Annotated in this window: 100 protein-coding genes and 1 tRNA gene (1 of these 101 cut by a window edge); 68 read left to right on the top strand and 33 right to left on the bottom strand. The window is 42.6% G+C overall.

All coding sequences use genetic code 11. The features are described 5' to 3' along the window. From pepN to DFP79_RS12790, 4 genes are all read left to right on the top strand, one after another. Positions 1-1,744 carry the 3' portion of an aminopeptidase N gene (gene pepN / locus DFP79_RS12805; protein ID WP_133504332.1) on the top strand. 893 nt of this gene lie to the left of the window's left edge, so 1,744 of the gene's 2,637 nt are visible here — the last part of the coding sequence; its start codon lies beyond the left edge, outside the window; its stop codon occupies positions 1,742-1,744. A gap of 108 nt (positions 1,745-1,852) precedes the next feature. Continuing rightward, entirely contained in the window at positions 1,853-3,946 is a 2,094-nt protein-coding gene (locus DFP79_RS12800) for a coiled-coil domain-containing protein (RefSeq protein ID WP_133504331.1), read from the top strand. Positions 3,947-4,197: 251 nt separating this feature from the next. After that, positions 4,198-8,598: a PAS domain S-box protein gene (locus tag DFP79_RS12795; RefSeq protein ID WP_133504330.1), complete on the top strand. Its 4,401-nt coding sequence runs from the start codon at positions 4,198-4,200 to the stop codon at positions 8,596-8,598. Then, complete coding sequence (locus DFP79_RS12790; protein WP_133504329.1) at positions 8,595-9,509, top strand: GGDEF domain-containing response regulator; 915 nt, start codon at positions 8,595-8,597, stop codon at positions 9,507-9,509. The genes DFP79_RS12795 and DFP79_RS12790 overlap by 4 nt, the downstream gene beginning before the upstream one ends. A 116-nt stretch (positions 9,510-9,625) precedes the next feature. On the opposite strand, the gene leuA is transcribed toward DFP79_RS12790, so the two are convergent. Next, a complete protein-coding gene (gene leuA / locus DFP79_RS12785) occupies positions 9,626-11,299 on the bottom strand; it encodes a 2-isopropylmalate synthase (RefSeq protein WP_133504328.1) in 1,674 nt (557 codons plus the stop codon). Between the two features lie 184 nt (positions 11,300-11,483). On the opposite strand from leuA, the gene DFP79_RS12780 reads away from it, so the two are divergent. Together DFP79_RS12780 and ribA are read left to right on the top strand one after the other, a co-directional pair. Then, entirely contained in the window at positions 11,484-11,957 is a 474-nt protein-coding gene (locus DFP79_RS12780; protein WP_133504327.1) for an Lrp/AsnC family transcriptional regulator, read from the top strand. 124 nt (positions 11,958-12,081) lie between these two features. Next, a complete protein-coding gene (gene ribA, locus DFP79_RS12775) occupies positions 12,082-12,702 on the top strand; it encodes a GTP cyclohydrolase II (RefSeq protein WP_133504326.1) in 621 nt (206 codons plus the stop codon). A gap of 126 nt (positions 12,703-12,828) precedes the next feature. On the opposite strand, the gene DFP79_RS12770 is transcribed toward ribA, so the two are convergent. Further along, entirely contained in the window at positions 12,829-14,037 is a 1,209-nt protein-coding gene (locus DFP79_RS12770; protein ID WP_133504325.1) for a DEAD/DEAH box helicase, read from the bottom strand. A 193-nt stretch (positions 14,038-14,230) separates the two neighbouring features. Between DFP79_RS12770 and DFP79_RS12765 the strand changes: the two genes are divergently transcribed. Continuing rightward, on the top strand, positions 14,231-14,794 hold the full coding sequence (locus DFP79_RS12765) for a DUF1415 domain-containing protein (protein ID WP_133504324.1): 564 nt from the start codon (positions 14,231-14,233) through the stop codon (positions 14,792-14,794). A 52-nt stretch (positions 14,795-14,846) separates the two neighbouring features. Beyond that, the gene (locus DFP79_RS12760) at positions 14,847-15,680 is read left to right on the top strand and encodes a CvfB family protein (RefSeq protein WP_133504323.1); all 834 of its coding nucleotides are present in this window, start codon (positions 14,847-14,849) and stop codon (positions 15,678-15,680) included. A gap of 50 nt (positions 15,681-15,730) precedes the next feature. Here the strand turns inward: DFP79_RS12760 and DFP79_RS12755 are convergent, their stop codons facing one another. After that, the gene (locus DFP79_RS12755) at positions 15,731-16,699 is read right to left on the bottom strand and encodes a ketopantoate reductase family protein (RefSeq protein ID WP_133504322.1); all 969 of its coding nucleotides are present in this window, start codon (positions 16,697-16,699) and stop codon (positions 15,731-15,733) included. 156 nt (positions 16,700-16,855) lie between these two features. Between DFP79_RS12755 and DFP79_RS12750 the strand changes: the two genes are divergently transcribed. Beyond that, positions 16,856-17,341: a YajQ family cyclic di-GMP-binding protein gene (locus DFP79_RS12750; protein ID WP_133504321.1), complete on the top strand. Its 486-nt coding sequence runs from the start codon at positions 16,856-16,858 to the stop codon at positions 17,339-17,341. A 32-nt stretch (positions 17,342-17,373) separates the two neighbouring features. Here DFP79_RS12750 and DFP79_RS12745 read toward each other — a convergent pair whose 3' ends face one another. Further along, positions 17,374-17,682 carry an MGMT family protein gene (locus DFP79_RS12745; protein WP_133504320.1) on the bottom strand — a complete coding sequence of 103 codons (309 nt, stop codon included), beginning with the start codon at positions 17,680-17,682 and terminating at the stop codon, positions 17,374-17,376. A gap of 51 nt (positions 17,683-17,733) precedes the next feature. On the opposite strand from DFP79_RS12745, the gene DFP79_RS12740 reads away from it, so the two are divergent. The 15 genes from DFP79_RS12740 (at position 17,734) to DFP79_RS12670 (ending at position 33,369) form a co-directional block, all read left to right on the top strand. Beyond that, positions 17,734-18,207 (top strand): FxsA family protein, encoded by a 474-nt coding sequence (locus DFP79_RS12740; protein WP_133504319.1) that lies wholly within the window; start codon positions 17,734-17,736, stop codon positions 18,205-18,207. Positions 18,208-18,333: 126 nt separating this feature from the next. Beyond that, a complete protein-coding gene (locus tag DFP79_RS12735; RefSeq protein WP_133504318.1) occupies positions 18,334-18,624 on the top strand; it encodes a co-chaperone GroES in 291 nt (96 codons plus the stop codon). A gap of 51 nt (positions 18,625-18,675) precedes the next feature. Then, complete coding sequence (gene groL, locus DFP79_RS12730; protein WP_133504317.1) at positions 18,676-20,313, top strand: chaperonin GroEL; 1,638 nt, start codon at positions 18,676-18,678, stop codon at positions 20,311-20,313. A 174-nt stretch (positions 20,314-20,487) separates the two neighbouring features. Next, positions 20,488-21,234, top strand: coding sequence for an EAL domain-containing protein (locus DFP79_RS12725; RefSeq protein WP_133504316.1), 747 nt, complete (start codon positions 20,488-20,490; stop codon positions 21,232-21,234). A 122-nt stretch (positions 21,235-21,356) separates the two neighbouring features. Then, the gene (locus DFP79_RS12720) at positions 21,357-23,666 is read left to right on the top strand and encodes a FimV/HubP family polar landmark protein (RefSeq protein ID WP_133504315.1); all 2,310 of its coding nucleotides are present in this window, start codon (positions 21,357-21,359) and stop codon (positions 23,664-23,666) included. Continuing rightward, positions 23,659-24,480, top strand: a complete 822-nt coding sequence (gene truA / locus DFP79_RS12715; RefSeq protein ID WP_133504314.1) for a tRNA pseudouridine(38-40) synthase TruA — start codon at positions 23,659-23,661, stop codon at positions 24,478-24,480. Before DFP79_RS12720 ends, truA begins: the two co-directional genes overlap by 8 nt. After that, the gene (locus DFP79_RS12710) at positions 24,473-25,096 is read left to right on the top strand and encodes a phosphoribosylanthranilate isomerase (RefSeq protein ID WP_133504313.1); all 624 of its coding nucleotides are present in this window, start codon (positions 24,473-24,475) and stop codon (positions 25,094-25,096) included. Before truA ends, DFP79_RS12710 begins: the two co-directional genes overlap by 8 nt. An 8-nt stretch (positions 25,097-25,104) precedes the next feature. Then, the gene (gene trpB, locus DFP79_RS12705; RefSeq protein WP_133504481.1) at positions 25,105-26,301 is read left to right on the top strand and encodes a tryptophan synthase subunit beta; all 1,197 of its coding nucleotides are present in this window, start codon (positions 25,105-25,107) and stop codon (positions 26,299-26,301) included. 1 nt (position 26,302) lies between these two features. Further along, positions 26,303-27,109: a tryptophan synthase subunit alpha gene (trpA, locus tag DFP79_RS12700; protein ID WP_133504312.1), complete on the top strand. Its 807-nt coding sequence runs from the start codon at positions 26,303-26,305 to the stop codon at positions 27,107-27,109. Between the two features lie 25 nt (positions 27,110-27,134). After that, positions 27,135-28,001, top strand: coding sequence for an acetyl-CoA carboxylase, carboxyltransferase subunit beta (accD, locus tag DFP79_RS12695; protein ID WP_133504311.1), 867 nt, complete (start codon positions 27,135-27,137; stop codon positions 27,999-28,001). Between the two features lie 4 nt (positions 28,002-28,005). Continuing rightward, complete coding sequence (gene folC, locus DFP79_RS12690) at positions 28,006-29,238, top strand: bifunctional tetrahydrofolate synthase/dihydrofolate synthase (RefSeq protein WP_133504310.1); 1,233 nt, start codon at positions 28,006-28,008, stop codon at positions 29,236-29,238. Positions 29,239-29,252: 14 nt separating this feature from the next. After that, positions 29,253-29,894, top strand: a complete 642-nt coding sequence (locus DFP79_RS12685) for an SPOR domain-containing protein (protein ID WP_243730272.1) — start codon at positions 29,253-29,255, stop codon at positions 29,892-29,894. Positions 29,895-29,964: 70 nt separating this feature from the next. After that, a complete protein-coding gene (locus DFP79_RS12680) occupies positions 29,965-30,498 on the top strand; it encodes a CvpA family protein (protein WP_133504309.1) in 534 nt (177 codons plus the stop codon). 68 nt (positions 30,499-30,566) lie between these two features. After that, entirely contained in the window at positions 30,567-32,075 is a 1,509-nt protein-coding gene (purF, locus tag DFP79_RS12675; protein ID WP_133504308.1) for an amidophosphoribosyltransferase, read from the top strand. 121 nt (positions 32,076-32,196) lie between these two features. Then, positions 32,197-33,369: an O-succinylhomoserine sulfhydrylase gene (locus tag DFP79_RS12670; RefSeq protein WP_133504307.1), complete on the top strand. Its 1,173-nt coding sequence runs from the start codon at positions 32,197-32,199 to the stop codon at positions 33,367-33,369. A gap of 169 nt (positions 33,370-33,538) precedes the next feature. Here DFP79_RS12670 and DFP79_RS12665 read toward each other — a convergent pair whose 3' ends face one another. From DFP79_RS12665 to DFP79_RS12645, 5 genes are all read right to left on the bottom strand, one after another. After that, positions 33,539-33,973, bottom strand: coding sequence for a hypothetical protein (locus DFP79_RS12665; protein ID WP_133504306.1), 435 nt, complete (start codon positions 33,971-33,973; stop codon positions 33,539-33,541). 33 nt (positions 33,974-34,006) lie between these two features. Next, positions 34,007-34,774 (bottom strand): OmpA/MotB family protein, encoded by a 768-nt coding sequence (locus DFP79_RS12660; RefSeq protein WP_133504305.1) that lies wholly within the window; start codon positions 34,772-34,774, stop codon positions 34,007-34,009. 2 nt (positions 34,775-34,776) lie between these two features. Then, a complete protein-coding gene (locus DFP79_RS12655; protein ID WP_133504304.1) occupies positions 34,777-35,544 on the bottom strand; it encodes a motility protein A in 768 nt (255 codons plus the stop codon). Between the two features lie 143 nt (positions 35,545-35,687). Next, positions 35,688-38,813: an efflux RND transporter permease subunit gene (locus tag DFP79_RS12650; protein ID WP_133504303.1), complete on the bottom strand. Its 3,126-nt coding sequence runs from the start codon at positions 38,811-38,813 to the stop codon at positions 35,688-35,690. A gap of 11 nt (positions 38,814-38,824) precedes the next feature. Then, the gene (locus DFP79_RS12645; RefSeq protein ID WP_133504302.1) at positions 38,825-39,934 is read right to left on the bottom strand and encodes an efflux RND transporter periplasmic adaptor subunit; all 1,110 of its coding nucleotides are present in this window, start codon (positions 39,932-39,934) and stop codon (positions 38,825-38,827) included. Between the two features lie 272 nt (positions 39,935-40,206). On the opposite strand from DFP79_RS12645, the gene DFP79_RS12640 reads away from it, so the two are divergent. From DFP79_RS12640 to DFP79_RS12620, 5 genes are all read left to right on the top strand, one after another. Continuing rightward, the gene (locus DFP79_RS12640; protein ID WP_133504301.1) at positions 40,207-42,132 is read left to right on the top strand and encodes an ATP-binding cassette domain-containing protein; all 1,926 of its coding nucleotides are present in this window, start codon (positions 40,207-40,209) and stop codon (positions 42,130-42,132) included. Positions 42,133-42,137: 5 nt separating this feature from the next. After that, positions 42,138-42,731, top strand: a complete 594-nt coding sequence (locus DFP79_RS12635; RefSeq protein ID WP_133504300.1) for a DUF2760 domain-containing protein — start codon at positions 42,138-42,140, stop codon at positions 42,729-42,731. Next, positions 42,732-44,480, top strand: coding sequence for an Hsp70 family protein (locus tag DFP79_RS12630; RefSeq protein WP_133504299.1), 1,749 nt, complete (start codon positions 42,732-42,734; stop codon positions 44,478-44,480). Further along, positions 44,480-47,173: a hsp70 family protein gene (locus DFP79_RS12625; RefSeq protein WP_133504298.1), complete on the top strand. Its 2,694-nt coding sequence runs from the start codon at positions 44,480-44,482 to the stop codon at positions 47,171-47,173. The genes DFP79_RS12630 and DFP79_RS12625 overlap by 1 nt, the downstream gene beginning before the upstream one ends. Positions 47,174-47,438: 265 nt before the next feature. Next, positions 47,439-48,350, top strand: a complete 912-nt coding sequence (locus tag DFP79_RS12620) for a homocysteine S-methyltransferase family protein (protein ID WP_133504297.1) — start codon at positions 47,439-47,441, stop codon at positions 48,348-48,350. Between the two features lie 171 nt (positions 48,351-48,521). Here DFP79_RS12620 and DFP79_RS12615 read toward each other — a convergent pair whose 3' ends face one another. Both DFP79_RS12615 and DFP79_RS12610 read right to left on the bottom strand, forming a co-directional pair. Next, positions 48,522-49,010 carry a putative 4-hydroxy-4-methyl-2-oxoglutarate aldolase gene (locus tag DFP79_RS12615; protein ID WP_133504296.1) on the bottom strand — a complete coding sequence of 163 codons (489 nt, stop codon included), beginning with the start codon at positions 49,008-49,010 and terminating at the stop codon, positions 48,522-48,524. Further along, positions 49,003-49,518 (bottom strand): hypothetical protein, encoded by a 516-nt coding sequence (locus tag DFP79_RS12610; protein ID WP_133504295.1) that lies wholly within the window; start codon positions 49,516-49,518, stop codon positions 49,003-49,005. The genes DFP79_RS12615 and DFP79_RS12610 overlap by 8 nt, the downstream gene beginning before the upstream one ends. Positions 49,519-49,554: 36 nt before the next feature. Here DFP79_RS12610 and DFP79_RS12605 point away from each other — a divergent pair, with 36 nt between their 5' ends. After that, complete coding sequence (locus DFP79_RS12605; protein ID WP_133504294.1) at positions 49,555-50,700, top strand: M14 family metallopeptidase; 1,146 nt, start codon at positions 49,555-49,557, stop codon at positions 50,698-50,700. Positions 50,701-50,955: 255 nt separating this feature from the next. On the opposite strand, the gene DFP79_RS12600 is transcribed toward DFP79_RS12605, so the two are convergent. Continuing rightward, positions 50,956-52,491: a coiled-coil domain-containing protein gene (locus tag DFP79_RS12600; protein WP_133504293.1), complete on the bottom strand. Its 1,536-nt coding sequence runs from the start codon at positions 52,489-52,491 to the stop codon at positions 50,956-50,958. A 306-nt stretch (positions 52,492-52,797) separates the two neighbouring features. On the opposite strand from DFP79_RS12600, the gene DFP79_RS12595 reads away from it, so the two are divergent. The 3 genes from DFP79_RS12595 (at position 52,798) to ygiD (ending at position 54,880) form a co-directional block, all read left to right on the top strand. Further along, positions 52,798-53,364, top strand: coding sequence for a nitroreductase family protein (locus DFP79_RS12595; RefSeq protein WP_133504292.1), 567 nt, complete (start codon positions 52,798-52,800; stop codon positions 53,362-53,364). A gap of 101 nt (positions 53,365-53,465) precedes the next feature. After that, positions 53,466-53,553, top strand: a tRNA-Ser gene (locus DFP79_RS12590). 463 nt (positions 53,554-54,016) lie between these two features. Further along, positions 54,017-54,880, top strand: a complete 864-nt coding sequence (ygiD, locus tag DFP79_RS12585) for a 4,5-DOPA-extradiol-dioxygenase (protein WP_133504291.1) — start codon at positions 54,017-54,019, stop codon at positions 54,878-54,880. A gap of 17 nt (positions 54,881-54,897) precedes the next feature. Here ygiD and DFP79_RS12580 read toward each other — a convergent pair whose 3' ends face one another. The 6 genes from DFP79_RS12580 to DFP79_RS12555 form a co-directional block, all read right to left on the bottom strand. Next, the gene (locus DFP79_RS12580) at positions 54,898-55,341 is read right to left on the bottom strand and encodes an acyl-CoA thioesterase (RefSeq protein ID WP_243730271.1); all 444 of its coding nucleotides are present in this window, start codon (positions 55,339-55,341) and stop codon (positions 54,898-54,900) included. Positions 55,342-55,358: 17 nt separating this feature from the next. Then, positions 55,359-56,363 carry a GGDEF domain-containing protein gene (locus tag DFP79_RS12575; RefSeq protein ID WP_133504290.1) on the bottom strand — a complete coding sequence of 335 codons (1,005 nt, stop codon included), beginning with the start codon at positions 56,361-56,363 and terminating at the stop codon, positions 55,359-55,361. Between the two features lie 149 nt (positions 56,364-56,512). Beyond that, positions 56,513-56,857, bottom strand: a complete 345-nt coding sequence (locus DFP79_RS12570; protein ID WP_133504289.1) for a translation initiation factor — start codon at positions 56,855-56,857, stop codon at positions 56,513-56,515. 70 nt (positions 56,858-56,927) lie between these two features. Then, positions 56,928-57,656, bottom strand: coding sequence for a pseudouridine synthase (locus DFP79_RS12565; RefSeq protein WP_133504288.1), 729 nt, complete (start codon positions 57,654-57,656; stop codon positions 56,928-56,930). Then, positions 57,657-58,604, bottom strand: a complete 948-nt coding sequence (locus DFP79_RS12560; RefSeq protein ID WP_133504287.1) for a D-2-hydroxyacid dehydrogenase — start codon at positions 58,602-58,604, stop codon at positions 57,657-57,659. A gap of 8 nt (positions 58,605-58,612) precedes the next feature. Further along, entirely contained in the window at positions 58,613-59,263 is a 651-nt protein-coding gene (locus DFP79_RS12555) for an arylesterase (RefSeq protein ID WP_133504286.1), read from the bottom strand. A 28-nt stretch (positions 59,264-59,291) separates the two neighbouring features. Between DFP79_RS12555 and DFP79_RS12550 the strand changes: the two genes are divergently transcribed. The 5 genes from DFP79_RS12550 (at position 59,292) to DFP79_RS12530 (ending at position 68,322) form a co-directional block, all read left to right on the top strand. Then, the gene (locus tag DFP79_RS12550; RefSeq protein WP_133504285.1) at positions 59,292-59,969 is read left to right on the top strand and encodes an ABC transporter ATP-binding protein; all 678 of its coding nucleotides are present in this window, start codon (positions 59,292-59,294) and stop codon (positions 59,967-59,969) included. A 1-nt stretch (position 59,970) separates the two neighbouring features. Next, on the top strand, positions 59,971-62,427 hold the full coding sequence (locus DFP79_RS12545) for an ABC transporter permease (protein WP_133504284.1): 2,457 nt from the start codon (positions 59,971-59,973) through the stop codon (positions 62,425-62,427). Between the two features lie 13 nt (positions 62,428-62,440). Further along, positions 62,441-64,822, top strand: coding sequence for a DNA polymerase II (locus DFP79_RS12540; RefSeq protein ID WP_166637707.1), 2,382 nt, complete (start codon positions 62,441-62,443; stop codon positions 64,820-64,822). 245 nt (positions 64,823-65,067) lie between these two features. Continuing rightward, entirely contained in the window at positions 65,068-67,647 is a 2,580-nt protein-coding gene (locus tag DFP79_RS12535) for an EAL domain-containing protein (RefSeq protein ID WP_133504282.1), read from the top strand. 3 nt (positions 67,648-67,650) lie between these two features. Further along, positions 67,651-68,322, top strand: coding sequence for a TetR/AcrR family transcriptional regulator (locus DFP79_RS12530; protein WP_133504281.1), 672 nt, complete (start codon positions 67,651-67,653; stop codon positions 68,320-68,322). Between the two features lie 136 nt (positions 68,323-68,458). Here DFP79_RS12530 and DFP79_RS12525 read toward each other — a convergent pair whose 3' ends face one another. Both DFP79_RS12525 and DFP79_RS12520 read right to left on the bottom strand, forming a co-directional pair. Next, a complete protein-coding gene (locus DFP79_RS12525) occupies positions 68,459-69,226 on the bottom strand; it encodes a TatD family hydrolase (RefSeq protein WP_133504280.1) in 768 nt (255 codons plus the stop codon). After that, positions 69,223-70,425 carry an EAL and HDOD domain-containing protein gene (locus tag DFP79_RS12520; protein WP_166637702.1) on the bottom strand — a complete coding sequence of 401 codons (1,203 nt, stop codon included), beginning with the start codon at positions 70,423-70,425 and terminating at the stop codon, positions 69,223-69,225. Before DFP79_RS12520 ends, DFP79_RS12525 begins: the two co-directional genes overlap by 4 nt. 116 nt (positions 70,426-70,541) lie before the next feature. Here DFP79_RS12520 and DFP79_RS12515 point away from each other — a divergent pair, with 116 nt between their 5' ends. The 6 genes from DFP79_RS12515 (at position 70,542) to DFP79_RS12490 (ending at position 75,063) form a co-directional block, all read left to right on the top strand. Next, on the top strand, positions 70,542-71,477 hold the full coding sequence (locus DFP79_RS12515) for a chemotaxis protein CheV (RefSeq protein ID WP_133504278.1): 936 nt from the start codon (positions 70,542-70,544) through the stop codon (positions 71,475-71,477). Positions 71,478-71,533: 56 nt separating this feature from the next. Further along, on the top strand, positions 71,534-72,274 hold the full coding sequence (locus tag DFP79_RS12510) for a hypothetical protein (protein WP_133504277.1): 741 nt from the start codon (positions 71,534-71,536) through the stop codon (positions 72,272-72,274). 154 nt (positions 72,275-72,428) lie between these two features. Beyond that, complete coding sequence (gene hemH / locus DFP79_RS12505) at positions 72,429-73,436, top strand: ferrochelatase (RefSeq protein ID WP_133504276.1); 1,008 nt, start codon at positions 72,429-72,431, stop codon at positions 73,434-73,436. A 26-nt stretch (positions 73,437-73,462) separates the two neighbouring features. Further along, positions 73,463-74,179, top strand: a complete 717-nt coding sequence (locus tag DFP79_RS12500) for an HAD family hydrolase (RefSeq protein ID WP_133504275.1) — start codon at positions 73,463-73,465, stop codon at positions 74,177-74,179. Continuing rightward, positions 74,179-74,556 carry a hypothetical protein gene (locus DFP79_RS12495; RefSeq protein WP_133504274.1) on the top strand — a complete coding sequence of 126 codons (378 nt, stop codon included), beginning with the start codon at positions 74,179-74,181 and terminating at the stop codon, positions 74,554-74,556. Before DFP79_RS12500 ends, DFP79_RS12495 begins: the two co-directional genes overlap by 1 nt. A 24-nt stretch (positions 74,557-74,580) precedes the next feature. After that, positions 74,581-75,063, top strand: coding sequence for a topoisomerase DNA-binding C4 zinc finger domain-containing protein (locus tag DFP79_RS12490; protein ID WP_243730270.1), 483 nt, complete (start codon positions 74,581-74,583; stop codon positions 75,061-75,063). 11 nt (positions 75,064-75,074) lie between these two features. Here DFP79_RS12490 and DFP79_RS12485 read toward each other — a convergent pair whose 3' ends face one another. Next, positions 75,075-75,998 carry a TIGR01777 family oxidoreductase gene (locus DFP79_RS12485; protein ID WP_133504273.1) on the bottom strand — a complete coding sequence of 308 codons (924 nt, stop codon included), beginning with the start codon at positions 75,996-75,998 and terminating at the stop codon, positions 75,075-75,077. A 166-nt stretch (positions 75,999-76,164) separates the two neighbouring features. Here DFP79_RS12485 and DFP79_RS12480 point away from each other — a divergent pair, with 166 nt between their 5' ends. From DFP79_RS12480 to DFP79_RS12450, 7 genes are read left to right on the top strand one after another with little or no spacing between them, the layout of a single operon-like run. Next, complete coding sequence (locus DFP79_RS12480) at positions 76,165-76,542, top strand: sirohydrochlorin chelatase (protein ID WP_133504272.1); 378 nt, start codon at positions 76,165-76,167, stop codon at positions 76,540-76,542. 29 nt (positions 76,543-76,571) lie between these two features. Then, entirely contained in the window at positions 76,572-77,963 is a 1,392-nt protein-coding gene (locus DFP79_RS12475; protein ID WP_133504271.1) for a Wadjet anti-phage system protein JetA family protein, read from the top strand. Next, entirely contained in the window at positions 77,963-78,682 is a 720-nt protein-coding gene (locus tag DFP79_RS12470; RefSeq protein ID WP_243730269.1) for a DUF4194 domain-containing protein, read from the top strand. The genes DFP79_RS12475 and DFP79_RS12470 overlap by 1 nt, the downstream gene beginning before the upstream one ends. Positions 78,683-78,689: 7 nt before the next feature. After that, positions 78,690-82,130 (top strand): SbcC/MukB-like Walker B domain-containing protein, encoded by a 3,441-nt coding sequence (locus DFP79_RS12465; protein WP_133504270.1) that lies wholly within the window; start codon positions 78,690-78,692, stop codon positions 82,128-82,130. Continuing rightward, positions 82,127-82,435, top strand: a complete 309-nt coding sequence (locus tag DFP79_RS12460) for a BolA family protein (protein WP_208111437.1) — start codon at positions 82,127-82,129, stop codon at positions 82,433-82,435. Before DFP79_RS12465 ends, DFP79_RS12460 begins: the two co-directional genes overlap by 4 nt. Before the next feature lie 20 nt (positions 82,436-82,455). Next, positions 82,456-82,758, top strand: coding sequence for an STAS domain-containing protein (locus DFP79_RS12455; RefSeq protein WP_133504269.1), 303 nt, complete (start codon positions 82,456-82,458; stop codon positions 82,756-82,758). A gap of 8 nt (positions 82,759-82,766) precedes the next feature. Further along, positions 82,767-83,906: a fused response regulator/phosphatase gene (locus tag DFP79_RS12450; protein WP_133504268.1), complete on the top strand. Its 1,140-nt coding sequence runs from the start codon at positions 82,767-82,769 to the stop codon at positions 83,904-83,906. Positions 83,907-83,947: 41 nt separating this feature from the next. Here the strand turns inward: DFP79_RS12450 and DFP79_RS12445 are convergent, their stop codons facing one another. Further along, positions 83,948-84,610 carry a YecA/YgfB family protein gene (locus DFP79_RS12445; protein ID WP_133504267.1) on the bottom strand — a complete coding sequence of 221 codons (663 nt, stop codon included), beginning with the start codon at positions 84,608-84,610 and terminating at the stop codon, positions 83,948-83,950. Positions 84,611-84,719: 109 nt separating this feature from the next. Here DFP79_RS12445 and DFP79_RS12440 point away from each other — a divergent pair, with 109 nt between their 5' ends. The 4 genes from DFP79_RS12440 to DFP79_RS12425 all read left to right on the top strand — a co-directional run bounded on the left by DFP79_RS12440 (position 84,720) and on the right by DFP79_RS12425 (position 88,517). Then, positions 84,720-86,447: a RecQ family ATP-dependent DNA helicase gene (locus DFP79_RS12440; RefSeq protein WP_133504266.1), complete on the top strand. Its 1,728-nt coding sequence runs from the start codon at positions 84,720-84,722 to the stop codon at positions 86,445-86,447. Between the two features lie 4 nt (positions 86,448-86,451). Then, on the top strand, positions 86,452-86,994 hold the full coding sequence (locus tag DFP79_RS12435; protein WP_243730268.1) for a SprT family zinc-dependent metalloprotease: 543 nt from the start codon (positions 86,452-86,454) through the stop codon (positions 86,992-86,994). 115 nt (positions 86,995-87,109) lie between these two features. After that, the gene (gene ttcA, locus DFP79_RS12430; RefSeq protein ID WP_133504476.1) at positions 87,110-87,946 is read left to right on the top strand and encodes a tRNA 2-thiocytidine(32) synthetase TtcA; all 837 of its coding nucleotides are present in this window, start codon (positions 87,110-87,112) and stop codon (positions 87,944-87,946) included. Between the two features lie 10 nt (positions 87,947-87,956). Next, entirely contained in the window at positions 87,957-88,517 is a 561-nt protein-coding gene (locus tag DFP79_RS12425) for a YfaZ family outer membrane protein (protein WP_133504264.1), read from the top strand. 107 nt (positions 88,518-88,624) lie between these two features. Here the strand turns inward: DFP79_RS12425 and DFP79_RS12420 are convergent, their stop codons facing one another. Genes DFP79_RS12420 through hemN form a run of 3 tightly spaced genes read right to left on the bottom strand, consistent with a single transcriptional unit; the run spans position 88,625 to position 91,349 of the window. Beyond that, on the bottom strand, positions 88,625-89,167 hold the full coding sequence (locus tag DFP79_RS12420; RefSeq protein WP_133504263.1) for an adenine phosphoribosyltransferase: 543 nt from the start codon (positions 89,165-89,167) through the stop codon (positions 88,625-88,627). 27 nt (positions 89,168-89,194) lie between these two features. Next, entirely contained in the window at positions 89,195-89,962 is a 768-nt protein-coding gene (gene fnr / locus DFP79_RS12415; RefSeq protein ID WP_133504262.1) for a fumarate/nitrate reduction transcriptional regulator Fnr, read from the bottom strand. 16 nt (positions 89,963-89,978) lie between these two features. Then, entirely contained in the window at positions 89,979-91,349 is a 1,371-nt protein-coding gene (gene hemN / locus DFP79_RS12410) for an oxygen-independent coproporphyrinogen III oxidase (RefSeq protein ID WP_133504261.1), read from the bottom strand. A gap of 361 nt (positions 91,350-91,710) precedes the next feature. On the opposite strand from hemN, the gene DFP79_RS12405 reads away from it, so the two are divergent. Both DFP79_RS12405 and tusA read left to right on the top strand, forming a co-directional pair. Next, positions 91,711-92,298, top strand: a complete 588-nt coding sequence (locus DFP79_RS12405) for an alpha/beta family hydrolase (RefSeq protein WP_133504260.1) — start codon at positions 91,711-91,713, stop codon at positions 92,296-92,298. 16 nt (positions 92,299-92,314) lie between these two features. Then, positions 92,315-92,557, top strand: a complete 243-nt coding sequence (gene tusA / locus DFP79_RS12400; protein ID WP_133504259.1) for a sulfurtransferase TusA — start codon at positions 92,315-92,317, stop codon at positions 92,555-92,557. A gap of 37 nt (positions 92,558-92,594) precedes the next feature. Here tusA and DFP79_RS12395 read toward each other — a convergent pair whose 3' ends face one another. The 6 genes from DFP79_RS12395 to glyA all read right to left on the bottom strand — a co-directional run bounded on the left by DFP79_RS12395 (position 92,595) and on the right by glyA (position 100,646). Beyond that, positions 92,595-93,188 carry a CBS domain-containing protein gene (locus tag DFP79_RS12395; RefSeq protein WP_133504258.1) on the bottom strand — a complete coding sequence of 198 codons (594 nt, stop codon included), beginning with the start codon at positions 93,186-93,188 and terminating at the stop codon, positions 92,595-92,597. Positions 93,189-93,240: 52 nt separating this feature from the next. Further along, a complete protein-coding gene (locus DFP79_RS12390) occupies positions 93,241-93,534 on the bottom strand; it encodes a hypothetical protein (RefSeq protein ID WP_133504257.1) in 294 nt (97 codons plus the stop codon). A gap of 131 nt (positions 93,535-93,665) precedes the next feature. Next, positions 93,666-95,663 carry a methyl-accepting chemotaxis protein gene (locus DFP79_RS12385; protein WP_133504256.1) on the bottom strand — a complete coding sequence of 666 codons (1,998 nt, stop codon included), beginning with the start codon at positions 95,661-95,663 and terminating at the stop codon, positions 93,666-93,668. Positions 95,664-95,927: 264 nt separating this feature from the next. Continuing rightward, positions 95,928-98,786, bottom strand: coding sequence for an aminomethyl-transferring glycine dehydrogenase (gene gcvP / locus DFP79_RS12380; RefSeq protein WP_133504255.1), 2,859 nt, complete (start codon positions 98,784-98,786; stop codon positions 95,928-95,930). A gap of 139 nt (positions 98,787-98,925) precedes the next feature. Continuing rightward, positions 98,926-99,312 carry a glycine cleavage system protein GcvH gene (gene gcvH / locus DFP79_RS12375; RefSeq protein WP_208111436.1) on the bottom strand — a complete coding sequence of 129 codons (387 nt, stop codon included), beginning with the start codon at positions 99,310-99,312 and terminating at the stop codon, positions 98,926-98,928. Between the two features lie 56 nt (positions 99,313-99,368). After that, positions 99,369-100,646, bottom strand: coding sequence for a serine hydroxymethyltransferase (gene glyA, locus DFP79_RS12370; RefSeq protein WP_133504254.1), 1,278 nt, complete (start codon positions 100,644-100,646; stop codon positions 99,369-99,371). 371 nt (positions 100,647-101,017) lie between these two features. Here glyA and gcvT point away from each other — a divergent pair, with 371 nt between their 5' ends. From gcvT to DFP79_RS12330, 8 genes are all read left to right on the top strand, one after another. Next, positions 101,018-102,112: a glycine cleavage system aminomethyltransferase GcvT gene (gene gcvT / locus DFP79_RS12365; protein WP_133504253.1), complete on the top strand. Its 1,095-nt coding sequence runs from the start codon at positions 101,018-101,020 to the stop codon at positions 102,110-102,112. 155 nt (positions 102,113-102,267) lie between these two features. Beyond that, complete coding sequence (locus DFP79_RS12360; protein ID WP_133504252.1) at positions 102,268-102,810, top strand: elongation factor P hydroxylase; 543 nt, start codon at positions 102,268-102,270, stop codon at positions 102,808-102,810. Further along, entirely contained in the window at positions 102,791-103,912 is a 1,122-nt protein-coding gene (locus DFP79_RS12355) for a 4-phosphoerythronate dehydrogenase (protein ID WP_133504251.1), read from the top strand. Before DFP79_RS12360 ends, DFP79_RS12355 begins: the two co-directional genes overlap by 20 nt. Positions 103,913-103,945: 33 nt before the next feature. Continuing rightward, entirely contained in the window at positions 103,946-104,671 is a 726-nt protein-coding gene (locus tag DFP79_RS12350) for a flagellar brake protein (RefSeq protein ID WP_133504250.1), read from the top strand. Positions 104,672-104,864: 193 nt separating this feature from the next. After that, positions 104,865-105,551, top strand: a complete 687-nt coding sequence (gene imuA, locus DFP79_RS12345; protein ID WP_133504249.1) for a translesion DNA synthesis-associated protein ImuA — start codon at positions 104,865-104,867, stop codon at positions 105,549-105,551. A 10-nt stretch (positions 105,552-105,561) separates the two neighbouring features. After that, a complete protein-coding gene (locus tag DFP79_RS12340) occupies positions 105,562-107,031 on the top strand; it encodes a Y-family DNA polymerase (RefSeq protein ID WP_133504248.1) in 1,470 nt (489 codons plus the stop codon). Further along, positions 107,031-110,156 carry an error-prone DNA polymerase gene (locus tag DFP79_RS12335; RefSeq protein ID WP_133504247.1) on the top strand — a complete coding sequence of 1,042 codons (3,126 nt, stop codon included), beginning with the start codon at positions 107,031-107,033 and terminating at the stop codon, positions 110,154-110,156. Before DFP79_RS12340 ends, DFP79_RS12335 begins: the two co-directional genes overlap by 1 nt. A gap of 100 nt (positions 110,157-110,256) precedes the next feature. Continuing rightward, the gene (locus DFP79_RS12330; protein ID WP_133504246.1) at positions 110,257-111,111 is read left to right on the top strand and encodes a glycosyltransferase family 2 protein; all 855 of its coding nucleotides are present in this window, start codon (positions 110,257-110,259) and stop codon (positions 111,109-111,111) included. Between the two features lie 66 nt (positions 111,112-111,177). Here the strand turns inward: DFP79_RS12330 and DFP79_RS12325 are convergent, their stop codons facing one another. Further along, on the bottom strand, positions 111,178-111,552 hold the full coding sequence (locus DFP79_RS12325; protein WP_133504245.1) for a DoxX family protein: 375 nt from the start codon (positions 111,550-111,552) through the stop codon (positions 111,178-111,180). A 105-nt stretch (positions 111,553-111,657) separates the two neighbouring features. Here DFP79_RS12325 and DFP79_RS12320 point away from each other — a divergent pair, with 105 nt between their 5' ends. Beyond that, positions 111,658-112,542: a LysR family transcriptional regulator gene (locus DFP79_RS12320; RefSeq protein ID WP_133504244.1), complete on the top strand. Its 885-nt coding sequence runs from the start codon at positions 111,658-111,660 to the stop codon at positions 112,540-112,542. A 101-nt stretch (positions 112,543-112,643) separates the two neighbouring features. Further along, entirely contained in the window at positions 112,644-112,997 is a 354-nt protein-coding gene (locus DFP79_RS12315) for a YciI family protein (protein WP_133504243.1), read from the top strand. Positions 112,998-113,002: 5 nt separating this feature from the next. Here the strand turns inward: DFP79_RS12315 and DFP79_RS12310 are convergent, their stop codons facing one another. Next, entirely contained in the window at positions 113,003-114,286 is a 1,284-nt protein-coding gene (locus DFP79_RS12310) for an RNA polymerase sigma factor (protein ID WP_243730267.1), read from the bottom strand. Positions 114,287-114,413: 127 nt separating this feature from the next. On the opposite strand from DFP79_RS12310, the gene DFP79_RS18255 reads away from it, so the two are divergent. Then, positions 114,414-115,343: leucine-rich repeat protein (locus DFP79_RS18255; RefSeq protein ID WP_424960647.1), on the top strand; the 930-nt coding region annotated here is incomplete at its 3' end.

The following is a 115,343-nucleotide window of genomic DNA, read 5'->3' as shown; positions in this document are numbered from 1 at the left end:
TGAAGCGATTGTTGCCCACGAATACTTCCATAATTGGTCTGGTAATCGCGTAACCTGCCGGGATTGGTTTCAATTGAGTCTAAAAGAAGGCTTCACCGTTTTTAGAGACCAGACGTTTTCGTCTGATATGCATTCAGAAACCGTGAAACGCGTTGAGGATGTGTCGTTTCTTCGGACGGCTCAGTTCGCGGAAGATGCTGGACCGATGGCACACCCTGTTCGCCCAGAATCCTTTATCGAGATATCTAACTTCTATACTCTAACGGTTTATGAAAAAGGGTCCGAAATTGTAAGGATGATTTATACGCTATTGGGAGAGCAGGCGTTTAGAAAAGGCTCAGATCTTTATTTCGATCGTCATGACGGGCAAGCAGTAACGTGCGATGATTTCGTAGCGGCAATGGAAGATGCTAGCGGTGTGGATTTATCCCAATTTAAGCGTTGGTATTCGCAAGCCGGAACGCCAGAGCTTCTTTTTGAGTCAAAGTATTCTGTAACGGACAAAACGCTTAAGTTAGTTGTTAAACAAACGACTCCGCCAACGCCAGGGCAAGAATCTAAATTGCCTTTACATATTCCAATTAAGCTCGGCCTTATCTCGAAAGACGGCAATGAGCTTGAATCAACTTATAGCGGCGAAACGGCTCAGGAGCACGTATTACATCTTAAATCGGAAGAGGCTACTTTCGAATTCTCTGGTGTTGATAGCGAGCCTGTTCCGTCGATTCTAAGAGGCTTTTCTGCTCCGGTGAAATATGAATATGCTTATTCAACGGAAGAGCTCTTATTGTTAATGTCCAGCGATTCGGATGGGTTTAATCGATGGAATGCAGCTCAGCAGCTCGCCGTTCGCGAGCTTAAATCGCTCATTCATCAAATAAAAAATGGCGAGCCGCTTGCGGATCAATCTGACCTTGTTAAAGGGTTCAAGTCGTTGCTGTTAAATGAAGAGCTTGACCCTGCAATGGTCGCTCTGATTTTAGAACTGCCTAGTCAAGCCTATCTTTCTGAATTGGAAAAAGAAATAGATCCGCACGCGATTCATAGCGCTTTGACACATTTGACTAAAGTGATTGCCAACGCGTTAAAAGAAGAGTTCTCAGCGACGTATATGAACAATGTTGAGTCGACGGTTTACGAACCCAATGCCATTCAGATCGCGAAGCGTGCTTTAAAAAATATCGCCTTACACTATTGGGTAGAAAGTGATGATGTCACAGCATTAGAGTCTTTGAATGAGCAGTTTTCAAACTCCGACAATATGACGGATCAATACGCAGCGCTTTCTATCGCGGTTGAGGCTGGGGTCGAAAAAGCAGACGTTATGCTTGCTACTTTTTATGACCAGTGGCTTCATGAATCTCTGGTTGTTAATAAATGGCTTACGCTTTCTGCAAGTCAAGAAAATGTCGACGGTCTGAAACGCGTTGAAGAGCTTATGTCCCACCCTGCATTTGATATTAAAAACCCAAATAAAGTGCGGGCAGTCTTAGGAGGTATGGGAAGGAGTGTTCAAGTCTTCCATAAGGAAGACGGTAGTGGTTATCGCTACCTAGCGGATCAGATCATTTATCTTAATAAACGTAATCCGCAGCTTGCTTCTCGTATTTGTACACCCTTGACACGATGGAAGAAATACAAATCGTCGTTGGGTGACTTAATGAAATTAGAGTTAGAGAGAATTCAAAAAGAAGATCTCTCAAAAGATGTCTATGAGGTTATTACTAAAAGCCTCAATGGGTAAGTAGATATAAAGCCGCTTCTAACTAAGAAGCGGCTTTTTTGCTTTTATGTTTGAAATCTGGCATAAGTGAGTAAATGCTTGTCTAATCGAGGGTTGTTTGGAGTTGTTATGAAGAATCGTTATGCAGCGTTAGCGCCAGTCGCACTTGGCGTGCTCTTGTCTGCTTGTAGTACCACAAGTAAGGAAGGCGAATCACAATTGACTCAAACGGATTTAAATGCAGTTCCAGTTTTATCTTCTGAACAGGAATTGTCTACCCGTAGTAAGGATGCTGCGAGTGAACCAACGCGTGACCCAGAATCGCGTCAAACTGTAGTATCTGAAACCTCGAATCAAGACGAGCTTAATCAAGCTAAACAACGAATCGCTGATCTTGAGAGTAAGCTGCAAAATAGAGAATCTAAAATAGCGCTACTAGAATCGAAGATTGTTCAAAATAACGAAACGATATCTCAGTTGCATGTTCAGCTTGATGAAAAAGATCGACAGATTCTTGCTATTTCTCAGTCTACAGACAACTCAGTGGAAAGCTTAGATGAGCTTAAGCGAACGCGTGCCCAACGTGATGAGCTTGAAAATAGCTACGCGAGCTTGAAAATTGAAAACGACGAACTGAGAAATGAGCTTTTAGACTTATCCAAAGAAAATGCTCAATTGTCGTCAGAACTCGCAAGCGCTAGACAGGAATTAGACGTGCTTTCGATTGCTTCCCCGTCTCAGGAAGAGATCGCGCAAGTCCAGAAACAAGAAAACTCAGAGGTTGCTGTCGCTGAAGAGGTTCCTAACGGGCCCCACGTCGAAACGGTCTCTAAAAATGAATTTATGGCGTTGAATGACAGTTTCAGAACACTGGATTCTGCTCATTTAATGTTAAGCAAAGATTATCGTGATCTCCAGTTGCAATACGCAGACCTAAAAGGTGAGCGTGATGCTCTAGCAAAACAAAATAAATCTGACCGTCAAAACATTCAGCGCTTAAATAATGAGAACTTGAGATTGGGAGGTGCACTTTCAGAAGCGCGCGCTCAACATCAGATTCTCTGGGATAAAATTCGCGTTCAGGGAGATGTTATATCCAGTTTAGAGGATGAGAATGCGCAGCTGTCTCGATCGAGCGTAAAGGTCGTCAATGTTTCGTCTCCGGTAGTGCAAACAGCGGATGGTCAACGTGCTGAAACTCAAGTTGCCAAGTCTGAGAAATCAGACGTTGACGGTACTGAAGGTGAGAGTGTTGCACAAGCAAACGTTGACGGTACGCGAGTTCAAAATACCGACATCATAAACAACGGAACCGTTGCAAAAGCACCGACTGATGACGCTAGAAACGTGAGTGACTCGGCGGCGCTCAATGCGAAAATAGTTAGACTAGAGTCTGAATTAACGGCTCAAAACCGAATAATATCGGATTATCAAAACCAAGTTTTTGCTCTTGAAAATACGTTGCAGCAAGAAGGTGGAGCTTATGAATCGTTAGAGCAAAAATGGCGAACGCTTGAGAAGCAGATTAAAACCGCTGAGCAGGAAAATCGACTCTTAACGGCTGAACTTCGAGCGCTTGAAAGAATGCTTGTAGAAAATGATGAAAAGCAGAAACAGTTGTCGAATGTATTGGCTGATTTGCGTTCCGATAAGCAAAAACTGCGTGATGATTTGGAAGCGTTAGAAGTCGTAGCAGAACAGAATTCCCAAGAAAAATTGGCTTTAGAGGCTCAAGTTAATAACCTTATACCTTTTGAAGGGGCCGTTCTTTCTCTTCAGACTCAACTAAAATCGCAAGTGTCAGATGTTTCTTGGACCATCCCAGAAAAAGCGATTGTAAATGATGTATTTGAAGTGTTGGTCTCAGCTGATATTGAAAACCCAGTATTAGGTCAGACTTATTTGGCCGAACTGTATGTTGACAGCGCTATTGACATGCTTAGCGCACGCGAAGCGGAGTCTGTAGTGGAAGAAGGCGTGGTTAAATTTAGGTGGCGTCTAGGTGGGTTGGCTGAAATTCCAAAAGCGACGGTGAATTTAGTCATTACACAACAGATGAACTACCAAGATGAGATAATTAAGCGTCCAGTTTATAAAGGTGAGAACTCTCTTCAGCTCCAAAATAACAATTTATTTGAAAAATATGGGCTCTGGGGAATCGCAATTCTAGCTGCGCTTGGAGGCGGTTTCCTTGTCGGGAAATTAGGTCGTCCTAAAACGTAATTAAGTTTTGTGTATACGCTTGTCATTCTAGAGCTCTAATTTCAGAAAATGACTAAGCGACAGCGCAAATATACTCCTATTGAGCGCATTTTTTGAACTTAAAGGCTTTAATTCTGTTAACCGCTGGCCACTTTCGGTGGATCAGCGGTTTTTTGTATGTGTTCTGAAAATTAAATTTGAGCAACGGGTTATTAGCAATTAGTCTTAGATTTATATGTGGTGTTTTTGTCTGTTAGTGCTAAGGAGTTACATTGGATTCTAAGAATAATAACCTTAAAGGCGTGACTTTATTCGAAATGGATGATTCGGATCCAAGGTTTGAGGTCTTTCAAGCGCTCCTAGTTCCGCCTTGTGACGTATCTGGTTCACAAGAATTACACGTGATTTGTTATGACGGTGCGTATTTCAGCGCAAAAACGATTTCTGAATTCGAAATTAAGTTCGGACTAAACGCTAATACTGTTCATATGGAATCTTTTCGAGAACTCGATAATGCCATTCTATTAGAGCGAGATACCACTGTATATGGCGCCTTGTTCTGGGAAGAAGGGGGGCTTGATCAACTGAAGTCTGTTTGTCTTATTTGTACAAAAATTCTAGAAGATCACCATGCGTTGAACGAAGCGAAGTTACACAGAAAAAAATTAAATAATATGACGCAGATGATGAATAGCCTCCCGTTATCTGTTGCGTATTACGATACCAATCTACAGTATGAATTTATGAACCATTCATATCAGAAGGCCATGGGGCTAAATAAGAATGAATGGGAGGGCTTAAGAGTTCCAGATGTTGTTACTCACAACTTTGATGCTGTCCAGCCCCTATTGGAAAGAGTAAAGCATGAAGGTTCAGTCGATGAGTTGCTCAAAATAAAACCCATTTCCGATGATTCGATAAAATTCGTGCATGCCTATTACGCCTCTCGGTTAGAGCAAGGTGAATTAACGGGTTACTTTGTTAGCTTGCAGGACCAAACATCGTTACGACGAATGTTGGACTCACTAAAAGAATTGCACCTTATCACATCTGACTACAGCTTATCTTTGAAAGAGAAGCTTCAAAAAATACTTCAATTAGGGTGTGATCAATACAGCTTACCCTACGGGATCATCAGTCAAATAGAAGATCAAGATTATATTGTTCGCCATTGTTACTCACCAGATGGTGAGTTAGAGGACGATAGCGTATTCCCATTAGGTGATTCGTATTGTATTCACACTTTAGAAAACAGTTGTCCAACTGCCTTCCATAACGTGGGTGAGAGCGAGATAAAGGAACACCCTTGCTATTTAACATTTCAGCTTGAGTCCTATATAGGTGTTCAGGTTGTGGTCAACGGGCAGTCATGGGGGACGATTAATTTCAGTGGTCCTGAAAGACGTTCAACACCGTTTCAAGAAGATGAGTATGAACTGATTCAGCTTTTCGGAACTTGGGTTGGCAATGAAATTACAAGAGAGCTTAGTCACCAGACGTTGCGCGAAGTTGAAGCGAAACAAAGATCGATTTTTGAGTCCGCTCACGATGGGATTATAGGAATCGATACGAACGGAAAGATATCCTTTGTGAATCATGCGGCACAAAAGCTTGTTTCATACTCACAGGATGAATTAACGGGTCAACCGTTCATGCGTTATTTTTATTCAGTCGATAAAAGAGGAAATGAGTTTGATCCGTGTGTTATTTCAACGACCTTAATGGAACGGAGAAATACATCAGATCGTCGAGTGTATTTGAAAACCAAAAACGATAAACCGATCGCGATCAGTTTCAGTTTGGCGGTTATGAAAGATGAATTAGGCACTTATTTGGGAGCGGTGTTTTCTTTTCAGGACTGCTCTGATCAGGTGCAATTTGAACGACAATTGTTTGACCAAATTCAACTTTTTAAATCGCTTTTTGTTGACGCGCCTGAGGCCGTAGTGGTCGCTGATAATCGTTGTCTTATACAAATGGTTAATCCCGCGTTTTGCCAACTGTACGGAGCAACGGAAGAGTATCTCATTGGTACGCCATTACAGGCTCTGTATGCAGATTCAGATAACATGCTATTTGAAATCCCCGACGAATTAAGTGATGACATGCCACTTTTACAGTCGAGCCAAGCGACGTATCAAATGTTTGATGGCTCGGAACTTGTGCTAGACAGTATGGGATCAATATTGCGAGACAAAGAGGGGGATGCGGTAGGTTTTATTCTTCATTTGCGCGATGTTACAGAAAAGTTAAGAGCAGAAGCAGAAATATTCAAAGGCCAATCACGGCTAAGTATGGCGGCAGATTCTGCTGGAATTGGCACGTGGAGTTGGGATGTAACGACAAACCAACTGGAAATAGACGATTGGATGTATCGTATATTTGGCTTCGAAGAAAAAGACGTAGATGAAACATTCGATAAATGGAAATCTTTTGTATTTCCTGAAGACTATGAAAATCTGCTTAGCGAAATAGAGACGTTGGCAGCGGCTCAAAGTGAGCTTTTAGACAGCGATTATCGCATAGTCCGGCCTGATGGTCAGGTTCGTTATATAAAAGTTAATGCCAAAATGATTTATAACGATCAAGGGAGACTCTCTCAGCTTATTGGCGCTAATCTTGATATTACAACTCGAAAAGAAACTGAGCTTGTATTGCAAAAAGCCAAAGAACAAGCAGAGCTTACCAGCAATGCAAAAAGTGATTTCCTTGCGACTATGAGTCACGAGATACGTACGCCGTTGAATGGTGTGTTGGGTATGGCAGAACTAATGTCTCATTCTAAATTGTCTCCGGAACAACAGACTCAGCTGGATGTGATTCGAGATTCTGGCGAAGGGTTGCTGGAGCTGATAGATGAAATCCTAGATTTTTCTAAAATTGAGGCTGGGCACTTGATGTTAGAGAGCATCGACTTCAACTTAGAAAAAGCCATTTTTGATATTGCGCACCTGCTTATCGTAAAAGCAGAAGATAAAGGGATCGAACTATTAGTCGAGTTTGAGCAAAGCTGCCCTCGAATGCTTATTGGTGATGTTCACCGGATTAAGCAAATAGTGACTAACTTGGTAAGTAATGCGATTAAATTTACGCATCAAGGGGAGGTCGTTATACAAGTCTCAGGCACACCTCTGCCATCTGGTGATGTTGATCTTACATTGTGTGTGAAAGATACCGGAATAGGTATAGAAAAGAAGCGTCAAGAAAGTTTATTTCGAGCGTTCACGCAAGCAGACAGTTCAACCACGCGTCAGTATGGTGGAACAGGGTTGGGCCTCGCCATCACTCTACAATTAACCAACCTTATGGACGGAGAAATTTCAGTAGATTCAGAGGTGGGGAAAGGATCTCGCTTTTCAGTTTCAATGGCGCTGCCAAAGTCTCTATTGGTTGAAAGCGTGGAAAAAGAAACCGCAACTCAATCCTTGAAGGGTAAAAAGGTGCTGGTGGTCGATGACAACGAAACCAATCTTAAAATAATGGAAAAGCAGCTTTTGTTTAACCATTTGGATGTCTGTACGGAGTCCAGCTCTTCCGTCGCGTTAACCCGAGTGATTGATAGTGCATCTACCCAACCTTTCGAAATATTGGTACTTGATTACCTTATGCCCTCTATCGACGGAATAATGTTGGCTAATGCCATCCGTTCAACATTACCAGCGGATAAGCAGCCTATAATATTGATTGCTTCATCTGCTGGTCAGATATCTAGAGACGCGCTGCTCAATGCGAATGTAAATGCATGTATTTCTAAACCCATGAGCGGATTTGATCTAATCGCAGGGTTAAATAAAGCCTATGAAAATGAGCAAGTGCTCATAACAGATCACGATATTAAAGCTCAAGTGTTAAAGAATGACCATAAAACAGGCAGGAAATATTCCGGTAAAGTGCTCGTAGCGGAAGATATGCTTGCAAATATGGCCGTTGTAAGAGGCATGTTATTGACATTTGGGGTCGAGGTTATCGAGGCCTCGAATGGGCAAGAAGCAATAGAACAATGGAAAGAGCATAAGCCAAGTTTGATTTTAATGGATCTTCATATGCCAGTATTGGATGGCTTTGAGGCGATGCGCAGGATTCGATATGAAGAGCTGCAAACGAACGAATGTGTTCCAATTTATGCACTCACTGCGGATGCGCAATCGAAGCGACTATTGGATGTCAAAAGAGCCGGTGGTAATGGTTTAATATCTAAACCATTTCAGCGTAAAGATCTTGTCGTTGTGATTGATCAATCGCTTGGATTAAACGAACGTTTCATCGAGCGCGTTGAATCTCCCCAATCTGAAAGTAAAGTTGGTAGTGATGGAGAAAGCGATCTCAACGAAGTGATTGATCTTACGGTAATAGAAGGGCTAAAAGAGGCATTAGGTGGTGATGTGAGTATTCTCATTGATGCATTTATAGCAGATGCAGAGAATATTTTTCAGGGGCTAGACTCAGAGGCTGTCATTCACAGTAACGATAACGATGTCCTCTATAAAGCGGCCCATAGTTTTAAATCGATTAGTGCGAATGTTGGAGCGAAAAACTTAGAGGCAAAGTCTAAAGAATATGAAGCGTTATCGCGAGACGGATCGATAGAAAATATTCAACCTGTTGTATCTGATTTGAAAAGGGAGTACGAAGCGGCTATTACGGCTTTCAAAGCAAAAGGAGTGATTGAATGAAAGTGTTGATTGCTGAGGACACCCTAACAGATAGGCTTATTCTAAAACTGTATTTGGAAAAGATGAATCATTCGGTGATTGAAGCGGATGACGGCTCAAAGATGATACAGGCGTATGAAGAAAATCATCAAGACATTGATTTGATCATCCTAGATCTGAATATGCCAAATATGTCCGGTGTTGATGCGGTGAAACACATTCGTGAATTCCAAGCGACTTCCGATCTGTCCTGGATCCCTATTATCTTCTTGAGTGGCTCAACAGTAGATGAGGATATTGAGTCAGGTATATTGGCGGGGGCGGATGATTACCTGAGTAAACCCGTAAAACCGAAGGTTCTTGCCGCAAAAGTGCTTGCTATGGCGAGAATCTCTGAGATGAGAGCTGAACTTTTGAGGGCAAATAAACGACTTGAAGCGCTTGCGACAACGGATTTTCTTACAGGATTAGCCAACCGTCGCTGTTTTGAGAGCGCCTTAGACGAGCAGATAGAAAAAGCGAAACATTATGGAATTCCTTTGAGTATTGCCATTTTAGACATCGATCATTTTAAACGTGTGAACGATTCTTATGGGCATGATGCTGGAGACTTAGTCTTGAGTAGTGTAGCGTCTCGTTTACAGGGTGGTGCGAGAAAAGGTGATATTTTAGCGCGTATCGGTGGTGAAGAGTTCGCGATATGTTTGCCGTCAACTACATTAGAGCAAGCGGTACAGGCGTGTGAAAGATACAGAATGGTTTTATCAAATCAGCCTCTGTCGTATAACGGTGATCAATTCAATATCACATTCAGTGCAGGGCTTGTTTCATTGGATGACCGTTATGTTACCAAGCACGAATTAATGAAAGCGGCGGATGACTTGCTTTATCAAGCTAAGCAAGGAGGGCGTGATCGAATCGTGCATGGTTAGCTGCCTTTCCAACCTGTTAGTTAAATTAAGGTGACTAAAACGAAAAAAGCCGAGCGGGGTGGTGCTCGGCTATAAAGAGAGGCAGTTATGCCGCCTCTCAAAGTCTGGCTAGGTAGTTATGCTACGTTTGCCTGTTCTGCAGCAATCACTTTTTGGTTTAGTGTTGCTAGCAAAGCTTGAATAGAGGCTGAAACAATGTCGCTGTCTATTGCAGCTCCATTGAAGCGCTCTCCATCGATATTTGTTTGAACATATGCGATTGCTTGAGCGTCACTGCCGACAGTTAGGGCGTGTTCTTGGTATTGAACAATATCAATTTTCAAATTGAAGTATTTCCCTAAAGCCTCGCCAAACGCAGATAATGCGCCATTGCCTTGGCCACTTACCTGAATCGTTTCGTTGTTTGACAAAAGTTCAGCATGGACAGTGTCGTTTTCCGCTTTACTTAATTCGTAGCGTCCCAATGCGTACGGAGACTTACCGGTTAAGAAGTTGGACTCAAACAAATTTTTCATTGCTTCGGCATCAATAACGCCGCCGTCTTCTTCGGCAAATTTTTGTACAATTGGGCTGAATTCTACCTGCAACCAGCGAGGTAGTGCCAAACCGTATTCTTGTTCTAACGTATAAGCCATACCGCCTTTTCCAGATTGGCTGTTTACGCGGATAACTTCCTGATACGAACGGCCAACGTCGGTAGGGTCAATCGGAAGGTAGGCAACATCCCAAGGTTGGTCTTCTTTCTGGAATGCCAAGCATTTTTTGATGGCATCTTGGTGTGACCCAGAAAACGCGGTGAAAACAAGTTCACCAGCATAAGGGTGGCGAGGGTGTACCGGCAATTGAGTACAGGCTTGTACGACACTAACGATGCGATCCATGTCGCCTAGCGCTAACTTTGGATCAACACCTTGGCTGTACATGTTCATAGCCATGGTCACAACATCCATATTCCCTGTACGTTCGCCGTTACCTAAAAGTGTGCCTTCGATTCGGTCTGCTCCTGCCATTATTCCTAGCTCGGCCGCTGCAACACCACAACCTCTATCATTATGAGTGTGAAGGCTTACCTCGATGGAGTCACGTTTAATAACGTTTCTGCAAAAGTACTCAATTTGGTCTGCAAAACGGTTTGGTGTTGTAACTTCCACAGTGGCTGGTAAGTTAATAATGCACTTGTGTTCTGGGGTAGGTTGCCATACGTCAATGACCGCATTGCATACCTCGACAGCATAATCTGTCTCTGTACCTGTAAAACTTTCAGGTGAATACTGGAAGACCCATTCTGTTTCTGGGTTTTTCTTGGCGTGCTCTAATACACACTTTGCACCGTTTACCGCGATGTTTTTGATGCCATCTTTATCAAGACGGAATACTTGTTCACGCTGCGTTTTAGATGTGGAGTTGTAAACGTGGACAACGGCCTTTTTTGCGCCCTTTAAAGATTCGTATGTACGCTCAATAAGTTCTGGACGAGCTTGGGTTAGTACTTGGATAGAGACGTCATCTGGCACTTGGTTTTCTTCAATCAACCAGCGTACGAAATCGAAATCCAATTGCGATGCAGCAGGGAAGCCAACTTCAATTTCTTTAAAGCCTACATCAACAAGAAGGGCAAAAAATTGTTTCTTTTGTTCTACTGTCATTGGCTCAACCAGAGCTTGGTTGCCATCACGAAGGTCCACACTACACCACTTTGGTGCTTGCGTGATTTCTTGATCAGGCCAGGTGCGATCTGAAATCGCTACTGGTTGAAAAGGGCGGTATTTAGTATGGTCAAAAGACGTCATTGTATTGTCCTTGTCATGTTTCTTGGGGGTAGCCCAAGGTGTAATCAAATTTGGTTGCTTGTTTCAGCAAATATATAGTAACCCAACTTTTATGGTATATGATTGCGAAATTTTAAAAAATATTCGTATTTTTGGCATTTTATTGCTATGTTTTGCCTTAAGTTGGCTATTATTTGTTTTTAATATGAAATTAGATAGAATTGATATTCAGATATTGCACCAAATCCAGCAAGATTCTAGCTTGACCAATCAGGAGTTGGCTGACAAAGTTGGATTGTCTCCGTCGCCTTGTTTACGAAGAGTTAAATCACTGGAAGAGTCAGGAATCATTCGTAAAAGTGTGACTTTGCTGGATGAAAAAAAGCTGGGGCTTAAGCTCACTGCATTTATTCAAATTAGTATGGATCGTCATACGCCAGACCGCTTCGAAGTATTTGAGCGACTGGTGGATTCGTATTCTGAGGTGAAATCTTGCTGCCTAGTAACGGGTCAAAGTGCAGATTACGTATTAGAAGTAGTTGTAGAAGACATGGATGAATTTCAGAAATTTTTGTTAGGTAAAATTACGCGAATTGAAGGCGTTACAGGCGTGCATTCCAGCTTTTTATTAAGACGGGTCGTCGATAGAACGTCTTTGCCGTTAGATCATTTAATCTAGTAATAATAAAGGAATAGAGTGCTCTTCTTATTATTTGTTCATGCAATACGTGATTATTGGTTGAAAAAAGTAAGAAAGCCCTAATAATGCATCCATTAAAAAGTTTGTTAGAGAGCAGTAAACGATGAATCAATTGACGGTCAAGCGTCGCGTAGTCATCCCGATGCGAGCGGGAGAGGTTATGGCGGAGTTCATATCTTTTGAAGGCGACGTATCCGGCAAGGAGCACATTGGTATTGGTTTTACCGGTACCTCAGAAAACAAGAATGATATTCCTCTGGTTCGTCTGCATTCAGAGTGTCTAACGGGCGATGTTTTTGGTTCTGGTCGATGTGATTGTGGTGAGCAATTAGACGAAGCGATCGACAGAATTAACGAAGAGGGGGGTTATATCCTTTATCTTAGGCAAGAAGGGCGGGGTATTGGTTTGTATGCCAAGCTTGAAGCGTACGCACTTCAAGACAAGGGTTATGATACTTATGAAGCGAATGAGATGCTTCATTTGCCAGATGATGGGAGAGACTTTGGTATTGCCGCCGAGATGCTTAAATCTCTTGGCGTAAATAAAGTGAGGTTACTTACAAATAACCCCGATAAAGCACAACAGTTAAAAGATAATGGTATTGATGTTGTCGATCTATTGCCGACAAAAGTGCATGTAAATCAGCACAATCGCCAGTATCTCGAAACCAAGGCTAAGCGAAAAAGTCATACGTTAGATTTAGACGGCGACGGCTTCGAATAGTCAACATTGCATGGCGAGTTTGATATCTTCATATTGAAGTGAGCGAGCTTGTTGCTCTACGCTAGACAAAATAAAAGCGCCAATTGGCGCTTTTATTTTGTCTAATTTATTGTTTTTAAGGATTATTTATTTTTTTGCTTTAGAGCCTGATGATTTCTTTTTCTTTGGTTTGCTGCTCGGAGAACGAACTTTCATTTTAGGTTCAAGCCCTTCGATCTTCGTAAACTTAACAGCGACCTGCATATAGCGCTGAATTTTTTCCATCATAGGCAGATCATTAATATCGATTAATGAGTAGCACTTTCCTGGCTTACCTTCTCGGGACGCTCTACCTGCTCGGTGAACGTACGCGTCGGCTTTGCGTGGTAGCCTGACGTTTACGACGGTGTTTATTTCAGGGAGGTCGAGTCCTCGTGAGGCAACATCCGTCGCCACTAAAACTTGAAGTCGTCCTTTTTTCATTTGTTTCAAATGATCGTTTCGATCACCTTGTTTCATGTCTCCGTGAAGCCCATCGCAGCGGAACCCCCATTTTCTTATTTTCTGAACCCATAGATCGACGTGTTCTTTATTGGAAAGAAATACCGCAACTTGATTAGTTTCTTCTTTTCCTAAGATATGTTTTAAGAGAGCTTCTTTGTGTGGTTCGTCGTCAACGCGAAGCGCAAGCTGGGTAATTTGTGCGGGAACGCTGCGAACGGATTCAGAAAGTTGGATTTGCGTAGCATCTTCTTTTAAAAGAGCAGACGCAAATCTGCCCATTTTTTCACCTTCTATGGTGGCAGAGAAGAACAGTGTTTGGTGCTCTGGAAGTTCTTTTGCGATGCTTGTTACGGGATCTATAAACCCCATATCAAGCATCTTATCAGCCTCATCAATGATAAACATCGATACATCGGACAGATCTAGCCAGCCTTTTTGATCCAATTCAATGAGTCGACCCGGTGTTGCAACTAAGATGTCGCATGGTTCGCTAAGCTGCTTTTGTTGGTTGCCATACGGAGTACCACCCACAATAAGTTGCAGTTGAATTCGAGTATGAGTAAGCAGTTTTTCAAAGACTTGGAAGGTTTGTCTTGCCAGCTCTCGGCTAGGCGCCAATACCAGCGCTTTTGGTGCCAATGTGGATTCTTCGTTTCGGTCTAGGATATGTTGGATAATCGGCGCTGCAAATGCGATTGTTTTGCCTGTCCCAGTAGGTGCGCTAGCAAGGATGTCTTGAGCATCTAACGCAGCGGGAATAGCTTGAACTTGAATAGGTGTAGGAGACGTTAATCCCATATCAGAAATGGCATGTTCGATGGTTAAGTCTAAATCTAAGTCTGCAAAGGACATTGGGGTACTCGGGTGTAATGAAAAATTACGGCCATTATAACATGTTAGACAGCGTAAATTTGATTTTACGGTCTAAGCACGATTTAAATTTTAAGTCGCATTCCGTGAGGACTTACGTTGCAAATAGAAAATGAAAAATTAGACCTCTTTCAAAGCATGGATTACACTTCAAAAAAATATCGTGAGTGGCTTTATGCAATTAACAGATGAAGTAGTGATTTCTCAAACGGATAATTGGGTTAAGGAATTTATAGTTGGCTTGTCCGTTTGTCCTTTCGCAAAGAGAGAGTTGGAAAAGCAATCGATCAGGTCGGTTGTTGTCCGTACAAAAAAGAACGAGGTCGCCCTGCAAGAACTTATGGGTGAAATCGCATGGCTGGATCAGAACCCAGACACGGAAACAACATTAGTTATATTTCCAACGTGTTTTACAGACTTTAGTCGATATTTGGATTTTGTGGAGCTTGCAGAAGAGTTGATGTATCAACAAGGTTGTGAGGGAGTCTATCAATTGGCCACTTTTCATCCAAATTATTGTTTTTCTGGTACTGAATCAGAAGATGTTTCAAACTATACGAATCGATCTCCTTATCCTATGCTGCACATTCTGCGAGAACAAAGCGTAGAAAAAGCAATTGAGTTCTATGGTGACACCTCTAAAATACCCGGTAGAAATATCGAACTTATGGAGAGTATGGGTGAGGGCGAGTTGGAGCAGTTGATGAAAACTTGTATGGAATTAAAAGACCTTCCTTGATTATAGTGATTTTCTGAGTATAGTTCCTCCCTTTTAATTTGCTGGAGTGAGTATGGCAACCCAAATTGGACGCGTGAATAATTTACGCATAGTAAAAGAAAAAGAGTTTGGGGTTTACCTTGACGCACTTAATTTAGGTGAGATTTTATTGCCTAAGCGTTATGTCCCGGCAAAAGCGAAAATTGGCGACGAATTGGATGTTTTTGTTTATCTGGATTCCGAAGATGAGCTAATCGCAACAACGTTGGTGCCAGAAGTACAAGTGGGTGAATTCGCGGGGTTGAAAGCCATTGCCGTTAATAGCGTAGGTGCTTTCTTTGATTGGGGGTTGCCGAAAGATTTACTTGTGCCATTTAGCCAGCAAAAAAATGTCATTGAAGAAGGGCAAACTCATTTAGTGTTCGTCTATCTGGATCAACACACCAACCGAATTGTTGCTACATCGAAAATCGACGCACTGTTAAACCGTGAAGAGCCGCCTTATCGTGCTGGCGATAAAGTTGATATCATAGTTGGTGACAAAACAAACATTGGTTTTAAGTGTGTCATCGATCAGCGCTTCTGGGGTGTTTTGTTCTTCCAGGATGCATTTAGGCAGTTGCGTAAAGGTGAGCGCGCTCAGGCCTTTATAAAGCGTGTACGCGAAGACGGAAAGATTGATTTGAGTTTACAGCCTGTTGGCTATAAAAAAGTTCAAAACATATTGGACGACATTATCAATCATTTGACTGAAAATGGCGGTGAAATGACAGTAACCGATAAAAGCTCGCCGGATGAGATAAACCGAGTATTCAAAGTTAGTAAAGCAACCTTTAAAAAAGCGCTGGGAGCGCTTTATAAAGACAAAAAAATTCTTTTATCAAAAGGCAAAGTTACGTTGCTCTAAGTTGTAAACTGTTATTTTTTAGCGAAGCCCTGCGAGAGTGTGCTGAACTGTCAGCATGATTCCAGCAGGGCTTTTTTATGTTGCTCTCGCTCGTTCGGACAGCAGATCGCTCGGTTTAAAAGACTGATTAATGGCGGTGTCTTTTTAGAATGTTCAATAATGTATCCACATATATTCTCTATTTCTGTCTTTCGTTCAAACTTTAGGTCTTCATGCATTGATGAGTGATTGAGACGAGTCAGTTGCGCTACCGTGTAGACGCGATTTACCAGATTGAAGAAAGAGAAATTGGCGGGGTTACTTATCATGTGCTGAAGCGGTTCTGCTTGATAGCACTCTGCCAGTTCATGCACGCAGCGCTCCGTAAGAGATTTATAAGGCTCTTCAAGTACTTCACCATTGCGTATTTCAAATAGTGCGCTGACTGGGTTGATGATGCAGTTTACCGCAAGCTTTTCTAGCATTCGTTGAGTGATGTTAGGTACTAGAAAATCCTGAAATAGAGAATGTGTTGTTTGGGTGTTTTCTTCAGGGTTTTCATGAGACTCTGCAGTCGGTGAATAGTATAATCCAAAGAAAGTGTCGCCCATTCCAGTTTGTTTAACGGTATTTTTATTAAGCTTGTAAGCCCCTTCGCTGGTGACGCCAGACCATAAAGACTGATTTTTTTTAAGGTGAGGAATAAGTTCGTCATGCATTCCCATACCGTTACATAAAGTCCAAATATTTGCGCTTTTCTTTGTGAATTCCTTAACGGATAGATACGCACTAACCATATCAAAAGACTTGGTGCAGATTAAAACGTTGTCGTATTTTTGAGAGATTGTCTCAATGTTTAACGTGGTGATCTCTGATGTTGGCTTAAAGTCTTCTTCCAAGTCGCTATCGAGGTTTATGTGGTTGCCAGGGTTGCTGGTCCGGTAAAGTAAATGGGTGTTAATGTTTCGGTTTGCAAGCTTGGTGGCCCATAGTAAGCCAATAGCACCCGCACCGATTATCAAACAGGTGTGTTGAGTCATAGGTAAGAACGTCTGAGAGTTAGCGGTTTTTTACGAACCTTGCTATTATCGCGCCCATTCTAAAAAAGTTCGAACACTTTTTTAAATTTTATCTGGCTTGTGGGACTCCCAATCAGCTTACATCCTCTTTTTATACATGCACCTTAGGAGCGAAAGATGCCCTCATTTGACGTTGTTTCTGAACTTAACTGGCACGAAGTAACCAACGCAGTTGATCAAGCAAATAGAGAAGTCGTGACACGATACGACTTTAAAGGCGTGGATGCCACGTACGAAATAAAAGACAAAAAAATGGTCGTTTTAGAAGCTCAAAACAAAATGCAGCTTCGTCAAATGAATGAAATTTTAGGACTAAAACTGATTAACCGTGGGATCGACCTTAAATCTCTTGATAAAGGTGATATGAATGAGAGCAATTTACGCGCTACTCAATCTATTACAATGAAAGAAGGTATCGAGCAGGCCGCAGCTAAAATCATTGTTAAGCTAATAAAAGACAGCAAAATTAAAGTGCAAACTCAAGTTCAAGGTGAACAACTACGAGTCACGGGTAAGAAACGTGATGATCTGCAACAGGTTATGCAATTGCTAAAAGGTGCGGATCTAGAAGTGCCAGTTCAGTTTAATAACTTTCGTGACTGATCGCGTGTAGGTTTTTAAAAAATGCTGTTCACTCACTTTTCAGGAGTGAGCAGCTTTTGTCCAGTTATAACCCATCCCTCGTCTTCTAGCAGCTTTCGCTGTCGTAGATAACCATCGCTGTTTTCGGCGAAACTGATCATTTGCTTCGAGTTGACCACTCTATACCAAGGCAAACGCGTGTCTTTTGGCAGTTCTTTTAATATTTTTCCGACAAGTCTTGCATGTTTAGGTGCGCCCGCATGCTTCGCAAGTTCGCCATAAGTGAAGGTGTCACCCTTGTTTGATGTCGATAAAAGATAGAATACTTGTGATTTAAAGTCTTGTTGTTCTTGATTCGTCATTTTATGCCCCAAAATACCCAGTAAGAACATGATAAAACGAAGAAGGTAAACATGCGATACGCGTTACTATTATTTATGCTGGTTCCTGTAGTGGAGCTTTTTGTATTGATTGAAGTTGGCAGTCAAATCGGTGGATTGGCGACCGTGCTTCTTGTATTTTTGACGGCGGCGATTGGTGTCACTCTTATACGAAAGCAAGGAATTGATGCAGCGTTCAAAGCGCAAGAGAAACTGCAGCGTGGACAAATACCTGCTGTAGAAATTGCGGAAGGCTTTATGTTGGTGTTCGCTGGATTATGTTTGTTGATTCCCGGTTTTGTAACGGATTCTATTGGTGCGTTAATGTTGATTTCTCCTTTGCGTAAAGTTGTCGCATCGGGGGTAGCTCTCAGCTTTTTGAAGAAAAGAATGAATATGAAACCCGCTTGGGATAATACTGGTTTTAATGGTTCTACGTCAGCTCATAGCGCTCCGATCGATGGCGAGTATAGTAAGGAACAAAACGATACGATTGAAAAAAAGTAACGTTTTAGGGGTTGAAATGTGTTTTGCCGACCACATTAAAAAAGTCGATACAGAATCCTACCGAAAAATGTAGGACAAACCGGCCAGGGGGTTCCTGGTATTGATTAATTTTGGAGATTTAGATCAATGAATATTCGTCCTTTGCACGATCGTGTTGTTGTTCGCCGTAAAGAAGAGGAGACAACAACCGCATCTGGTATCGTTCTGCCTGGATCAGCTACAGAAAAGCCTACACAAGGTGAGGTCCTAGCTGTCGGCACAGGTCGTATTCAATCAAACGGTGATGTGCGCGAATTGGCAGTGAAAGCAGGTGATACAGTATTGTTCGGTCAATACTCAGGTCAAACTGTGAAAATCGACGGTGAAGAGCTGTTGATCATGAAGGAAGAAGAGATTTACGGCATCGTTGAAGCCTAATCTTTTAGAGTTTTTATATACTAACCAAATTCAGATATTAGGATAGAGAAAATGGCTGCTAAAGAAGTAAAATTTTCAGATAGCGCTCGTCAAAAAATGCTGCAAGGCGTTAACGTTCTTGCTGACGCTGTAAAAGTAACGTTGGGACCTAAAGGTCGTAACGTAGTAATTGAAAAGTCGTTTGGTGCTCCTCTAGTAACCAAAGACGGTGTGTCTGTTGCTAAAGAAATCGAATTAGAAGATAAATTCGAAAACATGGGTGCACAAATGGTTAAAGAAGTATCTTCACAAGCAAACGATGTTGCGGGTGACGGTACTACGACAGCGACAGTATTGGCGCAATCATTTGTTACTGAAGGTCTTAAAGCGGTTGCAGCGGGTCGTAACCCAATGGACCTTAAGCGTGGTATCGACAAAGCAACAAAAGCGGTTGTTGCTGAAATCGCTGCGCTTTCAACGCCTTGCCTAGACAACCGTGCGGTTGAGCAAGTAGGTACTATCTCTGCAAACTCTGACGAAACTGTTGGTAAGCTTATTGCTGAAGCAATGGAGCGTGTGGGCAAAGAGGGTGTTATTACCGTTGAAGAAGGTTCTGGCTTTGAAGATGAGTTAGACGTAGTAGAAGGTATGCAGTTCGACCGCGGTTACTTATCTCCTTACTTCATCAACAACCAAGAAACAATGAGTGCTGAACTGGAAAACCCATTCATCTTGTTGGTTGATAAGAAAATCTCAAACATTCGTGATTTGTTGCCAACGCTAGAAGCGGTTGCTAAATCATCTCGTCCTTTGCTAATCATCGCAGAAGACGTAGAAGGTGAAGCGCTTGCAACTTTGGTTGTTAACAGCATGCGCGGAATCGTTAAAGTTGCTGCTACTAAAGCCCCTGGTTTTGGTGATCGTCGTAAAGCAATGCTAGAAGACATTGCAATCCTTACGGGTGCAACTGTTATCTCTGAAGAAGTAGGCTTGTCGCTTGAAGGAACCACTCCTGAGCAACTTGGTACTGCGAAGCGCGTAACGCTTACTAAAGAAAATACAACAGTTGTTGATGGTGCAGGTGATGCGGCTGCGATTCAAGGCCGTGTAGAGCAGATTCGTGCAGAAATTGCTAACTCTTCTTCTGATTACGACAAAGAAAAACTACAAGAGCGCGTAGCTAAATTGGCAGGCGGTGTTGCAGTTATTAAGATCGGTGCACCGACAGAAGTAGCAATGAAAGAGAAGAAAGCACGTGTTGACGATGCGCTTCACGCTACTCGTGCAGCAGTAGAAGAAGGTGTTGTTGCAGGTGGTGGTGTTGCGCTAGTACGTGCACTGTCTAAAGTTGCTTCCCTAGAAGGTAGTAACGAAGATCAAAAAGTAGGTATTGATCTAGCACTTCGTGCAATGGAATCTCCAATGCGCCAAATCGTATCTAACGCAGGTGACGAAGCGTCTGTTGTAGTAGATAAGGTTAAGCAAGGCGAAGGTAACTTCGGTTACAACGCAGCGTCTGGCGAATACGGTGACATGATCGACATGGGTATCCTTGACCCAGCTAAAGTAACTCGTTCTGCTCTACAAGCAGCAGCTTCTGTTGCTGGCTTGATGATCACTACTGAAGCAATGGTTGCTGAAATTCCAAAAGAAGATGCTCCTGCTATGCCTGATATGGGCGGCATGGGCGGCATGGGCGGCATGATGTAATCCACGCCAATCTTTTAAAAAAGGCCATCAGGGTATCTCTGATGGCCTTTTTTATGGGTGTTAGTTTGTTTTGTTTGCATGAATCTTAATTCAGGGTTTATGGGGTGATTCTTTTATTCTTTAGTTTATGAGAATCATTTACAATCGTAAGGCTTTGTTTTTATTTGGAGTCTTATGGTGAATCATCTATCTATGTCTGAGTTGTCGCAATCAACCTTAATCGACATCGTTCAAGCTCAGCGTTATGGAGCAGAGTATCAGCCTATCGTCTCATTGGAGACAGGGGAGACTTTTGGGTATGAGGCCTTGTCGAGGTTTTACGATAAGCAAGGTGACCTTGTGCGCCCTGATGTTGTGTATGCAGCACTGCATGATAATCCAATTACCTTGTTCCAAGTTGAGTACGCGCAAAAAAAAGTTCAATTAGGTAATGCGGATAAATCAAAAACGTTATTTGTAAACTTGGATCAGGATGCATTTTTTGCCGCAGGGACTGAAGCGCTTGATTGCCCATTTATGCAGCTTGTTAAAGGCTATGGCAGAGACAAGGTCGTCGTGGAGTTGATTGAGAATTCGGAAGTTAATGATGCTCTGATGAGTCTCACGATGATAGAGGCTTTCTCTTCGCTCGGTATTGGAACAGCGATAGATGACCTGTGTAATCCTAGGTCGATGATATCGATTGCAGTTATGCAGCTTGTTGATTGGGTGAAGCTGGATAAATATGTCGTAACCATGAAGCATGATAAGAATTTTATGCTCTTTGTCAAAAAGATGATCGAGTTCGCAAAGTTAACGAATAAAAACATAATTTTAGAGGGTGTAGAGAGTAGAGAAGATCTTGAATTTGCTAGATATTTGGGGGTGGATTTTGTTCAAGGCTTCTATTTTAGGGAGCGGTTTTTGGTCGTTAAGCCATAGAGTTCCCCTTTTTTTATGATATAGTCCAAACCATTGATTCTAAAGCTATTGATAAATGACGACCTGTGTAAGATACTTAAAACTCATCCATATAGACTTTGTGAGAAGAGAAGGAACTATATATGCTTAAAAAAACGCTCGTTAGTATTGCTGTGTCGGGTGTGCTATATGTTTCTAGTAGTAATGCATTAGAGTTGGGCGAGTTAACATCCCGCTCCAAGTTGGATGAGCCCTATAGAGGGGAGATCAAATTAAGTGATGCTCCAGGCTTATCTCCTCAGGACATTACTGTTCGATTAGGATCTGAAAGCGAGTTTAAACAAGCTGGATTAACTCCTACACGTGTACTATCTCGTTTATCTTTTCAAGTCGCACGTGAAAACGGTGAGCTTGTAGTATTGGTGCAGTCAGAAGCCCCTTTAGAAACAAAAGAATTAAAATTTGTTTTAGCTGCAAAATGGCCTAACGGTCAGGTTGTTAGAGAGTATCAAACGCCTGTTGCTGCTTCTGCGCTTGTAGACAAAGCTTCTCCAGAAGTTGTGCAATCTGCAAAGCAGTCTAATGCTCCTGCCCCAGTACGAGAAGAAACAGTACCTTTCGAGAAAGAAGGTCGATCGGCGCAACGCCTAGGATCAGGTGGGCAACGCAGTGTTCAGAAAGGTAATACGCTTTGGTCGATTGCCAAAGGTAATATACCGACCAATCAGCTAACCATCTATCAAACAATGATGGCCATTCAAGCTCTTAATCGCGAATCCTTCGTAGCGAACAACATAAACCTTTTAAAAGAAGGTACAGTTTTGCGTTTGCCTACCGAGGAGCAGATCGAGCTCTTCAATCGTACTGCTTCAAAAGAAGAGTTTGAACGCCAGCATCAAGCATGGGTCGCTCTCAAGCAAGCGGGCGGCATTAAATCTATCATTGAACAGGCTCAATTAAATACGCAGGCGAAATCTAAAACAGCCCCAGCGCCCGTTGTAGATACTGATGCGAAGCTTACGTTGGCTTCTGGTCAAAGTGAACTTCCTGAGGAAGAAGCAAGCTCTAATCCTGCACAAGCTGCCAAATTGGCGGAAATGGAAGATAAGCTGTCTGCGACTCAAGAAAACTTAGATAAAGAACTTCGAGAAAAAGAAGAGTTGTCAGGTAAATTGAGTGAGCTTAATTCACAGTTCGAAACCCTTGAAAAACTAATCAGCCTCAAAGATAAACAAATGGCTGAATTACAACGTCAATTCACAAGTGCTCAGCAAGCATTGCAAGAGCAAAAAAATACCGTTGATCAATTGTTAGAGGCTGACCAACTTCGTAGAGAGCAGGCTCAGGCTGAAGCTGATTCTTGGACGAATAAGATCTTTGGCAACCCTATAGTGCTTTCTATTGCTGGTGTTGTAATGTTGCTGCTTGGCTTCTTGGTGGGGATGTTGGTTAAACGCTCGGGTAAAAAGAAGCTTGAGGAAGATAACTCAATGGATGAGTTTGATCTCTCGGATGTTGCGCCAGTTGCGGCAGCAGCGTCTGTCGCCGCTTCTGAATCAGTGGAATCTGCACCAGACCCATTAGATGATCCTTTTGAAGATGCGAAAGAGTTGGAAGAAGAAGACCCATTTGCATTCGATTTTGATTCTGATACTCAAGAAGATTCAGTAGCGGCATTTGATGAATTCGATGATGTTGATCAAGATGTTGCTTCTGTCGATGATATTTCAAATGAAGCGTCGCTTGATGATGAGTTTGATCCACTTGCTTCATTGGAAGCAGAAATGGATGAGCTAGCCGACGATGAACCGCTCGAAGAAGGTTTGGACGATGCTTTTCCAGAGCTAGAGTCAGAAGAAGTTGAGCAGATTCCAACTATGGATGAAGTTGCTGATGATGATTCGCTAGATGATGATCTTGATTTGGATGAACTTGATTCAAATACCGATTCTGATCTTGAGGAACTATCGGACGACGATGCATTCGAGGAGTTGCCAGATGTTGGTGATAGCTTTGATGAAGCTTTGTCCACGGAAGAAGATACCTCCGAAGAAGAGGATTTCGTCAATAACCTATTGACTGATGAAGACCAAGATGATGTTGATGAAAGTGCAGTGTTTGATGAGGAGCCAAATGAAACGCTTGCTCAATCAATAGAAGAATCTTTGTCTGAGGCTCAGAGCGAGTTGTCTGAGGATGATCTTGAAATACCAGAGTTTGGTGAGGCTGAAGCAGCGGCAGATGAAGAGGTTAGCGATGATGAAGAAAATATTGATTTCTTTGATGCTAGCGGCGATGAGGCTGCAACGAAACTCGATTTGGCCAGAGCTTACATGGATATGGGTGACGAAGAGGGTGCCCGTGTTATACTTGAAGATGTAATTGAAACGGGTAATGAGCAACAAATTGCCGAAGCTGAAAGTATGATGGAGCGCATGTTCCCAAGTGAGTAAAAAGAAAGTTGTCTTAGTCGTCGAATATGACGGCTCGCGTTATAAGGGCTGGCAAGCTCAAAAATTTGATGTTGATACAGTTCAGGAAAAATTAGAATTCGCTTTATCCAAAATTGCTAATCACAGTGTTGGTGTGGTCTGTGCAGGCCGCACAGACTCTGGTGTGCACGCAAGCTCTCAAGTTGTTCATTTTGAAACGCATTCCGAGCGCCCTTTAAGGGCATGGACTTTAGGGGTAAATACTCATTTGCCTCCCGACATTGCTGTCGTGGCGGCAAACTATGTTTCGCCCGATTTTCATGCTCGATTCAGTGCGTTAACTCGCCGGTATCGTTATGTAATCTATCAATCTGAATTTCGTCCAGCTGTTTTAGCTAAAGCAGTGACTTGGACCTACAAACACCTCGATGAAAACAAAATGCGCGAAGCTGCGAAATGTTTTGTTGGAGAGCATGATTTCTCTTCTTATCGAGCTATCGGGTGTCAAGCTAACAGTCCCATCAGAACGGTACTTAATTTCTCTGTAGAGAAGCTGGGACAATATATCGTGCTTGATATACGGGCGAACGCGTTTCTTCATCATATGATCCGTAATTTTGCTGGCGTATTGATGGCGATAGGTGCAGGTGAAAAGCCTGTTTCGTGGGCGAAGCAGGTGTTGGATGCAAGAGATCGTACGCAAGGCGGGGTAACTGCGCCACCTCATGGTTTATATTTTGTTGACGCTCAATATGCGAGTGAATTTTGTGTTCCTCAGGTGCCTTTAGGTCCTCATTTTTTACCGTTTAGAGACGAGGCGGTGCTCGATGGCTAGAGTCAAGATATGTGGTATTACCAATTTAGAGGATGCATTGTTTGCTATTGAGTGTGGGGCGGATGCACTCGGCTTTGTATTTTACTCTAAAAGTCCTAGATATGTGACTCCACAAGTAGCAAACAATATTGTCTCAAAATTACCGCCATTTGTAGCACCCATTGCACTGTTCGTGGATGCAAGCAATGAGCAGGTAAATGATGTTATTTCAGGTAGCTCTCGGTGGGTTATACAGTTTCATGGTAATGAGCAGCCGGAAGAGTGTGCCTCCTATGGTGTATCGTATATTAAAGCTCTTAGAATGAAGCCGGATCTGAATCTCACTACAGAATTCGAGCGGTTTTCTAGTGCAGTGGCGATCCTTCTAGATGCATATAAAGCAGGCGTTCCTGGTGGAACAGGAGAAACTTTTGATTGGGAAAGGATACCTCGGACATCTGATAAACCTATTATTCTTGCTGGCGGCCTTACGCCAGAAAATATTACCCAAGCTGTGATGCAGGTCTCCCCCTATGCTGTTGATGTTAGTGGCGGTGTCGAGGAAACGAAAGGGAAAAAAGATTTCATCAAAGTAAAAGATTTTATATTTAAAGCGAAAAGCTGGAGCAAACAGTGAGTAATAAAATGAACTCAAACTTGCCGGACGAAAACGGACACTTTGGACAATTTGGTGGCGTATTTGTTTCTGAGACGCTTATGTCAGCGTTAGACGATTTGACGCATATGTATGAAGAATTGTCGAAGAGCGCTGAGTTCCAAGCTGCGTTTGATAACGACCTTGCTCATTATGTGGGCCGTCCTTCGCCGTTGTATTTTGCGGAACGCCTAACGAATCAAGTGGGCGGAGCTAAAATTTATTTTAAGCGAGAAGATCTGAATCATACGGGCGCGCATAAAATAAACAATGCGATCGGTCAGGCTTTGCTAGCAAAACACATGGGTAAACCGAATATTATCGCTGAAACCGGTGCGGGTCAGCACGGTGTCGCTACGGCTACTGTCGCAGCGCGATTGGGGTTGAATTGTAAGATCTTTATGGGCGAAGAGGACATTCGTCGTCAAACTCTAAATGTTTATAGAATGAAGTTGCTTGGTGCGGAAGTGGTGCCAGTAAGCTCCGGCACCAAGACATTGAAAGATGCATTGAATGAAGCGATGCGTTACTGGGTAAGTAACGTAGATGATACGTTTTATATTATTGGAACGGCCGCAGGGCCGCACCCATATCCTATGATGGTGCGTGATTTCCAAGCTATTATTGGTCGTGAAACGAAAGAGCAAAGTATTGCTCATGAAGGGCGTCTTCCGGATGCGCTTGTTGCTTGTGTTGGTGGCGGGTCAAATGCAATCGGTATGTTTTATCCGTTTATTGATGATGTGCAAGTGCAAATGTATGGTGTGGAACCGGGTGGTTATGGTTTGGAGACAGGGCAGCATGCTGCGCCATTGTCGGCTGGCAAACCTGGTGTGTTACACGGGAATCGCACCTATGTGATGGCTGATGACGACGGTCAAATTCTAGGTACACACTCGATATCTGCAGGACTTGATTACCCTGGTGTAGGGCCTGAACATGCGTGGTTGAAAGACTGCGGACGAGCAAATTATGTTGTTATTGATGACAATGAGGCGATGGACGGATTTCGAACGCTCACTAAGGTTGAAGGTATAATGCCAGCACTAGAGTCGAGTCATGCAGTTGCTTACGGAATGAAACTGGCTAAAACCCTACCTAAAGATCAGATTGTGGTCGTTAATCTATCTGGTCGGGGGGATAAAGATATACATACAGTAGCTTCGCTTGATGGTGTAGAGGTTTAAGATGAGTCGAATTAATAATTGCTTGATCAACCTTAAAGCGGAAGGGCGTAAAGCGCTAATTCCTTATGTCACAGCAGGGGATCCTACACCTGATCACACTGTTACGATAATGCAAGCTCTAGTTAAAGGTGGAGCTGATATTATTGAGCTCGGAATGCCGTTTTCTGATCCAATGGCGGACGGTCCAGTGATCCAGCTAGCATGCGAACGCGCGCTTGAAGCAGGCACAAGTGTTCGTTCTGTATTGGCGTCAGTCAAAACGTTTCGAGAGTCAGATCAGGATACGCCAGTTGTTTTGATGGGGTACTTGAACCCAATAGAGTTCTATGGCTATGAAAGCTTTGCAAAAGATGCGGCCGCAAGCGGTGTTGATGGTGTTTTATTAGTAGATCTGACTCCAGAAGAGGCGACAGATGTAGTAGAATACTTCCGCAGTCAGAATATTGACCTGATTTATCTGCTCGCACCTACTACAACGATGGCGCGCGCTAAAAAAATCTGTGATTTAGCGAGTGGTTATGTGTACTACGTATCAGTGAAAGGTGTAACTGGATCTGCTACGTTGGACGTTGAAAGTGTGCGTGAACATGTAGAAAAGCTTAGAAGCGTGACGAATCTGCCTATTGGCGTTGGTTTTGGTATTAAAAATGCTGAAACAGCGTCTGCCGTTAGTGCATGTGCAGATGGTGTTATCGTAGGCAGTGTCTTGGTGAATACCATCGCTGAATCAAAGAATGAAGACAAAGAATTTATTGCTCAAGCCTTGGCAAATGTACTGAGTCCTATGCGAGAGGCAATGGACAGCTAGGCTTGAATGAGTTTTGGAGAATAAAATGAGTAGTTGGTTAGATAAATTTGTACCGTCAATCGTAAGAAGCGAATCAAAGCGCGGTCAAAATTCAGGTGTGCCAGAAGGTTTATGGAAGAAATGTCCTAAATGTGACAACGTTTTATACCGCCCTGAACTAGAAAAGAATCAAGATGTTTGTCCTAAATGTGAGCATCACATGCGTGTAAGTGCGCGCCGACGTCTCGATTTGTTTTTGGATAAAGAAGGGCGCACCGAAATTGGAGCCCACCTAGAGCCAGAAGATAAACTGAAGTTTAAAGATTCTAAACGCTACAAAGATCGTATCGTGGCTGCCCAAAAAGCAACGGGAGAGAAAGATGCTCTAGTTGCAATGGAAGGTGCTCTCAATGGGCTTCCAGTGGTAGCGGTTGCATTTGAGTTTAGCTTCTTAGGCGGTTCAATGGGTGCGATTGTAGGCGAGCGATTTATTCAGGCTGTAAATGTTTGTTTAGAAAAACGAGTTCCTCTTGTATGTTTCTCTGCAAGTGGTGGTGCTCGTATGCAAGAAGCTTTGATCTCCTTAATGCAAATGGCGAAAACGTCCGCTGCATTGGAAAAAATGAAGCAACAAGGCTTGCCGTATATTTCAGTAATGACTGATCCAGTATTTGGTGGTGTATCTGCGTCGCTTGCGATGTTGGGTGACTTGAATGTTGCTGAACCAAATGCGTTGATTGGTTTTGCAGGGCCGCGTGTTATTGAGCAAACAGTTCGCGAAACTTTGCCGGAAGGGTTCCAGAGAAGTGAGTTTTTGTTGGATAAGGGCGCGTTAGATATGATTATTAAGCGACACGAAATGCGTGATCGTTTGTATAACGTTTTGTCAATTCTTACCCATAAGGTCGCGTAAATTAATGACCGGTAAGTCATTATCAGATTGGCTCTCATATATTGAGAGCCAACACACCTCAGAAATCGAACTAGGCTTAGATCGAGGCCTGAAAGTACTTCAAGATCTCAATCTGATCCGCCCCCATAAAAAGGTGATCACGGTTGCAGGTACGAATGGTAAAGGCTCAACGTGTCAGCTTATTACTCAGTATTTGATATCAATCGGCCGCACAGTCGGTACCTATACTTCACCTCATTTTCTCTATTTTAACGAACGCGTTGCACTAAATGGTGCAAACTGTTCTGATGAGTTGCTAATTCGTGCGTTTGAAAGAATTGAAGCCGTTCGAAAAGATATTCCACTAACTTATTTCGAATTCTCAACTTTGGCTGCATTGCTTATTTTTTCAGAGTCGAACTTAGATTATTGGGTACTTGAAGTTGGTTTAGGTGGCCGCTTAGATTCTGTTAATATGGTTGACACTGATTTGGCTGTTGTGACGTCAATTGCATTAGACCATGTTGATTGGCTTGGTGATTCGTTGGAAGTCATAGCGAGAGAGAAAGCGGGTATATCGCGTCCAGAAAAACCAATAGTTTCCGGAGTCGTTACGCCTCCCGACTCTATATCGGACGTTGCTTCTCGTATTGGCGCACCGTTATATCAGAAAGGCAAAGATTTTACTTATCGTATCGACTCAGATCAGAGCTGGACTTGGCAATCTAAACAGCATCACTTTTCAAACCTGCCGTTACCTTCGCTTCCCATTGAAAATGCCGCAACTGTAATGCAGGTATTGACGCTGCTAGACGAGCCTATTACTCAAGAACACTTGGTTAGTCTGTTTGCTAATACGACTTTAAGAGGTCGCTTTGAGTTAGTGGAGCACGAGCCAGATGTCTATATTGATGTAGCGCATAATCCAGAGGCTGCGAAAGAGCTCAAAAGCCGTGTATCAAACCTAGCATCTAAGCCTATTGCTGTTGTTGGTATGTTGAAAGATAAGGATGTTTCTAGTGTATTGGCTACTTTAGAAAATGTGTTTGAATCGTGGTATGTGTGCAGCTTGAATGCGCCTCGTGGTGCGGTTAAAGAGGAGTTGCTAGAGTGTATTGAATCAAATGCATTTGGCTTTGATGCATTTGAACATGCTTATAACGAAGCAGTAACGGAGGCCCGAAATAAAGGGTGTTCGGTAGTTGTTTTCGGCTCTTTTGTGACAGTGTCCCAATATCTTGAATTGCATAACGTGTAGAAAAGGGAAGCAAAATGGTTTTGGATAATACTTCTAAACATCGATTGGTTGGGGCTGGCATTATGATTGTATGTGCGGCGATTGTACTGCCAATGGTGTTGGATGGTGAAAAACCAGCTGAACTTGACATCGTAATTAATATACCCGAGCCACCTCCATTAGTTGTGCCAGTTATACAGCCTGTGCAAGCCTTAAAAGACAGCCAAGAAAATATCTCGGCAAGTGATATTAAGCTCATTTCTAATAATGCTCAAAACAAGCCTGACAGTGGTGCCTTAAAGAATGTTGCTGAAAAGTCTACGTCTTCAAGCGAAAAAACAACAGTCTCCAAATTAGATGTAGATGAAGTTGCTAGGGGGGGGGGAGAATCTAAAGCGCCTGCCATCAAAGCTGCCCCCATTAAAAAAGCTGAGAGCTTGAAGCCTGCTGCTCGTTGGACGGTGCAAATTGCTACTTTTAAAAACAGTGCGAATGCCAGTCGTCTGGTGAATAAGCTGAAGAGTGCCGGATACCCAGCTTATAGAGTGACTACTCAGTCGTTGCATAAAGTCTTTGTAGGGCCAGAAATAAAAAGAAATTCATCAGAAAAGTCACGCAATGATATTGAAAAGGAGTTTCTTTTAAAGGGGATTGTTGTCAAGTTTTCTCCTAACTAAAAGACTTGATATTAGGCTTGGAAAAAGGCGAGCTTCTGTTAAACTGCCTCGCTGAAATTTAGAGGAAAATATGAACGAGTTGGGCGCAATATCTACCGTAGATTGGTTAATAATCGCAGTCGTTATACTGTCTTCATTGCTAAGCTTGAAGAGAGGATTTATAAAAGAAGTGCTTTCCCTAGTGACATGGGTGATTGCCTTTGTTGTGTCAGTGAAATTTTCCGGTAATTTGCAAACTCTATTAGTTGAGCAAGTTCAAAACGAACAGATTCGATACATTGTCTCGTTTGTCTCACTGTTTATTGCAAGTTTAGTGATTGGTGCTCTAGTTAGCTTTTTATTGGGCTCGTTAATTCAGGTTACAGGGCTTAGTAGCACCGATCGAGTTTTGGGTATGGTCTTTGGCTTTGCTCGCGGAAGCTTAATTGTTGTCGCGTTCGTATCGTTGCTTAGCTTGAGTCCAGCGATCGAAAAAACACCTTTTTGGCAGTCGTCGCAGCTCATTCCTCAGTTAGTTATTATGAAAGATTGGGTACGTGAAATGTTAGGCAAGGGGAGTGAAATGATTGATTCCTCCCTTATTGAACGTACTTTTAGTAGTTAAGCCTTTATTAAAAAAGGCCGATAGAAAACAAAAGGGTGAAAACCCTTCCCCAACACGAGGTGATTTTAATGTGTGGTATCGTTGGTGTTGTTAGCACTTCGATGGTTAATCAGGCTATCTTTGATGCATTGACTCTTCTTCAGCATCGTGGGCAAGATGCTGCAGGGATGGTGACTAGCCATGAAGGCGGTTTATGCTTGAGAAAGGATAATGGTCCTGTGAGCGAAGTGTTCCGCACTCGCCATATGAAAAAACTATTGGGCAATATTGGTATTGGTCATGCCCGTTACCCAACAGCCGGCACATCCAGTTCTGCGGAAGCACAACCGTTTTACGTAAACTCTCCGTATGGTGTTTCGCTAGCTCACAACGGAAACCTTACTAATACAGACAAGCTAAAACGAGAAGTGTTTGAGTCTGATTTAAGGCACATAAATACAACTTCCGACTCTGAAGTGCTTTTAAATGTGCTAGCGCATGAATTGCACGAAGAAAGTAAATTGGTTCCGACACCTGATGATATATTTAATGCGCTTGAGCGCGTTTATAAGCGAATTGAAGGTGGATACGCAGTTGTTGCGTTGATTACTGGGTACGGTATTCTTGCTTTTCGTGATCCTGATGGAATACGTCCTTTAATCTATGGGTCTCGTGAAACCGAAAATGGTATCGAGTACATGGTTGCTTCTGAGAGTGTCGCGCTTGATGCCGCAGGGTTCAAAATAGAACGTGATATTCGACCAGGCGAAGCGATGTTTTTTGATGTTGAGCATAATGTTCATGTGCGTCAATGCACTCCTGAAAAGGTCGCTCGCCCTTGTTTGTTTGAATACGTTTATTTTGCACGCCCAGACACTGTCATTGACAATATTTCTGTTTATAAAGCCCGTATCAATATGGGTGATGCGCTGGCGGCTAAGATAAAGCGCGAGTGGGGTGATCTTGAGATCGATGTCGTTATCCCAATTCCAGACACTAGTCGAACCGCAGCTCTTCAAATTGCCCAAACGATGGGTATTCCATTTCGTGAAGGGTTGGTTAAAAATCGCTATATTGGCCGTACGTTTATCATGCCTGGTCAGACGGTTCGTAAGAAGTCCGTTCGTCAAAAGCTTAATCCTGTTCCGTTTGAATTCAAAGATAAAAACGTCTTGCTTGTAGATGACTCAATCGTTCGCGGTACAACAAGTCGTGAAATTATTGAAATGGCACGAGAGGCGGGTGCGAAGAAGGTATTCATTGCATCTGCGGCACCAGAAGTTCGCTACCCTAACGTATATGGTATTGATATGCCTGCTGCGGAAGAGTTAATAGCGCATGAGAGAAACGTCGAAGAGATATGTGAACTGATTGGAGCAGATGGCCTGATCTTCCAAGATTTGGAGGATCTAAAGAGCGCGTGTGTCGACGAGAAGCATTCTGATGTGCGAGAGTTTGATACATCTGTTTTTGATGGCAGTTACATTACAGGAAATATTACGGCCGAATACCTCTCTAACTTGGCGACATCGAGAAATGACGCCAAGAAAAATAAATTAGAGACTATTGTATCAAGTGATATGTTGTATCCTATGTAGAATAGAATGACGCTCGTAAGTAAAATGAGCTTTATCATATGGAGAAAAATAGCCAGCCTTTAGGTCTGGCTATTTTGTTTTACGGTAGACTGCCTTGTTGGCAGATTTTGGAGATAGAAAGATGTCTGAGTATAAAAATGCGACTAATGCAATTCATGCAGGTGTTCGTCAGACTCAAGAGCAGGAAAATAGTGAGGCTATTTTCACGACTTCTAGTTTTGCCTATGGCTCCGCTGCGGAAGCTGCTGCGAAGTTTGGGGGAGATGAGGATGGTAATATTTATTCTCGTTTTACAAATCCTACCGTAGAAATGTTTGAAAAAAGATTAGCTGTTATGGAAAAAGGTGAGGCCGCGATAGCAACTGCGTCGGGTATGGCTGCACTGATGACAATGGCCTATAGTCTTCTTAAGCAAGGTGATCGAGTTGTTTGTTCAAGGAACATATTTGGCTCCTCAATAAAGTTCTTTAATGCCTATACCGTTAAGTTTGGCGTCGAAGTTATTTATGTTGATGCAACTGACTACGACGCTTGGGAAGATGCAATTAACGCTAATACTCGACTCTGCTACTTTGAAACGCCTTCTAATCCATTGTACGAGGTCGTAGATGTAGAGCGAGTTTCTGCCTTGGCTCACGCAAAAGGAGCGTTGCTTTGCGTTGATACGGTTCTGGCTACGCCAGCATTGCAAAATCCCTTAACACAAGGTGCGGATATTGTGATGCAATCTGCGACTAAGTTTATTGATGGACAAGGACGGAGTCTTGGTGGCGCGTTAATTTCATCTCAAGAAATTGTTGAGCACTTTGTTGCGTTTATGCGCAGTGCTGGTCCAACGATGAGTCCGTTTAATGCATGGATTTTACTTAATGGGCTGGAGACGCTGGAATTGCGCATGAAGGCTCACTCTAAAAATGCACTTCAGTTGGCTCAGTATCTTGAGCAGCATGCCAAAGTGAAAAAGGTGAATTACGGTGGATTGCCATCGCATAAATCTCACGAGCTAGCTAAAAAGCAGCAGAAGGATTTTGGTGGTTTGTTGTCTTTTGAACTTGAAGGTGGCAAAGAGGCTGCGTGGGGTTTTATAGACCGTGTGCAGCTTATGTCGATCACCGGCAATTTGGGCGATACAAAAACGTTGGTTACTCACCCTGCCACTACGACACATGGGCGCCTTTCTCCAGATGAGAAAGAAGCGGCAGGAATAGCAGATGGGTTGGTTCGAATCTCAGTGGGTATTGAGGATATTTCAGATATTATCGAAGACGTTGAGCAAGCACTTAATGGAATTTAATTGTGTTTTTGTTATTTTCTGCTGATATTAATATCTTTTACTTCTCTATGGATATTAGCGGTAGAAAGTGAAATGTGGCGGTTGCATCTTTATGATGCGATCGTTATATCAGACGATTAAAGATCCTGTTGACTGTATGTCTGGTTGGCTATGGTGATTCAAAGCTCAGTTAAGCGTCTAATTCGTTGCTTTCTGTTATCCCTAATAGCATTTCTTCTTCGTGTTTCTTTCGTTCTAATGATGCTTGTCTTAATGCTATTTTTTGAGTTTCTAATACGAGTTCTTCTACAAAAGTTAGAACACGCTCCTCGGCTTGAATAAAAGCCCATCCAGAACGCTCTTCCTGTTGGTAAATTTTTCTCGCAATTACTTTCCCAATGATGATCTCATCTCTATCGACAATGAATGCCGTCAAAGAGCCATTCTGTGGTAAGGGGGTGGTGGAGTCGCTCGTTAAGGATAAAGCGACGCCGCTTACGCTGATGTCCATGCAACGGAATGTGTTTTCGTTGTTGCTAAACTGAACTGAGCAGCCGTTCGGAATAACTCGCACTGCTTCACGTCGTTCAGAGCTTTCATAATGTATTGCTGAGGCGTCTTCCATATCTGTTTCCTTCCCAATTTTTACTGGGCGTTCTTATTCAGTATTGTCCTTATTTCGCTCTAATACAAATTCAGCTCGCCTATTTAGTGCGCGGTGCTCTGGTGTATCGTTCGGCACAAGTGGAATTACATCGGCGTAGCCTGTCGCAGTCATTCTTTCGGGCGGTATACCTTCTGATAAAAAGTATCGTAATGTGGTGGTTGCGCGTATTGCGGAGAGCTCCCAGTTGCTTGGGAATCGAGCGGTATTAATGGGAATGTTGTCGGTGTGACCCTTTATGCTGATATTGTACTCAGGGTACCTTATAAATATTTGAAGGAGTGTCTCAAATATCGGTTCTCCGCTCCACAAGATATCCGCTTCTCCCGACTCAAATAGAGAAGCACCATCAACGCGGATAGTAATTCTTTCTCCGTCTTCAAAGACAGCCACTTGGGATTCTAAGTTTTGACCTGCGAATTTATTGGCGGCATCATTTGCAATTTCATTGACGTGCTCTCGTTCAACTTCATCAATTGGTTCTTTTGAATACGTTAAATCAGCTTCTGTTGCTAATTGAGGGTCTACTGGTTTTATTGTTTCGGTTCCCCCACCCGAATAAAGGTTAGGGTCTAGGCGAGTTAAGGCCCCGTTACTGTTTAGTGCAATTTGAATTGACGAAAGGGCGCTAACTAGTGTGTCTTCAGTGAGTTTAGATAAACTGTATAAGAGTATAAAAAATACCAACAGCAGCGACATAAGATCTGCATACGTCACTATCCATGCTGCTACCTCTTCATCTTCTACAAATGGGTCTTGCAAAGTTAATCTCCCATTCCGGCAGGTTTTCTTTGATGGGCTGGCACGTAAGAAGAAAGACGTTCATATACGGCTAAATAATTATTGCTTCCTAAAAGACTCACAGTGCCGTCTCTGATAATTTCTAACGTTTGTATCTCTAGTATAGTCCGAGCTTTCAATTTTCCTGCAATCGGGTTAAAAATAACGGTCGATAGGAGAGAGCCATAGAAGGTTGTTAGTAGGGCAACAGCCATAGAAGGGCCAATGGCCTCTGGGTCATCCATTTGTGCTAGCATTTGGATCAATCCAATAAGAGTACCGAGCATACCAAATGCTGGAGCGTATACGCCCATTTTTTTGAATACGTCCTGCACTACGTAATGGCGCATTCGCAATGAGTTGATGTCTGCTTGAAGGGTGTGGCGAATATAGTCTTCATCTGATGCGTCCGATGCCATGTTCATCGCACGTTTTAGAAAAGGCGATTCAGCGTCTACTCGACTTAAAGCGATTAAGCCTTCCCTTCGAGCGATCTTGGTGATTTGAAGCATGGTTGCGATCATCGCTTGTGGGTTCTGTTTATCTTGACCGAAGACAATGAATGCCGCTCTCAAGGCTGACATTGTATCGCGGAATTGAAAAGTAACGAGTGTTGCAGCTATGGTGCCTCCGACAACAATCATGATCCCCGGCACATTAACAAAGATTGATATGTCGCTACTGCCGAGAAAAATGGCAGAGATAATTAGGGCTATACCGGAAATGATGCCTATGAATGATGCGAAATCCATTGAGTATTCACCTAGTTTGCTTTTGAATGGAATATACTGACATTATGTATAGCAATAGTCGTTGATACAAGTCGAAGAGTTGAAATTTCTTTGATATCAGCCAATTGCACGCCCCAATTTTTATAAAAAGGGGCGCGAATTGTTTAAGCTTGTCCGAGTGCATTAAGTTGTTTTCGTTCGGCTCGACGATAGCCGAGCACCAACAAGCAGGGAGTGAGGATAAGTGTTAGAGGTGTGGCAAACGTTAATCCACCAGCGATCGCGGTTGACAGTTGTGTCCACCATTGCGCTGACGGTGCGCCGACACTAATAGTTTGATGAACCAAATCAATGTTGAGTTGAAACACCATCGGAACCAAACCTAGTATTGTGGTAATCGTTGTTAACATTACCGGTCGTAGCCTTTGGACACCTGTGCGTACTGCAGCTTCTCTAACTTTCATGCCTTGTTTGCGCAATCCATTGAAGGTGTCGATCAATACAATGTTGTTGTTCACCACAATGCCTGCAAGCGCAATAACGCCTACACCGCTCATAACAATGCCAAACGGTTCGCCTTTTAGCATCAAGCCTATTAATACACCCATGGTGGAGAAAATAACGGCACTTAATATAAGCAGGCATTGGAAGAAGTTATTAAATTGCGTGACCAGAATAATCGCCATAATAAAGAAAGCGATTCCAAACGCTTTCATTAAGAAGGTTTGGCTCTTTTGCTGATCTTCTGTGTTACCCCTAAACTCAAACTGTAATGTGTCAGGTAGATCCGTTGCTACGAGTTCTGCACGAATGTGTTGAATCACTTGGTCAACAACTAAGCCATCTTTCACATCGGCTTTGATGGTGATGGATTTCTTACCACCAACTCGATTAACGATGCCTTGTTTTGGAGCTGCGTAGCGAGTAACGAAATTGCTGATTGGAACAGGTCCTTCATTTGATGTGATATGAAGTTCGTCAAGCTGTCCAAGGCTTCTTTGTTCCACGGGATAGCGCAATACAATGTCAATCTTATCGTCTGCGCCTTCGGGTAAGAAGTCGCTCAGGACAATCCCCGTAGTAACCAGCTTAGTTACATTGCCGAGAGTGTTTACGCTGACGCCATATTCAGCCGCTTTTGCTCTATCAACGTCCATACGCCACTCAATACCCGGTAAGGAGCGATCATCGCTAACGCTGATGATTTCATCACGTGCACGTAGCTTTTTGGATATTTCTTTGGCAGCTTCATTTAAAACGCCAGTGTAGGCAGAAGACAATTGTAGCTCGATATCCGAACCGGATTGAGGCCCACCTTGTTGAACTTCTGATCGAACCTCTATACCCGGCACCGAACGTGTTTTTTCACGAATTTCTTCTAGAATGAGGCTTGCAGGACGGCGCTTATACCAGTCAATAAACTCCATAGAGAGTGTACCAATATTGTCTGGTGCTCCGTCTGTTTTAGGAGAGGAGTAGGTGGTTGCGACGAGGCTTTTAATGTCTGGATGTCCGACAATTAGGCGTTCGACTTGTTTTACTAATGCGTCCTTTTCATCGAGCGATAAATCGCCACGCGCTCGTATCTCCAAATTCGCTACTTCAGGCTCGATGTTTGGAAAAAACTCAACACCGTGTCCGAATTTACCATAGCTCATAAATACGCCGATCAATAGAGCGATAGCAAACAGTAAAATAACAATCGGATAATTAACAAGCCGAGCAAGCATTCGACTGTATATTCCAGTTAGTCCGCGTAACTTAGACAGGTCTCCAGATTCCGTAAGACGAAGTGTTTCCATTGTTTTTTCAGAATAAGCGCCTTTTTTACCGATAATGGAGCCTATTGTCGGTAAAACTATCAGAGCCATAATAAGTGCAGACGACAACGTTGCAATCACGGTTATCGGCATATAACGCATAAATTCGCCAACAATGTCTGGCCAAAAGAGTAGTGGCATAAAAACAGCAAGAGTTGTTGCTGTCGAAGCCGTAATAGGCCAAGCCATTCGTTTAGCGGCTTCCGCATACGCTTGTCTTTTCGAAGCACCTTCTGCTAATTTCCGGTCGGCGTATTCCGTCACAACAATCGCACCGTCAACGAGCATGCCGACACTGAGAATCAAGGCAAAAAGCACAACCATGTTGATGGTGTATCCTTGAGCGTTGAGTAGCAATATGCCTGACAAGAATGCACCGGGGATGGCTAAGCCAACCAATATGGCGGATCTTACACCTAAAGCCCAAAGGATTACGACCATAACCAATAAGGTTGCCGCCAAAACGTTGTTAAACAGATCGTTAAGAGACGTTTTTATATTGACGGATTCGTCTTGAGAAAGGCTGTATTCAATGCCCTCAGGCCAATTGCCGCTTTCATGCTTGATGACTTCCTTTACGGCATCAATTGTATTGATGATATTCGCACCAACACGCTTGGAAACACCTAACGTAATACCGCGCTGGCCATCTACACGGGCATAACTTGTTGCGTCTTCAAATGTGAGCTCACCTTCAGCGACATCTCCCAAGCGTACTACATCATTGCCGTTAACCTTGATAGGAAGTGACAGTATGTCGGCTTTCGTTTCCAACAATCCTGGAACCTTGAGAGGGTAGCGACCTGCGCCGGTATCAAGTGTTCCTGCGGCTACAAGGCGGTTATTATTTGAGACGAGATTCGCAACATCCGTCAGGACTAAATTGTAGGAGTCCAATTTTTGTTGATTAATTATAATTTCGGCTCTCTGATCTCGATCGCCGCTGATTTCAGCTTCCAGAACGCCTTGAACAGACTCGATCTCATCTTTCAGATCGTTTGCAACTCGACTTAAAGTGGCAAAGTCTGTGTTTCCAGATAGATTAACGCGTATTACAGGAAACGTAGATAGATTGATTTCGTTTACAGTTGGCTCATCTGCATCACTGGGAAGTTCGCTTTTTGCTCTGTCGACCTTGTTCTGAGCGTCAATTAGGGCTTGATCGATGTCTGTGCCTGTTTCGAACTCTAGAATAATAGAGGCGTGACCCTCCGACGCAGTGGATTTTATTTCCTTTAACCCTTCCAAATCACGTAGCTCAGTTTCCAGAGGGTGCACTAAGAGACTGTCTGCGTCTTCAGGAGAAATACCTTCCAATGAGACTGATATATAAGCCATTGGAATCGTGATGTCCGGATTACTTTCTTTTGCAATCTCAATATAGGATACCGTGCCTGAGATCAGTATCAGCACGAAAAACATCATGACGGTGCGGGATCTGGCTAATGCGGCCTCGATGATCGTCTGCATTGCTTATCTCCTTAGTGTTGAAAATGAACGTCTACTTGATCACCGACGGATACATAACCTTGCCCTACAGTTATGATGTTAACTGTGGTTGGCAAACCGATAACCCACACTTTGTCTCTTTCTTCTCGCACAATTTCAACCTGTTCAATTTGCACGATGTTATTAGGTGTAATCGTCTTAATTGACGTGTTTCCAGCGTCATTTAAGCTAATAAGTGCTGGAGAAAAGGAGTGAGCTTTTTGTTCATTCAAAATAAAGTTAACGTCTGCTGATATCCCTGAAGGGATGTCGTTGTTTTTATTTGAGATTTCAATTTCAACCGGAAGCGTTCGGGTCGAAGTGTTTGCTACACGGCTTATATATTGCACTTGACCAGTTGCATTTACACCGTTAGGCAAAGCCACATCGGCAGTCGTCCCGACGTTTACTTTCGACAAATGGGCTTGTGGAAGATTTACTTTTACGGTCACAGGGTCAATGGACACTAAATCTAATACCTGTGTACCGACACTTACGTATTGACCTTTTTCAATGTTTATATTGTTAACAATGCCAGAAAACGGGGCGCTAATAACGGCATTTTCAAGTTCGACCTGCAATGACTTTAACGTCGCACGAGCACTTGCTAAATCTGTCTCTGATTGCGCAAGCTTTACTTGAGAGGTTAGATTGTTTTTCTTCAGACGTTTTATGCCATCTAACTCAATCTTCTTTTGTTTAACTAAAGCTTTTGCTTGAGAGACATTTGCTTTAAGAGATCGAGTGTCGAAAGTAACCAGCTTTTGGCCAGCTTTCACAAAGTCGCCTTTTTTAACTGTAAGGGCGGACACTTTTCCAGAGATTGCGTTGACTAATACTTGGCTTTTGTTGGACTCAGTTTCACCACTTAGCTTAAGCGTGTTTTCAATAGTCTGAGCGGTAAGTGTTTTTACTTTAACTGAGAATAAATTCGAATCGACCGATGCAGTGGTTGAGCTACTGGTTGTACTGCTTTCGGTGTTGGAATGAGTTTCACTGGCCTGAGCATGGGTTATTCCGTTTCCTTCAGCGTACATCCAAAGTACAGCGGCTGACGCTACAGCAATAGCGCTAACAGGACCTAACTTGCTTTTTAGGCTCATTCTAAGTGCTCCATATCATAAAATTTAAACAAAACCATATGTTCCGTTGCAAAAATCATACACTAATGCGTTTGTTGAAAAACATTATAGAGATAAGACGAACGGGGATATATGGAAATAACGGGTATTTTTTAAACTGTTTTCGGTTTTTCGTATTTTAAGATCCATCGTTACGATAAAAAAATGAGTAAAAACACGGTATTGGTTAAATCTGACGCGGTATCAGTGATAACATAGCGTGAATTATAATGTGAAATATTTTACGGATAACTATGAGTTTATTATCACTCGATCAAGTAAGTGTTGCATTTGGTCACCATCCACTTCTTTCTAATATTAGTTTTTCTGCTGAGCGCGGAGAACGTGTTGCCATTATCGGTCGCAATGGTGCTGGGAAATCCACTTTTCTGAAAGTGGTATTCGGAGAGCAAATTCCTGATGAAGGTGTTGTTCGAATAGAAGGTGGTATGCGTGTGGCACAGCTTCCACAAGAGCTACCTGCTGCTGATGGCAAAACAGTTCGTCAAGTAGTGAGCGAAGGCGCCGGCGAAACCAACGAATTGCTGACCCGTTATTTTAGTTTGTTAGAAGACATGTCTACGGATCATTCTGATGAGCTTGCAAATATCCAAACAAAATTAGACGAAAGCCAAGGCTGGGATTTAGAGCAACGCGTCAACCATATGATGCAACGCTTAGCTTTGCCTGCTGATAAGTTAATGTCTGAGTTGTCCGGAGGCTGGAGACGACGAGTGATTCTAGCGCAAGCTTTGTTGAGCGCTCCAGACATATTGTTGTTGGACGAGCCGACCAACCATTTGGATGTACCTACAATTGAATGGATGGAATCTCAATTAAAACAGTTCCGCGGTTTAATCTTGTTCATTACCCACGATAGACGCTTCTTGGAAAACTTAGCCAACCGAATCGTTGAGTTGGACAGAGGTAATCTACTTTCTTTTAGCGGCCGACTATCAGAGTTTCTTGTTTTCAAGGAAAAGCAGCTTGAAGAAGAAGAGCGAGCGAACGCACTTTTTGATAAAAAGCTCGCGGAAGAAGAGGTTTGGATTCGTCAGGGAATAAAAGCACGACGTACGCGAAATGAAGGCCGAGTTAGAGCATTAGAAGCATTGCGCGACGAGCGAAAAGAACGCATTGATCGCCAAGGGAATGCGAAAATGAAGCTCGGTTCCAATGAAAAATCAGGTAAATTGGTTGCGGAATTTACTCAAGTAGCTCATGCGTTTGAAGATAAAACAATCTTAAAACCTTTGGACCTTGTTGTATCTCGCGGTGATCGAGTTGGCTTGATTGGGCCAAACGGTTGCGGTAAAAGTACGTTTCTTAGAATTCTCTTAGGTCAGTTAGAGCCATCATCCGGAACCGTACGCCAAGGCACAAAACTCAACATTGCGTATTTTGATCAGCTTAGAGAACAGCTCGATCCAGAGAAAACCGTCGCAGACAATGTCGGTGAAGGCAAAGACACAATAGAAGTGGAAGGAAGAAGTCGTCATATCATTGGCTATCTGCAAGACTTTCTATTTCCACCTGAACGTGCTCGTACTCCAGTAAAAGCCTTATCTGGAGGAGAGCGAAATCGCGTATTGCTCGCTAAACTGTTTACCAAACCTGCAAACTTGTTGGTAATGGATGAGCCGACCAATGATCTCGATGTTGAGACGCTTGAATTGCTGGAAGAGTTATTGACTGAATACCAAGGAACGCTGCTGTTGGTAAGTCACGATAGGGCGTTTCTAGATAATGTCGTAACCAGCGTTATCGCGTTTGAAGGCAACGGTGTAGCGAAGGAATATGTGGGTGGGTATCAAGATTGGATTCGCCAAGGCGGACGATTCCCTACGGACAAAATTGAAAAAGAAGTCGAAAAAGAGCAAGATCAGGCTAAAACTACGGCAACGCCAGAAGTGTCAGAGCAAAAAACTGATACCGCACCCGCCAAGAAAAAATCAAAACTCAGTTACAAGCTGCAACGCGAGTTTGATGGTATGCCTGATTTGATCGCGACACTTGAATCAGACATAAGCGATTTACAAGAGGTCATCAGCGCTCCTGATTTCTATTCAGGTGAGCAAGCAAGCGTACAAAATACCTTGGCAAAAATGGCCGCGAAAGAAGAAGAGCTTGAGACCGCTATGGAGCGTTGGCTCGAACTTGAAGAAATGCAAAACGGATAAGATTCATGAGTAAAGAAATTAAATCAGTCGGATTTGTGCCAAGATTTTTTGGCTCTTTCGGTCAGTTTTTTAAATATATGGGCAACGGAAACTATGCTGCGCGTTGTAGTGAAGTAAGCAATGGCAGTAAGTTCGAGTTCGAAGTTGACCCCAAAGTGATTACAGAAGAAGTGGAGGTGATTCGAGAAGTGCAGATCGAAGCTCCTGCACTGGATACTGTGAACTCTGACGGAGCCTTGCAGCTACTACAGCTACTTCAAAAAGAAGCTCGTTTTATCGATTTTACTCAAGAATCTATCGATACTTATAGCGATGAAGAAGTTGGCGGCGCAGCACGACAAATTCATGCTGGGTGTTCAAAAGTGATTGAACAGTATTTTTCGCTGAGTGCCGTGAACGAGGCTCCTGAAAACGCTCGTGTTGAAGTAGCTTCGGACTACAATCCACAACACACTAAACTTGAAGGTGTAATTCAAGGCGACGGGCCTTTCAGTGGTACGCTCATTCACCCTGGTTGGAAGGTGACCGATATCAAGTTGCCTCAAATCAGTGATACGGAAGGCTTATCTATTTTGGCTCCTGCGGAAGTTGAGGTCTAAATGTCAGAGTATTTTGTTGGTATCGATTTAGGCACGACCCATTCCGCTGTATTTTATGCAGAAAAAGGCTCGGACTCGGCGTTAAAACAGCTGCAAATACCGCAGCTAACCGCTCCAGGACGCGTTGAAGATAAGGCGCTGCTGCCTTCATTTGTGTATTTTCCTCATCAAACAGAGCTGCTTGAGAGTGATCGACTATTACCTTGGGGTCAATGCACCCATATTGTCGGCTCGCTAGCACGCGAGATGGGCGCAAAATCTCAAGGCAGAATGATACAAAGTGCGAAAAGTTGGCTTTGTCATTCTCGTGTTGCTGTCGATGAAAAAGTACTACCTGTCGATGCATTAGAAGAAATTGATAAAACCTCGCCAGCGCAGGTCACGGAGTGGTTAATTCAGCATTTGGTTAAAGCATGGGATTATGCATATCCAGATAGCCCAATTGAACACCAGCACCTCGTTATTACGGTGCCAGCATCGTTTGACCCCGCAGCACGAGCAACAACCGAAGCCGCAGCTCAAAAATTGGGGCTAAAAGCGCGTCTCATTGAAGAACCGCTTGCTGCATTTTATGCATGGTTGTCTGAACAAGAAAACTGGACAGAAAGTCTAACCGTTGGAGACCACATACTGGTTGTTGATGTCGGCGGTGGAACAACCGATTTATCCTTGATTCAGGCCACAGACAACGACGGTGCTTTGGCGCTGGAGCGTGTTTCGGTCGGGCGTCATATATTGTTGGGCGGTGACAACATGGATATGGCACTCACCTATCATGTCGCTGGTCAGTTGGCGCAACAGGGAACTCAATTAGAACCATGGCAGATATCTGGCCTTACACAAGGCTGTCGAGAGGCTAAAGAGCGCTTATTAGCGAATCCAGACATTCCAGAAGCAACCGTTGTTGTGCCTAGCCGTGGTCGTAGTTTGTTTAATAATTCGATTAAAGCAACGCTTAATCAACAGGATTTACAAACGCTAATTTTAGATGGCTTTTTTCCCAATGTTCAGATGGGTGAACGTGCTCAAGCGCAACCTAGAGCGGGTTTCGCTGCGATCAATTTGGATTATGAAAGTGATCCAGCGATTACACGTCACATTTCTGAATTTCTGGCGAATACTCAAGTTTTACCGACTAAAGTATTGCTAAACGGCGGAGTATTCAACGCCGCTGTTATTCGTGATTTGATTGCGAATCGACTGCAAACTTTATGCGGTTCAGATAATAATCTTGAAATGCTATCTCCTAGCCACCTTGATCATGCAGTAGCGAAAGGCGCTGCTTATTATGAACAGGTTCAGTACGAGGGCGGTGTAAAAGTTAAAAACGGTTTGGCAGCCAATTACTACATTGGTGTTGCAAGCCCAATGCCCGCTATACCCGGCATGGCGGCACCTGTTGACGCGGTATGCGTGGCGCCTTTTGGGCTGGAAGAAGGCTCAGAAGAAGTAATGTTACCTAGCGAGTTTTCGCTTGTGGTTGGCGAGCAAGTCACATTCCGCTTCTTTCAATCTAATCATAACGATGCCGATCAAGTAGGCAAAGTTATAGCTTCGTTCTCAGTGCCGGCGCTTAAGGAGCTCCCGCCTTTATCGGTGTATTTAGATGCCAAAGACTATAAAGAAGGTGAGATGGTTAGGGTCTGCGTGTCTGCTCACGTTACTGAACTGGGGCTTCTTATGCTACAAGCGCACGATGTTAATTCGAACAACGTTTGGGAAATTGAGTTTCAAACCAGGGATTCGTAATGAGCAATACATATAGAGTTGGAATCGACTTAGGTACTACCAATTGTGTCGTTTCCTACTTCGACATCCAATCCTCTAATGGCGAACCGGAATTGTTAGACATCCCCCAAAATCTGGGGGATGGAACGGTTCAGAGTTTTACTTACTTACCCAGCGCAATTTATCTGCTCGCGGATGATGAATTAGCCAAAATTGCGCCCGTACTTCCTTGGCGCAGTACCGCTACAGATTTGATCATAGGCAAGGGCGCACTGGATTTAGGCCAGAGGCGAGTAGGGCAACTTGTTCAGAGCGCGAAAAGTTGGTTGAGCCATCAAGGGGTTAATCGCAGAGAAGCCATTTTACCGTGGGGAAGTGAAGCAAAGCGTAAAGTAAGCCCCCTCAAAGCGACCGAAATACTTCTTAGTTATATAAAAGATGCGTGGAATCACCGTTTTCCCGACGCGAAGCTGGAAGATCAGCAAGTCACATTAACGTTACCTGCTTCATTCGATGAAGAAGCAAGGTCGTTGACACTCGATGCAGCTCGACGGGCTGGAATTCGTGATCTTTATCTTCTAGAAGAACCACAGGCGGCTTGTTATCACTTTATAAGAGATAATGAGTCTTTATCATCTCTTAAAGAATGCAAAATGTTGCTGGTGGTTGATATTGGGGGTGGCACATCTGATTTTAGTTTGGTCCACATCAAATCCACTGACCGAGAACGATTGGCACTGAAACGAATCGCGGTAGGGTCGCACCTGCTATTGGGTGGAGACAACCTTGATCAGGCGCTTGCATATCAATTAGATCCGAGACAAATTTCGTCACTTTCAGCAACTCGTTTAGCGGCTCTGACTCAACAGACACGTAAAGCCAAAGAAGTATTACTATCAAAAGATGGTCCTGAATCGGTGACGCTTACTGTATTGGGTGCGGGCAGTAAGCTAATAGGTGGATCACAGAAGTTTGTTGTAGAAAAACAAAGTCTACTAGCGCAAATAGAAGAAGGCTTTCTACCGATTATTGATAAATCGACAAAAGTGAATCGATCTGAATACGCGATACATGCCTTGGGGTTGCCATATGAAACGGATGCCGCATTTACACGCCATTTAGCGCAATTCATTTCAGATCACGAAGCAGAGATAGTGGCTCTTACAGGTCAAACAATGCCCGATGCCGTATTGTTCAACGGCGGGCTTTTCAACAGTGACATGGTAAAAGACCGCTTTGTTGAACAACTCAATCTCTGGACTGAAGGGCGCATCACGGTATGCAATTCAGGAGAGCCTAATAACGCCGTTGCAAAAGGAGCGGCACAGTATCTAAATGCTTTAGACGGCGTTTCTACGCGTATTGAAAGTGGTGTGTCGCATAGTTTATGGCTCCAAACATCTGAAGGTGATTATGTTGGGCTGATTCCTAAAGGAACACCGAAAGAAGAGCTCATAGAATTATCTCATGAGTTCGTCTTGACGTTAGGTGAGCAGGTTCAATTTCCGTTATATCGGTCAGATGATGATGTCCAGTGCGATGTAGGCCGTATACTGCGAGATGATAGTAAGATGCATTTTGTTTCGAACTTACTCTCTGAGTTAGAGGGAAGTGGAGAGCAAGTAAACGCTAAAGTAAAACTCGCTGCAAAACTGTCTGAAATTGGCGTAGTTCAAGTTAAGTTGAAAGACACTGAACATGGTCAAGAGTGGGATCTTAACTTCAGTACGGACGCGCCAGAAGCAAATTCAACGGAAGAGACGGTTGAAACGTTGCATAGAAATATGGGACAAGCCGAGGAACTGCTTGTTCGATGTTTTTCAAATGCAGGCCAAAAAACAGAACCGAATCTTGTGAAAACTCTGCGAGTAGAGCTGGAAGCGCAGCTTGGTGATAGAGAAGAGTGGAACGTAACCACGGCGCGAAGAATATCTGATAAGCTCTTATCGCTAAAATCTGGGCGGGTGAAGAGCGCGCAACACGAACGCCTATGGCTCCAGTTGCTCGGCTTCTGCCTCCGTCCTGGTTACGGGCATACTGGAGATGAACAGCGAGTTACGCAGGCGTTCAATCTTACAAAGAACGGGCCTAAATTTGATGCATCTGCAGTTTGGGCGCAACATTGGACGTTATTCAGGCGAGTGGCTGGAGGGTTAGCAGCCGATCAGCAAGAGTCTCTGTACAAACAGTTCAGCCAGTTTTATTCGCCTTCTGGTCAGAAATCGCGAGACAAGCAAAAACAGCTGCAAACACGATCGGGAGACGATTTAATAAGAATGGTCGGTGCGCTTGAACGTTTAGCACCTGACACAAAAAAAGAGGCGATAGATTGGTTAACCAAACGCCTTAAAAAGTCATCCGAAAGTGATACGGGCTGGTGGACTATTGGGCGATTAGCATCACGCCAGCTATTGGTTCAAGAAGAGGATTACCGTCTTTCGGAGCGCATAGCAGTAACTCAGATAGAGCTGGCGCTTAAAGAGGATTGGAAGAAACGTAAGCAAGCAGGCTTAGCAACCATATTAATGACACAGCATTGTGAAATGGAAGCTGAATCTTTGTCTACTTTGCGAAAGAAAATCGCGAATAAGTTAAAAAAAGATAAATGTCCTGCTTTGTGGCTTGAACGTCTCAGTGAAACAGACACCATTGATGAAGTCAGTTTAACGAAATTAGTAGGCGAAAGTTTCCCGATTGGTCTAAGCTTAATTTAGTCTGCTCGCAAGCAGAACTAAACCACATAAGACGTGGTAATCCCAAAAGGAGCCTTAAACAGGCTCCTTTTTACTTCAAATTCCTTCCAATTTTATATGTACTTAACAGTAAGTACTTGCGTGTTAACCAATATAAAAAAGAGATAGCAACATAGAGTGCATAAAGAATGCGCTCATACCATGGTTCTTCAACTTTTTTCGATAGAGATTCTTTAAAAAACGTTTTAGAATTCGCGCTTATTTTTATTTTATTGAGGTTTTGGATATGAATTCATCTAATGTCACTATACTAGACGGTGGGATGGGGCGAGAGCTAAACCGAAGAAATGCACCTTTCCAGCAGCCTGAATGGTCCGCATTGGCAATGATGAAGACACCTGAAATTGTGAAAGAGGTTCACAAGGACTATATAAAGAGCGGTGCACACGTTATTACGACGAATAGCTATGCTCTTGTTCCTTTTCATATTGGAGAGCAGGCGTTTGCTGAGCAAGCCTATGATCTAGCCAAACTTTCTGGCGATGTCGCAAAAGAGGCGGTTGTCGAAAGCGAACGTAATGTTCTTGTTGCAGGGTCACTTCCACCTCTTTTTGGATCGTATCGCGCCGATTTGTACAATGCGGAACGTGCAGAAGAAGTCGCTACGCCTATTATTAAAGGGCTTAGTGGAAATGTCGATGTGTGGTTAAACGAAACCCAGTGTCTCATTGAAGAAGTTGCACAGGTAAAGGCGCTTGTTGATAAATACGACTCTGGGAAAAAACCTTTCTGGGTGTCCTTCACCCTAGAAGACTCAGAGCAAACAGAAGAGCCTATGCTTCGCTCGGGCGAAACGTTACGTGACGCGATTGCTAAAATTTCAGGAATGGGGATTTCAGCGGTTTTATTTAATTGCAGTCAACCAGAAATTATCGGTGAAGCAATTAAGCTGACGCACAAAATGTTAGCTGAGTCCGGTTTAGAGGCAATAGAGATTGGTGCTTACGCTAATGCGTTCCCTCCACAAACCAAAGAAGCAACGGCTAACGATGGTTTGGATGAATTGCGTGAGGATCTTTCCCCAACAGAATATCTTGATTGGGTTAAGCGTTGGGTTGAAGACGGTGCAACATTGGTAGGTGGATGTTGTGGAATTGGTCCAGAGCATATCGAAGCAATGTCTAACGAACTGGCTTAGTATACCAGTAGTAATTGAGCTCGCTGTTAGGTGAGTTTACGAAAAAAGGAGAGCGAGTGCTCTCCTTTTTTTATTTCATATTTAGTTTCAAGCATCCATTAAGTTATGCGGGCTATATGGTGATGTTTAGATGCATTAGTTTAGACAAATCGTACTAAAAACTGCACTCGGCTAGAAATCGAGCTTCAGTTCTGTTTTAGAAACAACGATGCCGTTACGATCACAATAGATGTAATCACCTGATTCCAGTTTAACGCCCGCAAATTCTAGAGGAACGCCGATTTCTCCTAGCCCTTTTTTCTCGGTAGGTAAGGGAAATGCACAAAGAGCTTTAACCCCAAAGTTCAGTGTTGATATCGTGTAAACGTCTCGCACCGCACCATTGATAACAATGCCTTTCCAGCCGTTTTTCATTGCGTTTTCAGCAAGCATATCACCTAACAAGGCTCGTCGGCAGCTTGCCTTCCCATCTACGACGATCACTTTGCCGTCACCTTGAGAGAAGGCTAATTCTCGAACCTTACTGTTGTCTTCATAACAAGAAACGGTGACGACCTCACCATAAAAGCAGTCGTTACCGCCAAAATCTTGAAAGATAGAGTCGGCGATCGTAATGCTGTCGGCATAGTGATCACATAAATCGGGCGTTAGATCAGTCATAATCTTCTTCTCTCTCAGGGGCTTCAATTAATCCGTTCTCAGAGGCGATTTGTAACAGGGATGCAATTTGTTCATCAGGTGGCAATAACTCTAATGGCGTAGGGTTGCCATGTGATGCCCACTCATTGTGCAAATCCAGTCCTCGTTCTTCAAACCAATCAAATATGTTGAGTACTTCGAATGTTGGCTCTAACCCTTTGGAGTCAAAGGTTGCCTCGACAAGCAATGACAGCTCATCGGGTTGAATGGCATAGACGGCATCCGTATCAAACTCACTTGTCCATTCTGCGAGAATGTCACCCGCTTCATAGCCAAACTCGTAAAGCTGAGTTTCGTTAATATCTTGTATATTTTTTTCAACGGTGGCTGAATGTAGCCAATCATCGTCAGGAATAACAAGTACTTCTTTTATCTCAGCATCGTGAGTAGACCAAGTAAATAACAAAGGAAATGACGGCTCATCCGCAGAATTCGCGACAGCGGTGATGAATATAGGTAAACTTGCCATATTAAAAGTAACAGCCTGTTTAGTAAGGAATATTGAATGACCAGTCGTATCAAGATTAGTAGCTTTTTTGATGGCGGAAACATAACCGTGATCGACGCGGCGGAACCTGACAATATTAGAGTAAGTATTCCGAAAGATACAGAGTCAGATTTCTTTCAATGGTTTTATTTTCGTTTACAAGGCGGTATGGGCGAAGAATGTATAATCCATTTTGAAAATGCAAAAGACGCCGCTTATTCTGAAGGCTGGGAGGGCTATCAAGCGGTTGCATCGTATGACCGAGAGCATTGGTTTAGAGTACCGACTCAGTATGAAGATGGCATTCTTACAGTAGCGCATCAGCCAGAACAAGACAGCGTTTATTATGCCTACTTCGCCCCTTATAGTTATGAGCGCCATCTTGATATGCTTTCGTGGGCAAGTTCGCACGAGGATTGTGTCACTCACCACTTAGGTGAAACTGCCGAAGGGCGAGACATTACTCTGCTTGAAGTGACAAAAACTCAAGGGTTGGCAAAAAATATCTGGATAACAGCACGTCAGCACCCTGGAGAAACCATGGCAGAGTGGTTTGTAGAAGGATTGCTAGAACGACTGTTTGATGAATCTCATCCAGTTGCTAGAGCTATGCTAAAGCAATGTCGTTTTTACATTGTTCCAAACATGAATCCCGACGGCGGTGTTCATGGGAACCTTAGAGTAAACAGTAAAGGCGTTAATCTAAACCGAGAGTGGAAACGATCTTCCCAAGAAAATAGCCCGGAAGTATTGGCGGTTCAAAAGAAAATGGCCGAAGTTGGCGTGGATATGTTCTTGGATATTCACGGAGACGAAACACTGCCAGTTAACTTTGTTGATGGGTGTATTGGTGTTCCAAACTTTGATGCTCGTATGGAAGCGATGGAAACGTTGTTTTCACAAACATTACTTGCTGTGAGCCCTGATTTTCAGACGGATATTGGCTACGAGCAAGATTACTTTGGTGAGGCTAATTTATCTGTCGCATCAAAATGGGTGGGTAACACTTATCGATGCTTGTCGTTAACACTTGAAATGCCCTTCAAAGACAATGAAAACCTACCTGATGAGGAGGTTGGTTGGTCTCCAGAACGTTCTAAAATTCTAGGAGCCGACGTTCTTTATCCGATATATCAGGTGATTAATAGCAAGCACATGTCCTAACTCACGTTCTAAACGTGCGCGTGCTAATGATGAAGAGAGCCGTCTTTTTATCATTAGCACTTTTTTTACATGCCCCCTTATTAATCTGACTTATCGACAGACATACCGCGTCTGAAAAAGAAGTGTGTATCGTATTTCGCCATAATTATCGGGAAATTATTATCGAGCGACGAGCAGGCGCACTTTTTAAAAGACGTGAGAGAACGTTGGAAATTCGAAGGGCTGCTTCTTTAAAAGAGCCCTTGTCGATCGTCGTTAATTTAGCGTTGAAAGATACTTACGCTCTAGATCGCTGTAAGCCAGTTGTAACCGGTCTAACTCTAGATTCTTACGATTAAATTCGGTTCGAAGCGTTCGCTCATCGGTGTTTGTAGCTTGCTCCATTAATTCTGCTTTAATGTCACTGGTTTGATTGGCTAAAAGCTTGTTTTGCTCTCGAAGCATATTGAGTTCATCTGATGTTGAGTCGCCGTTGTTTTGTGCTGCAACGGCTTCCAATATTTTTGCCTCTGTTTCCGCTGTTTCCGAATCTAATGTCTGCAATTCTTGTGCGAGTAAAGCGACACATGTTTCTGACTCTTGGAGTAATCTTTCCAAATTTTCGACTTCTTTAGCATGCTCGTTGATAAAGAAATCATTGTGAGATTGTTCATCCTCTTGTGCTTCGGTTAGGCCGAGTTTAATTGAATCAAACGCTTCTTTTTTGTTCGCTTGAATGTTTGAGAGCCCAGTAATAACAGTTGTGTCTGTTTCTTTTAGTCTTTGCTCAATCTCTTCAAGAGCTTTGTTTTTACTCGAGATATCTTGTTTTAGGGATTCAATGGTAAGGTTGGTTGTGTTCAGTTCTGTGCTGAGTTGTTCGATAAGCGACAATGACTCAGTGCTCATTCTTTCTAAGCGTTCAATTGCGACTTTCTGAGATTCGATGTGTGTTTGGTTTGATTTCCCTGTTTTTTGGCTATCTAATGCTTCTTGAAGTTTTTCTATAACGGTCTGTTGGCGAGCTGACAGCTGCTTTAACGACTCTAAATGTCGCGAAGATTGAGGCTTTTGTGCTTTCGGTTTGGTGTAGGAGGTTCGGGCTTCGGGAGTTACGTCTAAAGCATAGGCTGAGTGATGATTGATTGATTCGATTTGCTCACGCAACTTGTTCTGCTCCGCTTTTAAACGGGCTAATTCACGCTCTTTAATACCGAGCTGCGCAATACGCTTTTTTGTGCGCTCAATGTTACTACGAAGGTCTTCGTGCAACTGTTTCTGATTTGCGATGAGGTTTTCTTTTGTAAGTAAAACTTCACCTGCCTGCATGAACTCTTGATCAAGCTCTTCTAGGCTTTTTTCAAGGTCTGATTTTTTGGTGTTACGGCTTTCAAACTCTAATGCAGCCAGAATGCTGGCTAAAAAACGGTTTAAAATTGGGCGCGGGTTTTGGCTATTTTCATTAATTATGATGGCTTTTTCGGCTTTGAGTAATGTTCCCCATATTTTAAATTTCGTCGTAGCGGCTTCGTCTTTCTCTTGTAATTTGGCTTTAACAGAATTTATAGCATGTGTTATCTGTCGCTCTATAAATTCACTGAAACGACTGTAAGAAGCGCTTAAATCAGGCTCAGCGGCACTAGAATGTACGTTGTCACTCGATGGTGTGGATGAGGCTGAGTTTTTTTCATTTTCATCGTCTGGTTCTGGAGTCTTTTTAAGCAGGCGTGTACGCCAAATAAAAAATACGGTGAGTAGGGTGAATACTGTCGAACTTTCGAGCAGTATCCATAATTGCCACTTTTCCATCATGCTTACCCCTTAACTTGCATCTGAAACGGCGTAAATGAAAACCAGTTACATGTACATCGTCTACTGGGTCAGATACACTTTCGTAAAATATCATTCGCCGTAAAGTGTTAGAGCGCTATGTGTTAGTTTAGCCGTACTATTGAATAGCTCAATAAAACACAAACTAAGTAACATTGTTATAGCATCGTGACTGGAGTTGCCATCTGAGCTGATAGTTCAGTCATCCCCGTCTTTTATATCTAAACGTACTATTGTCTCAACACATTGCGAATTCTAATTATTAATCTTAACGGAAAGAACGATTCTATGAGTAAAGATTTTTTAACATTCATGCGTAATCGCGTATCTCAACCAAAATTAAATGCGCCAGCGCCAACAAAAGAGGAATGGGACGAGATCCTCGAAGCTGCAAGCCGTGCCGCTGATCACGGTGGCTTAAAACCGTGGCGCTTTAAAGTCTATGAAGGAGAAGGGCGCAAAAAACTTGGTGAAATATACTGGCAACACGCGAAATCAGAAGTTGACGCTTTACCAGAAGAAAAAAAAGACTCTTTTATTAAGAAAGCCTTTCGAGCGCCACAGGTCTTGCTAATCTACGCAAACATCGTTGAGCATCCAAAAGTTCCAAATGTAGAACAAGTTATGGCTGTTTCTGCTGCTGCGCAACAAGTATTGTTAGGGCTTAACGCGTTAGGGTTCGGTGCAATGTGGCGTTCTGGTCCTGCGTGTTTTACTGAGCGAACCAACTCATTATTAGGTCTGGAAACAACAGATCAAATCGTAGGGTTAATTTACGTCGGTACTCCAGATACTCTTTCCATCACTCCAAAACATGTCGACCTAGAAGGTTGCGTGGAGTGGGTATCAGAATAATCTTTAATAATTGCAGATAAACTGAAAAAAATAGTTGCAATTCAATAGCTTCACCAATAATATACGCCGCACGAATTGCGACAAGCAGTTCAAAAAGTTTTGGTGAGCTGTCCGAGTGGCCGAAGGAGCACGCCTGGAAAGTGTGTATGTCGAAAGGCATCAAGAGTTCGAATCTCTTGCTCACCGCCATTACCTTGAAAAACCGCTTAGGATAGAATCTTAAGCGGTTTTTTTTGATCCCGAAATTTTCACCAGTATACTGGCTTGCCGTTCCCGCACTTTTATTTTCTTGCACTTAGTTCTTTTGTAAGCATCGCTGCACTCGAAAAAGGGTTAACTGGCGTTCAAAGTCGCCCTCTTTAATACCCAAATTTTAGTATTTTCGTTTTAGTGTTTAAATGCGAATTTAGCTGACTAAAGCATTATGGCTGTTGTGATTATCCCACTTTCAAACGGGGGAATGGATTTGCGCATGATGCTGTGCACATTAGGTTCGTAAGTGCTATCGACGTAAGGAGTATGATTCTCGACCTTTTAGAACGGAATATCTTGTATCGATAGCATAATGCAATTAATTCCCTGTAAATCAGGAACTTCCACCGATTAACGTGATCTATCTAAGAGTCTTACTAATTAACTACTAATTTGAGCTATGAATCGCAGAGATCTTGTTAAATCTATTTTAGCCGTTGCGGCGGCTAGCAGTGTTCTAAATTCCACGACCGCGCTGGCAGGCACGAATGAGCGAATGCCAGTTTTATTTTTGGGGCATGGGTCACCGATGAATGCTTTGCGGGACAATGCATTTACTCAACACCTGACTCACCTTGGGAAATCGTTACCCACTCCTCGCGCAATTGTCGTAGTGTCAGCCCATTGGGTTGCAAATAAAACAACACTAAGCGCCACAATGAAGCCATCGACCATTTATGATTTTGGTGGTTTTCCTGAAGAGCTGTTTCAAATGACGTACCCTTGTGATGGCGATCCAAGCCTTGCAACACGTTTAGCAACGCATTTGAATGAATTTGATGGAGACATCGATAAAAATAGGGGACTCGATCATGGCGCTTGGACGGTTCTTCATCATCTATACCCTGATGCCGATATTCCGGTTATTCAATTGGCGATGAGTACGCAGCTGACGCTTTCTGAGCATATGGAGGTAGGAGCGGCGTTACAAAGTCTAAGAGATGAAGGGGTGTTGATTGTTGGCAGTGGTAACATCGTACATAACTTAGGGAAGCTCAATCGTGCTCCAAATGCTAATAACACCGATTGGTCGGTAGAGTTTGATGAGCTGATTAAAAGCTCGTTGTTGCAGCGCGATTTGGGTCAGCTGCTTGCACAAGACCGATCAAAACACCCATTGTGGAATATTTCACACCCGACGATTGAACACTATGCTCCATTGTTGTATGCATTGGGCGCATCAACAAGCACTGATGACATTCGCTTTCCGTACGAAGGTTTTGAGTCCGGTTCTATTTCAATGAGGTCGGTCTTGTTTAGCTAGTGTAGAAATGAAATCAATTAGCCGAAGAGTTGATCCATTTCTTTGCAAAGAAGAGGTTTGCCTTGGTCAGTGATCGAGGCAACATTAATTTGTGCCGAGATACAGACTTTGGGCCGATCTGGATGCTCTGGATCAAGTACCGTGATACGTTGCTCAAAGACGGCTTTGAAGCGAGTGAGGCGTTTACTGGTTGTTAAAACTGTTGCAATCATTCCGCTGCGCAAAGAAGCTTTATAGTCTACTTCTGCTCTTGTGACGACAAGGTGGATACCTTGTGACGTTAATTCAGCGAAATTCAATCCCTTGGTTTTTATGAACTCGTGTCGAGCATGCTCAAGATAATTTTGATATACCGCATTGTTTACAATGCCCTGCATATCGCATTCATAATCTCTAACTTGTATTTCAAGTGTATGTGCTTCATTAGGCATTGCGTGTCCTTTCGATTCGGTGTCATTCATAACAGTAATCTTTGTCCCTAGTTAGAAGATGTGCGATTTCTACCTCTGTGTTTTGCGTTCTCCAGATACACTCTGGCGCGTGCCAGCAGGCTGGAGACGCTTTCGTCACCAATCAGTGTGGCCACACCGACAGAGACAGTAAGTTGTGTCATTTCTTTTTTTGTATCTTTGTAGCGAATTTTTTGAAGTGAGATTTTTTTGCGTATTGAGTTTGCAAGCTCCGATGCTTTGGCAAGTTCTAATTCATTAATTAGAAGGGCGTAAGTGCCGCCATCTATGCGAGCGAGTACACTATTATCAACATTAAAATCTTTGATGAGTTTCCCTACGTAGCGTATTAACGAGGTTCCGGCTCGACGTCCGTGCTTCTTATTAATGGATTGAAGTTTGTCGATGTCTATTAATAAGAGCGATAAATCGTCTTCTGCACCTTTTTTCCATGTGTACATGTACCGCTCAAGCCCTTTTTGGTTATAGTGCTGGGTCAAGGGATCGAGTTCAATATTATTTTTAAGTGCTTCCAAGTCACTTTTTAACGCGTCAATTTCATAACGAACAACGTTAAGGTTTTCGTTGAATTTAACGGTGCTTTCTATTGCTTTTTCAGTGCCTTTTTCTAAATAGTTGAGCACTTTTTCGATGTGTTTTTGTCGGTCTGCGCGTTCGAGTACGCGTTTACTTTTTTTCAATACCCCATCAAGACTGTCCAGCGACCCTTGCATCTCTTTTGAATTTTTTTGAGAGGCTTCGATAAGTGCTTCGATTTTATTTTGATGCTCGTTATTAAACTGAGAATCGTCAATAACAAATTGATGGAAAAGTTCTTTCGTTAGGTAATCGGGTACGCCACCAAGCGTTCTAATGGTTGCATCCATCAGTTTGTTCAGCTTGGGGGTGCGATTTGAGGAGTACTCATAGCACACGCCATAATTATAGGGTGTCGGTGCAATATTAAGTCGCTGCATAAGGGGGACTGCCTTACGCAATATTTCATTCGCTTCGTTAAGACCTTCGTCTTGCATTACTGCCTCGTTATCGCGGTGTACTTAAAACCCTTAGTGTTCTGATTTACAAATCACTGCGCTTTTCAAAAATGCTTAAAGCTTCGTCCCTGTTATATTGATTGAGATCCGTCGTCTGACGTATGTTATGTAGTAACTATGTACTTGGGTCAACCGCCAACTCGTTTGGCTTTGAAATCATTTTTCTTTAGAAATTCCATGACTTTATCTCTGTGATCGCCTTGAATTTCTATAGCCTTATTCTTCACAGATCCACCTGATCCGCAAGAGGCTTTTAACTTTTTTGCAATATCTTTAGTTTCGTCCAGTGTCAGAGCGAATCCAGATATGAGGGTAACCCCTTTGCCTTTACGACCTTTTGTTTCGAGCATTACTTTTATATTGCCGTCTCCAAGCAATTGCCCTTCATTACAGTTGCATTCATCTATCGGTTCACGACAATCTGGGCATAGTTCGCCTTGGTCTGTGCTGAAAACTAGGCGTTTTTTAGCCATTTTTTACTCCAATTCGTATTCATTTTTCTAGCGGCCTCGCGGCGCGCAACTGGTTTGTATAAACCATGTGCTATGTATTCAGTCTGTATGGCTCGATGAAGGTCAACAACTCGTCAAACTTTCCTCTATTATCGCTTTTAATGGTTAACTCTCTTCCCGTATTGGGGTGATTGACCGTTAGCGATTCAGAGTGGAGCATTAACCTAAGATCAGGATCAAATGCTTCTCGCAATGTTTTGTTGCAATGTCTGCATCCGTATCGGGTGTCGCCGATTAACGGGTGAAATACGTGCTTAAAGTGCCGTCTTATTTGGTGTTTACGGCCTTGTTCGGGCATTACCTTAACATGAGAAAGTCTGGTGGACGGATATTTACTAACCGACAGAGGTAACTCATATTGTTTAAGTTGCTGGTAATGGCTCATGCATTCTTGTTCTGTGCCTTCTATTTTAAAACGAGAGCGTCCTTTTTCTTCATTCAATTTTGCAAGCGGGTAGTCAATCGATCCAGATTCATCGACGTGACCTCGCACTAGCGCTGAATATTCTTTTTTAACTTCTCGTTGCATAAACTGCGCGCCTAACTGAGACGCCGTCGTACTGTCGAGAGCCATCAGTAGAACACCGCTGGTTCCTCTATCCAGTCTATGGACAGGATAGACTCGCTGGCCGATCTGGTCTCTAAGAAGCTGTACAGCAGCTTCCATTTCACCTCGAGCGAGTTCTGTTCGATGAACTAACAAGCCGCTAGGCTTATTAACGGCAACAAGATAATTATCTTGAAATAATATTTCTAACACTCAGAATCGATCCATATTTTGATTATCTATAAAGTCGGAAATTTTTTGAACTCCAATCGAAATGAGCTTTTGCATGGCTTCGTTACTTGCCCAAGCTATGTGAGGTGTTAAAAGGAAATTGGGGAATTCTTTCAGCGCTCTAAGTGGATGAGTTTCTGGCATTGGTTCTTGAGTTGCGACGTCAAACGCTGCGCCGGCAATTTTATGTTTTTCGAGTGCTTTAATCAATGATTCTTCGTTTACTAGCCCACCTCGGCCAGTGTTTATGAGCAATGCTGAGCGTTTCATAGCATCAAACTCCGCATCACTGATTAAACCCTCAGTTTCGGGTGTAAGCGGACAATGTAAGGTATGGATGTCAGCAGTCGAGATGGCCTCTTCAAAGGGTATGTAGCCTTGTCGTGTGTGGGTAGCATTTTTTCGTTCTACAAATACGGGCTCCATACCAAACGCTGTGGCGATGCTGGCTACCTTTGTTCCAAGTGCGCCACTGCCATATATCGCGAGTTTTGTGCCAGATAGATCGCTAATAGGGTAATCGGTAAAACAAAAAAACTCGGCACTTTGCCATTTTCCATTTTTAACGTCTTCAAGGTAGCGAACCAAGTTTCTTCGTAACATAAGCATTAGGGAGAAAGTATGTTCGGGAACACTGATGGTCGAATAGCCTTCGACGTTTTGAACCGCAATACCGGTTTGTTGGCAGTACTCAATGTCTATGTTATTTGTGCCTGTCGCCATTACTTGTACAAGTTTTAGTTTGCTGGCATTTTTCATATTATTGCGCGTAAGTCGTACTTTGTTTGAAAGGACAATGTCGGCGTCTGTTATGCGATTTGCTACTTCTTCTTCAGTCGAATTGTGAAAACTGACAAGCTCAATACCATTTGGCATGACGATTTCAATGTGAGCGGGGAACGATCCTCTGTCCAAAAACACTGCTTTCATGATTTTCCCTATTTACTTATAAGCTTCAAAATATACGGTCTGATGTTTTCTAATACGATCTTTTGACCCTTTTCATTGGGGTGAAGTCCATCTCCTAACATTAACGTTTTATCTAGGGCTACATTCTCCAGCATGAAGGGCATGTACGCAATATCTTCTTTCTTTGCTAAGTCTTTGTATAAATTGAAAAAAGCTTGGGTGTAACGTTTTCCGTAGTTGCTAGGAAGTCGATTGCCTATCAATAGAGGCTTTGCACTGTATTGTCGGGTGATGTTGATCATAGAAAGAAGATTTTCAGACGCTTTGGTTAATGGGTAACCCCTAAGGCCGTCGTTCGCGCCAAGTTCTAGTACGACCCAGTTTGGCTGGTGCTTTTCTATTAGAGAGGGGAACCGTGCCAGTCCGCCTTGTGTCGTCTCGCCGCTTACGCTTGCATTTATGACGGTGATTTTAGGCGCGACCGAAGCTAATTCTTGTTCGATCAACGAGACCCAACCCTTTTCAATTGACAGGTTGTAAGCGGCGCTTAAACTGTCGCCCATGATAAGTAATGTGCCGCTTGCCTTTTCTAATGCCGTGTATGAAGCCGCTTGAACATTGAGATGGAAACTTGCCAGTAGTATTGTGGTCGTTATAAGTAATGTACGTATGTAATTCATTTGATACCTATTTAAGGATGCTTGACGAATGTTGAAGTCGGAAGCGCTAGTAACTAAAGATCTGGGCCACACAGTAAAAACCTCTGAAGGGCCACTTACCATATTGAAAGGAATCAACCTTGAAATCAAGCAAGGAGAGAGTGTTGCAATAGTGGGAGCGTCCGGTTCAGGTAAATCAACCTTGCTTGGGCTAATTGCAGGGCTGGATCAACATACGGATGGAGAAATTTACTTACAAGGTCATGCTCTGAGCGCATTGGACGAAGAAGGTCGAGCGGACCTACGCGCGCAGTACGTGGGCTTTGTCTTTCAATCGTTTCATTTATTACCAAGTTTGTCTGCATTAGAGAACGTTATGCTTCCCGCTGAATTGAAGGGCGACACGTCTGCACGAGAAACAGCGATTGAATTACTCACCAAAGTTGGGTTGGATCACCGACTGAATCATTATCCAAGACAATTGTCAGGTGGTGAGCAACAAAGGGTCGCAATTGCACGAGCGTTCGCGTCCAATGCGAAAATTTTGTTTGCAGATGAGCCTACTGGAAACCTTGATAGCAAAAATGGCGTATTAATTTCTGATTTGCTGTTTTCGTTAAACGAGGATAACGGCACAACGCTGATTATGGTTACTCATGATGCAAAACTTGCTGAACGTTGCGATCGATTTGTAGAAATCGAAGCAGGCGAACTTAAGGAATCTTAATATGCTTGCATGGAAAATGTTAAAACGAGAGTTTAAAAGTGGTGACGTTATGACCTTAGTCATCGCTTTAGTTCTCTCTGTTGGTACTGTGACAGGCATTGGGTTGTTTGTTGATCGGCTGCAAAAATCCTTTGAGATTGGCGCGGCAAATTTGTTAGCTGCGGATAGGGTGATCAGTAGCGATGAACCTATTGTGCCACTCTGGCAAGAGCAAGCGCTTGATCAAAAGTTAAATACAGCGAATCGAGTTTCATTTTCATCGATGCTTTTTTCGGACGCTGGCCTTCAGCTGGGACAAATAAGCGCTGTCAGTGCGGCGTACCCACTACGTGATTCCTATTTGGCAGACACTGAGTTATTTGGGACCGGTGTGAAGACCAATGCTGGACCAAAATCCGGAGAAATTTGGCTGTCTTCACGGTTGGCAAGTTTACTTGATGTCACACTGGGAGCTGAAGTCGATGTCGGTGAAGCAACCTTTACGGTAACACAATATCTCGTTAGGGATCCTGGAAGTACTGGGTCTGTATTTTCCATTGCTCCTAGAGCAATCATAAACTTGGATGATCTCGCTAAGACGGAAGTCATCATTCCAGGATCAAGGGTTCGTTACCATCTTCTTTTATCTGGTGAGCAACAGAATCTATTGGATTATGACGAATGGATTACACCTAAATTAACAGACGGTATTAGATTACGAACGCCGAAGCAGAGAGGCGAGCGAGTAGGGGAAACCATTTCACGAGCTGAGTCTTTCCTATTGTTAGCGGGAACACTCGCGGTTGCTTTGTCAGGAGTGGCGATGGCGCTTGCTTCGTCTCGGTATGTAAAACGCCACCTTATCCAGTTCGCCGTGATGAAAACAATGGGTGCTACGCCGAAGAGGTTAACTCGTTTGACCTTGTATCAGCTAACAATTTTGTTTTTGATCGGCGCGGTTATTGGGTTGCTGTTGGGCTTTTTAATCCAATTTGTGATTGGGTTGTTACTGCAAGATCTCATGGCTGTTGAGCTGCCATCGCCGGATATTCAGAAACTGTGGCTTGGTGTTGCGACAGGCTTTGTGTCTTTAGTTGCGTTTTGTGTCCCTTTGATGGCTCGGTTGATTCAAGTTACGCCTTTGTCTGTCCTTAATCCATCGGCTCCTTTTCAGGGAAATGCGTTGTTTATTTACGTCGCAGGTCTAGTTGGCATGTATTTGCTTATGTTTATTTATACGGGCGGTTTTGCATTACCGTCAATAATGTTTTTAAGCATTGCAATAATTGCTGTTGTCATCAGTGGACTTGGATATTTGCTATTTCGATTTGGGCGTGCAAGAACACAAGGTGCAACTACAGGTTGGCAAATCGGTCTTGCTTCTCTCTATCGTCGATTATTAAGTAACCTTTTTCAGTTGTTGGTATTTACCGTGATTCTCATGTTGGGTCTGATTCTTTACGGTATTCAAGCGAATCTAATAAGTGATTGGCAAAAGCAATTGCCGGAAAATACGCCAAACCATTACCTCTTTAACGTTCTTGATGATCAGGTGGAAGGGATTTCGTCTTTAGCGAATAAGTACGATATTCCAATTTCGAATTGGTATCCCATGGTGCGTGGTCGAGTTATTGAAATAAAGGGTATTGGGGTTAAGGAAATTTATCCGCGTCGAGCAGATGAGCCAGACTTAGTCGAGAGAGAAATTAACCTTACATGGGCTGATGATACAGGGGCTGGAAGTCACATCCTTTCAGGGGTCTTTAGCTCAGAGGGTATTTCTATCGAGTCGCAAGTTGCAAAAGAAGTCAACGTGACTTTGGGAGATGAATTGACACTTGATATTGGTGGAATTCAGCAGACTTACCCGATTACGTCGATACGAGAAGTGGATTGGAGTAGTATGCAGCCCAATTTCTACATAATACTTCCTAAGGCCGCGTTATCTCAGTTTTCGGCAAACTTTGTAAGCAGTGTTTTCTTAACACCTGCGACCGCGCCAAATTTTTACAAAGGAATGGCTGAGTATCCGACTGTTTCGATGCTAAACGTGGGGGATTTACTAAAGCAAATTCAAGCTATTGTGAATCAGTTATCTAATGCATTGCAGTTGGTTCTATTTTTTATTCTGAGCGCTGGCGCACTGGTCTTAGTCGCGAGTATACGGGTCACACTTGACGAACGACTAGAAGAAGGTGCCATTTTACGAACATTGGGAGCGAACAAAAAACTCGTCAGACAAGCGCTTTTAGTTGAGTTTGGTGCACTTGGCTTTTTTGCCGGTTGTATCGCTTCTCTTACCGCAGAAATCAGTTTGATCGCGTTGCAAATAGTGTTGTTTAAACAAGATGTTACCTTGCATCCGCTTATTTGGGTGTTAGGTCCTGTCGTTGGTACGATAATTGTTACGATTATAGGTGTATTTGCGTCGCGTGCTGTGTTAAAAGTGCCGCCGATAAAATTACTGCGGGCGTTTTAATACAGTGAAAGACATGTTCGAAGAACAAACGGGTTACATAATGAGCCGCCACTCCAAAGATGTTCAAGGTGGCTTAGAGATAACTTTTTATATCAAAACAGAATCGGAAACCGTTAGGGTAATACCGGAGCGTCAGTCCAGCTCTTTCTTTACTAATGCGCCTCTTGATTATTTTCCTAACGAGATTAGAGACGTTGAAGTACTAGAATGTGGACTACGAGATTTCAATAATGATGCCACCCTGATGGTCCGTAGTCGAAGCCTGTTGTTGCAGCAGCAAATGATTGCGTTTATCCAAAAAGGGGAATACCTCGTTTACGAGGAAGACGTTAAACCTCATGACCGCTATTTAATGGAACGTAACATCCGTGGAGCGGTGCGTTTTATTGGCAAACGAGATGGAAATACGTTTACCGAGGCAAAATTGATTTCCGGTGACTTTACGCCCGATTGGAAAGTGTGGTCGCTGGACATCGAAACCTCTGTAAGCCGAAATGAGCTTCTTTCTGTGGGTATTGTCTCGCAAAATAACAAGATTGCTTTTGTTGTCAGCGATACGGTTCAAGATGTCCCAAATACTTACTTCTTCCCTGATGAGCAGCGTCTGCTTCTGGCATTGATTAAGTTTTTCAAACGCCACAATCCAGATATTATCATTGGGTGGAATGTGATTGGGTTTGATCTTCTGTTCTTGGATAAACGGTGTAAATTGCTTGGCATAAAACCCGCGTTCGGAGCATTGGGCGAAGCATGGAGCATTCGCTCGGTCGAAGGAAAAGGAAAGTACTTTGCAACCATACCGGGTCGCGTTGTGCTCGACGGCATTACCTTGCTGAAAGTGGGCGGTTTCCATTTTGATTCATACAGTTTGAATTCGGTATCCAAGTCACTTTTAGACGATGGAAAGCTCATTCATGGCGGTGATCGCTGGCAAGAAATAGAGCGCCTTCACTCTGAGGAGATGGATAAGTTTGTTGCCTATAACTTACAAGACTGTGAGTTAGTAAAAAGAATATTTGAGAAACTTGATCTCATCGAACTTCAGAAGACGAGAATTGACTTAACCGGTATCCCGCTAGAGCAAACAGGAGGCTCTGTCGCAGCGTTTGAGAACTTGTACCTGCCGCGACTTCATAAAGCCGGTTGGGTTGCTCCTGCATGGCGAGACGAGCCTTTTGTACCAAGCCCTGGCGGATTTGTTATGTCGTCCGTTCCCGGCCTTTACAAAAATGTCTTAGTGTTTGACTTCAAAAGCCTGTATCCCAGCATTATCCGAACGTTTTACATTGATCCTTTGGCTCGAGCGGTCGCTAGCCATTTAGCAGGAAAGGACCTATCCAACGTTAATTCTGATGTTGATCAGGAAGGTGTGGAAGATCACGTTGACGATGATTGTCCAGTTCCGGGTTATTTAGGAGCCAGCTATGATCGTTCGGTCGCTATTTTACCCGCATTGGTTTCAGAGCTTGCTCAAGCAAGGGAGAATGCAAAACGTGATGGAAATGAAATTTTAAGTTATGCCATAAAAATCATTATGAATTCGTTTTATGGCGTGCTGGGTTCAAATGTCTGCCGTTTTTATCATGCTGAATTGGCCAGCTCGATTACGATGAGAGGGCATGAGCTGCTTAACCGAAGCAAGAAATGGATGGAGGAAAAGGGGGCGAAGGTTATATATGGCGACACAGATTCGTTGTTTGTGACGCTTTCTTGTCCTGATGAGGAAGTTCATGAGCGCGGTAATGAGCTTTGCGGTTTGATAAACGAGGGTTTAAAGGATTGGTGCAAAGAGTTTGCGGGCCTAGAATCGTATCTGGAGCTTGAATTTGAGACCTTGTACACGCGTTTCTACATGCCAACAATACGGGGCCAAGAGGAAGGCAGTAAAAAACGGTATGCAGGTATTACCAACGGCGAGATGGTGTTTAAAGGTCTTGAAGCCGCTAGGAGTGATTGGACACCACTGGCAAAACGATTTCAAAAAGAGCTGTTTGAGCTTGTGTTCCACGATCAAGATCCGCGTGAATATATACAGACCTTTGTTAGTGATCTAACTACGGGTAAGTTAGATGCTGAAATAATTTACACCAAACAGCTGAGTCGGCCGATTTCTCAATATTCGAAAACGATTCCCCCGCATGTTAGAGCGGCGATGATGATAGACTCTAAAAGAGAGGAATTAAACCAGCCTTTGGAATATAACCAAGGTCGGAAGTTTGTTAGTTTCTATTATCAGCATTCCGGTGTGACGCCATTTGAGAGTGGAGACGCCATTTCAAATGTCGACTACGATCACTATATTGAAAAGCAAATAACCCCAATTGCAGACAGTGTACTGCCTTTTTTTGGTTTATCTGTAACAAAAATATTGACGAAGCAAATAGAATTGCTATAAAACTAAAATCGCATTCACTTTTTTCTAGATATCAATGCCTTAGCTAAAATGGAATGCGATATTTATTTTGAATTCAACAGCTCAAATACGGGATACATTTGAGTTATGGAATATGTAGGGCGAAAACAGCTGCATTTGAGTAACTTTTTCTAATTATTTGATGGACTCTCTAATTTTTGAATATGAGATAAAGGCTAAATTCATGTAATTGTTTTCGTGTCTAAAAAAATTGTCATGGATAAATCATGCTAAAACCGAAGACTCTTATATATTATTTGGCGACGTTGCTGTTTGCTGTTTTGATTTGGAGTTGGAGCGCTTCCTTTCAACATGCTTCAATTCAAAGTGTAGAAAACGTATCGGGAAATCCGCTATACGCTTTTGATTCTGAATCTGTTGAATATATTAATCAACCTACGACACCCAGTTGGCAGCGGTCCAATAATAATAGTTTTAGCTTTGGTTATCGAAGTGGAAGTGCATGGTTGAAGTTCGAACTTCCCTCTATTGCGAAGAATGATCAGTATTTGTTGTTAGACTACGCATTACTGGATCATGTAAAGGTAGTTCGAACCTTTTCTGACGGTCATTCTGAAGTCTGGGAGACCGGCGATAAAAGCAAATTTTCCTCTCGTTACTTTCCCTCTGAAAAATTCTTATTTCCACTTTCTCCTGACGACAGACAATCTGAATTATTGGTCGGAGTGAGTTCCGAAGGGGCTTTGAAAATCCCTCTTTTTATTACCGATAAACTTGGCGAAATTAAACGGGCTCAATACGCCAATTTGCTGATAGGGTGTTATATCGGTTATATGTTACTAATGTTAGTTACAAGTCTTATTATTAGCGTAACTACCACGGAAAAACGCTTTGTTCTCTACGGTGTATACGTGGCCTGCATTGCGCTATTAAACCTTCAGCTGTCTGGCTTTTTATTTCAATGGGTCTGGCCGAATTATCCAAATATTAATGGCTTCTTAACGCTGTTTTTTATCTATCTAAGTGTTTTCTTTCAACTGGCATTTGTTGAGTCTTATTTAAACAGTTCAAGGGGGCTTCTATATAAAATTAGCAAGGGTGTTAAGTGGCTTTCACTCGCTGCCTTAATGCTGACTGTAATGCCTGATTCGTATTCTTTTTTAAGTCGTCTCGGTATTGGTTTTTTATTAGTCGCATGTTTATTGTCAGTTATATTGACGTTTAACAGTATGCGACGTTCGAGAAATGTTGATACATCGCTTAAATATTTTTTGTGCGGATGGTTAGTGATGCTGGTGGGCCTTTTCACTTCAACGCTCAGTACTCTGGGTGTTTTGCCGCCTTACCCAGTCCTAAACAATGCAGCGGCAATGAGCTCTGTGCTTGAGGTGTTTTTCTTATTGGCCGCCTTATTTGAGCGTTACAATCAAGAGCATAAAGAAAAGTTCGCGTTAACCATTAAGAGTTTGAAGGCTTCAGAAGAGCGTGCAAAAGTTGAACGGAATTTGGTGTTTCAGGCGACCCATGACCCTTTGTCCGATTTACCCAAAAAGGACATACTTTTCAATAATTGGCCAAGGATAATTCAATCTGTACCTGAGCAATCTTCATTAGTTGCCATGATTGTGCATTTTGACGGCTACTACGATCAAGTCTTGGCTTTTGGTCACCAGATCGCCGATGAAATGGTTAAGCACTTGCATTTTAGAGCGATGAGGTATGCTCAAGATCGTCGCAACTTTGTTCCAATCGATTTGGATTGGACACTTAAAAAAGTGGCTGTTTTAGACTCACACGACTTATGTCTAATATCAATTGCCCTAGATCCTATGATAGAAAACACGCTGATAACGGAAATGCATCATACACTTTCCGAGAGCATTGTGGTGAATGGTCTGTCTTTAGAAGTAGATTTAACTATCGGAGTATGCAGACATCGACCAGGAGATGTCGTTCAAAACCTAATTAGAAGAGGACAAGTTGCATCAAAAGAAGCCTCAGAACGACGAATCAATTCCTTACGCTACAGCGATAAAATGGGGCTGGATCCCGAGTACAGCGGGCGCTTGTTAATTAAGTTCAAAAAAGCGTTGGAGAACGATTTATTGCAAGTTTGGTTTCAACCTCAAATCAACACGGACGATGGTTCAATTCGTGGCGCAGAGGCGTTATTGAGGTGGAACGATGACGAATATGGTTGGGTCTCCCCTGAACTTATTATCCCATTTGTAGAGCAAAGTAGCTTGATAGGAGCGCTCACCGATTATGTGACTCGTAAGGCGTGTGTGTTTGTTGAGGAGTACAGTCAGAACTTTAATAAACAAATTCAGATCGCAATAAATTTGTCAGCGAGAAATTTAGATGATGAAAGGCTAGCCCACCGAATTGGAGGGATATTGGTTGAATATAATGTACCAGAACATAACGTTACCCTAGAGGTGACTGAAACCGCCTTTTTGGGTGATTCTCCACAAAGTAAAACCACGTTTGCTCAACTTGCTGCGCTCGGCGTGAAAGTAGCACTTGATGATTTTGGAACAGGTTATTCTTCTCTTTCTTACCTTCATGAACTATCTTTTTCAGAGATTAAAATCGATAAGTCATTCTTGGCAGACTTCGAACATAATGAGCGAAGCCTTAGTCTGGTTAAAGTAGCCGTTAACCTAGGGAAAGAACTTAATATGGACGTCGTTGCTGAAGGAGTGGAAACTAAACTAATTGAAGTCAAGCTTAAGTCCATTGGGTGCACTATTTGTCAGGGATTTTATTATGGAAGACCAATGTCAAAAGAGCAGTTTATAGAATGGGCTTTCGCCTTCGATAATAACGGATCTATTATTGAGTGAAATATGAAATCACCGAATAAAAGAACTTTAACGCACAACCGTTTGCGCACTGCAGTCCAAAAAATGGTATTAGGCAGCAAATGGCAAGAAGTTACAGTGCAGGACATCGCTAAAGACGCAGATGTTTCGATAGGAACATTTTACAACTATTACGACAGTAAGGATGAAGCGCTAAAAGACGTAAGGCAATGTCTGTCAGAATTGCTTTTTAAGGATATTTCGATTCTGGTAAATACCCAATCCAACGCGATTGAAAAACTTGCGATATTATTCAAATACTTTGCAACGCTTGTATCGAGCAAACCCTCTTGGGCTGATTATTTGTTTAGAGGTGCAGCGTTTGATGAAAGATTAGAAGGCGGCTTGCAAAGTTTGATTATCCCAATGCTCTTGGAAGGCAGCAAAGACAACGTGTTTAGAGTGGACAATGTAAAGCTGGCAGCGTCCTTTCTAGAGCAGGGTGCTTTTCCAATTATTAAGAAAGCCTATGAAGATGGATTAACGTTAAACGATAAAGACATTGCTGTTATCGCGAAACTTATTCTATCGACTGTTGGAGTCGCAGAGGATCAGTTGGATACTGTCAGTAATCAGATTTGCCCGGTAACGCCACTGGCTCCATTGCCTGTTTCGATTCTTAATTACGCTCGTCAAACAACCATTGGTTATGTTTAACATCGAGTACGATTGACGCAACATATCGAACAGCAATTCAATAACCCCCTTTACGATCCGCTAATCGGTAAATAGGAGGGGGTTATTGTACCTCTGTGTAAGTCTTATTGAGCGAACTTGTTGGCATCTTCGGTTTTTAGCTAATGCCAAAAAGCTTCTTGGTATTGTCTGTTGTAAGTTTGCTTATTAAACCGATATCAACTGAACGAATGTTAGCCAGCTCTTGAGCGATATAGGGCAAATACTTAGGGTGATTTTTTTTGGGGCGTGGACGTATGTTTCTTGGCACTAAATAGGGGGCATCCGTTTCAATCAGTAACCGATCATCGGGAATGTATTTAACGGCATCTTTCAGATCTTCGCCCCTTCTTTCGTCAAGTAACCAGCCCGTTACTCCAATATAAAGACCAAGGTCTAGATAGGTTTTAAGCTCAGATATATTCCCTGTGAAGCAGTGCAAAACACCTTGTGTGGTGGTTGACTTTAAGCCTCTTAGGATAGTTACCATATCTTCGTGAGCATCACGCTCATGCAAGTAAAGAGGCTTGCTGTGTATATTGGCAAGATGTATTTGCGCTTGAAAAGCTTCGCGTTGTTGCTCAGGAGTCGAAAAGTTACGGTTATAGTCCAACCCCGTTTCACCAATAGCAATGGCACGGGAAAGGTAAGGTTCCAGTTCTTTTTCTGAATCTTGGTTCCACGTTTTTGCTTGATGTGGGTGGCAGCCCGCTGTCATCCATAGATTAGAATGGCTATTAGTGACTTGCGAGATCAGTTTTGTCTCATTGAGATCGGATGCAATGCAGATTGCTCCTTGAATGTTGTGACTTATTAGATCTGTTTGAAACTGGTCGAGGTCGTCAATGTACTGCGGGTGGTTTAAATTTACACCAATGTCTATCATAGTATTTGAAGTTCTTTTGTCTGTTTTAGGCTTTCTAGATAAATAGTCCTGAGGCTTTCGGTATTAAGACCATGTTGCTCAAGTTGATTAAGCGGTAAGTTGTCCCATCGTCCGGCTTCATAGTCACATACAACTTTGAGGACGCTACCTAGATTACCGCGCTTGTTGAGTAGTGCGTCCTTGATATGAGGGTCTATAGGAAGTTGTTCGAGCAGTGTTGGCATATCTTCGTCGAAAACGGCTGGCAGGTAAGAAAATAACCCAGTTAGAAATGCGCCTTGCTGAGCAGGAAACAGTTCTTTAGAAAGCAATTCGCAGAAATATGCTCGACTGAGTGCCATGCTTATGAGGCAGTCTGGTTTACCATCAACACTTGAAAACATGGCGAGCGTAACCCATTTAAGCAAATCTCTCAATCCAATGATTTCAAGCGCACGTTGAACGTTCGATACATTGAATTGACGATGATATGGGACGGCCTTGGTCAGCTTTATCACTCTGTAGGCTAGGTTGGGGTCTCGCTCAATAGTTTCAGCCAAGGATCTGATCGTTGAGCGACTATTATTCAGCCGTTCAACTAATTCTGCCAAAATGGCTTTGTAGACAGGATAAGTCTGGCCTTTAATATGCTCAACTTGAGTCATGAAAGGCCCACTAAAAAAGCGAATTTTTTGAGTGTCGATCAGTTTGTCTATTTGGGTTTTTATGTGTACATCGCTTACCCAAATCGTTTTTGGAGCTATAGTTGGTAAGTCGACGTATTGAAGTACTTTGCTAATGCCGATTTTACTTAGCTCGAAGCAGACACTCGTAAAGTTTTTTAACGTATCTTCGGGTGTGTCTTCGGTTGGGTTAATGATGCCGAATTCATAGCCTTCCATGCGTAACTTTTTGATTTGAGATAGGGTTTCCGTATTCCCTAATTCATTTTCTTGAATGAAAATTGTTGCGTTAAATGAGCTTCTCGGGGGAAGGCTGATCAGTTCATTTGTTGGGATTTGTATGAACAACGGGTGGTTCGGTAGCGCATCTATAACGAGGCTACTAAAGAAAAGAGTACTGATTAATGTACTTTTTTCTGAACTTTGAGTAGAAAAATCGAAGGAATCACTATGAGTAGAATGCTTTATATAATAAGCTTCTGTCTTAAGTAACGAATCGACAATATTCTCTCTGCAAAAAAGGAAGTTGTTTCTCATAATTTTGTAAATCTTTACTGCATTATTCATGCAAAAAGTTACTTTAACAAGCTACGATTTATAATATCATGGTTATAATTGTAGTATCACTTTGTAAAAAGCACTTGGAGTACGCTATGGCTGGCATGTTAGACGCCGTCGATCAGAGGACACAGTTAGTTGGTGAAAACCGCCTCGAATTATTGATGTTCCGCTTAGGTGGAATGCAAATGTTTGCTATCAACGTATTCAAGGTCCAGGAAGTTGTTCAGCTCCCTAGACTGAATTTAATGCCTCATAGACATCCTTCTGTGGGTGGTGTCACGCATTTTAGAGGCAGAACGATCCCAGTTATTGATTTATCTGAAGCGGTTGGTATGAAGCCGATAGATAAAGACCAATCTTGTAACCTGATCGTAACCGAGTACAACAATACGGTTCAAGGTTTCATGGTGGGTGAAGTTGATAGAATCATCAACATGAACTGGAATGAGATTTTACCGCCGCCGGATGGTACAGGGCGTCAGCATTATTTAACCGCTATTACTCGAGTCAACGAGCGTTTGGTTGAAATTATTGATGTTGAAAAAGTATTAGCAGAAATTTCACCTTACGATTCTCGCATTTCTGACGAGGTTATTGATAAGGATTTGCTTTCGTTAGCAAAAGGGTTAGAGGTATTGGTTGTCGATGACTCTATGGTTGGCTTATCGCAGGCAAGGTCAACTTTGGACTATCTTGGTATAACGGTTCATACTGAGATGGACGGTAAAAAAGGGCTTGAAAGGCTTAAAAGCTGGGCTTCTGAAGGCGACGATGTACCAAATAAATTACTGATGATGATTACCGATGCAGAAATGCCGGAAATGGACGGTTATCGATTAACAAGGGAAATTCGCGAAGATCCCCGATTAAAAGATTTATACATCGTACTCCATACATCGCTAAGTGGTAGCTTTAACAAAGCGATGGTTCAGAAAGTAGGTTGTGACGACTTCCTGTCGAAGTTTCAGCCCGACAAATTAGCAACCATTGTTCAAGATCGTATTCGAGACGTTATAAGTCGCGATTAGTATCGAGTTGTTTTAATCTGCATGAAAAAGGGGCGTAACGCCCCTTATTTGGTTATATGTCTATCGTTCTATATTTCCTACTGGGCTTTACCGTCTTTCAATACCACCGTTTGTCGTTGCTTTCTGTGCCCGTGCTATTGAGCGGATTGGTTGCGATAGATTTAGTAACCAATGACGAGCAACCTCTATATTTGATGATTTTAAGTGGATGCATCCTTCTACTTGTGTGTAATGTCATCTTATTTGCTAAGCAAGTTCAACAACAAAAAGTGGATGTTGAGAAGATCGGAGCAATGCTTGCAGGGTGTGCGTTAGCTGGCGTGATATCGGGGCAGGTGATTGGCTTATTGAATTATGACATTGTCATTATTTGCGCATTAGCCAGCCTACAAAGTGTGTTTTTTCTAGCTACTGTGCTTATTAAACCAGATTCAAGCGGATTTTTTGATCGTTTTGAAAAAACGTTGTTAGGCAGCCTTATTGTCAATGCAGCGTTTGCTATCATGCTTTCTGATAGAACGTTAATAGCTCGTCCGCAATTAAAAAAATACGATCAAGCGGATTATCTTAGAAGTTTGTTTTTGTTCTTGGGTATCTGTGTTGGGCTGGTTATTCTCCCTCAAAGTACCGATTACAGCTCTGATTTGACGCTTTATTTTCCTGTTCTAACTTTGATCGGCGGTGCATTGCTTTCCTCTTGGGTTAAACTGAAGCTGAAATCAGCGACCGATCGTTTTGTAATGGATTTGTCCGCGGTCTTGTTTGTTTTTTCAATGGTATTGAAAGTGTTTATTTAGACATTAGTTATATGAATGATCGTTCGGGTTGAGCTCTGTTTGACGTTCTTATCGTATACCTTCACTGTGTCATGCACTTATTTTAAACATTCATTCAAAAAAAGTTATTCGAAGACCGTTATTCGAGACTAATGGAACGTATTAAGAGGCTATTGTGGAAGCAAGTAAAAAAATTGGCGTTTTGATGATGAATCTAGGAACTCCAGAAGCACCAACGCCTGATGCTGTTCGAAAGTATCTAAAGGAGTTTTTGTCTGACCGAAGAGTTGTCGACTTAACGCCTATCTTATGGAAGCCAATTTTAAACGGCATTATTCTGAATATCCGACCTAAAAAAGTGGCGAAAGTATATCAACAGGTTTGGATGGATGAAGGTTCTCCTCTCTTTGTATTGGGAAACAGACTGCGAGACGCAGTGCAGGTCGCACTCAACGAACAAAGTGATGATTTTGTCGTCGCGACAGCAATGACTTACGGCACTCCAACGGTTGAGGATGCTGCAAAGACGTTTAGAAAAGTTGGCGTGTCCCGTATTTTTGTAATTCCTATGTACCCACAGTTTTCAGGTACTACAACCGCTGCTGCTTTCGACCGCCTAATGAACTCTCTAAAAAAATGCCCAGAATGGCCTGCCTTAAACTTGTACCACGATTATGCGGATCATCCTCTCTATATCGATGCACTGGCTAACAGTGTAACGCGACAATGGAAGGAGCAAGGTGAAAAGCGGCATTTGGTTTTGTCTTATCATGGTATTCCAAAGCGTTACGTTACTAATGGAGACCCTTATGCGAGACGTTGTGAGAAAACCAGTGAGCTATTAGCCGAGAAGCTTGGATTGAATAAAGACGAATGGACGCACGTCTATCAATCTCGATTTGGTCGTGAGGAGTGGTTGCAGCCGTATGCAGATAAAACATTAGCCACAATGCCAAAGCAAGGAATAAAGCGTGTTAACGTGATCAGCCCAGCATTTTCGATAGATTGTATTGAGACGCTGGAAGAGGTCACGCTAGAGCTTGGAGATGAGTTTAAAAACGCCGGCGGAGAAGCGTTTGATTATATTAGCGCATTAAATGACTCTGCGGATCACGTTGCGTTATATAAAGACATTATACTGACTAACACTGTGTCTTGGCAGAATGAGATAACTTCTGTCTAGCACAAGCCAATAAATGGAAGAATGTGATGAATACCATTACAACCGTCGCTTTTGATGCTGACGATACACTTTGGCGTAACGAAGAAATTTTCACGCACGCTCAACAACGTTTCTTTGACTTACTTACTCCATATCATGATGAAGACTATATAAAGAGCCATTTGGAAAAGGTGCAAATCGATAACATCAGCCATTTTGGTTACGGTATCAAGGGTTTTACCTTATCCATGATCGAGACGGCCATTGGTTTGACCGAAGGACGGATTAATGGGTACGAAATCCATCAAATTATTCAGCTGGCCAAAGAGATGCTAAAAGCGCCGGTTGAAATACTGGATGGCGTGCACGACGCTTTAGCCAGCCTTAAGGGGAAGGTTCAGTTGATGATTATTACAAAAGGCGATTTACTCGATCAAGAAGGCAAAGTGGCTCGATCAAAATTGGCAAAATATTTTGATTTTATTGAAGTTGTCAGTGATAAAAACCCTAAAACCTATTCTGATTTACTTGATCGTTATCAAATTCAAAAGACTGAGTTTTTAATGATCGGAAATTCTCTTAAGTCAGACATACTGCCAGTATTGGACATCGGCTCAAATGCTATCCATGTTCCATATCACTCCACTTGGGTTCATGAGCAAGTCGATAGTAAAACATTGCAGAATTATGATATTTTGGAGGCAAAGGGAATGTCTCGCGCAATGGATCTACTCTTAGAAACGTACAAATTTAAAGGTAATTGATGAAAAAGTTAATAATGGCTTCATTGTTGTTCTCAGGCTTTGTCACTATTCCAGCAGTAGCGGAAGAGGGCGCAGTTGATAGCGTAAAAGAATCGGTCGTTGAATTTGGTTCTAGCGCGATGGATTCTGGAAAAGAAGTATTAGGTAAAGCCAGTGATAAAGCGGCTGAAGTAGGAAGTGACGTCGCAGATAAAGCAAAAGAAGTCGGCTCCAGTATTTGGGATGGTGTTAAAGAAGCAAGTCATGCCGCGGCGGGTTACGTCGAAGAAGGCGCTTCAAAGGTTAAGGATATGACGGAGAGCGACGAAGCGACAGAAAGTACTGAATCAAAGGCAGATTGTGAAACCAGCTTTTTTAACAGTTGCGAGAAAAACTAGGAATTAGCGTTGGCAGGTGATCGTTTGACTAATAAATGGGAAAAGGAATTTCTCGATCAGGCTGAAAGTAAAATTGGCACGCCAATGACGCGTTACCTGTGCCCTAAATGTAAGAGTGAGCTCACATTAAAAACAGGAAAAAAAGGCGAATTTTGGGGGTGTTCAGAATACCCTTCATGCGATTACACTGCCGATAACGTAGACGGACGACCAGTACGTAAAAAACGCTATCTATGTCCATCGTGTCAGAACCCACTCAGGAGAAGGGAATATAAAGGAGAGTGGTTTTGGGGGTGTACGGACTATCCTAAATGTAAAATTACGCTTCAAGATGAAGATGGCGTTCCAGCCACAACGAAGAAATACCCTTGCCGTGCTTGTGGTCACTATCTCGTTCGGAAAAAGGGCGCTAAAGGGCACTTTTGGGGTTGCATAAAGTACCCTGAATGTCGAAATACGCTAGACGATGATCGCGGGTTGCCCAAGTTAAGAAAAAGCACGAAGTAGCCAATAAGGGGTTAACACCCTTTTGATTGTGTGCTGGTGAATACAGATAACTCTTCAGCGCAGGCTTTTAATGCGGCTTCAATTCTTGGGTATTGGTATTGAAACCCAAGCTGAGTGAGCTTCTCAGGAACCACGAATTGACCTTTTGTCAGTAGCTCGGACATCTCACCTAATAACATCTGTAAAAGAATCGAAGGGGTGGGGAGTACGCTAGGCCGATTCAAGGATCTGGCGAAGTTTGTAGCGAACTGGTGCTGAGTTACTTGTTCTGGTGCGACCAAGTTTATTGCTCCTGTGTATTGTTCACTTTCAATGGCTTTTAAGACGGCATTGCACACGTCATCAATGTGTATCCAAGGGAAACCCTGCATGCCTGCTCCGATTTTCCCTCCCAAGCCTAACGTATAAGGAATGAGCATTTGTTTCAGTGCTCCGCCGTTACCGAGCACCACGCCAAGTCTAAAAATGCAAACACGAGACCCTTTAGACTCGAAAGCTAATGCCGCTTTTTCCCACTCATCGCACAGTTGATAGGTGAATCCTCCATTAGAGGGCGTTGCTTCTTTAAATTGAGTGCTCTCATGATTGCCATAGTATCCCACCGCAGACATTGAAATAACGGTTTTGGGAGGATGCTTTAGTGATTTATAAAGGGTTTCAGTTACCGTTGTCCTGCTCGACCGTAGAGCCGCTTTTCGGCTCGGTGACCAGCGTTTGGCCGCGATAGGTTCTCCTGCTAAGTTAATTAGAGTATCGATTTGTAGATCACTTAGTTGATCCATTGTGACGGTTTTTATATGGTTCAGTGATTTAGAAGGTTCGCGTCGTACTAATCCATATAAAGTGACTGAGTCGGAAAAAGTGCTGGAATTTATAAGAGTGTCGATAAGCTTGCCGCCAACGAACCCAGTGCAACCGGTTATTAATACGTTCATCTTATTTCCCTTAAATTGTTATTTACGTGTCTTTAGACTGCTTAGATCACTTATATGCCTGATTTATATACAATTTTGATATGTATGTATGTCTTATGGTGTTAAAAGCTTCTTTTTCCTTTTAAGGCTCGTTAGAATGGGAGTAATAAGAAATTAAGGCGTACAAATGCAACTCAATTCATTCGACCATATTATACTGCTGGCGCATGGCAGCCCAGATCCAAAATGGAAAGAACCGTTTGAAGTTATTACATCAAATATAGTTGAAAAGGTCGGTCGTGACAGCGTCAGTCTTGCCTTTATGGAATTGACTTCCCCAACATTGGAAGACGTGATCGCGTCGTTGCCACAATCAAAGAAAAAGCTTGCTGTATTACCGCTCTTCTTGGCGGTTGGACGCCACTTGAGACACGATGTGCCTGCCCAAATTAAAAGCATTAACGACGCTCAAGCACTAGATATTACACTATTGCCTCCGATTGGAGATGATGACGCCGTACGCAATGCGATCGAACAATCGATTATCTATCGGCTTGGTGATTGATGAACTTTTTACATACGGATTTATACTGAATGCTTTTTACCCATTTACCGGATGAAATCTTTCAAGCTCTGTCAGGCTCAAATAAAAGTCTGGTTGAAGCAGTATTGTTTGATTTGTCTGATGTGTTCTATGACCATGCAGAAGACCCGATCAAAGAAAAATCGGCGATCATTGAGTCAATCGAAGATACATTGCACAAGTTAGATACCTTAGCGTGGCATGATGATCACAAAGAAGGGTTTGAGTCTCCAAAAACGATTCACGATTACGCACTGAGAATCTATCACCGCCTCGTCAATACGGGGTGGCTAATTGAGGAGCAGGAACTTTATCGCGTAAGCGTTTTGATGTCGCCTCAAGTCTCTATGTTATTGCGATCACTCGTTGAAATTAGTCGACATGGTAAGCGAAACTACGGCGCAACCGTGTTGAGCATCTTGAGTAATCTCGAATCAGTGGTAAATCATCCTGTAGAACGAGGCGTTACGTTAAGTCAAACCGCTGAAGCAGCGCGCGAATTTTCCGCTCATCTTAACCAAATTTTGCTGGGTATCCGCTCGCTTCAACGAGAGCTATTCACACGCAGAAACCCGAAAGAGATAGTGGCGGGCTTTTTCGAATTGTTTGTTGAAGGCATTTTAATTGCCGATTATAAAACCATCAAAACAAGCAACAACCCATTTCGCTTCAGACGCCAAATATTGGAAATTGCCAACAGCTTTCTCGCAGACACATCGCTTACATCAAAAGTGGCGAAGTGTTATATGGATCAACAATTGATTTCAATGGAAATGGCGCTGAGCCTTGTTGAAAAAGATTGTAGAGATATTATCCAAACGTTCTCAAGTATTGAGCAAAGATTGGAGCGTATTGATGAGTATCGTTACCGATTAGAAAAACGGGCTGCGGACACAGCGCGATATATGGACAGTTCGCGCCCCGGCATGGCAAACAAAATATCAGGTATTATTTCAGATATTGCTAAATACGATACGTTGCCTGTATTGAAAAACGTAGTTGGAAGCAAGATTGTCGGTGTCGAATCGGCAGCGCAACCTGCCAAACGTAAAGATCCACCACCGCCACGAGTGATTACCACGAGAGAAGTCTCTGAATCTGCCCTTGAGTTCCGAGATCGTCAACGCCGTTTCCATGAGGCGCGACAGGTCACGGTAGCGAAATTAGAAGGGTATTTGGATCGTCAGCTTGTAGAAAAAGACGCTATGCATATTTTGGATTTCACCATTGAATCCGTTGAGGATTTCGTGTGTTTTGACCACATCCGTTATGTTGGAGCATTGGGCGTTTCTGCTAAAAAAGTTGAGAAATCATTCGAAGTTATTTTCACCGATCAATATGTTGATGTGCACGAGTTCATAGAATGTCGTGAGTTTAACGTGGTACGTAGGAGCAGAGCTTAATGCTTAGAGAATTAAAAAAAGTCGTTGAAGAGTCTGCTAAAGACCCACAAGAGTTTCAGCAAACTGCGAACTATTTAGTCGCAAACCAGTTTGTTAGTGCCTACAAGCATGGACAGCGTAAACATTTCTTATTGGTCGAAATGTACCAAGATTACTTTTCACAACTGTTTGATGCACTTGGTATGAAGTTATACATCAACGAGAACGAACGTCTTGCAGGGATTCTTCCTGTGCAAAGGGAAGCGTTTGTGCGTTTAAAAACTGATGAAACACTTCTTTTACTTGTATTACGACAAATCTATGAAGAAAAAATCGAAAATTTCGAAGTAGATAATGGTTTTGTTACGACGAACACTCACACTATTCTTGAGCGATTTGTACAGCTGGTAAAGCGTGAAATTCCGACGGAAACGAGGTTTAAAGAAATACTGACGCTCTTCAGTCGCCACGGTGTCATCATTCGAGGCAAGACATACGATGAAGACAGCAAAAATATGATGATCAATATTACGCCAGTGGTACGCTTGATTGTTACGGAGGCTTACCTTCGCCAGTTGGAGTCTTTTAACGGAAGTGATCCTGACGACGATGATATTGAAACAGAAGCGTCGAGCGTTGAAGGCTCTACTTCGGAACAAGCAGTTAATACTACCGATACAGAACCTTCTCAACCATCCGGTGATTTAGAAGAAGTAACAGAAGAAGGCGAAAACCAATAGGTCTATTATGAAAAAGTTAAATCGAATTGTTTTGGTCAATTGGTATTTGCTCGGCGCTGAAGAGATCGATATCCGCGGTAATACTGCCATTATTGGGCCTACGGGTTCTGGTAAATCTTCACTACTTGATGCTATTCAAACCGTGCTAACAGGCGCCAGTAAGCGCCACCTAAATTACAACGCAAGTGCCAATGACGGTAAAGCATCTGGGCGGAGTATTCGTTCCTACATTTTGGGTATGATCGATTCCGGTCAAGGAAGCGCTAAGATTGTTGGAACTGAGCCCAGACAGGATGCTATCTGTTATTTAGGGCTGGTATTTGAGGATTCAAATACAGGAAAAGAAAGCACAATTGGCCTGTCATTAAGTGCTTCTTTAGCTTCACCAGAAGAAGACATTTTAGGTCGTTTCATCTTGCCTAACTATGGTATTCGCAGAGAAGATTTTGTTGAGTTGATGGGGGCTAAAAGCTATAAGGCGAAACCTTGGCTTGAAGTGCGTGAAGCAATGAAAAAGTCTTGCTTGGATCCCTACATTAAATCAGGCAGTGCCTCTGCAACCCAATATATTAACCGCTACCTTGAGGAACTAAGCCCAAGCCCTGATCATGTGATCACGCTGGACAGTTTTCTTAAAAACTTTAAAAACGCGTTGAAATTTGTCCCAATTGCGTCGCCTACCCGTTTTGTTCAGGATTTCGTTTTAACGGAAGCGCCTTTACAAGTTGGCGCGTATCAAAAATCGCTTACGGAATATAAGCAGCTCGAATCTAAGACACAAGAAGTTGCAAAGCGTATTGATGATTTAAAAGTCATCCAAGTTGAATGCGATAAAAAGCGTCAACAAGAACAAACAGCGGTTAATTATCAATGGGTTGCAACCGAAGCGCGTTTTGACGAGTTAAGTTCAAAGCAGGATGATATTCAAGATCAGTATGAGATTCATCGTGATCGTGAAGAAGAAATTCAGGATGAACTTGGTACTCGTGCAACATTATTAAAACAACTTCAAGGGCAGCTTGTACGTTTAGAGCAGCAATACGAGCACTCTGATGTTGGCCTGAAATTACAGCAACTTGAACAAAGTAAAAAACTCGTTGAGTTGCAAGGTCAGCATGACGTTAAAGTGCTTTTGCAGGCGCGCCAAGCTGTTATGTTATTGGGCGGGATGGTGCCTTTCAATGATGTGTTGAGTGACGGCATGAAAGAGATCCTCACTCAAGCCAGTGATCAATTGGATATTATTGATGAAAAAGGCTGTGTTCAAGGCGATTTAAAAGGCTTGATTAAGTTTTTTGAGGGCTTAAATCAAACGCTAGATGATGAAAAGAGTCATGTATTCCAACAGCGCTCACAACTGAACAGAACCATTTTAAACCTAAAAGATGATTGCAAGCAGTTAGAGGCCGACGTTTCTTCTCTTAAAGGCGGCTCAAGCCCTTTATCACAAAATACCAAACGTTTGATAGGTCTTTTGAAGCAGGCTCAAATAGAAGCCGTGCCTTTGAGTCACCTTTCTGAAGTAACAGATCATAAGTGGCAAGATGCCATAGAAGGTTACCTTGGCAACCAACGTGAAGCCTTGATTGTTGACCCTGATGATGCTGAAGAAGCGATTCGTATTTTCCGTGCGCACAGACGACAGTTAATGGGGTGTCGTGTAATTGATACGACACAGACACGTTTATGGCTTAATCGCGGAGACAGAGGGTCGGTTCTTCAATTTATACGTTGTAGTAATGATCATGCTCAGGCGTATTTAAATAGGCGTTTAGGTGGTATCAAGCCGGTAGAAACTGAACGTCAACTGCTGCGTGAAGACAGTGCGATGACGTTCGATGGGATGTTGAAACTGTCGGGTACGATCTCTACTATTCGCTTTGTGCCGCACATGATGGTTGGCATCAATACGGATGGGATGAGACAGTCCCGCGAAAAACAGTTGAGTGACCTGACGCATGAGCTAACAGATTACTTGAAGTCCGATCAGAGGCTAGAGCAGGCCGATTCTATTCTTGGGCGTGTTATGGCATCGTCTCAGTTTGAAGTCGAAGGGTTATCCGCCGCAAACAAAGCGAACACGACCTCTCAGCACGAGTTAGACGATATCAATGAGCAAATCCTCGCATTACAGGCGCATGACGATACTGAATTGCAGGAAAAAATTGAATCTCTTAAAGAGCGCATTGCTGCAACCGAACTTGAGCAGAAAAAACTGGACAGAGAGCGCCAACAAATTGCTGAGCAATACGGCGCGTTAACGACTCAAAAAACACAATTAAGTGTGGCATTGAGTTCTCTTGATGAAGATAGAACTAAGCTGACTGCGAACTCAATGTTCAATGCGGAATATGCAAGTGAGCGTTATGAGTTGCTTGAATCCAGCATGGTAAACGGGGCTGCTATATACAAAGAAGCGATTTCAAGAGCGGAAAAAGCGTCTGAAAAAGCAAGAAGCTTCGACCAAAAGGTTCGTAAAGAGGTGGCGGATCATTATGCTCGTTATCATCAATCCAGCCTTGATGATGATATCCAGTTAGATTACCTCGAATCCAAATTCGAAGAATTTGAACACTATGTCAATTATCAAATCGACGTTCTGAGTGAAACGGAACTGGCTAAGTATGCTAAACGTGCTGAATTGGCACGCCGGGAAGCAGAGGAAACGTTCAGAAGCGATTATGTTTCCAAGCTAAAGGATTCGTTAGATCAAGTTGCGCAAATTATTCGTGAGCTAAATCACAGTTTAAAGCGCCGTCCGTTTAACCAAGAAGTTTATCAGTTTAAATATTATCCAAACGGTGATATGAAAGACATCCTTGATCTTGTCGAGCGTTTTAGCGCCCAAGATCAAGCAAATGTTGGTGGCTTGTTTGACCCTGAGTTTACCAAGGACCCAGATCATGCCAACGCATTGAATTCTATACAAGAGCTTATTTCTGACGAAGAGAAGCAGAAAGATCTAGCGGATTATAGGAAGTTCTATAATTTCGAAGTAGATATACTTGATATGGAAGGGAATATGAAAACGACTTTGAGCCAACGTATTCAAACGGGTTCAGGGGGTGAGCATCAAATTCCATTCTATTTGGCTATTGCAGCGGCACTTTCAACAACATATCGCCTACATGAAACCATGGAGGGCGATATTGTAGGTGGCTTCTCGCTTGCAATGTTTGATGAAGCATTTAATAAAATCGATATGGCAAAGACAGCCACCTGTATGGGATTCATGCGCGATATCGGGTTACAAGTTATTGCTGCAGCGCCCGATGATAAACGTGCTGTTATGGCGGCAAACATGGATACTATTATCAGTGTTTGGCGAGAGGGGGGTGCGGTTTCTATTGATGTGGCGTATCCTCAATCTAAGGGTCAAAAACTGTTGAATGGCACAGATGAGAGTGTAGATGTTAAAGAAGATGATGAGGAGCTAGAAACGTTATGATCGTAGAACAAGAAATACGCGGCGTTTTAGGCAGTGCTTTTAAAGCATCGTACCTTGAATTGTTTAATGAAAGTCATACTCATAATGTGCCTGAAGGCAGCGAATCCCACTTTAAGCTTACTTTGGTAAGTGATGATTTTTCAAAAAAGCGTCTGGTTCAAAGGCACCAAATGGTATATACCGCGTTGTCGGAACAAATGAAGAAAATTCATGCTTTAGCTCTGCATCTTTACACTCCCGACGAGTGGGAAGCGAGAGGAAACGCGGCCCCACTATCACCCAACTGCCATGGAGGTAGCCGATAAACAGTCGGCATAATATAGATATGAGTATTACTGTAAACGTTGATAACACGAACAATTTAGTGGAAATTACGGTAGTTGGTAGTTTTGATTTCTCTTTATTCAATGATTTTCGTTCGACTTACTCCGACTATGTGGGTCAGTACGAAAATTTTAGGATAGACATGCAAATGGTTGAATATCTCGATAGTGCGGCGCTCGGCATGTTGTTGAGCATGCGTAATGCTTTAGGTGCTGATGTTAATATCGAAATTATTAACCCAAATGATTTTATTAGAAACATACTCATGATCTCGCGCTTTGATAAACGTTTTAATATTAGGTAAGGCGCTGAATGAAACTATTAACGGTCGATAGTGAAGAGATTTATCACGAAATTATCGAATTGAGTTTAAGTCGAAAAGAAATTGAAATTCGCTCGGCGACTAGTTATAGCGAAGCGCTGGAGTTATTCGACAGTTGGAAACCTGATATCGTTACGCTTGAAGTTGTTATTAAGGGTGGCAGTGGGCTAGAGTTGGTAAAGCGCCTGAAAAACCGTGCGGGCGAGCGTTTTGTCCCTTGTGTTTTTCTAACCTCACAGTCAAGTGATGCTGTAATGAATCAGTGTTTTCAGTGTGGTGGTGATGATTTCATTCCTAAGCCATTTCATGAGATTTTATTCCGCACTCGCCTGCGCCATCATATCCAACAGGTTACGCTCATTAATGAGCTAACGGAAAAGAATGCTCAACTAACCTATTACCATCGTATAACTGAACGTGAGCATGATATGGCGCGTCAGGTGCTGACTCATATCCAAGTTCACAGTGATGAGAACACAGGCAAAGTAAGAGTTAATCGACAGGCCGTCGATAATTTCAATGGCGATTTGGCCATGGTAAAAGAGTGTAAATCAGGCCGATTACTTATCTTTTTAGGGGATTTTACCGGCCATGGGCTGCAGGCATCTGTTGGTGCTTTGCCCGTTGCTCAATCTTTCTTAGATTCCGCTCAGCTTGGTATTCCACTTGCTGATCTAACGCGCCGTCTGAATCGCGTTCTATACGATGTAACTCCTGACTATATGTTCTGCGCTGCGCAAATCTTAGCATTAGAAACCGATGGAAGTGCTTCGTTGTGGAGTGGTGGTATGCCTCCGCTCTCGATCTTCACAGAGAACGAAGAAGTACTTGAGCTTCATTCCTCACACATGCCATTAGGTGTGTTGCCCGATAAAGAATTTGATTCAGAGTTGCAGAATTTCAATTTGAATCATGATCAACTCGTGTTGATGGCAACAGACGGTGTGAGTGAACAGCTTGGCGATTCTGGTAAAAGACTCAGCGTCGAAGGTATGCAGTCGTTAACTCATGAATTACTGCCTGAACGAGAGTTGGATAAACTGGATAATAAACTTATTGACAGAATAGAAGAATTTCGCGGCGATCAACCTCAAGAGGACGATATGACATTTGTGATGGTTCGCCGCTAGACCCACTTGGCGTCTCGATTTAATGTCGAGACGCCTTATCTCTATTTATGTTTGCCTGACTTTTTTTGTCCGCTGTGTTTGCTTGATCCCGGTTTCTTATTCCCCTTTTTTACAGGAAAAGGCTGACGTTTTTTCTCTGGCTCTGTTCTCAGTGCTAAGAAAAGATCGGTTACGACATCTGGGATTTTATCAATGCAAGACTGTGTTAATTTAGGGTTAGAGCGAATTTGCGTGACTTCTTCGTCATCAAATAGGCCTGATGCAACCATAAATGGAACTAACAGCTCTGCGATTTCTTCTTCTTTTTCTGTTTCAAACCAGTGTCTTTCTGTTAGGAATACGCCTTCCATAAAGCCACATGCCCAATCTTGAAGCTCTGAAAATTCTTCTTCATTATGTGTTACTTCGAGTTCGCAAGGGACAAGAAAATCGTCTTCTGACTCAAGTTCTTTTTGTATATCAATGAACAATCGGCTAACAAGCTTTTCAATTCGGTCTTTTTCTTTTGCATCTTTAAAGGCGGGTTCTTCTTCAAATACAATGGGAAGCCACTTATCAACCGGTAGTGAAAAAGGGCAAATAGCCAATGCAGTCAAAAAGCCATGAGCCATAACAAATGTCTGACATTCTTCATGGACGGACGGAGACTCTAAAAAATTTTCTAATTCGTCCAGTTCAAGATCGTCGAGAGGTTGATGCGCCATAAAACTATGTTTTCCTAATTAATTCTAGATTGTAATTACTCATGGATCATAGCGAATCTTACGCAAAAAATCGATGAAGTCATTTGATGTTTGTTAGATAATCTACCCCATGGATACACTGCATACGATTTTAGACAAGCTGAACATTACTGAATTGCGCCCGATGCAGAGATCTGCAATCGAATGCTTAGATTCAGGAACCGACTGTATTCTCAATCTCCCTACCGGAGCGGGTAAGTCACTGATATACCAAGCAGCTAGCCTCTTAAGAAATGGCGTGGGTGTCGTTGTATCGCCTCTTCTCGCGTTAATGCAACAACAGGTTGCTGAACTTAAGACAAAAGGAATTAATGCACGTTTTTTGAATTCCAGCCTAAACAAAGGTGAACGTTACGACCTTGAAATGGAGATTCGAGCGGGGCACCTTGATATTATTTATTTATCACCGGAGAAAATTTTACAGCCCAGTGTGTTGGCTCTCTTAGACTGCGTTGATATTTCATGTATTGCAGTAGATGAAGCGCATTGCATTTTTCAATGGGGCAGTGCTTTTCGCCCTGAATATGGTCAGCTAGGCGCGCTAAAAAGTCATTTTCCCGCAGTGCCTGTTGTAGCTTTGACTGCAACATCGGATAAACAGGGTATTGCGAAAATCATTTCAGGCTTGAACCTTTTAACGCCTAAATGTTTTATGGAATCCGTTGATCGTCCTAATATCACACTGCAAATATCTCAGAAGCGAAAAGCAAAAGAACAGTTGCTTGCCTTTATCTTAAAGGAAGCGCTCGGGCAAAAAGGCATTATCTATTGTCGTTCTCGGAAAAAGACCGAAGAAATGGCTGAATGGCTGAATGCAAATCATATAGATGCATCGTTCTTTCATGCAGCATTAACGGACCAGCAGAAAACAGAAAGGCATCAGCGTTTTTTATCGGGTGAAATTAGTGTTCTTGTAGCAACGACGGCATACGGTATGGGAATCGACATATCGGATGTTTACTTTGTTGCTCACGCAGATTTACCGCCCAGTATTGATGCATATTTTCAGGAGATTGGTCGGGCTGGTCGATCAGGGATGTCTGCGAAAGCACTTTTATTATACGGTCTACAAGACATAATGCGCGGCCTTCAGCAGCTTGAGCATCAAAATGAAGACACAGCATCGTTTTTGTCTTTCGTGGAATTATTGGAGCAGCGCGGCTGTAGACGAAAGTCTCTGTTAGCCCACTATGGTGAATCTCACGAAGATTGTGGCAACTGCGATCGGTGCTTGCGCCAATCGTCTGAGCATAATGTAACGGTTGCGGCGCAAAAATTGCTTTCCTATATTTATTATACAAAGGGCGTAGTGCCTATCACTGCGTTAATCCAAGCTTTGGTCGGCAAGAGAAACAAGGCCGTGTTGACCAATAAATTGAATGATTACAGTGTTTTCGCAGATGGAAAAGAATTATCAGAGGTGCAATGGAAAACACTGGCTCGCAAACTTATTGCAATGAAGTTTGTGGGAGTGCATTCGAATGGTCCCTTAATGTTTAGCTTAACGCAAAAAGCGCGACAAGTATTACGCAGTGAATTGCAATTAATCATGTCAGATGATTACTATTATACGTCGAAGTACGATATAAGTTTGGATAGTTCTGTTATACGTGACACATTCCGTTGGTCTAGCCAATACAATCAATCAGGGATGATCAGTCAAAATCTTTTGTTAAAAATTGCGGAATTAAAACCCAACACTGCTGCAGCACTAAGTAGGTTAACAGGGCTGTCTATGCCAGAGTTAAAGGAAATAAATGCAGATGCGCTATGTGGTCTGTATGAGGAGGTTCATTAATTCATTGTCTGCTTCAAACTTAGGCGTTCTAGTCGATCATGACCGAGTGGAATCAAAAATTTTCGAATGTATGAATATCGCATCGCGATATTTCAGGGTAAAACTGAGTAATCCGAGTTTTAATTTCAAGCAGCGCGGAAGAGCGGCGGGAACAGCCTATCTTCAAAAAAATGAAATTCGGCTTAATTCATACATGTATGAACAATCTCCGGATGAATTTCTCAACAATGTTGTTCCGCATGAAGTCGCACACATTGTTGTATTTCAAATATATGGTTTAGATGCGTCACCGCATGGCAAAGAGTGGAAAGCAATCATGGAACACCTTTTTGGCGTTCCGGCCAATCGAACTCATAATTTTAAGTTGCCACCAAGAAAAAACGGCTATAAATACAAATGTTCATGCTCCGTCCATGAATTTACAGCGCACAGACACAGTAGGGCGCGAAAAGGGACGGAATACATATGCCGTCTATGCAAAACAACGTTAAAGTATGTTGAAAACAGTGACGATGAGCGTGTGATGAAGGTGGTCCACCCTGCGTGAGTTGTCGATATTGGTATAGGTATTAGTTATGAATGGTGAATCTGCTCTTGATAAATAGCGCCAGTCAAGCGGATGTAGTAATATAGCGGCGTTTATTTTATAGCGATTAGTAGTGATGGATTTGTCTCAAAACCCGAAAGATAAAGTTGAGCTTAATAAGCTCCAAAAACGCCTAAGAAGACTAACTGGTCAAGCGATTGCTGACTTCAATATGATTGAAGACGGCGACAAAATAATGGTCTGCCTTTCAGGAGGCAAAGACTCATACACTATGCTTGAGATTTTGTTAAACCTTCAGGCGAGTGCCCCAATTCATTTTGAAATTGTTGCTGTCAATCTTGATCAAAAGCAACCCGGCTTCCCAGAGCATATTCTTCCCAAGTATTTAGAAGATATTGGGGTGAATTTTCATATTCTGGAGCGTGATACTTACAGTATTGTTAAAGAGGTTGTGCCTGAAGGTAAAACAACTTGCGGGCTTTGTTCGAGGCTTCGTCGCGGCTCACTCTATGGTTTTGCAGAAGAAATTGGAGCAACGAAAATTGCTTTAGGTCATCATAGGGATGACATTCTAGAGACGCTGTTCTTAAATATGTTCTTCGGTGGTAAGTTAAAAAGTATGCCACCTAAGCTTTTGAGTGATGACGGCAAGCACGTTGTTATCCGGCCTCTGGCTTATTGTAAGGAAGAAGACATAGAGAAATTTTCGGTTTATAAATCTTTCCCTATTATTCCTTGTAATCTTTGTGGTTCTCAGGAGAATTTGCAAAGACAAGTTGTCAAAGAAATGCTTCAAAGCTGGGAAAAACAATATCCTGGCCGCACAGACACTATGTTTACTGCTGTACAAAATATCGTACCATCACATCTTGCAGATACAGAGTTGTTTGATTTTAAAGGATTAACGCAGTCTGAAGACGCGTTAAAAAAACTGAATATTGTATCGTTATAGGACAGAAAATATGCGTACAAAATTTACTGCTGTTGTAGTAGCGGGACTTTTTGCTGCTACTGCAAATGCAAACACGTTCGAAGGTAGTCTATCTAATGAGTCTGTTAAAGTGGATGTTAGCTTAAGCCAACAAACCTATTTTATGGATGTGGGTGGCATGTATCATACTGACGACGGCTCTTACGCTTACGTTGGTGCACATATTGAAGACATCGAGACAAGCAAAGATTACCCATTGCAAATTGGTTTAGGTGCTCGTCTTATTGCAGTTGATGCAGATGCAGGATCTGATGATACAGGTGTTGCAGTAGGGTTGGGCGGTTTCTACCGTTACACTTTCCCAAAAGCGAATCGCTTTAGTGTTTACGGATCTTTGTATTACTCTCCAAAAGTGTTGTCGTTTAATAACGTCGAGAGCCTTTGGCAGGGTGAAGTTCGCGGGGAATACAAAACTCTAAGAAATGCACGTGTATTTATTCGCTACGGTCAAACAAGTGTCGAATTTGATAACCTTCATGACACCGTTGATATGAACCAAGGTGTGGGTTTAGGTGTTGTTGCTGATTTCTAATATCTAACTTGCAACGAGTTTCATGTGTGAATGAACTGTAATAAAACAAAAAAGGTGGCCTAGGCCACCTTTTTTATTAATAAACTCTAAAGAAGCTTCGGAGTTTATTATTCTCCTTCGTATGCACAAAGTGCAAACACAGGCGTATCAGAAGATTGGAGTTTTTGGCTGCCGCCAAGATCCGGTAAATCGATAATCGCTGCAACTTCTTTGATGTTTGCGCCTTGTTGTTTTAACAGTGACATTGCCGCAAATAAAGTGCCGCCAGTCGCAATTAAGTCATCAAATAGCAATACTTGAGCGCCTTCATGAACGCTACCTTCTTGTATTTCAAGTTCGGCTTCACCGTATTCTAGAGCGTAAGCTTGAGAAATGGTTTTTCCAGGCAGCTTGCCTTTTTTGCGCACGAGAATAAGTGGTTTGCGAAGTTCATAAGCTAGAACGGAGGCAATTAAAAAGCCGCGAGCGTCAATGCATGCAATGTGAGAGATATCGCTGTCGATATATCTGTGAACATATGCATCTACAACCATACGCATCCCTTTCGGGTCGCTAAAAATGGGAGTGATGTCACGAAAACTAATGCCTGGCTTTGGCCAGTCTTCAACGGTACGAATTAGAGATTTAACATAGAAATCATCGTAAAGCATAGATATAGGTGCCTTAACATTTTACTTTTATTCAAACTTCAAGATACTATCACACTCTTCGTTCTTACCGACAAGTTTTTGCATGTCTTCTATGTTGATAAGTGTGATTTCTTTACCTTCTACCTGAATTAGTTCATTTTTCTGGAAACGCGTCATGACTCTGCTGACTGTTTCGACGGCCAGCCCCAAATAATTGCCTATTTCACCGCGAGACATAGAAAGTCTAAATGCTGTCGCAGAGTAGCCGCGACGTTTAAATCGATCAGATAGGTTGATCAAAAAAGACGCCACTTTTTCATCTGCGCTTTTCTTGCCTAGAAGAACCATCATATCTTGATCGTTGCAAATCTTACGGCTCATGATCTTAAACAGTTGACGCTTAAGCGACGGGATCTGTTCAGAGAGTGCTTCAAGATGGGAAAAGGGGATTTCACACACTGTCGTTGTTTCTAGCGCTTTTGCGGAAACTGGGTAGATGTCGTTATCAATACCGCTTAAACCGAGCAATTCACTAGGGCAGTAAAAGCCTGTGATTTGTTCTTCGCCGTTTCCAGTAAGGTTAAAGGTTTTCAGTGTGCCTGTTCTTACAGCAAATACTGAATCAAATTTTTCACCTTGACGGAATAGAAGCTCACCTTTTTTCAGTGGGCGTTTGCGTTCAATAATTTGGTCTAACCGATTTACATCCTCATCAACCAGTGCAATAGGTAAGCAAAGAGCGGCGAGGCTGCAGTTTTGACACTGAGAGGTGAGTTTACTGTTAAATCGGTTTGCTTGAGCTTGTGTGTAAGCCATGAAACGCTCCCTGATCTCAAATAATTTTTGAAAAAGTTGTTTGTTTGTTTAGGTGTCGATCGAAAACCATGCATACACATCGCACTAGTAATCGTCCAACATCTGTTACCATTATTTTTATATGGTTCGTATCTCGATGTATTTTAACAATATTATCTGTTTCTAACTCTGCAAGTCTTTCGAGCTCGGGTTCGAAATATTGCATAAAATTAAGCTGGTACTTTGAGTCTATATCTTTAGAGTCTAATTTAAAATCACACATTAGTTTCATAATCACGTCATGGCGAATGGCGTCGTCTTGGTTGCTTATATAGCCTTTCATGATCGCGAGCTGACCATTCTCAACACTATTTTGGTACAGAGCAAGGTCAGAGTGGTTTTGTACGTAAGTTCCATTTATTTTGCTAATTGCTGAAACACCAAAAGCGATTAAATCGGTATTGGCGTTCGTAGTGTAGCCTTGAAAGTTACGTTGTAGCTTTTGTTCATCTTGAGCAATGGCTAAAGGGTCATTACTTTTAGCGAAATGATCCATGCCGATATAGCGATATTTCTTGTCTATTAGCGTGTTGATTGATTCTCTTAGTATAGACAGTTTTTCATCTGCCAAAGGCAGGTCGCTGTCGTTGATTCTCCTCTGGGGTGCAAATCGATTTGGAAGGTGAGCATAATTGAATAGGGAAATTCGATCAGGATCGAGTTGAATGACGTAATCAAGCGTCTTTTTAAAAGAGGTGGCTGTTTGATTTGGGAGTCCGTATATTAGGTCAAAATTGATTGACTCATAACCTTCGGCTCTAACTTCATCGACGACCTTGCTAACAAGCTCAAAGCTTTGCTCTCGGTGAATGGCTTTTTGGACGGCTGGATCAAAGTCCTGTATGCCCAGACTAACGCGATTAAAGCCAAACTCTCTTAAAAGTGTGAGCTGATCGGATTTAATTTCTCTTGGGTCAATCTCAATACTAAAGTCTTGTTTGCCATCCCTTACAAGGTTGAAGTTTGCTTCAATATGCTTAAACAGAGTCTTCATATGTTCGACAGATAAAAAGGTAGGGGTTCCTCCGCCTAGATGTAGCTGAGTAACTTTCCTTTCATTGTTTAGCATTAATGAGCGCAGGCGCATTTCTTCGGCAAGTAGTTCAACGTATTCGGCACCCTTGTCATAATTTTTAGTAACGACTTTGTTGCAAGCGCAGTAATAACAAAGGTGTGCGCAAAATGGGATATGGAAATACAAGCTAATGGGTAGGTCGGATTCTTCCATCATACTGCCGATAATTTCCAGTTTGCTCACGTCGCCCGAAAATTGAGGGGCAGTAGGGTAGGAGGTGTAGCGTGGGCCGGAAATGTTGTATTTTTGAATTAGGTTTGAATCCCAAAGCATGTGTCTATCCTATTAAATTTTCTAATACTTAGTTTACTCCTTCCAAAAAGTCGTTTTCTGATCTGAATCAATAAACTGACTTTGCTGCAAAGGTTCTAAGGAGTCGTATTTTTATGTCTATGAATGCCGAAATGGAAAAAGCGCTAATGTCGAAAGAAGGGAAAAAGAGAAGTGGACTGGTCAGGCAGAGAGCGGGAGAATGGCAAAGAAAGATAAATTGATAAATAATTAACGTAAAATTATTTATCAATTTATCTTATTGTTTAATGTTGTCAGCATTTCCTTTCGGTTAGGATTTTTGTCTGGAAATTGTGTCGGTTTACATTTACTCTTCTCGTTTTTAATCCAAGCTTTTAATAAAATGAATGACGCAACAATCTACTTGTTACATGGGGCCGGTGCTGGGCACCAAAGTGATTTTTTGGTGGAGCTTAAGAGTCAGCTTTCTCTAACTACCGGACTAGAGGTAATACCCATTACGTTGGACTATATGAAGGTAATGGAGGAAACATCCTCAAGACGACCCCCTCCAAAATTCGAAAAGCTCGTAGAAGAGGTAAAGAGCGTTATTCCAGAAAATCAACCTTGTTTTATCGTTGGAAAATCTATGGGAGCTCGAATTGCGACGCAACTAACAGAAAGTCACAATGTTAAAGGGGTCGTTTGTTTTGGCTTTCCATTTTACCCCACAAAGAAGCCAGAGAAAAACAGGCTGAGTTATTTAGCAGCTGTCACTAAGCCTTGCCTTATTTTTCAAGGTACAAAAGATTCGCTTGGGAATTTTGATTGGGTTGATCAACAAGTGCTTTCTAGCTTAGTTGATATTGAGTGGATTGATGGAGCAAATCATGATTTTAAGCGAGCAAAAAAATACAATATGAGTATAAATCAACTTATTTGCGAAATGACTCATACTGCGAATACTTGGATGGCCCAATACAGCCTTTAGGATTAGGAACACATACATGCTTGATGCTGAGATAAACGAAGACACATTACTGGATGCTCAAGGCTTATACTGCCCAGAACCAGTAATGATGTTACACGCCGAAATGAGAAAACTTTCTTCCGGGCAAATATTAAAAGTAGTTGCAACGGATCCTTCCACTCAGAGAGATATTCCAAAATTTTGTAATTTTCTAGGGCACCCATTAAGAAAGCAGGTTCAGGAAGGGGATTTGTTTTTATATTGGTTAGAGAAAAAATAAGTGCAGGGCTTGCGCCCTGCGTCTCCATCGATCGCAGTTATGCGACTCGCAGTCTTCTGCTGTTTGCATAGTCCTTAGTGATCACTTCGTAAAGGCGAGCAAAGCTGGTCGGACGAGACAAGTCTATGTTGATTTTTAGTTGTCTAATAATGTCGTGAGCAGAAACCAAACCGCGAATAGCTTGAGACTCTTCATCAACAACTAAAAGGTGTTGATATTGGTTTTCTCGTTGGCTAAACAAAAGAGATTCCACATCCGCGCCTTTCAGTGAAGCATAAGAGACAGCGAACAAGTCCTCTTTTGCTCTGATAACATCAATTGCAAGCAATTCGTCTCGACTATAACCCTGCGCGGCTTGCTTAACGAATATTTCATCACTCAAATCTTCAAGACTCACAACACCCAAGAATTTATTATTAGCGTCAACTACGAGCTTCATTCTCACGTGCTCTTTTTTCATCACATCTACAAGTATGTCGGCACGCACAGTTGGTTCTATAATACGAGGAATTCTAGTATGGAAGTCAGTCAACACACTGGTTGCAGGTGAATATAGTCCTGTACTTTCCGCGACATCAGGCCAAACAAGATCGTTGATTTCTTTAGTTGAAACATAAGTAAGTGTTTTCATTTTGTATTCCTCAGAACGTTCAAATTAGATAAATAATGGGTAACTAATTAACTTATGCTTGAGGAGGGGCTCTTACAGAAAATGCGTAATAATAAGATGAGTCGAATGCGAAATCTATACCACTTAAACCTGCATGTATCGCAATATCGCGAGGGGCGACGGTGGCAATAACAGAGATTAGATCGATATCTGGTTGTGGTGAGTCTTTATTTAAATCCACCGCAAATGCGGCTGCGGATGCACTGGCGATTCCTGAGTCAAACTCGCTTTCAAATGCTTTCACACTGCTGCAAATAGTAAGCAGCAGTGGGATAAGTAGCATGTAAATTGCGACAGTTCGACTCATTGAACTACCTCTTGTTTGTTTTGAATACCTCCAGTCTAGCGCTATCTATTTCTTATTAGCAATTAGTTATTGTTAATTGATTCTAATAAATCGAATTTATTACACTTTTCTCTACCGTTGTTTGTAAAATGTTAAGATCTTAATTTATAGGATTCAATTTCTGTAATGACATCAGATATATGGCCGCTTGCAGAGCTTGTTGTGTTTTCCACTTCAGATACTGCCTCAAGAATATATTCAGATCGTTCATTAACGTTTTGAACGTTTTTATTGATCTCGTCCGAGGCTTTAGATTGAGTTTCTGAGGCGGAGCTTACACGCTCAATTGCCTGATTGACGGAATCGATTGAGTTGAATAGCTCTTGAATCATGACGACATTTTCAGAGACGGTACTTGCGGTTTCAGTCGACATAGTGGAGCAAGTATTCATTGACTTAAGTGCGCTACTGCTACTTTTGACAAGAGATTCAATCATTTTCCGGATTTCATCTGTTGAGCCTTGAGTTCGTTGAGCCAGACTGCGAACCTCATCCGCGACGACTGCAAAACCACGGCCTTGCTCACCGGCTCGGGCTGCTTCAATTGCTGCGTTCAACGCGAGTAAATTGGTTTGCTCTGCAATGGATTCAATGGTTTGAAGAATGGAACCAATCTCATCTGTTTGGCCGGTCACCACTTCGACTGACTTAAATCCTCCTGCAACTTCTTTACTGAGCGTGTCGATCGAAGTTAGGATTGCCTGCATGCGATCTCGGCCAAGACTACTTTGTTTTTGCATGTTAAGGGTTTCTTCTGACGCTAAACGCATGTCTTGTGAAATGACGGTGCTTGTCGAAGACATTTCATCTACCGCAGTGGCTATCTGAGCTGTTCTGTTTAATTGCTCTTGGTTTTCCTCAAGCGCAGATTTTGATTTGGTAGACAAGTATTCCATACTTGATTTCGCTTGACTGGATTTTTGTTGTAATTCATTGAAAGTGTCGGATAGGTGTTCAAGGTGTAGGTTGAAAGCATCAATGATGGTGCCTATCTCATCTTTGCTTGAGTTAGGGATAGTGTGGGCTAAATCTTTTTGATCTGAAATACGATTAAGGGCATTTTGGATAAGCTGAACGCGTCCTGAAACGGATTTAATTATAGCCAGCATGATCCAGATAGTGGGTATGGCAGCAACAATAAACGCCACAATTAAATAGGTTACATTTTGGTAACCTTGCTCAATTAATTCGTCTGCCTCTATTTTAATTTGTGAGCCTATTTGATCAGCAACGTTTTTAGTGAGTTTTATTTTTGCTGTTGCCATTGCAAACCAGTTGGGAACAGAGGGAACACTGTTTAAATCTGTTAACGAATTGAAGTTGCGTGTTACTTCCGCTACGTTCTTCCAATCATCAGACGTTTTGATTTTCTCGAATAATGCAAGCCTCTCTCGCGATGCAATCTCTTCGTAGTTTTCTTGCCAATTCTGCTCTTCTTGTAGGAATGTTGAGATCTTACTTTTTTGAACGGCGGTGCTTTTTCCAGATGCGAATACGCCGTTTAATGCTCCTCTGTATTGCCCTATACGCTCTTTCATCCAAAGCAGGCTTAAGCGCGCTTCAAGTGCTAGCGTAACATTGCGATCAGTAATATTTGAGCCTAGATGCCGAATTTCAATCAAAGCGTGGGCATTCAAATCAGAATAATACGCAAACGCACCGCTATTAGGAGAAAGGGCATCGACAGAACGTCTTATTTGGTCCTTTTTGGCAAAGCGCTTTAGTAGAGGGGCGCGAATTTTATCGATATACTCGTCATCAATTCGATTGAAGTCTTGTGCGCTTAGTGAGCGAAGTGCCTGTTCGGTTTGATCGGCTTTTATACGTTGTTGAGCCAGTTTTTCTTTTCCATTTTTGCCTTTAGACCCAAGATAGCCGGCGGTTAAGCCTCGTTCGACTGCATGATTGTGTGCAATGGCATCCAAAACTTCAGACATGACGACCATGTCCTCAGCAATCTTTCCTTCTCTTATTTCTTCCATTAAAAGGTAGATTAAAACGGCAGTGACGGTGGCAGCTAACAAAAACTGAATGAAACCAACAAGCGCTATAGCTTGAGACACTTTCAGCTGACTCAAAAAGGACCTCATATTTTCTCCCTCTACTCGTATAAATCTATATGCCTGCTAGAGCAAAATAACCTCAGAAATAAAATAACCAGCGATTATTATGAACATAACGTTAAATTATGAAACTTATGTGTGTGATTTTTGTACATATTAAAAATCGTATAGGCTTATTGATTAGTCAATTTGTTTTGAGTAGATTTTTATTTAAGTTTATGGTTTCAGTAGAAATAGCGCAAAAAAAAGCCGCCTATTTGGCAGCTTTTGAAAAAGTGGAAAAGCGACTAATTAATCAGTGTAGTGCTCGATTGGTGGGCACTCGCAGAATAAATTTCGGTCGCCATATACGTTGTCAATTCGGCCTACTGGAGGCCAATATTTGCGTGATTTGATCCATGCTAAGGGGTAAGCAGCTTCTTCTCTAGAGTACTGGTGATTCCATTCTCCCTCTAGAAGGCTTGCTGCGGTATGAGGAGCATTGACTAGAGGGTTGTCTTCAATTGACCACTCGCCGCCTTGTACTTTGCGAATCTCATTACGAATTTGAATCATAGCGTCACAGAAGCGATCAAGCTCTTCTTTGCTTTCTGACTCTGTAGGTTCGATCATTAGTGTACCAGCAACAGGGAACGACATGGTTGGGGCGTGGAATCCAAAGTCCATCAATCGCTTGGCGATGTCTTCTTCACTGATACCAGATTCCGCCTTAATTGGGCGAATATCTATAATACACTCGTGTGCCACTGTGCCATTTTTGCCCGTGTAAAGCACTGGATAATGATCTCCAAGGCGCTTAGCAATGTAATTTGCGTTCAGAATTGCATGATGCGTTGCATCTCTAAGGCCTTTATCTCCCATCATCTTTATGTACATCCAAGTAATAACCAGGATGCTTGCACTGCCGTAAGGTGCTGCAGATATGGCGCCGTGTTGCTCATTCTGCTGTACGACGGGGCTCACTGCATGGCCTGGCAAGAAGGGGGATAGATGGGATTTAACACCAATCGGTCCCATGCCTGGGCCACCGCCGCCATGCGGAATGCAGAATGTTTTATGCAAATTAAGGTGAGAAACGTCGCCGCCAAACGATCCTGGAGGGGCAACACCTAATAGCGCATTGAGGTTTGCGCCGTCGATGTAAACTTGACCGCCGAACTTATGAACCACGTCGCACACTTCACGGATGTGTTCTTCAAACACGCCGTGCGTAGATGGGTAGGTTGCCATAATGCAGCTTAAGTTATCCGCATGCAGTTCCGCTTTCTCAGTTAAATCGATAAGGTCGATATTGCCATTTTCATCGCATTTTACGATAACGACTTTCATACCAGCTAATGCTGCAGAAGCAGGGTTCGTCCCGTGCGCGGAGCTCGGAATTAAACAAATATTTCGGTGCGCGTCACCACGAGACTTGTGGTATTTATCAATAGCGACCAGACCTGCATATTCACCTTGTGCGCCAGAGTTTGGCTGAAGTGAAATGGTATCGTACCCAGTTGCTTTTGATAGCATTTGAATCAATTCGTCGAGCAACTGATGATAACCTTCTACTTGAGCTTCTGGCGCGAATGGGTGGATGCGTCCAAATTCTGCCCATGTAACAGGGATCATTTCTGATGCTGCATTAAGTTTCATTGTGCATGAGCCAAGCGGAATCATACTTTGATTTAATGCGATGTCTTTAACTTCAAGTTGACGCATATAGCGCATTAACTCTGTTTCACTGTGGTGTGTGTTGAAAACAGGGTGTGCAAGAATTGCGTCAGTACGTACTAGCTCAGGGTCAAATCCAAAGTCAATCGTGCTGTCTAAAGCGGAGTCGTCAATTGTAACGCTAAAAATGTCTGCAAGATCTATGAGATCGTTAAACGAGGTTGTTTCGCTTATGGATAAAGAGATCGATGCATCGCTCGCTTTGTATAGGTTGATGTTTTGAGCGTGTGCTGCGGACAGTATTGCGTCTGTACGATCTCCTGTTTCAATAACCAATGTATCAAAATAAGTGTCGTTTAAACGGTATTTTTCTTTAAGAGATTGCGCCAGAATATTGGTAAATCCTGCAACTCGTGAAGCAATTTTCTTCAATCCATCTGGGCCGTGATATACCGCGTAGAATCCTGCCATCATCGCCAATAAGGCTTGTGCAGTACAAATGTTTGATGTCGCTTTCTCGCGTCGAATATGTTGTTCGCGAGTTTGCATGGCCATACGTAATGCTGGTTTGTCGTGACTGTCTTTTGACACACCAATGACGCGGCCTGGCATCGAACGTTTGAATTTGTCTTTTGTTGCAAGGAAAGCGGCATGTGGGCCGCCAAATCCCATAGGAACGCCAAATCGCTGAGCGCTGCCAACTACGATGTCTGTACCAAGTTCGCCAGGAGATTTTAATAGAACAAGAGATAATAGGTCGACAACGGTTGTAACTAACGCTTTTTGTGCGTGCGCAGCCTCAACCACCGAACGTAGATCTGTCACGTTTCCATCGATGCCTGGATATTGTAATACCACACCAAATACATCATGGTCGGACAAAGTGTCGACATTAGCACAGATCACTTCTATACCCAAAAGCTCTGCTCGAGTCTTTATAACGTCAATCGTTTGAGGAAGGCAGTTATCTGCAACGAAAAGTACATTGCTCTTTTTCTTGTTAGAGCGCTGCATTAGCGTCATCGCTTCAGCTGCTGCGGTTGCTTCATCTAGTAAAGAGGCGTTGGATATTTCCATCCCTGTAAGGTCGATAACCACTTGCTGGAAGTTCAATAGTGCTTCAAGGCGACCTTGAGATATTTCTGGTTGGTACGGCGTGTAAGCAGTATACCAGCCTGGATTTTCTAATAGATTGCGTAAAATGGGCGTAGGAACAAATGTATCGTGATACCCCATACCAATGAAACTGCGTGCAACGGTGTTTTTATTGGCAATTGATTTTAGCTCTGTTAACGCTTCGTTTTCACTTAGTGGCTGTTCGCTCAGATCGATGTTTGTTAGATGGATTGCGCTTGGAACGGTTTGCTCAATCAATGTGTCAAGAGAAGGAGCGCCTATAGTATCCAGCATTTTTTGCTTTTCTGAGGAATCTGGGCCAATGTGGCGAGCTAGAAACTCATCTTTGCCTAATAAATCGCGGATGCACGAAGTCATGATGATATCACCTGTACAATAAATGATGTTTTGTGTGAGGGTTGAGAGCGCCCTTTGAAAATGCAGCAATGCAGATTCTATTTCGGTATTTCCTAAGAAGGAAAGGGCGCTTTTTCGACTTTATCCTAAACGGAAAAATCTATTCTTCGATTGACGCTGTATAGCCTGCATCATCAAGAAGTTTGCTGAGATCTGCGTCTTCAGCTAGCTTTATTTTTGCAATCCACGCGTCAGCGTATGGCGATTCATTGATTAGCTCTGGAGCGTCGTCAAGAGCTTCGTTTACTTCTACAATCACCCCAGTCACTGGCGCGTAAATGTCAGAAGCTGCTTTTACTGACTCAACAAGAGAGAATTGTTCTGTTGCTGTAACTTCTGAATCTACTTCAGGTAGCTCAACATAAACAACATCGCCAAGCAGATCTTGTGCGTGATCTGTGATACCTACTGTTACAGTGCCATCTCCGTTGTCAAGAACCCACTCGTGTGAATCTGCATACTTTAGGTTGTTTGGAATATTGCTCATTTTTTTAGTCCCATTAGTAAAAATAACCCGAGGTGGAGTGCCTCGGGTATTTAATATTAACGATAAAGAGGGAATTGCTTACAAAGCTCAAGAACTTCGTTGCGAACACGCTCTTCTACTTCAGGATTACCTTCAGGTTTTTCAACTAAACCATCAAGTACATCGCTGATAAGGTGGCCCACTTTACGAGCCTCCTCTTCACCGAAACCACGTGATGTGATTGCTGGCGTACCTAAACGAACACCAGAAGTCACCATAGGTTTTTCTGTATCGAATGGAATGCCGTTTTTGTTACAAGTAATGCCAGCGCGTTCCAAGGCTTGGTCAGCAACATTACCTTTAAGTCCTTTAGGACGAAGATCAACCAACATTAGGTGAGTATCAGTACCACCTGTAACGATGTCGCAACCACGTTCAACCATAACTTCAGCAAGTGCTTTAGCATTTGCTACAACTTGCTTGATGTAATCTGTGAATTCAGGTTTAAGTGCTTCACCGAATGCAACTGCTTTACCTGCGATAACGTGCATTAATGGGCCACCTTGGTAGCCTGGGAATACTGCAGAGTTGATTTTCTTACCTAGATCCAAATCATTCGATAGGATCATGCCGCCACGAGGGCCGCGTAGTGTTTTGTGTGTTGTTGTTGTAACAACATGCGCATGTGGTAGTGGAGATGGGTGTACACCTGTTGCAACTAAACCTGCAATGTGTGCCATATCTACCATTAAGTAAGCGCCAACTTTGTCAGCGATTTCACGGAAACGTTTGAAATCGATTTCACGTGGGATTGCAGATCCACCCGCGATAATCATTTTTGGTTTGGTTTCAATAGCCTGAGCTTCGATAGCATCGTAATCGATAAGCAGTGTTTCAGGGCTTACGTCGTATTGAACAGCATTGAACCATTTACCAGATTGAGCCGGTGGCGCACCGTGAGTTAAGTGTCCGCCTGAAGACAGTGACATACCCATGATAGTGTCGCCTGGCTGAAGAAGTGCCAGCATCACAGCGCCGTTAGCTTGTGCTCCAGAGTGAGGTTGCACATTTACAAATTCACAGCCAAATAATTTCTTCGCACGATCGATCGCCAATTGCTCAGTTACATCAACAGCTTCACAGCCACCGTAGTAACGACGAGTAGGATAACCCTCAGCATACTTGTTAGTAAGAACAGAACCTTGCGCTTCTAATACTGCTTTTGAAACAATATTTTCTGAGGCGATTAGCTCAATACCGTTTTCTTGGCGTTCTTGCTCTTCTGTAAGAGTTGCAAACAATTCTGGGTCGCGCTCAGAAAGCGCTTGGCTGAAGAATACTTCAGTGTTGGCCATGATGGAATTTCCTCTTAAATTAACATTTTTGCAAATGACACAAAAATTCTTATATATGTTAACACTTCATACGTTCAAAGGAATGAAAAATGGTCAACTTAATAAGAGTTTCTTTTATGTGCTTCCGAGCTAATTGAAGCACATCATAATTAAAAAGTTTCCAATTGGAAACGAAAGTGTCGCTTTTTTTTATTTTTCGGAAAAATAAATCGTAATTGAACCACTTGGTTATGTTTCTAGGCGTTTTTTTAGCCTCGAAAAGCGCAATATATTGGAAAATATAGCAGTAAATCCTTGAAACTTAGTTCAGTTAAGCTTTATCCTGTTTCCAATCGGAAACAATAACCCAGATCTTCCATAAGAGGTTCTTTATGAAACGTACTCCTTTATACGACGCACACATAGATGCGCAAGCGCGCATGGTTGAATTTGCAGGCTATGAAATGCCCGTACAGTATCCGTTAGGGGTAAAAAAAGAGCATTTGTGGGTACGTGAAAACGCTGGTCTATTTGACGTTTCTCATATGGGACAAGTAATTATCAGCGGCGAAAATGCTAAAAAAGAATTAGAAGCGGTATTGCCTGTAGATGTTTTGGGTTTGGCGTTAAACACTCAACGTTACGGCTTTTTTACTACTAAAGAAGGCGGTATCTCAGACGATCTTATGTTTGCAAACTGGGGTGATCAAATTTTTATGGTGGTTAATGCCGCGTGTAAAGGTCAAGACATCGCTTATTTAAAAGAGCAATTGGTCACAAGCTCTGTCGTAGAAATTGAAAATCGTGCATTACTTGCTCTTCAAGGCCCTAAAGCTCGTCAAGCTGCTCAGGCTTTGATTCCTGAACTGTCTAATATGGTGTTTATGCAGTCCATCAAAGTAGAGTGGCAAGGTATTGAACTTTGGGTGAGCTGTTCAGGTTATACCGGTGAAGACGGTTATGAAATCTCTGTTCCAGCGAATCAGGCAGTATTACTCGCGTCTGCTTTGACGTCGATGGAAGAAGTTGAATGGATTGGTCTTGGTGCTCGTGATTCATTACGTTTAGAAGCGGGTCTTTGCTTATATGGTCACGACATAGATACCAATACAACGCCGGTTGAAGCTTCTCTTAATTGGGCTATTCAAAAGGTTCGCCGTATCGATGGTGAGCGTGAAGGTGGGTTTGTAGGCAGCGATGTTATTCTTCCTCAATTTGGTCAAACATTATCGCGTAAACGTGTTGGCTTCTTAGTGGAGAGCAAAGCCCCTGTTCGTGAAGGTGTTGAAATCGTAAATGAAGCCAATGAGACAGTAGGGAAAGTCACCAGTGGTGGTTTTTCACCTTCACTGGGTCAGCCTATCGTCATGGCTTATATTGAAACGCAAGCGTTAGAATCGCCTTTGTTTGCTTTGGTTCGAGGGAAGCAATTGCCATTAACGCAAACCAAAATGCCGTTTGTTCCTGCTCGTTTTTATCGTGGGTAACATTGAGTTTTAAGCTCTAGCCTCCATCTATTCATGGAGGCTAGAAGACTTTACTAGAGCACGAAGCGAGCATCCTTAATATGGTTGCTTGTTCTTATCTGTGTAATAATTCCATCTTTCGTTTAATCCTCCCAGAAAACAGTTGTAGGTTATTGGTGCTTGTCTCTCGCGATGTAGAATCCGTTTTTCATGAATGTTTCTTTAATGAGTTTAATACCCTTTTAGTTGGAGAAGCCGAAGAGCCATTTTATCGAGCTTCCGTAAATGGTGAGCCTGCACGTATTGAATACCGATACGATTACATCTCCAGTGCGTTACATGAAACAGCTCATTGGTGCGTTGCTGGCACACAAAGGAGAATGCAAGATGACTTTGGTTATTGGTATGAGCCAGATTCGCGTAGCTTAGCTTTACAAAAAGTTTTTGAAGACGTTGAGGTTCTACCGCAATCTTATGAGTGTTTTTTCCAATGGGCTCTTGGAAGAGAATTTAGAGTCAGTAGTGATAATTTGGCCCTTCCTGACTACGACAGCACACCTTTTCAACATCGCGTTTTAGACAAAGTCTACACGCTTATGTCAAATATACCTGAGCGCGTTCAACGTTTTGCATTGGCGCTTTATGATCTACGTTTCCCTAATACCACATTAACTTTTAAGCAACATTTGCAGGAGTGTTATGAAAATCATCGCCGATGAGAATATGCCTAATGTTTTAAATCTGTTTTCATCTATTGGAGACGTTTCTCTTATGCCTGGTCGATCGTTGTCTAATGAGGAGGTAAAAAACGCAGACATTCTTCTCGTGCGTTCGGTCACTAAGGTAACTCCTGCGCTTCTAAAAGACAGCAACATAAAATTTGTTGGTAGCGCTACAATTGGAACGGATCATATTGATCTTGAGCATCTTCAAAATAACAATATTTGCTTCAGCAGCGCACCCGGTTGTAATGCCGATGCCGTTGCAGATTATGTGTTCAGTGCTTTGTCTCATCTTTATTTAAATAAAAAACTGACTTGGTTAAACAAACGCATTGGTATTATCGGACATGGAAACGTTGGTAAAACGGTCTATCAACGCTTTGAAACTCTGGGTTGTAATGTAATTGCCTACGATCCGTTCGTACAAAACAATTCAACAAAGCTGACAACGCTCGATGATGTAATGGATTGCGATATTATTTGCTTACATGCACCGCTGACAAAGACAGGGTCTCATCCGACTTATAACATGTTAGGAAAGGAGCAGCTGAAAAAACTCAAACCAGATACAACCATAATTTCAGCAGGGCGAGGCGGTGTTATCTGTGAAGACAGCTTAATCGCTCGACTCGAAGAATTAGAAGGAAGACTGAATTTGGTGTGGGACGTATGGAAAAATGAACCTCATATCAATACCACGCTTCTGGATAAAGTGGATCTGGCAACGCCTCATATTGCAGGGTACAGCAAACAAGGAAGGGAAAAAGGAACTTGGATGGTATACCTTTCTCTTTGTAAGTTTTTGAATATTAAACCTAATTTAGACTACTCCAAAGCAGTGAGTCGAGGTAGTATTACAAATATGTTATTAAATGAGGACGCCTGTCTACATGACGTGCTCGCAAGAGCGATTCTTGCTGTTTATGATATTTCGAGAGACGACACGCGACTAAGACGGAAATATAGAAATGCACCGTCTTATGAAACGTTTGATTGGCTCCGTAAGCACTATGTAGAAAGAGATGAATTTAACACATGCATCGCGACTCAGGCATCTTATCAAAGAGAGCTAAACGCAATCGGTTTTAAACGTAATTAATTTAAAAGAATAATAAGGTGAGGTGATGCCTAGATGGCTGATGTAGTCCAGACCAATTTTAGCGAAATAGACGTGCCGATGGGAACATCTGTGCAGCTAGAGTTTATTTCGCCTCCTGGACGCCACACTGTACAAGTCGTGGGAAGACTTCCCGGGCGATCTCTTATCCTGTCATCACCTAAAGTAAACGGTAAAAACATCTTGGTTCGCGAAAGCCAAGTGGTGAACGTTCGCTTAATGCTCGACACTTCTGTCTGTGCTTTTTCAAGCCAAGTTGCGAAGAGCTATCTCGATCCTTCAGCGCATTTGCACATCGCTTATCCAGACTATGTAGAAACCTCAATTGTACGTAAGGCCGTGCGTATTGAAACTCGTGCTATTTGTAGTCTTGAACCTATTGCGAACAACCCAGAGAGTATTTTCTCAGCAGCTAATGGAATCTTGGTAGATCTAAGTACTGGTGGGGCAAAGCTTCTTTCTAAAGAAGATTTCGGTTCTGTTAACCAAAAGATGAATCTTTCTTTACGGTTAAAAATATCTGAGTACGATTTCTATTTGAAGATTATTTCTGAGATTCGATCTCAAGAAATAGAACACATTGATAAGCTGCAATCGACCTTAACAGACAATGAGTTCCTTTCTCGAATGGGAGTTGAGTATTTATATGTCTATGGCATCAAATTTAACGAATTGCCGAAGGAAGTAGGCGTTCCGCTAGTTGCTTATATTCTTGAACAACAAAGAGAAAAAGGGCGCTAATCGCGCTTTTCTCTTTTTCAAAAAGCACTACCTTTCTCTTTAACCCCCTCTGTATCCATCCATTTTTTAAGCGTATCTTACGCAAAATTGAATACAACATTTCACTCGCATTCTTTTTGTTCGCAGAAAAGAACTTGAACTCTGCCATGTAATTTACAATACTGTATGTATATACAGTATTTTGGATTCTGACATGCATTCTCCTTCTTTGAACTCACTTTCTAATAAAGGGCTTATTTGGCGCGGTAACACTTCACCCATACCTGTTGAACAAAAAGAGGAAAAGCTAAGTACAGGATTTGATAAAATTGACGCGTTACTCAATTCCAATGGGTGGCCGTCTGGTGATGTTATAGAAGTGCTCATTTCACAACCCGGAATTGGAGAGCTTAGCTTATTTACTCCATGGCTCAAACGCGCAAGTCAGGATAAGAAAGTGGCCTTTATTAACCCGCCTTTTATACCTAATGCCACACTTTTAGAGCTACAAGGCATTGAATCTCAGCAGTTATGGCTGATCAACACATCCAGTGAAAAAGATGCATTGTGGGCACAATATCAGTGTTTAAAATCTGGATTATGTTGTGCTGTATTTATGTGGCATCCAGTCAAGGCAGACATGGCCAACACCAGAAAATTACAGCTTGCAGCAAAGAACAGCAACACATTAGGGATTGCTTATCGCTCGGAAAAAGCGGCAAATCAGTCAACGCTTTTTCCATATAGAATGCATCTAAAATCAAATAAAGACGAAATAGAAGTTCGCTTTTTGAAAAGAAGAGGTGGGTGGGAAACTCGTCCCATTGCTATTTCCACGCAACCGAATAAAAGCCAATTTAGACGCTTAGCGGAGCATCAGCCGACGCTTTCAGCGCTATAAGGTAATCTATATGTGGATGGCTTTTTATTTTCCTCAACTGTCACTTGAAGCGCTGGACACTAATGGCTGCGGCAATGCTACCGCTCTGATCAACCGACAGAAATCAAAACTAATTTTGTGTAATCAACAAGCAAGGGCAACAGGATTAAAGGAAGGCATGTCACTGTCTCTTGCTTATACTCTTAATCCAGATTTGCAATTACGAGAAAAGGATGCACGAGCAGAATGGGAGCAATTGGAAATATTGGCTCTTTGCTTAAATCAGTTTTCCGCCACGGTGTGTATCAGTCCACCCAGAGCGATATTGATTGAAGTTGCCACCATGTTGCAGTATTTCGGCAGTGTCAGCGAAATCGAAAATAAAGCGCGTCAGGCACTGAACACATGGTCTGAAAATTACATCATAGGTTTCGCCAAGACAGGAAAATTAGCCCTTTGGCGAGCACTTTCTAAGAAGCCTCTTTTACCTGATAAACAATGGCAGAACCTTGATGAAGAGGTCTGGATTCAAGATATTTTAATAAAGCATCTCGATTGGTCTTCTAAGCATATACAAAGATTGCAAGGTATGGGTTTTAATACGTTAAACAGCTTGTATCGCTTACCAACATCATTGCTCCGGCGACACCTTGGAGTCGGGCTGTATACACAATTTGGTCAAGCATTAGGGCTTATTAAAGAACCTCTCACACCTTACCATGCACCAGAGACGTTTAAGAGAGAAAGGCTTTTTGAGTACGAGGTAGAATCTACTCTAGCTTTGTTATTTCCCTTAAAATCCATTATTCAGTCTATGTGTTTATTTCTTCAGCGCCGTAGACAATGGATGTATGCGTTTGAAATCACATTGACATTGGCATGGTCTACTAATAAAGCAGAAACCAGCCCAGTGATTCGTATTCAGCATGACCTCGGCAGCGACAGCGCTCCACTATGGCTAGAGCTTACAGAACTAAAATTGACCCGCTTAACACTTACAGCACCCGTGCGCTCAATGCGTGTTGATATTGTGAAAATGGAACAATCTGAGGAAGAATCGGGTGATTTATTTAATAACTTCCAACAACAAACACGGGATCAAAACCTTTTTATTAGTCGACTCCAAGCACGTTTAGGTGAACAGTCTATACAAACTCCCAAGCTTACAAATGAACATTTACCTGAACAAGCGATGCGGTTTTTATCGGTTTCACTCATTGAGCAAAAAGCAAAGGGCGGCAGTTCGTTGAGAAAACTCAGTCGCAATAATGATCTTGCTCACCGACCAGCTTGGCAAACTAAAAAGCCTGAACAAATTACTCCTAATCAATTTCAAATATTAGAAGGGCCCGAAAGAATTAGCAGTGCATGGTGGCTCAATAATAATGCGGTTCATTCATCGAGAAGAGATTACTATATTGCCCGTTGGTTCGATGGACGCAAAGCATGGGTATTTCGAAATGATTTAGGAACATGGTATTTGCATGGGTGGTTTGGGTAATGACAAAATTTCGCTATGCAGAACTGCATATCCGATCCAATTTCACTTTTCAAAAAGGCGCTTCACATCCATACGAGTTGGTTGAGCGCGCTCAAAAACTTCAGTATTCAGGAATCGCCATAACCGATGAATGCTCATTAGCAGGAGTCGTTAAAGCGCATAACGCAGCCAAAGAATGTAACATCCCATTGGTAATCGGCAGTGAATTTCAGTTAGATGCCTTTTCATTGATTGCGTTGGCACCTTCTATCCAAGCGTATCGAGTATTGAGCGCGCTCATAACAAAAGGAAGGAGGAACGCAAGCAAGGGCTTTTATAACCTTCAGCTTGAAGATTATCTATCAGGGCTTCAGGAATGTTTAATCATTATCGTGATTACGGATCAGTCTCTTACACAAGACTTTACCGTACAGCTTACTGCAATTAAGGAATTCAGTCGTCGCTTTCAAAACAGGCTATGGCTTGGCCTACAACAATTTTTGAAGCCTACTGACAATCATAAAAAACAATTGGTTTATCGACTATCTAGCGTATTACGATTGCCCGTTACGGCAATTGGTAGTGTCGACATGCATGAACCTCATCGTCAGCCACTGCGTGATGTAATGACTGCCGTACGGTTGCATACCTCTGTCGATGAGTTAGATGGTAGGCAAGCTTCCAATGCGGAAACTCATCTACGTTCTCCCAAAAAATTGAATAGAATCTACTCTGAGAAAGAGCTTGAAGAAAGCCTCACTATTCTGAAACGGTGTCACTTCTCATTAGATGAGCTGAAATACGAATACCCAAAAGACCTAGTGCCCGATCAAACATCACCGTCAGATTACTTGAAAACGCTGACATTTGAAGGCGCTCATCGGCGCTACCCTGAAGGCATCCCCATAAAGATTCAAAAACTGATCGAAAAAGAGCTTGGAATTATTAAAGAACTCAACTTCGAGCATTACTTTCTCACAGTGTGGGATATCGTCAAATTTGCTCGGGGTCGAGACATACTTTGCCAAGGCAGAGGATCTGCCGCCAATTCTGCTGTTTGCTATTGCCTTGAGATTACCGAAGTAAACCCCGCTAATACAGATTTATTGTTTGAACGCTTTATCTCAAAAGAAAGGCATGAACCGCCGGATATTGATGTAGATTTTGAACACGCTCGACGAGAAGAGGTCATACAATATCTATATCAGCGTTACGGTCGAGAACGAGCGGCATTAACAGCAACAGTAATAACGTACAGAGCGAAAAGTGCAATAAGAGACATAGGCAAAGCATTAGGATATGAAGAGCACTACCTTGGCAAGCTTATCAAACAATTGGATAGGCGCGATCAAACAACTCCTTGGCTAACACAGCTTTCAGAGTTTGGCACGCAACCACCATCTTATCGCTTCCAACTGTTTTTAAAATTGGTTGAGGAGGTTCTCGGTTTCCCACGTCATTTATCTCAACACGTCGGAGGTTTTGTGATCGCGGCAGAGCGAGTGGATTATTTGGTTCCGATTGAAAATGCCAACATGGACGGACGCACTATTATTCAATGGGATAAAGAGGATCTTGAATCGCTGGGGTTATTAAAAGTCGATATATTGGCACTGGGAATGTTAACCGCCATAAAGAAGTCATTGAGCATGATCAGCATTATGAAAAATGCTCCTTTTACCTTACAAAGTATTCCCAGAGAAGATCAGGCTGTTTATAACATGCTGCAACAAGGTGAAAGTATTGGAGTCTTTCAAGTCGAATCAAGAGCACAAATAAACATGTTGCCCCGCTTAAAGCCAAACTGCTTTTATGACCTGGTTATTCAAGTTGCTATTGTCAGACCGGGGCCCATTCAAGGTGGAATGGTGCACCCTTATCTACAACGTAGAGCAGGCACACAAGCCGTCAATTTCCCAAGTCACGAGGTGAAAAGCGTATTAAACAGAACCTTAGGAGTGCCTATTTTTCAAGAGCAAGTAATAAAGTTAGCCATGGTGGCTGCAGGATTCAGTGCAGGAGAAGCCGATCAATTAAGAAGAGCGATGGCCGCTTGGAAGCGAACGGGGCGTTTAAAACCTTTTCAAGACAAATTAAAAAAAGGCATGTTAGAACGAGGGTATGACGAAATCTTCGCTGATCAGCTGTGTTTACAAATTCAAGGTTTTGGTCAATATGGTTTTCCTGAATCACATGCTGCGAGCTTTGCGATCTTGGTTTATTTTTCATCATGGTTAAAACAACATTATCCCACCGTTTTTTGTTGCTCTCTGCTTAACAGCCAGCCTATGGGGTTTTATACGCCGTATCAACTTATTCAGGATGCACAACGAAATGGAGTCCTTATTAGACCTGCATGTGTGCAACACAGCGAATGGGATCATCAGTTAGAACCCCGCGATGAAGCCGCGACCAATGAAATGGAATTAACCGAAGATAAGCTGTACGCCATTCGTTTGGGGTTACGACTTGTGAGCGGTATGTCACACGAAGGCTGCGATCGTCTTGTTCAAGCGAGAGAGAATGGGGCTTTTAGTTCCTTAGACGATTTTCTTAATCGTGTAAAACCAAACAAGAGAGATAAAGAAGCTTTAGCTTCAAGTGGCGCACTTTCAACGTTATCGGGTAATCGCTTTCAAGCTCGGTGGGATATTCTTGGACATCAACAAGAAACACCACTTGATCTTGATCTGAATAACGAAACAAAAGTAGAGCTTTCTACACCGACTGAACAGGCCACTATATTAGAAGATTTAACCAGCATGGGCGTGAGCTTAAGGAAACACCCTATGCAGCTATTGAGAGAAAAAGGCGCATGCTATAAATGCACGCCAAGCAATCAAATAGAGCATGCTGCTCATCAACAACTGATTAGAGTGTCTGGTTTAGTGACAGGAAGACAAAGGCCCGGTACAGCATCAGGTGTGACCTTTATCACATTAGAAGACGAGTTTGGAAACACCAATGTTGTGGTTTGGCAGGCAACCGCAAGCGCTCAGAAAAAAGCCTTTTTAGGCGCTACCATTTTAGAAGTTCATGGAGTTTTGGAAAAAGAAGGAAAAGTCGTACATGTAATCGCCGGCCGTTTGATTGACAGAACAAGCTTATGGGAAGCGCTTTCAATAAAATCGAGGAACTTTCACTAGAGGTTTGTTCATAGATGGGAAGGCGAGTGGATCAAAGAAACAGAAAAAGACCAAAGATCGTGGCAAAATAGACCTTATAAAAAGTAAGGACGCCGTAATCATGCAACAGAATCTAGTTTCCGTTATAACCCCAGTTTACCAAGGTAAAAAAACCTTAAAACGAGCGGTACAATCACTCCTAAATCAATCACATGACAATTGGGAGTGTATTATCGCTTCTGATGATGGTGTGAATTATTTAAGTTGGCTCGCATCTCAAGGTATAAAAGACGAGCGACTAAGCATTGTGTATACGGATAAGCCAAAGAGTGGCCCCAATAGAGCGCGAAATAAAGCAAAAGAACATGCGATCGGAAACTGGATTGCACCTTTAGATGCCGACGATCTTTACTACCCAAATCGATTAGAAACACTTCTGAAAGCCGCAGCTCAAACAGGTGTGGCTCTTGACAACGTTAATGTCATCAACGATGAGAACGAGCAACTTATCGACACTGCATTCGATGCTTCCTATATAAACACGCTTTCATACGACAGGATTACACTCTCTGATTTTTGTCATACCGACACGCCACTCTTAATGCTATTTCATGAAAGCATGGCCACCCACAATTGGGAAAACGTATCTCGCGGCGGTGACACTCTATTTAATATGAGAGCGATAGAAAAAGCAGGATGGGCAACCTTTCATACTGATGCACTGCATGAATACAGAGTGCACAATGAATCCATGTGCCATGGAACAGGCGTGGGAGAAATTTTTCAAGCAGCGTATGAGCAAACGTTGTTCAGATTGGAACAAGATGGCTTAGGATTTGAAACTGAGCATGCTCGCCGACAAGTGATTCAGTTAATCAGGCAAAAAATGCAACTCAACAACACTTACGAAGAAGCACGTACCCATGAACCAGAGCTAGATTTTCAGACCTTTCGGAAATGCGCTTATAGCGCTTAGCAATAAACCCAATCTCTTACGTTCAAATGTTTGAAGCAAAGCAAAAGATTGGGTTCTTCACGTTATCTATGCGTTGGCAACACCTGGAAACCAGATAGCCTGCTTGCGACGCATGAAAATGACCAACACAGCAAGCACAAGGAATACTGCAGCAGGTGCCGGAGAAGGAACTCCGTAAGTAAGGTGGAAGTAAATCGCACCTAGCAAAATAGGAAGAAGACCTGTTGCTGCAAGCGCGCTCCAACGTGGCACCAACAAACCAATACCCGCTGTTACCTCTGCCGCACCGATAAAGTAACCGAACCAGCTCGGTAATCCCATTGTTTCAAAACTTTGATGAAGCTCCGGGATGCCCGCTAACTTAGCACCGCCAGCTCCTATGATAGGCAACGCTAATAAAATAACCGGTAACCAATTTTTGATTTTATTTACAATACTCATAAACTGTTTCTCATAGAATTAATATTTATTTGATAAATTATCTCCTTCAAATACAATTAATAATATTGATATATTTTTATAAACTGCATTAACAGAGGTTATGAAGTGGCTACGATAGATCAACTTAAAATTCTCATAGCAATTGCGGAAAGTCGTTCTTTAAGCCAAGCAGCAGAAAAAGTGTCGAAAACACAGCCTGCATTAACCACTGCAGTTAAGCAACTGGAGTCGGTATTGAGCGTACAGCTATTTGACCGAGAAGGTTATCGCTTAAGCTTAACCAATCAAGGTAACATCCTTTATCAAAAAGCCAAAAAAGTAATCGAATCACATCAAGAGTTAATTCAAACGGCGAAAAGCTATTCTGAAGGCAATGAGGAGCGGATCTCTCTCGCAATTGAAGCGTCATTTGAGCTCGATACCATCTTGTCAAAATTAGAGCCGCTGCAACAACGTCATAAATCCACTCAAATCGTCATAAAGCAAGAGTACCTCTCAGGCCCTGTAGAACAAATCCATAAAGGTGAAGTGGATCTGGCGATTACCCCGATTCAAGCAGAATTTAAAAAAAATGGTGAGTTGGAATTCCTACACGTGAGCAAAGGTGCCTTAATCAATGTGGCAGCTTCCAAATTGGTCAACAAGTTCGAATCGTTAACGAGTGTAAAACAGCTTATAGACACCTACCAAGTTGTAGTACAGGATTCTGGCTCTATGACAACAGGCGTCAATGTCGGAGTACAAAGCGCGCAACGCTATTGGTATGTAAACAACTTTGCAACTAAGCTTTCATTGATTCAATCTGGCATGGGTTGGGGGCGACTTCCTGAGCATTTCGTAAAGGACTTATTGAAATCAGGCGAACTCGTTGAGATAGAACTAAATGATTACGCAAGTCGCATCGAGTTTGACTACAAGCTCATAAAACGAAATGACAAATTATTAGGCCCTGTTGCGACAGAGCTATGGAATAGCTTTAAAAAAACGTAAATTTGATAAGGCAAAGTGTCCCTTATCAAAATACTCACTCGTCTAATAGACAGCTTAGCCAGTTAGCTGAGTGTTTAAAAACGTTTAATGAGGAATGTATTATGAGTAACTATATGTTGATCTATTTAGGTGGCGATCCAGAATGGGCTGCAAAAACAACACCCGAAGAAATGGCTGCTACGATGCAAGATTGGACCAAATGGATAGAAGCCTTAGCGGCAAAAGATCAATTAGTCTCAGGTGGCGATCCGCTCAACTATGGTGGGAAACGAGTGAACGAAGAAGGCGTTGTAACAGACATTGCCGCCTCTGAATTTAAAGAACTTGTGTCAGGTTATTCTATAGTTAAAGCAAAAAACTACGACGAAGCGGTAGACATTACCAAAACCTGCCCCATTTTTTCGCACCCTGGGTGTACTGTCGAAATAAGAGAAATAATGGAAGTGGACTTCTAAATTACTTACGAGGATTGCGACAAAAGGTCTTCAATCTGATGCAACATTAATGCTTGCTCAGCTCTTGTTCCCCCTTTATCACAAGAAGCCTTTGCATGTGCAAAGGCTTTTTCTTTATCACCGTTTAAGGCGTATAAATGCGCGAGAGTCGCATCCAACATATGGGATTTAGACAATAATGGCGAGCTTTCAAGTGCTGCCACAGTTTGAATCGCTTGCTCAGAAAAACCAGCGTAACCAAGTGACACCGCTAGGTTAATTTTGGCCACTTCAGAGCCGGTAAGATCCACTAATTCTCGATACCAATGGACAATTTTTTGCCAATCCGTCTCTTTAAATGTTTCTGCTCTACAGTGTTCAGAGGCAATCAAAGCTTCTAAATAAAAACGACTTAATTTCAGATCCGCTCCGTTAGAAGCAGTATTCAGCAAAAACTCACCGGCATTGATATAGCCTTTATTCCATAGGTTTCGATCTTGGAGATTAAGCGGGATTAACTGATTGCTCTCATCTAAGCGCGTATCTATTCGCGCGATGTGAAAATGCATCAACGCATACAAAGAAACTGTCTCTTTGTTGCCCAATTTTGGGTGTTCAACTAGCAACTTGAGGAGGGCGATCGCCTCTTGGCAGAACGCTTTACGAATGGGGGTTTGATCGTCCGTACTGTGAAAGCCTTCATTAAACAATAAGTATAAGACCAAATGAACGCGCTCAATAACACTTTCATAGACATCATTGTCCGGCAATGACCATGGTAACTGTTTAAATTGCTCCTTTGTTCGCGTTAAACGTTTTTTAACAGTCTCTTCTGGTAAAAATAACGCTTTTGCGATCGCGTGAACGCTTAAACCACAAAGTGACTTTAAAATAAAAGGAAGCAGATTTTGCAGCTTCATATCCGTCGCACAGCACAAGAAAACCATGCGCAATTGTTCGTCCTGAAAATATGGCTCATGGAAGGCTTCATCTACCGACAGCGCCGCAGTCCATTCACTTTCAAGTAACTCAGCGTATTGCTCCGACAATCTTAAACGGTTTTTTTGAGTACGAATCACATCAATAGCTCGATTGCGAGCGGTTTGAATCAACCAAGCGCTCGGATTATTGGGAATATCCGAAGTTGACCATGTTATCAATGCTGTATGAAATGCCTCCTGCAACATGTCTTCGACAAGATCAATATTGTGGTGACCAAAAATGCGCAGTAAAGATGCCAGCATCTTGGGTGATTCCTCTCTATACAAGACATCAATGGAACGCTGCACCTTAGTCGATTTGTTTGTCACTGATCAAACCTCCAAACATATAATAGGACCCTGCCTAGCGAGAATAACATGAAGCGAGAAAGAGGACGCTTGATTGATTTAATCAAAGCCGATACATTCATAAAATCAACGAGGTAAAGGAACACCAATGTCCCGCTTTGAACACCCCGGCGCACTGCGAGAAGCTAAAACACGCATACAACACACCCTGAACAACGGCGATACGCATCTTGATTTAAGCAAATTAAGGCTAAGACAACTTCCTCCAGAGATTTGCGAACTTTCAGAACAGCTCATTTCGTTAGATTTAAGCGGGTGCAAATGTTTGTCGCATCTAACGGGTATTCAAACTTTACAAAAGCTTGAACAGCTAAACTTGCGTTTGTGCAATCGCTTACAAAGCCTCGAGGGCTTATCTGGACTTACCGACTTAACGTCTTTGAATTTAAGCAAGTGCGACTCGCTACAAAGCCTCGAGGGCTTATCACAGCTTAGCAATCTAGCGTCTTTGAATTTACGCGGGTGCGACTGGCTACAAAGCCTCGAGGGCTTATCACAGCTTAGCAATCTAGCGTCTTTGGGTTTAAGCGAGTGTAAATCGCTACAAAGCCTCGAGGGCTTATCACAGCTTAGCAATCTAGCGTCTTTGAATTTACGCGAGTGTAAATCGCTACAAAGCCTCGAGGGGTTATCAGGACTTACCGCCTTAACGTTTTTGGATTTAGGCTGGTGCCGCTCGCTACAAAGCCTCGAGGGCTTATCACAGCTTTACAATCTAGCGTCTTTGAATTTAAGCGGGTGCGACTCGCTACAAAGCCTCGAGGGCTTATCACAGCTTAGCAATCTAGCGTCTTTGGATTTATACTGGTGCGACTCGCTAAAAAGCCTCGAGGGCTTATCACAGCTTAGCAATCTAGTGTCTTTGAATTTAAGCAAGTGCAACTCGCTACAAAGCCTCGAGGGCTTATCACAGCTTAGCAATCTAGCGTCTTTGAATTTACGCGGGTGCGACTGGCTACAAAGCCTCGAGGGCTTATCACAGCTTAGCAATCTAGCGTCTTTGGGTTTAAGCGAGTGC

Origin of the sequence: Marinomonas balearica (assembly GCF_004362145.1) — a bacterium.
Lineage (GTDB): Bacteria > Pseudomonadota > Gammaproteobacteria > Pseudomonadales > Marinomonadaceae > Marinomonas > Marinomonas balearica.
This window is presented reverse-complemented; position numbering and strand designations above follow the sequence as displayed.

Coding starts and splice junctions, on each gene's coding strand:
- DFP79_RS12800 (WP_133504331.1), top strand. CDS start 1,853: ATGAAGAATCGTTATGCAGCGTTAGCGCCAGTCGCACTTGGCGTGCTC.
- DFP79_RS12790 (WP_133504329.1), top strand. CDS start 8,595: ATGAAAGTGTTGATTGCTGAGGACACCCTAACAGATAGGCTTATTCTA.
- leuA (WP_133504328.1), bottom strand. CDS start 11,299: ATGACGTCTTTTGACCATACTAAATACCGCCCTTTTCAACCAGTAGCG.
- DFP79_RS12780 (WP_133504327.1), top strand. CDS start 11,484: ATGAAATTAGATAGAATTGATATTCAGATATTGCACCAAATCCAGCAA.
- ribA (WP_133504326.1), top strand. CDS start 12,082: ATGAATCAATTGACGGTCAAGCGTCGCGTAGTCATCCCGATGCGAGCG.
- DFP79_RS12770 (WP_133504325.1), bottom strand. CDS start 14,037: ATGTCCTTTGCAGACTTAGATTTAGACTTAACCATCGAACATGCCATT.
- DFP79_RS12765 (WP_133504324.1), top strand. CDS start 14,231: ATGCAATTAACAGATGAAGTAGTGATTTCTCAAACGGATAATTGGGTT.
- DFP79_RS12760 (WP_133504323.1), top strand. CDS start 14,847: ATGGCAACCCAAATTGGACGCGTGAATAATTTACGCATAGTAAAAGAA.
- DFP79_RS12755 (WP_133504322.1), bottom strand. CDS start 16,699: ATGACTCAACACACCTGTTTGATAATCGGTGCGGGTGCTATTGGCTTA.
- DFP79_RS12750 (WP_133504321.1), top strand. CDS start 16,856: ATGCCCTCATTTGACGTTGTTTCTGAACTTAACTGGCACGAAGTAACC.
- DFP79_RS12745 (WP_133504320.1), bottom strand. CDS start 17,682: ATGACGAATCAAGAACAACAAGACTTTAAATCACAAGTATTCTATCTT.
- DFP79_RS12740 (WP_133504319.1), top strand. CDS start 17,734: ATGCGATACGCGTTACTATTATTTATGCTGGTTCCTGTAGTGGAGCTT.
- DFP79_RS12735 (WP_133504318.1), top strand. CDS start 18,334: ATGAATATTCGTCCTTTGCACGATCGTGTTGTTGTTCGCCGTAAAGAA.
- groL (WP_133504317.1), top strand. CDS start 18,676: ATGGCTGCTAAAGAAGTAAAATTTTCAGATAGCGCTCGTCAAAAAATG.
- DFP79_RS12725 (WP_133504316.1), top strand. CDS start 20,488: ATGGTGAATCATCTATCTATGTCTGAGTTGTCGCAATCAACCTTAATC.
- DFP79_RS12720 (WP_133504315.1), top strand. CDS start 21,357: ATGCTTAAAAAAACGCTCGTTAGTATTGCTGTGTCGGGTGTGCTATAT.
- DFP79_RS12710 (WP_133504313.1), top strand. CDS start 24,473: ATGGCTAGAGTCAAGATATGTGGTATTACCAATTTAGAGGATGCATTG.
- trpB (WP_133504481.1), top strand. CDS start 25,105: ATGAACTCAAACTTGCCGGACGAAAACGGACACTTTGGACAATTTGGT.
- trpA (WP_133504312.1), top strand. CDS start 26,303: ATGAGTCGAATTAATAATTGCTTGATCAACCTTAAAGCGGAAGGGCGT.
- accD (WP_133504311.1), top strand. CDS start 27,135: ATGAGTAGTTGGTTAGATAAATTTGTACCGTCAATCGTAAGAAGCGAA.
- folC (WP_133504310.1), top strand. CDS start 28,006: ATGACCGGTAAGTCATTATCAGATTGGCTCTCATATATTGAGAGCCAA.
- DFP79_RS12685 (WP_243730272.1), top strand. CDS start 29,253: ATGGTTTTGGATAATACTTCTAAACATCGATTGGTTGGGGCTGGCATT.
- DFP79_RS12680 (WP_133504309.1), top strand. CDS start 29,965: ATGAACGAGTTGGGCGCAATATCTACCGTAGATTGGTTAATAATCGCA.
- purF (WP_133504308.1), top strand. CDS start 30,567: ATGTGTGGTATCGTTGGTGTTGTTAGCACTTCGATGGTTAATCAGGCT.
- DFP79_RS12670 (WP_133504307.1), top strand. CDS start 32,197: ATGTCTGAGTATAAAAATGCGACTAATGCAATTCATGCAGGTGTTCGT.
- DFP79_RS12665 (WP_133504306.1), bottom strand. CDS start 33,973: ATGGAAGACGCCTCAGCAATACATTATGAAAGCTCTGAACGACGTGAA.
- DFP79_RS12655 (WP_133504304.1), bottom strand. CDS start 35,544: ATGGATTTCGCATCATTCATAGGCATCATTTCCGGTATAGCCCTAATT.
- DFP79_RS12650 (WP_133504303.1), bottom strand. CDS start 38,813: ATGCAGACGATCATCGAGGCCGCATTAGCCAGATCCCGCACCGTCATG.
- DFP79_RS12645 (WP_133504302.1), bottom strand. CDS start 39,934: ATGAGCCTAAAAAGCAAGTTAGGTCCTGTTAGCGCTATTGCTGTAGCG.
- DFP79_RS12640 (WP_133504301.1), top strand. CDS start 40,207: ATGAGTTTATTATCACTCGATCAAGTAAGTGTTGCATTTGGTCACCAT.
- DFP79_RS12635 (WP_133504300.1), top strand. CDS start 42,138: ATGAGTAAAGAAATTAAATCAGTCGGATTTGTGCCAAGATTTTTTGGC.
- DFP79_RS12630 (WP_133504299.1), top strand. CDS start 42,732: ATGTCAGAGTATTTTGTTGGTATCGATTTAGGCACGACCCATTCCGCT.
- DFP79_RS12625 (WP_133504298.1), top strand. CDS start 44,480: ATGAGCAATACATATAGAGTTGGAATCGACTTAGGTACTACCAATTGT.
- DFP79_RS12620 (WP_133504297.1), top strand. CDS start 47,439: ATGAATTCATCTAATGTCACTATACTAGACGGTGGGATGGGGCGAGAG.
- DFP79_RS12615 (WP_133504296.1), bottom strand. CDS start 49,010: ATGACTGATCTAACGCCCGATTTATGTGATCACTATGCCGACAGCATT.
- DFP79_RS12610 (WP_133504295.1), bottom strand. CDS start 49,518: ATGGCAAGTTTACCTATATTCATCACCGCTGTCGCGAATTCTGCGGAT.
- DFP79_RS12605 (WP_133504294.1), top strand. CDS start 49,555: ATGACCAGTCGTATCAAGATTAGTAGCTTTTTTGATGGCGGAAACATA.
- DFP79_RS12600 (WP_133504293.1), bottom strand. CDS start 52,491: ATGATGGAAAAGTGGCAATTATGGATACTGCTCGAAAGTTCGACAGTA.
- DFP79_RS12595 (WP_133504292.1), top strand. CDS start 52,798: ATGAGTAAAGATTTTTTAACATTCATGCGTAATCGCGTATCTCAACCA.
- ygiD (WP_133504291.1), top strand. CDS start 54,017: ATGAATCGCAGAGATCTTGTTAAATCTATTTTAGCCGTTGCGGCGGCT.
- DFP79_RS12580 (WP_243730271.1), bottom strand. CDS start 55,341: ATGAATGACACCGAATCGAAAGGACACGCAATGCCTAATGAAGCACAT.
- DFP79_RS12575 (WP_133504290.1), bottom strand. CDS start 56,363: ATGCAAGACGAAGGTCTTAACGAAGCGAATGAAATATTGCGTAAGGCA.
- DFP79_RS12570 (WP_133504289.1), bottom strand. CDS start 56,857: ATGGCTAAAAAACGCCTAGTTTTCAGCACAGACCAAGGCGAACTATGC.
- DFP79_RS12560 (WP_133504287.1), bottom strand. CDS start 58,604: ATGAAAGCAGTGTTTTTGGACAGAGGATCGTTCCCCGCTCACATTGAA.
- DFP79_RS12555 (WP_133504286.1), bottom strand. CDS start 59,263: ATGAATTACATACGTACATTACTTATAACGACCACAATACTACTGGCA.
- DFP79_RS12550 (WP_133504285.1), top strand. CDS start 59,292: ATGTTGAAGTCGGAAGCGCTAGTAACTAAAGATCTGGGCCACACAGTA.
- DFP79_RS12545 (WP_133504284.1), top strand. CDS start 59,971: ATGCTTGCATGGAAAATGTTAAAACGAGAGTTTAAAAGTGGTGACGTT.
- DFP79_RS12540 (WP_166637707.1), top strand. CDS start 62,441: ATGTTCGAAGAACAAACGGGTTACATAATGAGCCGCCACTCCAAAGAT.
- DFP79_RS12535 (WP_133504282.1), top strand. CDS start 65,068: ATGCTAAAACCGAAGACTCTTATATATTATTTGGCGACGTTGCTGTTT.
- DFP79_RS12530 (WP_133504281.1), top strand. CDS start 67,651: ATGAAATCACCGAATAAAAGAACTTTAACGCACAACCGTTTGCGCACT.
- DFP79_RS12525 (WP_133504280.1), bottom strand. CDS start 69,226: ATGATAGACATTGGTGTAAATTTAAACCACCCGCAGTACATTGACGAC.
- DFP79_RS12520 (WP_166637702.1), bottom strand. CDS start 70,425: ATGAGAAACAACTTCCTTTTTTGCAGAGAGAATATTGTCGATTCGTTA.
- DFP79_RS12515 (WP_133504278.1), top strand. CDS start 70,542: ATGGCTGGCATGTTAGACGCCGTCGATCAGAGGACACAGTTAGTTGGT.
- DFP79_RS12510 (WP_133504277.1), top strand. CDS start 71,534: ATGTCTATCGTTCTATATTTCCTACTGGGCTTTACCGTCTTTCAATAC.
- DFP79_RS12500 (WP_133504275.1), top strand. CDS start 73,463: ATGAATACCATTACAACCGTCGCTTTTGATGCTGACGATACACTTTGG.
- DFP79_RS12495 (WP_133504274.1), top strand. CDS start 74,179: ATGAAAAAGTTAATAATGGCTTCATTGTTGTTCTCAGGCTTTGTCACT.
- DFP79_RS12485 (WP_133504273.1), bottom strand. CDS start 75,998: ATGAACGTATTAATAACCGGTTGCACTGGGTTCGTTGGCGGCAAGCTT.
- DFP79_RS12480 (WP_133504272.1), top strand. CDS start 76,165: ATGCAACTCAATTCATTCGACCATATTATACTGCTGGCGCATGGCAGC.
- DFP79_RS12475 (WP_133504271.1), top strand. CDS start 76,572: ATGCTTTTTACCCATTTACCGGATGAAATCTTTCAAGCTCTGTCAGGC.
- DFP79_RS12470 (WP_243730269.1), top strand. CDS start 77,963: ATGCTTAGAGAATTAAAAAAAGTCGTTGAAGAGTCTGCTAAAGACCCA.
- DFP79_RS12465 (WP_133504270.1), top strand. CDS start 78,690: ATGAAAAAGTTAAATCGAATTGTTTTGGTCAATTGGTATTTGCTCGGC.
- DFP79_RS12460 (WP_208111437.1), top strand. CDS start 82,127: ATGATCGTAGAACAAGAAATACGCGGCGTTTTAGGCAGTGCTTTTAAA.
- DFP79_RS12455 (WP_133504269.1), top strand. CDS start 82,456: ATGAGTATTACTGTAAACGTTGATAACACGAACAATTTAGTGGAAATT.
- DFP79_RS12450 (WP_133504268.1), top strand. CDS start 82,767: ATGAAACTATTAACGGTCGATAGTGAAGAGATTTATCACGAAATTATC.
- DFP79_RS12445 (WP_133504267.1), bottom strand. CDS start 84,610: ATGGCGCATCAACCTCTCGACGATCTTGAACTGGACGAATTAGAAAAT.
- DFP79_RS12440 (WP_133504266.1), top strand. CDS start 84,720: ATGGATACACTGCATACGATTTTAGACAAGCTGAACATTACTGAATTG.
- ttcA (WP_133504476.1), top strand. CDS start 87,110: ATGGATTTGTCTCAAAACCCGAAAGATAAAGTTGAGCTTAATAAGCTC.
- DFP79_RS12425 (WP_133504264.1), top strand. CDS start 87,957: ATGCGTACAAAATTTACTGCTGTTGTAGTAGCGGGACTTTTTGCTGCT.
- DFP79_RS12420 (WP_133504263.1), bottom strand. CDS start 89,167: ATGCTTTACGATGATTTCTATGTTAAATCTCTAATTCGTACCGTTGAA.
- fnr (WP_133504262.1), bottom strand. CDS start 89,962: ATGGCTTACACACAAGCTCAAGCAAACCGATTTAACAGTAAACTCACC.
- hemN (WP_133504261.1), bottom strand. CDS start 91,349: ATGCTTTGGGATTCAAACCTAATTCAAAAATACAACATTTCCGGCCCA.
- DFP79_RS12405 (WP_133504260.1), top strand. CDS start 91,711: ATGAATGACGCAACAATCTACTTGTTACATGGGGCCGGTGCTGGGCAC.
- tusA (WP_133504259.1), top strand. CDS start 92,315: ATGCTTGATGCTGAGATAAACGAAGACACATTACTGGATGCTCAAGGC.
- DFP79_RS12395 (WP_133504258.1), bottom strand. CDS start 93,188: ATGAAAACACTTACTTATGTTTCAACTAAAGAAATCAACGATCTTGTT.
- DFP79_RS12390 (WP_133504257.1), bottom strand. CDS start 93,534: ATGAGTCGAACTGTCGCAATTTACATGCTACTTATCCCACTGCTGCTT.
- DFP79_RS12385 (WP_133504256.1), bottom strand. CDS start 95,663: ATGAGGTCCTTTTTGAGTCAGCTGAAAGTGTCTCAAGCTATAGCGCTT.
- gcvP (WP_133504255.1), bottom strand. CDS start 98,786: ATGACTTCGTGCATCCGCGATTTATTAGGCAAAGATGAGTTTCTAGCT.
- gcvH (WP_208111436.1), bottom strand. CDS start 99,312: ATGAGCAATATTCCAAACAACCTAAAGTATGCAGATTCACACGAGTGG.
- glyA (WP_133504254.1), bottom strand. CDS start 100,646: ATGGCCAACACTGAAGTATTCTTCAGCCAAGCGCTTTCTGAGCGCGAC.
- gcvT (WP_133504253.1), top strand. CDS start 101,018: ATGAAACGTACTCCTTTATACGACGCACACATAGATGCGCAAGCGCGC.
- DFP79_RS12355 (WP_133504251.1), top strand. CDS start 102,791: ATGAAAATCATCGCCGATGAGAATATGCCTAATGTTTTAAATCTGTTT.
- DFP79_RS12350 (WP_133504250.1), top strand. CDS start 103,946: ATGGCTGATGTAGTCCAGACCAATTTTAGCGAAATAGACGTGCCGATG.
- imuA (WP_133504249.1), top strand. CDS start 104,865: ATGCATTCTCCTTCTTTGAACTCACTTTCTAATAAAGGGCTTATTTGG.
- DFP79_RS12340 (WP_133504248.1), top strand. CDS start 105,562: ATGTGGATGGCTTTTTATTTTCCTCAACTGTCACTTGAAGCGCTGGAC.
- DFP79_RS12335 (WP_133504247.1), top strand. CDS start 107,031: ATGACAAAATTTCGCTATGCAGAACTGCATATCCGATCCAATTTCACT.
- DFP79_RS12330 (WP_133504246.1), top strand. CDS start 110,257: ATGCAACAGAATCTAGTTTCCGTTATAACCCCAGTTTACCAAGGTAAA.
- DFP79_RS12325 (WP_133504245.1), bottom strand. CDS start 111,552: ATGAGTATTGTAAATAAAATCAAAAATTGGTTACCGGTTATTTTATTA.
- DFP79_RS12315 (WP_133504243.1), top strand. CDS start 112,644: ATGAGTAACTATATGTTGATCTATTTAGGTGGCGATCCAGAATGGGCT.